Below are 115,343 nucleotides of genomic sequence, written 5' to 3' on the forward strand. Positions count from 1 at the left end.
TCATGGCGCTTGCGCTTCGCCTTGCCGAGCGCGGCCTGTACACCACGACGCCCAATCCGCGCGTCGGCTGTGTCATCGTCAACGCCGGACAGGTCGTCGGTGAAGGCTGGCATGTGCGTGCCGGGGCGGAGCATGCCGAAGTTCACGCCTTGCAGGCCGCTGGCGAGAAAGCGCGTGGGGCTACCGTGTATGTCACCCTCGAACCCTGCAGTCACCATGGCCGAACGCCTCCCTGCGCCGCAGCGCTGCTGGCCGCCGGGGTGACAAGGGTGGTCGCCGCGATGCAGGATCCCAATCCACTGGTCGCCGGGCAGGGGCTGGCCAGCCTGCGCGCGGCCGGACTGCTGGCCGAGTGTGGCTTGCTGGCTGCCGAGGCGCACGAAATCAATATCGGCTTCGTCGCACGCATGACTCGTTCCCGGCCATGGCTGCGGCTGAAGCTGGCGGCTAGCCTCGATGGCAAGACGGCGCTGCAGAATGGTGCCAGCCAGTGGCTGACCGGCCCGGCGGCACGGCAGGATGGCCATCGCTGGCGAGCGCGTGCCTGTGCGATCCTGACCGGCATCGGCACGGTTCGCCACGATAATCCGCAACTCAATGTGCGTGCTGTGGAAGACCTGTCCGGAGAATTGCGTCAGCCCTTGAAGGTGGTCGTAGACAGCCGCCTCGAACTGCCGCTCGACGCCAGAGTGCTCGACGATGGCACGGTGCTGGTCGCCGCCGCTGTCGATGCCCGCGCCAGGATCGCTGCTCTGCGGCAGCGCGGCGCCGAAGTCGTGCTTCTGCCCGGGCCCGCTGGACAGGTGGATCTGCCGGCCCTGCTCAACGAACTCGCCCGGCGTGGCATCAACGAAGTGCATGCCGAGGCCGGTTTCGGACTCAGTGGTTCGCTGCTGCGCGCAGCTCTGGTCGATGAACTGCTGCTCTATCTCGCTCCCTGTCTGATCGGTGATGCGGCGCGCGGCATGTTCGACCTGCCGGCGCTGGAATCGCTGGCTGCCCGGCACATGCTGGCGATTCGCGACGTCCGTTCGCTGGGTCCCGACCTGCGTCTGCTCGCCCGCTTCAGTTGAGCCCGGCGCATACCGGACACTCCGGGTCCCGTCCGAACTTGATGCTGCGCCATTCCATCGACAGCCCATCGAGTAACCAGAGACGGCCAAGCACCACCTCGCCGCATCCGGTGATCAGCTTGAGGGCTTCGGCTGCCTGCATCGTGCCGATGATGCCGGTGAGCGGTGCGAATACCCCCATCACCGCGCAGCGTTCCTCTTCGACCGCATCGGCTTCGGGAAACAGACAGTGGTAACAGGGAGTGTGATCGCGACTGCTATCGAATACCGCGAGCTGTCCGGCAAAGCGGATCGCTGCGCCGGAAACCAGTGCCGTACGGTGCCTGACGCAGGCCCGGTTAACCGCGTGTCGGGTGGCAAAGTTGTCGCAGCAATCGAGAACCACGTCCGCATCGGCGATCAAGGCCTGCAGTGCTGCGCCAGCCAGGCGGGTGGTGATCGCTTCGACCACCACCTCGGGATTGACTCCACGTAGTGCGGCCTGCCCGGACAGGGCTTTCGGCTGGCCGATGCGCTCCTGCGTGTGGAGAATCTGGCGCTGCAGGTTGGTGAGGTCCACCGTATCCCCGTCGGCGAGGGTGATTCGTCCAACGCCGGCAGCCGCGAGATAGAGTGCGGCCGGCGAGCCCAGGCCGCCGGCGCCGACGATCAGCACCTTCGCTTCGAGTATCCGTTGCTGCCCTTCGACACCGATTTCTTCCAGCAGGATGTGTCGGCTGTAGCGCAGCAACTGTCCGTCGTTCATCGGCCGGGCCTTACTTGTATTCGCGCCACTCCGGCGGGGTGTCGTCGTGGTCGCCGTGCAGATGGCGCTCCCAGGCGTGCGTGTAGGCTTCCGACTGCGAGCGTTTGAGCGGCCGTTCAGGGGCTTCGAGATTGTGCAGTTGCGTTTCCTCGACATAGTAGATCAGTGCCCGCATCATCTTGCTCATCAGCGTGTTGTCGAGGTGGTAGCCCTGGTCTTCGAGCGTGCCTTCGAGTTCCTGCAGGCAGTGGCGGCGGAGATCGTAGGCGACGCCGAGAGCACGCGGCTGCGCACGCCGTTCAAGTTGCAGATCCTCAAGCCTGCCGAGGAAATCGCAGGCTTCAGGTACCTGGCCCGGCGGGAACTTGGCAAACAGGATGTTCCTCTGTTTGCGGATCGGAACCGCCTTGTGCGCTGTCACCTCGGGTCGTTTCACTTTCTTCACTCCGCAAGACCAGTTTAGCGCTGGCTCTGCATGATCTGCATACCCTTCAGAAGATTCAGCGCCTGGTTCAACTGGTAATCCTTTTTCGAAGCGATTTCGCGGCTCGGGATCTCGGAGGTCTCTTCCGGCTCTTCCTTCGTCGCGCCGCTTTTCGGCTTGACCGGCGCAGCCTTGCTGGGCGGTTTGGCGGGAGCCTCCTTGACCGCAGGGGTGGGATCCTTGTTGTTGTCCAGGTGGTGATCAAGGTTGGCTTCGCGCAAACGCTCGGCCGAGCTGCCATTGGCATTCTCTTCGACGACGATGTCCGGCACGATGCCTTTGGCCTGGATCGAACGGCCCGACGGTGTGAAGTAGCGTGCGGTCGTCAGTTTGATTGCGGTGTTCCCGGGCAATGGCAGGACGGTTTGCACGGAGCCCTTGCCGAAGGTCGTGGTGCCGAGGATGATCGCACGTTTGTGGTCCTGCAGCGCACCGGCGACGATTTCGGACGCCGAAGCAGAGCCGCCATTGACCAGTACCACCATCGGCACCTTGCGTGCCTCGGGCGGCAGCGCCTTCATGTAATCATCACGACTGCCGCGCAGATAGTCTGCGGGCGATGCGGAAAAGCGGTGCTTGGCATCGGGGGTGCGTCCATCGGTCGAGGTAACCAGGATGTCCGACGGCAGGAAGGCCGCCGAGACGCCGACGGCGCTGTTGAGCAGACCCCCTGGATCGTTGCGCAGATCGAGTACCAGGCCCTTGAGCGGACCAGGCTTGAAGAGTTCGGTCAGATGCCTGACCACCGCAGCGCCGGTATTTTCCTGGAAAGAGGTGATGCGCAGATAAGCATAGCCGTCGTCGAGGAGTTTCGACTTGACACTTTGCACCTTGATCACTTCGCGCATCAGCGTGATGTCCAGCGGTTTGGCTTCGCCCTTGCGGATGATCGACAACCGGATCTGGGACTTCGGCTTGCCGCGCATGCGCTTGACTGCTTCGCTCAGGGTCAGTCCCTTGACCAGCGTGTCGTCGATCTTGAAAATCATGTCGCCGGGTTTCACTCCGGCACGGTAGGCAGGCGTGTCCTCGATCGGCGAAACCACCTTCACCAGTCCGTCTTCCATGCCGACTTCGATGCCGATGCCGCCGAACTCGCCTTGCGTGCCGACCTGCAGATCCTTGAAAGCATCGGCGTCGAGGTAACTCGAGTGCGGGTCGAGGTTGGAGAGCATGCCACTGATGGCATGTGTAATCAGCTTCTTGTCGTCGACCGGCTCGACGTAGCCGGTCTTGATGGCATTGAACACCTCGGCAAAGGTGCGCAGTTCCTCAACAGGCAGACTGGCGCGCGTTTCCTTGTCGGCGATCGCCGAAAACTGCAGGCTGATCAGAACGCCACCAACCACCCCGGCGCAAAGCAGTCCGGCCTGTTTCAACTTACCCATTTGTCTCACTCCTGTGTGCACCTCATTTCGGGCCAACCCAAGCCAGCGGATCGAGCGGTTTCCCTTGGTGACGAAGCTCAAAGTATAAACCGGATTCAGGATTCCCACCGCTGTTGCCCACCGTGGCGATTGCTTCGCCAGCATGCACCTCGTCGCCGACCTGTTTGCGCAGCGAATCGTTGTTGGCATAGATCGACAGGTAGCTGCCACCATGGTCAACGATCAGCAGATTGCCGAAGCCGCGCATCCATTCGGCAAAAACCACCCGACCGGCAGCGATGCTCCGTACCTCGCTGCCGGTACTGGCGAGGATGAACAGACCCTTCCAGGTGCTGCCTTCCTGGCGCGGGGCACCAAAGCGATTGCTGATCGAGCCGTGAGTCGGCAGGCGCAGTTGCCCTTTCATTCTGGCAAGCTTGCCAGCGACCGGCGGTGGATTCTCTGCACGTGCATCCGGCGCCGCTGCACTGCCTGCCGGATCTTCATCGGCGGGCGGCGCAATGACGCGCTCCGGCTTCTCCCGGTCGGCGGGCGGTGTTCGCAAGGGCTTCACCTGGGATGTTTCTGGCTGCGGCACCTCACGTCGATGCGCTTCCCGTGGCGCCGCCCGTTGCGCCTCCCGGCGACTCTCCCGCGCTTCGGTTGCTCTGGTGGCGATGATTTTCGATAGACGATCAACGAGTTCGGTCAGACGTTTTTCGTCGCGTTGCAGATTGCCGATCTCGCGCCGCTGCGCCATGATCTGATCCGATAGCCTGTCGAGCATCGCCTGGCGCTGCTGGCGCTGGGCAAGCAGCTTGGCATGCTCTTCCTTCTGCCGGGCCTCGCTGGCGGATAATAGTGCGGCCTGCTGGCGGGTGTCGGCGACGAGCGTCTGCTTGCGCTGCAGGGTGGCCTCGACTTCGCGCAGGATCTGTCCCCGCGCCCGGCCAATCGCCTCGAGATAGTGGAGATCGCGAGCCAGCTGATTGGGATCGTCTCCGTTGAGGAACAGTCGCAGCGGATCCGGGGTGCCGCGCAGGTACTGTCGGTAGAGCAGCTTTTCCAGTTGCGCCTGTTGTGCGTTCAGTTCCTGTTCGAGTTCGCGCGACTGGCTGCCGAGATCCTTGAGCTTTACCTTCAGCTTGTCGATCTGTGTCGTCAGCTCGTGCAGTCCACGCTGGGTGGACGAGATGGCACGCTCGGCATCCTGCAACTGATCCATGGCATCTCTGCGCGACCCTTCGGCGCTGGCGATTTCCTTGCGCAGCGTATCGATCTGGGAACGCAGAGATTTCAGGTCGTCCTGACGTTCGGCGACTTGGCCCGGCGAGGCCGCTGCCTTTTCCATGGCGTTCTGGCTTGCGCTGGCGGCGCTGCCGGCCGCCAGCAGTGCCGCCGCAAGCAGCAGCACGTCGATCAGCCATCGCCAGCTCTTCCGACCTACCTCTGCCGGCAGATCATCCGGATGCATCACGATCCGATCGACAAGGGCCGCCGCCGCGTCGGGGGCGCTGTCGAGCCGCTTTGCACTGGCCGGGCCATGGTCGACCTGGTTCCGCCGCGTCTGGCGGTACGGAAGGGAAAAGAGTCGTTTCTCGTTGATGAGTAACACACGCCTTGCTGAAACCTGGGTCGGCTTGCGAGAACCTGTCCAGGGGTGTGACTTTCGTCACGGTGCGGGAGCTTCTCCCACGGTCAGAGTATTGCTCTATAATCGGCGATTATAGGATAATCAGAGATTCGGTCATATCGTGCCTATCCGGACCAGTGTCATCGACAAGCAGGAACATATCGAGCAGGCGGCACGTGCGCTGAAATCGATATCGCATCCCTTGCGCCTCAAGATTCTGTGCGTGATTGGTGATCAGGATGCTTGTGTACAAGAGATTGTCGAGGCCGTAGGCACTTCGCAAAGCAATATTTCCCAGCACCTTGCAATCCTTCGCGAAAAGGGCGTTCTGCTCGCGCGCAAGGACGCCAATCGGGTCTACTATCGTGTTGGTGACGCCCGCACGCTGCAGTTGATTGGCATGATGCGCGAGGTTTTCTGCGGCGATTAGGGCACCTCCTGCGTCCGGCATACGCTTGTCTTGCCGGAGTCTTGAGGGTTGCCCGGGTTCGTAGCCGTGTCAGTTTCTGGAGCTTCAATTGGAATTCATACAACAGAACATTCTTCTGGTAGCCGTCGCCGTGGTGAGTGGCGCGATGCTGCTGGGGCTCTCGGTGCGTCGTCCGGGGGGGGGCAATTCGCTCACACCGACGCAGGCAACACTGCTGATCAACCGCGAGAATGCGCAGCTGATCGACATTCGCGAGCCCAATGAGTACGTTTCCGGGCACCTCTGCGATTCACGCAACATTCCTGCGGGATCGCTCGCGGAACGTGTTGGCGAGCTGGAGCAGTTCAAGGACACTCCGGTGATCCTGGTCTGCCAGTCGGGCGCACGTTCGTCCGCTGCCTGCTCGACACTGGCCAAGCTCGGTTTCTCCAAGGTGCACACGCTCGACGGTGGTACGGTAGCCTGGGTCGAAGCCGGTCTGCCGCTCAAGAAAGGCGCACGCAGATGACCGCCATGCCGCGTGTGCTGATGTACTCGACTGCTGTCTGTCCCTTCTGTGTTCGCGCCGAGCAACTGTTGCGCGCCCGTGGCGTCGTGGACATCGAGAAAGTGCGTATCGATCTGGATCCCGCGCGCCGTGCCGAGATGCTCGAAAGAACTGCCAGGCGCACCGTTCCTCAGATCTACATCGGCGAGACGCATGTCGGTGGTTCCGACGAGCTTCTTGCGCTCGATCGTGCGGGCAAACTGATGCCCTTGCTTGCGGGTGAAAGCGTTTGACACCCACTCTCACCCACTTCCCGAGCTTTACCCACCATTTCACAGCAAAGGTCAAAGAATTACCATGAGCGAACAAGAAATCCCCACGCAGGACAACCCCGTATTTGCGATCGAGAAACTCTACATCAAGGATTTGTCGGTTGAAGTACCCAATGCACCGCAGATTTTTCTCGAGCGAGAGGCTCCCAAGGTCAGCATTCAGTTGCAGACCAATGCCCAGGGTATCGGCGAGGGTGTCTTCGAAGTTACCTTGACGACCACCGTGACTTCCAAGATCGAAGAGAAAACAGTCTTTCTCGTCGAGGTCGGTCAGGCTGGCATCTTCCGTATCCAGAACGTTCCAAGCGAGAATATGGAGCCCTTGCTGTCGATTGCCTGTCCCAACATTCTTTTCCCCTACGCTCGCGAAGTCGTTTCCGATGCCGTGATCCGTGCCGGATTCCCGCCGGTTCTGTTGCAGCCGGTCAATTTCGAGGCCCTGTACATGTCTCGACTGCAGGAAGCGGCGAAGGATGCATCGGGCGCCGCGACGATCCAGTAAGGGCCTGTCGATGAAGCGGCTGTTGAGCCTGTTGCTGGCTGCAGGCCTGGCCGTGCCTGCGCTGGCGATCGAGTATCGCACCGTCAACGTGGCGACGGTGCTCTACGATGCGCCGTCGCAAAGAGGCAGCAAGCTGTTCGTCATCAAGCGGGGCACGCCGGTCGAGTTGGTGGTCAACCTCGAGGGATGGTCGAAGGTACGCGATGCCGATGGCGGCCTGGCGTGGATCGAGGCTGCGTCTCTCGTCAAGCGGCGTTCGGTGATCGTCACCGTTGCGCGCGCCCAGATCCGGCAAAGCGCCGACGAGGCCGCAGCGCTCGTCTTCGAAGCGGAAAAGAACGTTTCTCTGGAGTATCTCGAAACCTCACCCGGCGGCTGGGTCAAGGTGCGCCATCGCGACGGGCCGGCAGGCTTTGTGCGTGCCAACCAGATCTGGGGTTTCTGAAGCACCATCATTGTCGTAGATCTGGTGCCTGTGCCTTGCTCTCCGAGCATCGCCTTCCGTGTCCCGCCACAGTCACCAATCCGAAACCTCGGGGAGGCATGATTCCTGCGCAGTGCGTTATGGAATCTCCCGCGCTTTGCGCTGGGCGGATCTGCTGGCACGCAACTTGCTCTGTACCGTGCAGAGGCACCATTGGAGGTAAAAACCATGTCCAGGAAACTGTTCTCTCGCTATTCGCTCGGCGGCCTGGCGCTGCCGAACCGTGTCGTGATGGCGCCCATGAATCGCAACCGCGCCACCGACTCACAACTTGCAGCGTCCGCAATGACTGCCACGTACTACGCGCAGCGCGCTTCGGCTGGCCTGATCATTGCCGAAGGGACGCCGGTTTCGCCGCAGGCTCGCGGTTGCGCCCGCACACCGGGGATTTACAGCGCTGCCCAGATCGCCGGCTGGAGACAAGTCACCACGACAGTGCATCGCCAGGGCGGGCGTATCTACCTGCAGCTCTGGCATGTCGGACGCGTCGGTCACTGCAGTCTGCGCGCCGACGCTTCGCCACCCGTTGGCCCGAGCACGATCGGCCTGCAGAACGACCGGGTGCCGGTGCTCGTTGGCGGCAAGGATCCGGTGCTGCTGCCCTGCGATCCGCCGCGCGCGCTGCGCACCGAGGAAGTCAGGGAGATCGTCCTTGATTTCGCCGGCGCGGCGCGGAATGCCATGGCAGCGGGCTTCGACGGCGTCGAGATCCATGCCGCGAACGGCTATCTGTTCGATCAGTTTCGCTGCCCTTATCTGAACGATCGTGCTGACGCGTATGGCGGCGCAACCCACAAGCGTTGGCGCTTCCTCCTGGAAACCGCCGCCGCAGTCGCCGAAGCAGTCGGTAGCGAGCGCGTCGGGGTACGTATCTCGCCGCTGGGGACCGCGCATGAAATGCAACCGGATCCGGCGCCATTGTTCACCTATGGCTATCTGGCCTGTCAGCTGGACCAGTTGGGCATCAGCTACCTGCACGTCTATGATCAGTCGGGAAACTGGATGCACGATCCGCAAAGCGATCTTCTCCAGCATCTGCGCGCCTGCTATTCCGGCACCATGATTCTCTGCGGTGGCTTTGACCGCGCGCGCGCGCAAGCCGCGCTGCGCAACGACAACGGCGACCTGATCGCCTTCGGCAAGCACTTCATCGCCAATCCTGATCTGGTCGAGCGCTTGCGCGTCGGCGCACCGCTGGCACCCTGGAACTCGTCGACGATATACAAGGGCGGTGCGCGGGGCTACATCGACTACCCGACCCAGCAGGAGGAAGCAGCGCTCAGTGAGCGCTGAGTGGGCGACGGATTCTCAGAAACTCTCAGAAACCGTCGTCCGCCAGACAGCCATCAATCGCCAATCACCAGGACAGTATCGCCCTTGCGATTCGCGAACCGACTCAGCACCTGCTTGTGTTGCTGCGTCATCCAGATCTGCAGTGCGGCGTCGCCAGGCTTGGCGATGAGTACGAAATAGCGAAAATTCTGCGCCTGCTCGGCACTCATCGCCTGTTCGCGGTCGACCGGCATGTAGGGGTAACCCCTGCCAGCGTAATAGGCGAGCCGCGAGTCCTCATAAAATATTGCGTCTGCAGGACGAGTGTGTTGTGCCAACCAGGCGCCCGCTTCGAGGTAATGGGTTTTCTTCGGGCTGAACGAGACGACATTCTGCAACATCACCAACAGGGACAGGGTGACGAGGATTTTCGCAAGCCTTGGAAAGTCCCTGGCAAAAGAAACCACGAACAGGGTCAACAACGGGACTGCCAGCAAATTCAGGAAGCTGACGTAACGTGAGTTGATGAAACGCTCCTGCACGAAGAAAATCAGCAACAGGCAAAAATACACCAGCCAGGCCCAGGCCATCGGTCTGAACTTTCGCCAGTACTCAGCGACGCCACACCAGCCGGGACGATACAGCAGGGGCAGGGCGAAAGGCCCGCATAGCGCGACAAACTTGCTGATCAAGGTGCAGAACAAACCAAAGAAGACGATTCGTCGGGCATCATCCGCGGAGTACTTCGCCAACGCGACTTCGGCAAACTTGCTGGCCATCAGATTGAAGCGCGCCAGGAAATTCTGCGGATTCACCAGTGACAGGACGTAGTCGACGCGTTCCTGCGAGAGCGCATGCCCGGAAAGCAGCCAGACCACCGCGGCGGCGATTCCGGCCAGCGGCAGGAGATTGATCTGCAGCAGCCGCAGCCAGCCCTGGCGTGTCTTCAGATTGGCCAGCAGGCACAACGCCAGCACCGGAAACAGGAGAACCGCCTCGATGCGAAACAGCACCGCAGCGGCAATGGCCAGTTGCAGCAGTAGCGCGCGCAGCCAGCCGGCACGTTCCAGCCAGCGCAGCATCAGCCACAGCGCCAGGGTGCAGAAAAACCAGAAGCCGAACTCCCGGATGATGTCGTAGCGCAGGTGGTTGAAGGCGGGAATCGACAGCACCACCAGGCAAGCCCAATAACCGCTGTCGATCACGTAGCGTTGCGTGATCGCGACCAGCAGGGCGCAGGTTCCCGCCATCAGGAAAGCACACCACAGGTAGGCCGTAAGTTCCAGCGGAAGGCCGGAAAGCCGCTGTGTTGCCGCCAGCAACAGCGAAAACCAGGGCCAGCTGAACAGATCGAACGCCACTCGCGGGCCTTGCTCGACAATCTGCTGGCTGACGTACAGGTAACGTGCAGCGTCCTTGGCAAGGGTCAACGTGCCGGCGATGGCGATCAGCGAAAGCAGCAAGCTGCCGAGAAAGGCGATCTGTACCGGTGAAATCCGCCGTAGCGCGGCAAGCACATCAACCATCAAAAAACTCTCCCATCGGTCATGGCTATAGCAGGCCCCCACTCATGAAAGTCATGACCGTTTCCCTCTCCCCCGACCCCTCCCCCGCGAGGGGGAGGGGAGATTCCTGAGTCGCGTACGCGACTTCATTAACGCATCGATCCAATCCCTTACCAGCATGCCAGCAAGCGAATGGCCTTGCGCAAGTGGCGAGCGCGCAAGGCCTGCCAGGGGCTCAAGCGAAAGGCGCAACGATAAAAGTGCCTGGCCGTCGAGCATTCGCCAGCCAGCAGGGCGGTGCGGAACAAGGACAGATAGCGTTGCGCCTGGTAGCGTCGGCGCAGCGAATGACATTCCGGGGGCAAGCCGGCAAAGACTTCGCAGACCATCGCGAGCGCACGCGCTTCTTCATTGTCGCGGTTATGCCGCAAGCTGTCGGCATGTTTGTGGATGCGCGCCAGCGGCGCACGAGTGACGGCGACCGGGGCGCTGACCAACAGGTGCGCAAAAACCGCGACGTCTTCACCGCCGCGCAGATGCTCGGGATAGGGTCTTTGCAGGAGCAGATCACGGCGGAACAGCGAACAGCCATGCGAAATCGACACACGCTTTTCAAGCAGGTAGCGACTCGCCAGTTGCCGCGGCGAAGCGCCGGGCACCGGCGTCGGCAGGCGCAGGCGCTCGCGACCATCCGGGTAGACCGAAACCTGCGCTCCGAGAAGCATTCCCGCCTCCGGATGTTCTGTCAGCAGCGTGCGCAGATTCGCCAACGCACCCGGCAGCAACTCGTCGTCCGCGTCGAGGAGCAGTGCAAAACGCCCGCGTGCCTTGCGAATCCCGTGATTACGTGCCGCCGCTGCCCCCGCATTGGCCTGATCGAGCAGCCGCAACTGCGGATGGCGAGCGGCGTAAACCGCCAGAACTTCGGCGGTCGCGTCGGTCGATCCATCATCGACGACGATCAGTTCGACGTCGGCGGCCATCTGCGAGAGCACCGAAGCGAGCGCGCGCGGTAGCAGGTGCGCATAGTTGTAGGTCGGAATGATGACGCTGATCAGCGTTTCAGCGGCCTGGGTCAGGATGCCGGAAGCCTGTTCAGGCAGCGGCAGCGGTTGTTCCTGGACACTGCCGGATGGATTTGTTGCAGGCAAGATCTGCCACCTCACTGCTGGGAAGCCTGCCGAACTTTGCCGGTGGCGACTCCGCAATTTTCCGCGATCTGCATCGAGATGCAAGCTTTCGCGTACTCACCCATCGAGTTTGACGAGGAGGGCAGGCGGCAGGTCTGCCCTCTGCTCGACTGGCTTCCTTCCTAGATGTTGGCCAGGCGCCACCAGGTGCTGTGTTCCTGGCGCATGACCTCGTGCGATGGCATCGCGTAATACGCAAAATCCGGGCCATTACCGACATAGAAACCATTCTTGACCATGCGGTACGGGAACTCCAGAGAGTGTACCCGATGCACCAGCTTGCTCTGCTTGGTTTGCGGATTCAGAACAATCAGCGCTTCACGCAGATGGTTGATGAACGAGTACGGCAGATCGTTCACGCTGCCGTTTTCAGGATCAGATGCCAACTGCCCCAGCGCGAGTTCGACAAAGCACAAGGCAGGAAAACGGATGAACTTGGCGGGCTTGGCGGTGACGCTGGCATAGTGGGCGGCAGGATCGAGTGTGCTGACGATCAGACTATTCACTGGCGCCAGATCCTGATACAAGTGCAAGCCTGCCCGGTCGACAGGAATCGCTTCCTTGCGCGACAAACCCAGCGTCTGGCCGTAGGCAGTACTCAGATAGAGCTTGCCGATGGCACTCACCGGGATGTGCTCGAGAACCCGGTAGGAAGACACGTAGACCGAGTTCTTGGGCTTGCCGTCGGGGGACGGAACGCAACGAGCGATGGCGCCGTCAATGTCGAAAAACTCATGCCGAAAGCTAGGGTCGACCTCAAAGAACATTGCCTGGCCCTTGGACTTGTATTGGTGCCCGGTGGCGTAATACTGGCCAAATTCTTCCGGGGGAAGCATCGAGGCAATCAGGGCCTCGGGGATCAGCGACAGGTAAAGATGAACGGACATGGGGGAAAACTCCTTCTCTCAGGGTTGGACATGCTTGTTTGCAGATCGAGTCAACGAGGGGAAAGATAAGTTAAAAATCAAACGAAACCGCCCCGATGATGCGAATGTATCGCGTTTCTGGCAAGTGGTCAAATATTGGAATTCTCACGCGGTCGATGGCACGCGACGCTTCCTAAGGGTTTATCCTATACTGCCTGCGGCAAGTCCTTGTGGCCGGCTGCCAGCGTCGCCGATTCTTGCCGGCGCGCTGACGAAAGCCAGAATTCGCCGCTTGCCGGATCGGCATCTGATAACCGAATGCACAAATCCCCTGTCCTCGCCGCTTTGCTGCTCGCTCTGCCTGCCGCCGCTGCGGTGCCACAGTTGCAGGCGCCCGAAGAAGTGCGCGAAATGTTGAGCCGCTACCTGGAATTCGGCGAGGTTGCCGACGCCCCGGCTCAGGCGGCGTTCGAGCGCCGGATGCAGCGCGAGGTCGCAAAGCTGCTGGCGACCGAAGGCTATTTTTCACCGCACGTCGTGCTGCGCCAGCACGGCGACGAACTGCTGCTGGCGGTGCTTCCCGGCCCGCGCTCGCGGATCGGCAGCGTACACATCGAAATCGTCGGCGATCTCGACCCCGAGCGACGGGAGTCGCTGTTGCGTGCCTGGAAACTGCCCGCCGGCCAGCCCTTCCGGCAAGCCGACTGGGACGAGGCCAAGCAAGCTTTGCTGGCCGAGCTGCTGGCAGTTGATTACGCAGCTGCGCGCCTGCAGGAGAGCCGCGCCGAAGTCGATCCCGAAGCGCGCCGGGTCGACCTGACGGTCGTGGCCACAAGCGGTCCGCGCTACCGCTTCGGCGAGCTGCAGATCAGCGGCCTCAAGCGCTATTCTGAAGATCTGGTCGGACGTTTCAATCGCAGCGTCAAGCCCGGCGAACCCTACCGCGAGGAAAAGCTGCTGGCCTTGCAGGTGGCCTTGCAGGGCACCGCCTACTTTTCGTCGGTCAGCGTCATGCTCGAACATGACGACAACAGCACGGCAGCGTCCGCGGATGGCTGGGTAAGCGCACCAGTGCGTGTGCAACTGCGCGAGCGCTCCCCGTACCAACTCAGCTTTGGTGCTGGTTACAGCACCAACACCGGCGCCCGTGTCGAAGCCGCTTACCGGAGCAGCGATCTTTTCGGCCGCGCCTGGGAGTTGCACACCGGTGTCCGTTTCGAACAATTGCGTCAGACGGCCTACGCCGACGTTTTCTTTCCGCCGGATGACGAACAGCGTCGCGACGGTGTCGGCACGGCAGTCGAGCACTCCGACATCGAGAACCTGGGCATCCGCCGTTTCGCCATCGGGGCGACGCGCCTGCAACAGTTCGGCAGCATCGAGCAGCGTCTGGGAATCAACTGGCAGGAGGAACAACAGTCGCCACAGGGTTCGCCGTCCACTACCGCGCGTGCCCTGACCGCACAGCTCGGCTGGATCTGGCGGCATGCCAGGGATCCGCTCGATCCCGCCGAGGGCATCTCCCTGCAGTTGCAGTTGGGAGGAGGGAGCAAGGCACTACTTTCCGATCAGGACTTTTTCCGGACCTATCTGCGCTACAGCCAGGGGATTCCGCTTGGCGCCAGCGACGCACTGCTCTTTCGCGGTGAGCTGGGGGTCACTTTCGCCCCGTCCGCACAGGGCATCCCGCAGGATTTCCTGTTTCGTGCCGGTGGCAGCAACTCGGTACGTGGCTACGCCTATCAGAGCCTTGGCGTCAAACAGGGCGAAGCGACCGTCGGCGGACGTTACCTGGCGACGATCAGTGGCGAATACACGCACTGGATCAACCCGACCTGGGGCGCGGCGGTCTTTGTCGATGCCGGCAACGCAGTCGACGATCGCCAGGCCATCGACCTCGCGGTCGGTTACGGCGTCGGTGCGCGCTGGCGAAGTCCGGCCGGACCGCTCGGCATAGACCTCGCCTATGGCCAGCGCGAGGGCAAGCTGCGGCTGGATTTCTCGCTGGCAATTCCTTTTTGAACAGATGTCCCAGGAAACGACTGCCCCACCGCCCGCTTCGCCGCCGGCTTTGCCGCCGCAACAGCCGACGCCGAAGTCACGCCGCTCCTGGCGCTGGCTGGCCGCCCTGTCGGCCTGGCTGGCGCTGCTGGCCGGTGCCGCCTGGCTGCTCGGCAGCGAGAGTGGCTTGCGCATCTTCTGCCGGCTGATCGAAACGCTTGCCGCTGACCAGCTCACTCTGGCCGAACCGGCAGGCACGCTGCGTGGGACGCTTTCCCTGCAGTCGCTGCGCTGGCGGGATGAGAAGCTGGATATCCAAGTGCAGGACCTGCAGGTCGATTGGCACCCGGCCGAGCTGTTGCGCGGCCGCCTGGCGGTGGGTCTTCTCCAGGTGACAAGCCTGCGGGTAGCCAATGTCAGCAGCAGCGAAGCCATGCGGCTGCCCGACAGGCTGACATTGCCGCTGGCGGTTGAAGTCGAGCAATTGAGCATCGGGCGTATCGAAGTCGGCGAGTATTCCCACCCGGACGGCAAGGCGGCGACGATTGCGGAAGCGGTTGAAGCGCAACTGTCGAGCGATGGCCTACTGCACCGCCTGCCCGACTTGCGGCTGCGTCTTGGCGGCCTGAAGGTCGTCGCCGAAGCCTCTCTGGCTGCCGAGAAACCGTTTGCACTGACCGCCAAAGCCGGCATCGAAGGCGATGCGGCCGGGCGAGCACTCGCTTTCGATCTGGCTGCCGAGGGTCGGCTCGAGGACTTTGTCCTGCAAGGCAGCGCGCGAGCAATCGAGGCCAAAGCGGGAGATCACTTTGCCGGCGAAATCACCGCCCGGATCACCCCATTTTCGTCACAGCCCTTGCGTGATGCAGTGATCCAGCTTTCGGCCGTCGACCCGGCGGCCTGGAGCGACGGTGCTTTGCAGGCCGCGCTCGATCTGCGCGCCGACCTGCAGCCGCTGGGTGATGCCTTGGCCGGTCTGGGCGGGCGACTGACGGTGGTCAATCGACGTCCGGGACCCGTAGACCAGCAGCGCCTGCCGGTGGCCTCGCTGCAGACCGACCTCGCTCTCCAGAACGACGAGTTGCAGCTGGCGAATCTCGACGTCCGTTTGTCGGGTGGCGGGCGTCTGCAGGGCAGCGGCCGCCTGCGTGCTGCCGAACTCGCGCTGCGCCTGGCGGTAACTTCGCTGGACGCGAGTGCGCTGTACAGCAGCCTGCGCCGCACGCAGCTCGCCGGCCCGCTGCGCGCCACGCTGGCTTTGAACAGCCAGCGACTCGAAACCGAGCTGCAAGATGCGCATTTCTCGATCCACAGCAAACTGGCGATTCATCCCGACGAAATCACCGTAGAGACGCTACGACTGCTCGCTGGCGACGCCCGCCTGGACGCCAGCGGCAAGTTGGCGCTGCTGGGGAGCGGCAAGTTTGCCCTGCAGGGCGCGCTGCAGAATTTCGACCCCAGCCGTTTCGCCAGACTACCGGCGGCGCGCCTCAATGCCGAGCTCGCTGCGCAGGGCAGCAGCAGTCCGCAGCTTGCGCTGGCGCTGCGCTTTCAATTGAAGAACAGCCGTCTCGGCGGTGAAGTACTGGCCGGCAAGGGTGAAATCGATCTCGTCGGGCAACGCCTGCGCAAGGCCGATATCGAGCTGACCGCAGCCGGTAACCGACTGACGGCGAAAGGCGCTTTCGGCGCCGTCGGCGATCAGCTCAGCGTGCTGCTGGCTGCACCCCGGCTCGACCCGCTGGGCGTCGCTGGCGAGCTCAACGGCCGCTTCGTTCTGGGCGGCAACATCCAGGTACCGGTAGTGTCCGCCGATCTGCAATCGGCGCGTCTGCTGCTGCCGGGCTTCGGACAGCTACGCGGGCTGACGCTCGCAGCACGCCTCGGCGAAGGCAGTCAGGGCCAACTGTCGGGCACGCTGCGCCTGGCGGGACTGGACCTGCCGAACGGGGAAACCGCCTTGCGCGACGTGACGATCGACGCCGAGGGCGTGCGCAGCCAGCACCGCCTGCACGCACAGCTCAGCCTGCTGGCGCAAGGCCATCGACGCGAATTGCGCCTGTTGCTGGGCGGTGGTTTTGCCGCGCCGCCTGTCGGCATGACCTGGACTGGTACGCTCAACGAGTTGACGCTTTCTTCTCTGGTCGACAAGCAAAAGCCCTTCCTCCGTCTGGCTGCCGCGCTGCCGCTGCAGTTGGCCGGGGGCAGCTACCGTGCCGGCCCAGGCGAGTTCATCGGCGCAGGCTGGTCCTTGCAACTCGATCGCCTGCATTACCAGCAGCCGCACTGGCAGAGCGTCGGCAGGCTGCGCAACTTGCCGGTGGGCGCGGTGCTGGCCGAGTTCCCGGCATGGTCCGAGGCGCTGGCCGTGCAGGGCAACGGCGAGTCGCTGCGCCTCAACGGCGAATGGGAGATCGGTGTTGCCAATGTCGTCGGCAGCCCGCCACAGGCCTCACCAACGACCCTGCCGGCGACGCGCATCCGGCTATGGCGAGAGCGTGGCGATCTGACGATCGGCAACTTGCCGCTGGGTCTCGAAGAGGGCACGCTGAGCCTGCTGGCCAGTGGCGGTCGTATTGAAGGCAAGCTCAAGCTGCGCGGCAATCGGCTTGGCGAAATTGCCGGCGACTTCAGCGCCGCCAGTTCGCCCGATGCCTTGCTCAACCGGCAAGCGCCGTGGCGTGGGGAGTTGCGGCTGAATGCCCCGGATCTGACCTGGGCCGGCCCGCTGATTGGCGACGGCTGGCAACTCGGTGGTCGTCTGTCGGGCAGTCTGCTGCTCACCGGGAGTCCGGCGCAGCCGCACCTCAACGGCGAATGGCGCGGCGACGACCTGGCCGTGCGCGCACTCGACCAGGGGATGCGCCTGGAGCGCGGCAAGCTGCTGCTGCAATTGCGCAGTGAGGCCGCCACAGAGCTTCGCCTGCTGCTCAAGGAGCTATCCTTTGAGAGTGAGCTGCAACCGCTGCCGCGCACCTTGCTGCTCGATTCCCGGATCAATGCCGGCAGCCTGCGCGCCGGACCCGGTCGCATCGAGGCCAGCGGCGAGTTGCGTACCGGACGTTCGGATGGAGTGTTGCAGCTGCGCGCGGAACGTCTGGGTGTGCTGCAGCGCCCGGACCAGTGGGTGCTCGTCTCCGGAGAAGCGGAACTGAAGCTCGGCGAGCGGATGCTCGACGTACTCGGGCGCTTGCAGATCGACGCCGCTTACTGGGAGCAGGCCAGGAGCGGCACGCCGCAACTGTCGGATGATGTGCTGATCAAGCGTCCGGGTACCGGCCAGGCGAAGGCTTCGGTGCCGGCGCGGCTGTTGTCGCTGAACCTCGATGCCGACCTCGGCCGCCACTTTCACTTCCGTGGCGCCGGCGTTGAAAGCCGTCTGGTGGGCGCCCTGAAGGTCCGCTCCGAGGGCAGCGGATTGCCGCGCGCCACCGGTTCGATCCGTACCGAGGATGGCCGTTTCGATGCCTATGGCCAGAAGCTCGACATCGAGCGCGGCATTCTCAACTTCCAGGGCCTGATCGACAACCCCGGCCTCAACATCCGCGCCATGCGCAGCAACCTGCCGGTCGAGGCCGGCGTCGAGGTGACCGGAACGGCCAGGCGGCCAGTCGTGCGGCTGGTTTCCGACCCCGAGGTACCGGATGCCGAAAAACTTTCCTGGCTGGTCCTTGGGCATGCCCCCGATCAACAGCGCGGGCAGGACACGTCGGTGTTGCTGGCCGCCGCGCAAAGCATTCTCGGCGGTCAGGATGGCGGGCCGCTGAAGGCCGTGCAGCGGGGTCTGGGAATCGACGAGTTCGGCATCAGCAGCGGCAAGCTCGACGGATCGGGACAGCGGCAGACCAGTCGGATTGCCAGTACCACCGGCTTTGGCGCCAGCGATACCACCACCGGACAGATCGTCAGCGTCGGCAAGCGCTTGTCGTCGAACATGCTGATCAGCTACGAGCAATCGCTTGCCACGGCTGGCAGCATTGTCAAACTGACCGTCAACCTGAGCCGGAATTTTTCTTTCGTCGGCTACGCCGGTTCCACGACCGGACTGGATCTGCTCTGGAATTACCGGTTCGGGCGCTAGCGTACTTGCGTCTGGTGGTGTAGGTGGCAAGACCGCGCAGCGCTTCCGTTCAGCCGCTCTTCTCGAAGCACTCTCGTCTGGCGACCAGTCTGGAGTCCGTCTCCGTGGCTTCGACGACGACGTAGTTCAGCTCGTACGGGAAACGGGATTCGTCGCGCAGGTCGTCGAGCCTGAGCGGCGGATGTTTTTCGAGGTCGAGGTAGCGTGTCCAGCTACCGGGATTCAGGTAGCGTCCGTTGTCGAAAGGCTGGTCGTCCGGCAGATGGGTGTGGCCCATGACGACCACCTGCGCCGCGGGACAGGCGTCGAATCGGCGCTGCGCCAGATCGCGCAGCGCCTTCCTGCCGAAGTGGCGTGCCCCGACGATCGTGCCCAGCGTCTTCGAACCCGCCGCGCCGAGCACCGCCGCCGGCCGCAGCGCGAACAGCGCCTGCCAGTCGTCCGGGGGCACGACGGCGAACAGTTGGCGCATCAATTCGGCCAGGCTATCCTCGTCCGACACGTCGCGGCGCACGCTTTCCGGGCTTCGCTCTGCGCCCAGGAGCCGGCACGCCGCCGCCAGACGCTGCGCGAAATCGTCGTCCTCGCGCAGGCGCGCCAACAGCCGCCGGCCGACATCGGAAGCCTCTGACGCGCCTAGCGTCTTGGCATGGCGGGCGATGAACTTCAGCAGCATCCAGCCGGCGCTGGCGAAGCCGCCGGTATCCTCGCGCAGCAGCACCGTCGCCAGGTTCTGCACCGGGTGCAGGTTGTCGGCAAACGGGTAGCGCGCTTCCAGACCATTGACGAAGCGGACCATGAACAAGGTGCCGGGGCACATTTCGAGTCGCGCTCCGTCCGGCGCTTGCAGGATCGGTGCCGACCAGTGTTTGAAGCGGTTGGCCGGGTCCTCGAGGTGGCCGTGGCCGATGTGCAGCCGGCCGTCGTGGCGCTCGACCCAATCGACGCCGGTTTCGAAACGCAGGCCGGGGCCGATGCGCGCGCGCAGGCGCTTGCGCACAGCCGGCCAGCACAGGTCGACGTCGTGGTTGCCGGCCGCCAGGGTGACCCGGTTGCCAGCTTCCTGAAAGGCCTGCAGCGCCGCAAAGCTGTTGTCGTGCCCGGCGAGGATGGCCTCGAGCTTTTCCAGCGATTCCGGCTCCGAACACCAGTAGTCGGTCGACGGGCTGCGATAGGCCTCCTGCCTCACCTGCGCGAACTCCAGGAAATCGCCGTTGAAGAACAGTTCGATCTGCCCCTCCTGGCCGGCCGGCGAAGCCAGGCTCTGGCGGACGAAGCGTTCGAGCTGCCGGTTCTGATAGACGTGGTCGTCGCCCGGATCGGCCGCGCCGCCGCCCAGATGGAGGTCGCTGACGATCAGCGTTTGCCGTCTTTCCGACATCGCATGGCTCCCTTCCTACAGATCGAGCTGACACTGCACGGCATAGAGCAGCGGCAGCGGATTGCCGCGCCGCATGTGCTGCTGCCGGAACCCTTGCAGCAGAGCGGCGAGACTGCTGCCCGGGCTGTGGAAGCAGGCGTCGACGACATCGGCGCCGAAACGGGCCGCGAAACAGGTCGGCACCGGAAAACTCGGGGCAATCAGGCCGAGTGCCTTCTTCCGGCGGAAGGCGCGCAGGAAGCCGGTGAAGGACAAGGGCGAGAAGGCGCCGGCACTACAGGCATTGAGAAAAATCACCGGCGCATTCCGGTAGACGCGTTGCTCGTCGATCTGATCGACCGAGACCGAGCAGCCATGGTCGAGTTCGAGCGTTTCCGGCCGCGGCGCCGCGGGTGAGGACGGCGGGCTGCCGTGGCAGAAGAGATAGATCAGCGTCGCGTCGGTTCTTGCCCGGACAACGACATCGCGAATATTCCGGCAATCGGCGTTGACCTCGACTGTCGGGCCCTGCGCCCGCAACGCGGCGGCCAGGGCGTCGTGCACCTGGCGCGGCTGATCGGCGTCGACGGTGATCGTCGGGTTGAGGTTGAGGCTGGCTGTGGCCTTCGCCTGCCGCCGGGCCTTCAGCAGCGAAGCGTAGTCGCCTTCGCCGAGGAATTGCGTTTCGAGCGCGAAGCGCGTGCCCCAGAACAGCTCCGGCTGCAGTGGCCAGTCGTCGGGCGCGTCCGCGTCGAAGCGCTGCGGGTACAGCAATTCCCACGGCAGCGATACGTCGCGGGTGACGATGGTCAGCCGCGTTCCCGGTTCGGCCTGACGTTCGATGTAGTCGAGGACGCTGCGAAATGTCGCATCCTCGCGCAGGGCCCGATAGAGCACGCCACCGGCCTGTGCGAACTGCCTGGCGACGCTCGTCAGCGCGCGCCGGCAGCCTGGCGCCGTGGTGTCCGAGCCGTCGAAGGCGTACCACACGGAGGAAGTCTCGTAGAGATTGGCATCCAGGGTCGTCGCGAGTTGCGCGCGCAGCGCGTCCAGCCGGGCGCGGTCGATCGATGACGTGAAACCCCCGACCGAGTTGCTGAATTCTCCGTCGACGTAGTCCTCCAGGTCGAGGTACAGGAGGTTGTTTTCAAAGCAGGCTTTCAGCCGCAAGCGACGCAGCGGCGGCTTGCCGACCTCGGCGCAGTCCTGCACCGCCCGCAATCCGTCCAGGTCGATGATCGTCGGCGAAACCACCGCCGGCAAGGCCTTGCCGGGCGGCAGCACGATGATCGGCAGGCGGAACTCGTAGAGCCGCGCGCCGGCGTGGTGGAACTCGACATGCACGCCGTATTCGCCGGCCGAGCCGGCCAGCGCCCGCAGGGCAAAGGGCTGCGCCTGCCGCAGCTGGCCATCCTTGAACTGTGCCTGGCCTGCATGCGGGCCGTCGATCGCCAGCCCGTCTTCGGGCGTCACGCTGATCGCCAGCGTCTGTTCGCCGGCCAGCAGCGGCTTGAGTTTCTCGCCTTCGACGATCGCCCCGGCCACGTCGTCCGCCGCGAACTGCTTGAAGACCAGCAAGGCGATTCCTTCGGCGCGCAGCGTCAGGCCCCTGGCCGCCGGACCTTCTAGGACGAAACCCAGCTTGCCGGCCGCCGCGCTCGGCTGTGCCTTCTCCCGCGGCGCCTCGTCGGGCGACCCGTCGGCGATGCCTTTGCCGGCCCGCCCGGTCGCGCCGCGCAGTCGAAAGACATCGCGCCCGTCGCCATCGTCGAGAAAAGCGAAACCACGCTCGGCAAAGAGGGCGCGGAATCTCCTGGACGACGACTGCTCGCGCGCCGGGCCGGGGTCGTCCACCGTGGCCGGCGCCTGGTGCATCGTCTCCGTGTCGCCCCGGCGGCGCGGCTGGCCGCCGGTGAGGATGGCGCCCTTGCCGAGCGCGGTGGCTCCGTCGCCCTGGGCGATGGCGCCGCTGCCGCGCAGTTTGGCGCGATAGGAAACAGACCCGGAGGCCGGCAGCGCCAGCGGGTCGGGCGGCCGCTGTCCGGTGGCGAGTCCCTCTCCGCCGAGCAGCAGCGCCACCGGAAAATTGCCGCGCAACTCCGGCCACGGCGTTTGCTCGGCCCCATGGTCGGCGCGGGCGCTGGCCGGCACGCGGCGCTCGAGGTGACTGATCAGGTCGGAAACCAGCACCTCGGTTGCGCCGCCGGCCGGCCGCGCGTGCCCACTCAGCGCCTCGATCAGGTGATAGGTGAAGATGCTCATGCGGCCATCGGCGCGCAGATACGAGAGCTGCCCCGGCCGGCACGAACTGAGCACGGCGCGGCCCTCGCCCTGGGCGAGCGGCGTCGCGAGCGACTTCCCGGCGGGCGGGAAGAGCGTCGGCGGAATCGCCGCGCTGTGCAGTGCCGTGGCGGCCAGCGTGTCCTTGACCGCCATCCCGCCGGCGTGGCAACAATCGAGCAGCACCAGCAGGCGGCGCGGCGCCAGCTTGGCAATCCTGGTCGCGAAGGTGGTGGCCGCCACCGCGCTTTGGCCGACCTGTTTCAGGTCGAGATCGTAAGGAATCAGGAAATACTCGCCGTCCTGCTCGTGGCCGTGGCCGCTGAAATAGACGATCGCCGTCGCGTCGTCGTCGGCGGCCACGCACTCGGCAAGCCAGTCGAGCCCGTCGAACACCCCTTGCCGGCTGCTCTCGGCGCCGGTCAGCAGGCGGACCTTGTCGGGCCGGTAGGCGCAGCGCTGCGGGTGCACCAGCACGTCGTACAGCGCGCGCGCGTCGGCGGCGACGGCGGGCAGCGCCGCCGCGGCTTCCCGGTTCCGGTCGACGGCAATCAGCAGCGCGTAGGCATTTTTGAAACGACGGCTCATCTTTTTCCTCCCCGCATCCGGTCGTTCCCCGGCCTACGCTATTGACAGCCGCGCGCGCCGACAGGCATCCTCGTATCCTACTCCAACGATAATCCGGCGAGCACCACGGCGATGAACAGCGAACACCTTCCCCCAGCGAAAAAGCCGCGCCGTCGAGCGCAAGCCGCAGTCGACGGAGGCGGCGCCATCGCGCAAGGGAACGGAGCCACAGCTGTGGGCAAGGGTGGCCAACTCGTCCGAGGCGACATCCACAACAATTTCTACCAAGTAGCGCCGTCAGACGCCGCCGCCGCCGAACTGCGCCAGGCTTATCTGGGCTGGCTGGTCACGCAGGCCAACCGGCTGCCGCTCTTCGTCAGCGACGACAAGATGGTGCAACTGCCGGCGGTCTACACTGCGCTGCTCACCACGGCAAGCGACGACAGCCGCTTCCTGCCGGCCGCCGCGGGCGCGGCCCGCCAGCCCGGCGACGGCGAGCCGCGCCAGAGCGAACGCCTGTCGGCGCTCGAAGCGCTCGACCGCGAGCGTTCGCTGGTGCTGATGGGCGGACCGGGGAGCGGCAAGACGACCTTCCTCAACTTCGTCGCCTTGTGCCTGGCTGGCGAACTGCAGCATTCGGCCACCGCCAATCTGAAGCTTCTCCGCCAGCCGATTCCGCGTGAACCCGACTTCAAGCCGCAGCGGCAACGCTGGACGCACGGCGCCCTGTTGCCGGTGTGCGTCGTGCTGCGCGATTTCGCCGCCAGCCTGCCGGCCGACGCCGTGGTCGACGCCGGCACGCTGTGGCGCTTCATCGTCGGCCAGTGGCCCGAGCAACTGCGGCCCTACGACGACCCCCTGCATCGCGAACTGCTCGGCCGCGGCGGGCTGGTCCTGCTCGACGGACTCGACGAAGTTCCCGACGCCGAAAGCCGGCGCGCCCAGGTCAAGCAGGCCGTTCAGGCCTTCGCCGGGATGTACGGCAAGTGCCGCTTCCTCGTCACTAGCCGTACCTACGCCTACCAGCGCCAGGACTGGAAACTCGAAGGATTCGCTGCACGCGAACTGCTGCCCTTCACGCGCGGCCAGATCGAGCGCTTCATCGACTCCTGGTACGCGCACATGGCGAACGACCTGGCGCGCCTGAGCGCGTCGCAGGCGGCCGACGGCGCGGCGAGGCTCAAGCGCGCCACCATGGGCAAGCAATTGAGCGAACTCGCTGCCCGCCCGCTGCTGCTGACCCTGATGGCGCGGCTGCAGACGCGCGGCGGCGGCGCGCTGCCGGAAAGCCGCGAGAAGCTGTACGCCGAGTCGGTCGATATGCTGCTCGACGAGTGGGAACGTCACAAGCCGCGCTTCGACCGCCGCGGCCAGCGGGTGGACGAACCCTGCCTCGGCGAGTGGCTGGGCGCCAGCCGCGAGAGCATTCGGCGCGAAATCGACCGCCTGGCCTACGAGGTACACCTGGCGCAGCCCTCGCTGACCGGCACGGCCGACATCCACGCCGACGCGCTGACGGCGGCGCTGCGTGCCGCCTCGCGCGACCGGCCGGACGCCCGGCTCATGCGCCTCGAGGAGTACCTGCGCGACCGCGCCGGGCTGCTCAGTGCGCACGGTGAGGGCTGGTACCAGTTCCCGCACCGTTCCTTCCAGGAGTATCTGGCCGCCTGCCACCTGGCGCGCTTCAAGTTCCCCGACGAATTGAGCCGACTGGCGACAACCGACCCCGACCGCTGGCGCGAGGTTCTTCTGCTCGCCGCGGCGAGCGCCAGGAACACCCCGAGTGCCATCTGGGATTTGGTCGAGGCGCTGTGCGGCGAGGGGGTCGATTCGGACCCCGAAGCGCCCGAACCCGACAGCGAAACGCAGTGGGGCGCGCTTCTCGCCGGCCAGGCGCTGCACGAAACCGGCCTGTCGGCCGCCGACCCCGACCTGCAGCCGCGCCACGAAAGCAAGCGCCGGCGCGTGCGCGACTGGCAGCGCCGGCTGTTGCGCAGCCGCCGTCTGCCGGCGCGCGAACGCGCGCTGGCCGGCGACCTGCTCGCCGCACTCGGCGACCCGCGGCACGAACTGCTCGACGTCGACCACCTGCGCTTCGCCTTCGTGCCGCGCGGCGCTTTCTGGATGGGCGACGAAGGAGACAGCAAAGCGCCGCTGCACCGCAACGAAACGCTGGACTACGACTACTGGATCGCCGAATCGCCGGTCACGGTGGCGCAGTTCGCGCAGTTCGTCGCCAGCACCGGCGGCGAAGCGCCCGATCCACAGGCCTTGCGCGATCCGCCAAACCGGCCGGTGGCAACGGTGAGCTGGCACGACGCCCTGGCCTTCTGTGCCTGGCTAGGCGAGCGCTGGCGCGAGCGGCTGCCGGCCGGCTGGTCGGTCGCCCTGCCGTCGGAAGCCGAGTGGGAGAAAGCGGCGCGTGGCGGCGTCGAGCTTCCCGTCAGTGCGCAGTACACCACGGTTGGCCAGGGCCTTGCCCTTGCCGACCCGGCACGGCGGAAGAACCCGCAACCACAGCGCGCCTGGCCCTGGGGTGACGACTGGGAGCCCGAATGGGTGAATGCCGACATGAGCGTCGGTGCGACCAGCACGCCGGGCTGCTTCGAGGCCGGGCGCAGCCCTATCGGCTGCCTGGACATGGCGGGCAACGTCTGGGAGTGGACGCGCAGTCTGTGGGGCACCGATTGGCGGCAGCCCGCTTTCGTCTACCCCTACGATGCCAGGGATCTGAAACGTGAAGACCGTGATACCTCGGACGATGTCTTCCGGGTCGTGCGGGGCGGCTCGTGGAACCTTCCTCGAGACGGCGCCCGCTGCGCCTTCCGTCTCAGGCTTGTCCCGGGCACTCGGGATGCCGCGGGCGGTTTTCGGGTGGTGTTGCGTTCTCCCCCTGTTCCTTGACTCTGTCCTCTGCTCCCTCCGGCCTCTGTCACTCCGGGTACTCCGACTCTGGAGGGGGTGCGGGGGAAACTTCCCCCGCCGCGCCGGGCGGCTATTTGGCGCGGCGTCCCGGGATCGGATGCGCCGCGAAGAGATGCTTGCGCAAGCCCCAGGTGTCGGCGTAGCGGACGTGATTGATCCAGCCGCGCACGCTGGCGTCGAGTTCGGCGAAGGAGATCGACCCCGCGCGATATGCGTCGAGATTGCCGCTCAGCCGGCGCGTGAAGTTGACCGCGTTGCGCCGCTTGAGCAGACGATGCGTCGGGTACACGACGAAGCCGAGCCAGGGGATGCCGCAGCGCGTCGGCAGCACCTGCGCCTCGCTGGCGTGGATCGTCAGCCGCTCCTGTGCCAGGCGGGCGATCAGCGCCTCCTTCCATTGCCACAGCGTTTTCCGGTCGTCGCCGAACAGCGCGAAGTCGTCGACGTAGCGCAGGTAGGCGCCGCAGCCCAGTTGGCGCTGCACGAACCAGTCGAAGTCGTTGAGATAGACGTTCGACCAGAACTGCGAAGTCAGATTGCCGATCGGCAGGCCGCGTGGGCGGCAGGCGGCGAGCAGGTCGTCGCCGGGGAAGTACACCGGCCGGTACTCGTCCGTCAGCACGCCGGCGCCGCTGTCGAGGATGAGGCCGGCCAGCCACAGCAGATCCGAATCGTCGACCACGCGCGCCAGCTTGCCGCGCAGGAGATCGTGGTCGAGCGACGGGAAATGCTGCACGACATCGGCGCGCAGCACGTAGCGATAACGTCCCGCATGGTGCTGCAGCCGGTCCAGCGCCCGGTGCGTTCCCTTGCCGCGGCGATTGGCGTAGCTGTCGGCGATGAAGCTCGCCTCGAACAGCGGCTCGATCACTTGGCACAGGGCGTGATGGACGACGCGGTCGCGAAACGGCGCGGCACTGATCTTGCGGCGCTTCGGCTCGTGAATGAAGACAAGCTGCGACTGTACTTGCGGCTGGCCCGGCAATGGGATTGGCTGAGCAGCGGCCAATACGAGCACGTCAGCCGCCTCGTCGCCCAGGTCGGACGGCTGCTCGGCGGCTGGATTCGGCAAACGGCGTCCGGCAGGCCCGGTGTCTCGGGTCGCGAGGCCGAGGAGTTCTCCTGACCCGATGCCATCCCGGTGGCGGGAGCCGGGGCGGGAACGGCGGGCGCTTCGGCCTGGCCGTTCCCGTGCTTCGCTATGCGCCCGGCGCGGGCGATTGCCCCGCTGTCGCCCTGCCTTGCGGCCTGCGCGCGGACCAGACCGGTCTGGCGCTGTTCTTCTTCCTTCGCCTCGGCCGGCCAAGCCGCTCGCGCGAATCGACCGGCATTTCCGGAGCACGACCGGCACGGGGGTGCCGGCGCGCCGTCCCGCCCTGCGGCGGAACCAGAAGAAGGGGCGGACGAACGTGGGAAGAACGTAACACCACCCGAAAACCGCTATTGTCATTCCGATTGCCCGGGTGATTCCTGTTGCGGTAGGCGCAGCGGGCGTTGTCTCGATGATTGTTCCACGAGCCGCCCCGCACGACCTCTCCAGACTGCCTGACCGAGTGTCACCACCCGGCAGGCGAAGGATAGCAAAAAAATCGCGTGCCGCGCTGCGCGCGGCGGGGGAAGTTTCCCCCGCACCCCCTCCAGAGTCGGATATCCCGGAGTGACAGAGGCCAAAGGGAACGGAGGACGGAGTCAAGAAACAGGGGAGGAACGCAACACCACCCGAAAACCGAGATTGACAAATCGATCGCCAAGGCGAAGCCTGTGGCGAGAGGTGCAGCGGGCACCGGCTCGATGAAAGAACCACGCGCCGCCCCGCACGACCCGTTCGGCACCGTCGTCGGCGTTCAGGTTCTCACGCTTCGGGTCGGCAGGATCGTACGGATAGTCCAGGTAGAGGCTGCGGGTCCATTCCCGGACATTGCCGACCATGTCGAAGAGACCGAAAGCATTGCCCGTGAAGCAGCCGACGACTGAGCTATCGTGGATCTGAGAATCAGCGTAGTTCGCCAGATTCGGATCGACATCGTTTCCCCAGGGAAACACCGCTCCGCTCAAGTTGCCTCGCGCCGCCTTCTCCCACTCGAGTTCGCTTGGCAAGGCAACTTGCCAACCGTTCTCGCGCACCAGCTTGGCGATCGGACTACCTTCGACTTCCGGCATAGTCTCGAGCATCTCGTGGAGCCAGTCGCACCAGGCCAGCGCCTCGTGCCAACTCACCCGGCGCACCGGTCGGCTGTCCACATCGGCGAGGGCGTCACCATTGCCGATCGCCAATCCTGTGGCTTCGATGAAGGCCCGGAACTGCGCGACGGTGACCGGGTAACGCGCGATGTAGAACTCAGGGGTCGGTGTTGGCGTGTCGTTGATCTCGTCGTCGTCAACCTTCCTCCCGATGATCTTGGCTACGCGCGCCGCGTCCTGCCGCCGCGTGCCGATCATGAACGCTGGGTCGGCGGCAATGCGCACAAAACCCAGCATTTCGTCGGCCGGCAGATAGAAACGCTGCGGGTCGAAGCGCGAGTCGCCGATCTGCGCCAGCCGGTCGCCGGCACGCGCGCGCACCGTCGGTCGCGATGTCGCCAACGCGTCGGCGTCGCCCAACAGACCGACGATGCGGCCCGCGCACTCGGCGCGCAGCGGCTCGCCGCTCTCCCGCCACTCGATCGCCGCCGTGGCGGCCAGTTCGGCAGCCGAGAACTGCGCGTCGGCGACGCTGCCGCTTGCGGTCAGGGCGCGCAGGAACTCGCGCGCCGAGCGGGCGGCGTGCGTTGCCTGATAGCCGGCAAGCAGCAGGATCGGCTCGCGCCACCAGGGGTCCTCGAGTCGTTCGGCGAGGAAGGAGAGCATCGCTTCGCGGCTGTCGCGCCCGATGACCTCGCTCAGGTAGCGGGCGACGAGGAACTCCTGCAAGGCGAGATGCAGAAAGCGATAAGCGCCGTCGCGCTCTTCGAGCACGCTGCCGCGTTGCCGCGCATGGCGGACGAAATCGTCGAGGCGCGGCCGAAACTCGGCTTCGGCGCACAGGATGGCGCGCAGCTCCGGCTCCTCGATCTCGCGCCCCTGGTCGGCGCCCTGCTGGTGCATCCGGAAAGCGAGCTGCTGCGCCATGTCGCGGTACAGCGTCCAGTCGGCGGACAGTTCGCGTTTGTCGCTCTCGTCGTACCCGTAATCGACCTGCAGCAGCGCGTTGATCGCCTTGTCGAAGAGGTCGGCACGCTGCTCGGGCAGTGCGCGGTTGTTGAGGTGGACGATCAACAGCAGGCGCACCATCAGCGGGCTGTCGACCAGCGCGGCGGCGTTCTCGCCCAGGCGCCGGCGGCGATCCGCTTCGAGCCGCCGGATTCCGGTCAGCAGGTCGTCGGCGCGCTCGAGGCGGCGCACGGGGTCCTGCGGGTGGATGCAGGCGTAGGCCTGACGGACCATCGGCGCGATGTGCTGCGCGTGCTCGAGCGCCTGCACCCGGATCTCGCGAAAATCGGCCCCGAGTGCCGTGCTGCCACTGCGGTAGGCGATCGTGCGGCAGGTGACGACGACGCGCATCGCGTCGCGGCCGGCGACGAGATTCTCCACCGACTGGCGGACCTCGGCGCGCTCGCCCTCGTTCGCCACTTCGTCGAGTCCATCGAGCAGCAGCAGGACGTTTCGTCCTTCTTTGAGCAGGCGCACGAAGAAGTCGGCCGGCAGGTCGAAGGGGGCTTCCCTGCTGATCAGATGCCAGGAAATGAAATGCGCCAGGGTCTTCTCGCGCGCTTCCGCCGCCGCCGGCAAGTGACGACGGTAGCGCGCGAACGAGGCCAGCGGAACGAGGATCGGCAGCGGTAGTTCGTCGGCGGCCATCGTCAGGCCGAGGCGCGAGCGCGCCAGTTCGGGCTGCCCTTCGAGCAGCGCAGAGGCCAGCGCCCAGGCCATGTGCAGCAAGACCGTCGTCTTGCCGCAACCGGGTCCGCCGATGATGGCCAGACGATGGCCGAGGCCGAGGACCTCGTTCAGGGCGATGTCGGCTTCGCGGCCGGAAGGCTCGTCGGCAGCAGCGCCATCCTCGAGCTCGACCGTGCGCTGGCGTCCGGCCTTGCCCGGCTTGCCGATCCGCTGCGGTGCGTCGCCGAAACGCGGCAGCGAGCGGGCGCGCAGCGGCACGTAGGCGGTCTCGATCGGCAACACGACAACCGCCGCGCCGCCCGCTCGTTCGATGCCGCGCAGCTCGATGCTCTGCGTGCGCTCCTGCAGCCAGCGCAGGTAGCCGGCGACCTGCCGGGCGATGTCTTCCTTGCTCGGGGCGCTGCCGGCGGCGGCGCGGTAGTAGTTGTGGACGATCTGCGTGCCGCTGACGATGGTGCAGTCGCCGCCGACCTGGGTCGCACCTTCGCCGAGGGCGATGCCGCCGGCCTGAGCAATGGCGCCCGAACCGCTGACGCTGGCCCGCCAGGAAACCGCTGGCGGCAGGGGCGCCAGGGGATCGGGCGCCGCCTGCCCCTTGCCGAGCCCGTCGCCGCCGAGCACCAGCGCGACCGGGAAGTTGCCGGTCAACTGCGGGACGGGGTTCTGCTCGGCGCCGTGCTGCGCCCGCGCGCTTTGCCGGACCGAGCGCTGAAGGTAGCTCGCCAGGTCGGAAACCAGGACCTCGGGTGCCCCGCCGGACGGCTGCGCGTGTCCGGTCAGCGCTTCGATCAGGTGAAAGGTGAAAATGCTCATGCGGCCGTCGGCGCGCAGGTAGGAGCTTTCGCCGGGCTGGCACGAACTGAGCACGGCACGCCCGGCGCCACTGGCGAGGCGACCGGCAGCCAGCGATTTGGCTTCGGTCCGGAAGAGCGCCGGCGGAATCGCCGCGCTGGCGAATGGCGCCGGCGCCGCCTGCTTGACCGCCATGCCGGCCGCGTGACAGCAATCGAGAACGACGAGCAGGCGGCGCGGCGTCAGTTGCGCGACGGCGTCGGCAAAGTCGGTCGCGCGGATCGCGCTGCTGCGCATTCGGCGCAGGTTGAGGTCGTAGGGGATCAGATAGTGTTCGTCGCCCTCGACGTGGCCGTGGCCGCTGAAGTAGAGGATGGCCGTCGAGTCGCCGCCCGGAATCGCCGCCAGTTCGTCGGCCAGCCAGTCGAGCGCGTCGAACACCCCTTGCCGGCTGCTCTCGGCGCCGATCAGCAGGCGAAGCTTGTCCGGCGCGTAGCCGCAGCGCGCCGGATGCACCAGGACATCGCGCAGGGCGCGCGCGTCGGCGGCCACGGCCGGCAGGGCGGCGCTGGCTTCCCTGTTCTGGTCCACGGCGATCAGCAGCGCACAGGCGTTCTCGAAGCGGTGGCTCATGTCGTCTCCTGGGTTGGCAGCCGCGGGCAGGAAATTTGTCGAGATTGACGCCCCTTGATGAAGGCTCATATACTCTCGATGGTACCGCTGGATTTCCTATCCTCCTCGACTCGGTCGCCCAGCGCACGGCGGAGATCGGCCTGCGCAAGGCGCTCGGCCACGCCGGCGCGGCGAACTTTCGCCAGCTCTATCCGGCGTATCCGGCCTTCCCCCCGACTGGGCGGTGCTCGCCGGGCTGGGAACGGCGCTGCTGACCGGCAGCGTCTTCGGCGTCCTGCCGGCGCGCCTCGATCCCGTACAGTCGCTGGCCAAGCGCTAGGGCCGGCTCCACCAGATGAAAATGCAACCATGAAGCACGCCCCGGACCTCGAAGAAGATGGACGTTCGCGACTCGCCGCCGCACCTGGCGGCCGGGCCGGACGCCGCGTCTGACCAATCACGATGGAACTCTCCCAGATCATCCAGGCCGTTCAGCAGGATGCCGTCACGGTCGTCTTCGTGAATGTCCTGCTGCAACAGTTGGGGTTGCCGGTCCCGGCCGTGCCGACCCTGCTGCTGGCCGGTAGCCTGGCGGCAACCCCGGGGCATCTGGGCCAGGTGCTGGCGGCCGCCATCGTCGCCTCGGTCATCGCCGACTGGCTCTGGTATCGGGCCGGCAGGGTCTTCGGCTATCGAGCGCTGGCCGGGCTGTGCAAGCTCTCGATCAACCCCGCTTCCTGCGTCAGCCAGACCGAGGCCCGCTTCATCCGCTGGGGGCTCTCATCGATCGTCGTCGCGAAGTTCGTTCCCGGCTTCTCGACGGTCGCGCCCCCCATCGCCGGCGCGCTGCGCATGCACCTGCCGGGCTTTCTCATGGCCGCCGGCGCGGGCGCCTGCCTGTGGGCAGGGCTGGCGCTCGGCGCCGGCTGGCTGCTCAAGGACGAGGTCCAGGCCGCCATCGGCGCGCTCGACCGGCATACCGGCACGGCGCTTGCCGTCGTGTTGCCACTCATTGGCGCCTGGCTGGGATGGAAACTGTGGCAGAAGTATCGCTTCAGACGATCCAGCACTGTCCCGCACATCACCCCCGACGAACTGATCGAGGCCTTGCGCTCGCAACAGCCGCCGCTGATCCTCGACCTGCGAGGGGCCACGATGATCGCCGAAACGGACGCTGTGCCTGGCGCCAAGGTGGCCGAGCACGACCGTCTTGACGACGCGGTGGGCGACTGGCCCAGGAGCCGGCCCATCGTCACCCTGTGCGCCTGTCCGGAAGACGCGGGAGCCATCGCCGCGGCACGCCATCTGCTCGACGACGGCTACCTCTCGGTAAGGGTGCTGCAGGGAGGCTACGACGCCTGGCTGGCAGCCACCCGCAACGACCCGCCGCGTCAGTAACCGGGCCAGGGCAGTGCCGGGGCGGCCAGGCGCCTTCCCGCATGGCCCGCGACGCGGCCGAAGCGCGGGCCATCGGCCTCCCAGTCGCGCTGCGCGCTGGCGATGTCCTCCTTGCTGAAGCCGACGAAGTTCCACCACACCAGGATTTGCTCGCCGAAGGGCGCACCGCCGAGCAGAAGGATGCGGCTGCCTGCCGTCAGTTCCAGCCTGACAGTGCCCGCGCCGTCGCCCAGATACGCGAACTCGTCGCTTGCGAAGCGCTCGGCGCCGATCCGTATCGCGCCTTCGAGAGGCAGGATGCCGTACTCGAATCCCGGATTCAGCGACAAGTCGACCGCGCCCCCCAGCGCACTGCACACGTCCATTCCGACCAGACGCGAGTGGAGTCGCGCAGGGGCCACATGTATGCCATAGGCGCCCGCCAGCAGCGTAAAGGCGCAGCCGCCCGCGTTCCAGCGTGGCAGGTCCGGATAGTGGTCGAACGCAGGATCGCAGTCGCTGACCCCGGAGGGCAAGGCGATCCAGAGTTGCGCGGCATGCAGTCGCCGCTCGTCGGGCAGCGACTCCTCGCTATGGCTGATGCCCCGCCCGGCCGTCATCAGGTTGACCTGACCGGGACGGATGACCTGCTCGTTGCCCAGACTGTCGCGGTGCAGAACCTCGCCCTCGATCATCCACGTGAAGGTCTGCAAGCCGGTGTGCGGGTGGGCGCCGACGTGCATCCCCTGCCCAGGGGCAAAGCCGAGCGGGCCGGCATGGTCGAGAAAGCACCAGGCGCCGACCATGCGGCGCTGCCGAGTCGGCAAGGCGCGACGGACGACCATGCCGCCACCCAGGTCGGCGACGCGCGCCTCGATACGTTCGATCGACGGGCTGGACGGGAGGGAGTGCGGAACGTGCGAGGGTGCCGGGAGTGAATCGCGATCGCTTGGGCTCATGGGACTTCCCCCAAAATGGCATACAGGTGCACAGGCGAGCAGACATGCACGGCTCACCCCTCAGTAAAGTAGGTCGGCTGCAGGAAAAGGATTGGCTGATGCAGTGGTGTGCCCCGAAGATGCCCTTCTGGTGAACGATGAGCACGTCAATCCAGACGTGGCAGCGCGCCAGGAAGTTCCCGAAAGAACGGCCCGCCTTTCCCTCCACGACGGCATCTGGGTTGGTGCTAGCTGCCGCACCCGGCTAGAGATTGGCCGAACGCCACCAGTTGCTGTAATCCCTCCGCAAGACGGCTTGCGAGAGCATCGGGTAATAAACGAGTTCGCTGCCGATTCCCAGGTAGAAGCCGTTCTTGACCATTCGATACGGGAATTCGAGCGAGTGCACGCGGTGCACGAGCTTGTTCTGCTTCGACACGGGCCGTAGTTCCAGCAAGGCCTCGCGCAGGTGTTGCAGGAAGGAGTACGGCAGGTCACCCTCCTGGCCGTTCGCCGGATCGCGCGCCAGGGGGCCGAGTCCGAGTTCGACAAAGCACATCCCGGGGAAGCGGAAGAACTTCGATGGCTTGGTGGTCACGTCGGCGTAGTAGGTTGCCGGGTCAAGGATGCTGACCACCAGGCTGTTGATGGGGGCCAGATCCTGGTACATGTGCAGTTCGGGTTCGGGCTTCGGCAGCGTGTCGCCGCGGCTCAAACCCAGCGTCGCGCCCATCGCGGTGGTCAGGTAAAGCTGGCCGATGGCATTCATCGTCAGGTGCTCCATCACCCGATACATCGAGATGTAAACGGAGTTCTTGGGCGTGCCATCGGCCTTCGCCGCACAACGCGCAAAAGCCCCGTCGATGTCGAAGTACTCGTGGCGGAAGGACGGGTCGATCTCGAAAAACAGGGCCTGACCTTTCGACTTGAACTTGTGGCCCGTCGCGTAGTATTGCCCGAACCGCTCCGGCGGCAACATGGAGGCGATCAGTGCTTCGGGAATCAGCGAGAAGTAAAGATGCATGGACATGGTTGAATCTCCCTAGAAATAGTCGACTTGGTTCGACATTTGTCATGTTCGCCGCGGCTGCGGCCGCGCGTGCCCAGGGCGTTGTAACGCCCTGGGCGCCGTCGGCGCGCGGATGCGGCGGCCTGCCTGACGCTATCCATTCTCCTTCTTGGCGACGATTCGCATCCCGTAAAAGCTGCGGAACACGAAGACCAGGTTCACGGCCAGGAACAGCGCCGCCAGGGCATAGACGATTACCTGCTGGCCCTGCGCCTGCAGTCCGACCGCCATCTCGACCGCCAGCAAGCCGAACAGCGTCGTGAACTTGATGATCGGGTTCATGGCGACCGAGGCGGTGTCCTTGAACGGGTCACCGACGGTATCGCCAACCACCGAGGCATTGTGCAGATCCGTTCCCTTGGCGTGCATTTCCGTTTCCACGATCTTCTTCGCATTGTCCCATGCGCCACCGGCGTTGGCCATGAAAACGGCCTGGTAAAGACCGATGATCGCTAGCGAAATCAGGTAGCCGATGAAGAAGAAGGGTTCGATGAAGGCGCAGGCCAGGGTGCCGAAGAACACCGCCATGAAGATGTTGAACATGCCTTTCTGCGCGTAGATGGTGCAGATCTCGACGACCTTCTTGCTGTCTTTCTGCGACGCCTTGACCACCTCATCGAGGCGGATGTGTGTGCTGATGAACTCGACCGCACGGTAGGCGCCCGTCGAAACGGCCTGCGTGCTGGCGCCCGAGAACCAGAAGATGGTTGCCCCGCCGGCGATCAGTCCGAGCAGGAAGGGCGGGTGCAGCAGCGACAGCTTGTCCAGGTTCTCGGTCAGGCCGGCGGTGAGCAGCATGACGATGGAAAAAACCATGGTCGTCGCGCCGACCACCGCGGTGCCGATCAGCACCGGCTTGGCGGTTGCCTTGAAGGTATTGCCGGCGCCGTCGTTCTCTTCGAGCAGGAACTTCGCGGAACGAAAGTCGAGATCGAAACCGAAGTCCCTCTTGACTTCCGTCTGGATGCCGGGCATCTGTTCGATCATCGACAGTTCGTATACCGACTGCGCGTTGTCGGTGACCGGCCCGTAGCTGTCTACCGCGATCGTTACCGGACCCATCCCCAGGAAGCCGAAGGCGACCAGACCGAACGAGAAGACCGCGGCCATCATTGCTGCCTTGGCGTCGTCCGGATTGATCACCGCCGTCAGGTCGAACTGCGACACGACATACGCGCCGGACATCAGCCCGACGATGATGACGCCGATCCAGAACGCGGAGAAGTAGCCGGCGACGATACCGGATAGGATGTTGAGGCTGGCGCCGCCTGCCTCCGACGCCGTGACCACTTCGCGTACGTGCCGCGAGTTGGTCGACGTGAACACTTTGACGATCTCGGGAATGATCGCGCCGGCGAGCGTGCCGAGGGTGATGATCAGCGAAAGTTGCCACCAGAGGTTGGCGTATGCCTTCCCGTCGAGGGCAAAGTTCCCCATCAGCAGATACGAGACGATGAAGGTGATGACCAGGGAAACGACCGACGTGATCCACACCAGCGAGGTCAGCGGCGCTTCGAAATTGAAGCGCTGCTTGTCGCCGTAGCGGCGCCGCGCGACCATCTGATTGCCGAGATACGAGATGCCCGAGGCGACGATCATCATCACCCGCATGACAAACAGCCAGACCAGTAACTGCACCTGGACGGCGGCTTCGGGTACCGCCAGCATGATGAAGCTGATCAGCGCCACGCCGGTGACACCGTAGGTCTCGAAGCCGTCAGCCGTCGGGCCCACCGAGTCGCCGGCGTTGTCGCCGGCACAGTCGGCGATCACCCCAGGGTTGCGCGCATCGTCCTCCTGGATGCCGAATTCGATCTTCATCAGATCGGAACCGATGTCGGCGATCTTCGTGAAGATGCCACCGGCGATGCGCAGTGCCGCGGCGCCCAGCGATTCGCCGATGGCAAAGCCGATGAAGCACTTGCCGGCCAGCGCCGCCGGCACGAACAGCATGATGCAGAGCATGATCAGCAGTTCGGTCGAGATCAACAGCATGCCGATCGAGATTCCCGACTTGATCGGTATGGCGTAGACCGGATAAGGCTTGGCGGCCAGCGAGGCGAAGGCCGTGCGGCTGTTGGCCAGGGTATTGATGCGGATGCCGAACCAGGCCACCCCGAACGAGCCGGCGATGCCGACCAGGGAGAAGGCCAGGATCATCGCCACGTCGGGGACGGGAAGCTCCTGGACGAAGTAGAAGTAGCCGATCATGATCACCGCGGTGAACGCTTCCAGGATCAGCAGGAACTTGCCCTGCGTGAGCATGTAGGTCTTGCAGGTTTCGTAGATCAGTTCACTGACTTCGGCCATCGAACGATGTACCGGCAGGCGCTGAATCTGCAGGTAGATGACGGCGCCGAAGACAAGGCCGCCGAGGGAAACCAGCAGTCCCCAGGAGAGCAGGGTCCATCCGGAGATCCCACCGAGGAAAGTCACCAGAGAGACATCGCCAAGGTCGGGTAGAACGAGATTGGCCTCGGAGACGTGCTCCGTGGCCGCGAGGACTGGCAAGGCAGCGACGCCGATGGCAATAATGAACGCCAGCAGCAGGCGACGGGCCAGAGAGCGCCAGGGCGGCGCCAACGCAGAGTAACTGAAGGTCATTGGTTTTCTCCTTGAAAAATGTCGAAATCGTTTCGGTGGCTGCCGCCGACGTCCAGGCACGGCAGACAGAAGCACTGGAAATCCACTGGCTCCTTGGCCAGTGTCTCCGGCCACCATTTGAGTGTCAACGGTCCTCGGTAGCAATTCTCGTGCCGGGGGGCTCGAGCGGATGGCCGCCGCATCGGCGAGCCGGGCCACCACCTCCTCGCCGGCTCCGGGGCCACCGCATGTGGCTCAGGCGCCAGCCGTCGTTGCCCTCTGACCGGCCTCCGGTGGTATGTCGAGCCGCTGCCGCGACCTGCCACCAAGCCCCGCCGTTGCTGGCGCCGAGCCCATGACCAAGCTCCTTCACGGTGCATGGGGGGTATCGAAGTGGTGCGGTCCGAGGAGCCGTTGCGATGCCCGGGCCTCACCTGATCACACCTTGCGTAACGAAAACGATGGAATCCAGGCCGCAACTCAGAAATGCCGCATTGCTCCACCGGAACCCTCTGCATTTTGTAGCGAGGGTACGTTTTCCGACAATCTCTTATTGGACAATGAGCCAGGCATGACCCGACTGAGAAGCGACAACCCGGAAACCTTGCGCCGAAAGGAAGTCGAGCGCCAGCGCTCCCGCCTCGAAGCCCTTGGCCAGCCGCGCCTGCAAATGATGCTGATCGTTCACTGGCCTGGGCGGCTTCCCCAAACCATCGACACGCGTCGACCGAGGGTGGGGCAAGCAGCGGTGGGAATTGACCAGAGTGTCTCCAGCACGCCAACTTGCGACACGCGGGAGGGCCAGGGAGAGTGGCAAACGGCTTTGCTCGGCAAGTTGAAATTGGTGTGCCTGCCGTCGGGAGGACGACCACCGCCCGGCGGCCGTCCTTCTTCTTGCGGCAGGTCGATCAGACACACTTGCGGCGTCGTGCCGTGGCACCCAGCAGGCCCAGCCCCGCCAGCACCATGCTGTAAGTCTCCGGCTCCGGAACGGCAGTGATCTGGACCAGCACGTCGTTGCCACTGCTGGGGTGCTGGACGTTCACGTACGCCACGTTGGCGTTGAAGGGGTCGAAGTACAGCCCGGTCGGCTCGGCGCCGGAGGTGCTCAGCGAGGCCCACTTGCCGACCGACTCCGCGACGCCATCCCTGTCGACGTCCTGCAGGAACCAGATGTCAGCTCTGCCTCCGTCCTGGTCCTCGATGCCGTAGATGTTGCCGTTGGCATCGATGGCGAGATTGTCCGGATTGCTCCAGGTGGCGCCGACCGCGAGGCCGGTGGCCATGTCGCGACTACTGCTATCGGCGGCCAGCCTGACTTCGTTCGAGGCCAGATCGAGCGAATAGATGCGACCGCGCCCATTGGCGCTGTTGCCGTCGTTGTCGGAGTCGGTGGTGGTGAAGTAGAGGATCTGCTTGCCGCTGGACACCGTCTGAATCTCCAGGTCCTCTGGTCGGTTGTAGCCGGTGCCCAAGACATCGGCATGATCGGCAGTCGCGCGACCGTCAATGGTACCGTCGGCAAGCACCGTGGAGATGCCGGCTAGCGCCGCACCGTTCGCGTCGGTGATCGCCACCCAGCGTGAACTGCCAGTAATGGCAGGGCCGTTGTTGCCCTCGGATTGGCCACCCGCGCCGACTTTCAGCACGAAGGTCTGGCCTTTGGCGAAGAAGTCGTCACCACTGGTGGCACCGGGCCTGGCGGAAACGTACTTGTACAGGGAGCCCCCGTTCAACTCGTCGATGAAGTACAGGTTGTTGTTCTTGTCGAAAGCCAGGCCTTCATGCGAGACGCGTGGAATGATGCGGCGCTGGACGAGATTGCCGCCATTGACCCCAGCGGTGGTCGGGTTGGTCACTTCGAACAGACGGCCCTTGGTGCTGCCGGAGCCCCAGGATTCCTCAGCCGTCAGATAGCTGCCCCAGGGGGTCCACCGGGAAGCATCGCCAGAGGCAAAGCCCTGCGTCCCGGGAGCGACGATGGTCACCGTGCGGGTGTCGTAATTGCTGTCCCGCAGGTCGACCCGCTGTACACCGGCGGACCCGGTCTCGAAGGGCATGAACAGATAGCGGCCGGCGTTGGCGCCGGTCTCGTTGGCCGTAATCATGTCCCAGCTACCGGAGTTCGAACCCGGCAGCAAGCGGTTCTGGTTGGTGCGGTTGGCCAGGACGACCTGGCTGAAGTCTGGCGATGACAGCCTGAACGGCGCGGTTTCCGGCAGGCTGCCGGCGGCCGGGTTGCCGGTCAAGGGCGTAAAGTTGTCGAACAGGGTGAGGTCGGCAGCGTGGACCTGGCCGACCATCACCAGGGCGATGGCGAGAGAGCGCTTTCTGATCATCATATCAACTATCCTCCTGGGTCTTGGGGACGCACGCTGGCGTACTCCCCTGGCTTGGCGTAAGAGCAACGGGCGAGGTCGGCTTGCAGCCGACGGCTGTGATCATCCCGTGTGTGGATGACGGCATTGTGACCATGGCAAAGAGTCCTCATCGAGAAAGAGTCCAGCCGGCCGCTCACGAAACCTGCGCAAGCATGACCTTCTGCAAATGAACGGTCAGACCGCAGGGCTGTACCGACGGCGGCGGCTGGTCAGCCGAGCGTATCGGCAGCCGTGCTCAGGCCGGCACCGGCTGCCGCGCGCTGCAGCCGGTCGGCGACCGCCGCCCAGGCCGGCGTTTCCGGAATCTCCTCGACGATGATCAGCTCGGCGTCGGCCTGATCCAGTTCACGCAAGGCGGCGTAGAGCGCACTGGCGTAAGCGCGGGGGTTGGCCGGCAAGCAGCGCCAGGCGTGTGCTGCCGGCGTGGCGGGCAACCGACTGTGACAGAGTACGGCGCAGCGCCGACCCGTGCTCTGCAGACGGTCGATGACCTCAACAAGGCGCGCGGATGGCAGCAGGCGCAGCGGTGTCGTCGGCGCGTAGTGTGCGGCCAGCGAACCGGGAACCCGCGGCATAGCGGCGTCCGGCGGACGAGTGACGATCTGCGGCATGATGCCGATTTCATGGGTTCCTGGGACCCAATCCGAGATTCACGCCCTTTGATGAAGGCTCATATACTGTCGATGGTGCCGTTGGATTTCCTATCCTCTCCACACCTGCCGTAGGACGATTCATGGCGACGATAGAGCGACGCACCAAAATGATGAACCGATCCATGTCGGCGTTTAGTCCGTTCATTGCCGACATGGATCGTTGGCAGCGCCGCACGGAAATTTCGATCGGAAATGTAGATCGTCTCGTGGCGATCAGTGAATACTGCATGCAGGGCAGGCTGCTGTGTTCATCACGCCATGCCGCGCTACGCGACACTCTTGAAATCCTCGATGTACCCGCGTATCTCGGCGGGGATGGTGCCCCTTTGGTACATTTGACGGGCAAGCCCTGCGCGCCGCTCATCGAACCTGATTCCGGTCTTGTGGCTGATGTACTTGAGTGCAGCCTTGCCGTCCAGCATTCGCACCAGATGCTCCCAGCGCTTCCGGGGAGGAGCCTCTGGTGAGTCGAACTCGTCGATCTTCTGGCGTGCCGTGCTCATAGCCCTGGCAGCATTGGGATGTCCTTTTTTGCTTAAAGTGTCTTGCAAAGCAGTCGTTAGATCGGAACCATGTCGCACTGGATTGCATCCGAAGCCTGGTTCAGGTGATGGGAGATTAGCTTCCTTCGCTGCGATGGTTGCTGAAGTCCGATCCTTCAACTCATTGACGCACTCAAAACAGGAGGTCAATACGGATTCGGCGGTGTGACTCGATGTCAACGCCGAATCGTTCGCCTCGATCCTCATAGCGTCCGGATCGAGCAGGTAATTCTCCAATTCCCAGCGCAGAAAAACGCGAATGTGGGTACCATATGGGCGCTCGGACAGGAAAAGGTCGTCCTGCTCCTGCCACCATAGGGGCCAATTCTGATCGCTGAGAAGCACATCCCGATCAACCAGGCCGAATGCCTTGATCCCGTCGGCCCTGGCCTCGGCCACCAAGCCAATGACGGCCTTGCAACCGCCCCCGCCAGTTCCCGGTTCATAACCATCGGCCGGTTGGAACCAGATATCTTGCCCTTCATCGAAGAACCAGCGCTTATGCACGATCTCGAAGTCTTCTCCCGACTCCAGGAAGACAACAACCCCGCCACGCTGCTTGAGACGGAGTTTATCGGTCTGCTTCAGCTTCTTGAATCCGCTCATGTTCCTCCTTTAACTGCCTAGCGTAGGTCCTGCTCGATGATCCAGCCGCCCTTGACCAGGCCTTCCTCGCAAATGTCGATGGGGAATGCCTCGAGAATCTCGATCGAATGCGTTGTGGCGATGACCGTGGTACCCGGCTGCTCGCGCACCTGGATCTTCATCAGATTCAGCACCTTGTGTTGCCAGCGAACATGCAGGTGGACATCCAGTTCGTCCACCAATACCCAGGTGTTACGGGTACTGGTGGCACCAATGCGGAGAAAGAGCTGCGTGAGGTTTTTTTCTCCACTCGATAGTCGATCCAGGCGGTGGGTTTGTCCGCCGCTATGGACGACCGCCTCGGGCGGAACGCGGCGAATCTCGGCCGCCAGGAACTTGTCCGAGGGCTTTCCGAACACCGTGTTGTTCACCGTCTTCACCGCACTCTCGTAGCTGCCATTGTTCAACCACATCAGCCAGACGAGAAGGTTGTCCAGTGACGCCGTCCAGTGGGTTCCGTGAGAAGCAAACTCGTGCGCCGTGCGGTAAGCCCAATGTTCGGGCTGGATGATCGGACGCTCGCCAAGATCAAGGACAGGAGGGATGTCCCGGTAGGCCGGAAAGAGCAATGCCGTGGGCAGGCTTAGGGTGGAGTTGGCGAAGCTCTCGGGACCCATTCGGCTTGAGTCGATCAACGTGTGGCGAAGATCCTGAACGAACTCGTTGTAGCGGTCGATCTCAACCAAGCGTCCGCGCGCCTGCTGGCGGAATCCGGTCCGGTGCCACTCTTCTGCCCCATAACGCCTGAGATTCGAGTCGTCCCAGACTTTGAGGAAGGTCTTATCGCCGATGGCACCCGCCAATAGGGACAACACGATACGGTGATCACGCCCCTGCCAGAAAATTCGGGTCAGCACATCAAGCTGGACCCTGCCCCGACCATGATCCAGATCCTCCTGTCCGAAGCGCTGCGGCTCCTCCTCTCCGAGTTGACGCATCAGCAGAGCCATGCACTCCAGCACTGTGGTCTTGCCACGCCCATTTTCCGACATCAGGAGGAAAATATTGCAGGGTTTGTCCTGCTCGTCGGTGAAGTCGATCTCGTAGGGCGTGCTCTGGAAGGGACCGACCTGGTCCAGCGTCAACCAGAGTGGTTGGAACTCATACACGGTCATGTCACTCATTGGATTCTCCCGCGGACGTTTTGCAGACATAGCCGGATATCATCGCTGCTAACCCTCACCCCATGGGCGCGGCGAGTCGCGACTCCGGCCTGGGGTCGCAGCAGCATGTCGCCTGCACCGAGCAGCTTCTCGGCGCCGGTCTCGTCGAGAATGATCTTGGATTCCGCCCCGGTGCGGACTGACAATGCGATGCGTCCTGGCACGTTGCTGCGCAGCAGGCCGCTGAAGGTGTCGGAGTCCGGTCGCTGGGTAGCGAGCACCAGATGGATTCCCACGGCCCGCGCCTTCTGCGTCAGGCGCACCAGAGGTGCCTCTGCCTCACGGGACTGGAAGAGCAGATCCGCCAGTTCTTCTACGACCACCACTACGTAGGGCAGGTCGATCCGACCCTGCTCACGCCCTTCTGCCAGGTTCGCTACCCCGTGCTGCCGTAACAACAGGGTGCGGCATTCCATCTCATCGACCAGTCCGTCCAGTGTCTCCAGTGCGTCGCCAATGTCCTCAATAATCTGTCCGTTAGTCACTTGGGGGAAGGCACCGTAGTGGGCGAGCTCCACGCGCTTAGGATCGATCAGAGTGAGTTGAAGGTCTTTCGGCTCCAGCCGCCAGAGGAGGGACAAGAGCAGAGCGTGCAGACACACGCTTTTGCCACTGCCGGTAGTCCCGCCAACCAGAAGATGGGGCGAGGCTGCCAAGTCGAAATATACAGGTTCCCCCAGCACGTCCACCCCGGGCCAGACCGTAAGTATTGGGACGTCCTTCGCCTGTGTCGCCCAATCCCGGAGACGCGCACCGGGTACCGTGTGCCAAGTTTCCCGCGGGCGAGGAACGTCAAGGGCCAGCACCCGAGCTTCCCGCTCACGGTCTTCGTCTTCTTGAAGCAGTATTCCCTGGCGGGTCGACAGACCCAGGTGCAGACCGAGCTTGTCGAGGCCGCGTTTGACCTTGTCGTAATGATTCACGTCGTCCAGGAAAATCCGGTAGCGGCTAATGCGCGGCCCGTCCTCCACGCTGCGAATCTGGGCCGAAACGCCAATCTCGCGCAGTCCCGCAAGAATCTCCTGGCCCAACTCCGCTCGCGCCGGGCGAGGTGCTTGGCCGACAAATAGCTCGTGGTAGAGAAAACCGTGAAAATCGTGACCGGGGCGCCAGGTGGTGCGTATTTCCTGAAGGCCGCGGCGGACGTGGCGTTGCAGGTAGCGGCGATAGCGTCGCTCCGACTCTTCGCCCTGGAACATATCCTCCCCGTGGTAGACGCTGAGCATCGCGCGTACCGCCAAGTCATAGTCCTGGCGACCTTCATCATCGGCTGGGAGCCCTGCGCCAGTAACTCGGGTCAAGGCATACTCGCTCCCGCCCATGCTGCCACCATCGAGTTCTTCCGCTGGTGGCGTAGGTATCTGCAACGATCTAGCAAGGGCGATGCGCAGGACGCGCAGCTTTGGGGCGCGCTGCGTACTGAGTCCATGTAGCAGGACATCTTCAATGGTCTGCTCATCCCGAGCGTCGGTGTACAGATCAGCCATGGTTCAGCCCTCCCTGATCAGGTCCGACACTTCCACCGGCGCAGGGATCGTATGCTCGCCGTCCGGATTGGTCAGGCGATAGGCACGATAGACGTGCGGGGCGATGAGTCGAAGCTTGCGCGCGTCCAACTCAGCATCCGTGGGAAGCACAATGACCTGAGCTGCGGCATTGGGGTAGTAGTAGCGCAGAATGGCCTCCTGATGAGCCAGGTCGATGCGAGCCAGGGGAGTGTCGACAACCAAAGGAAACTGCTTCCCGGACACCTCGCTCAAGGCCCATAGCAGAGCCGTGGCCATGAGTTGTTTCATGCCGGCGGACAAGGTGCCCATGCCGACATGATCGCCTTCAGCGTCCAGGTAATGCAATCCGAAGTCCTCGTTCACCTCCACCCGATCGATCAGGTGGTGGGATGTCATCAGTATCCGAAAGTGCTGGTTGATGGCCGCCTCCAACTGCTTCCGCTGCGCCTGCTTCCGGCTGCTTTTGAGGTCGGCAAAGAGGTTACCGAGACGACGGGCGATAGCAATTTTTTCCTCTATGACCCGGTTGTTACCGAGCTTGGTCCTGGTCTGCTCTATGCGTTTACGGGCCTCGTCGAGCTTTCCTTTTAGCCCGGCCGACTGGCTCGCAAGATCCCTGTCCTGCGCCTTTTTCCTGTCCAGGTTCCGTTGAAGTTCGTCGCGCTCCGCGACGAAACGTTCATAGCGTGTTCTCTCCTCGTCTGATAGCGACCCCACGTTGAGCAGGTCTGCCTCCAGTTGGCGTAACTCGGAGGCGAACCCTTGCAGGCGCCGCAGTTCCTCGGCACGGACCGAGCGTAGCGCGTTCGCTTCGGTGTATGGAGCGAGTTGTTCGCGAGCAGCACTGGCTGCCTGGGGATCCGGACCGAAGGCTGGGTCCATGGTTTCGCCGGCTGCGTCCGCCTCCTGCTCCAGGACGCTCACCAGCTTATAGCGATAATATGCCCGCTGACTGTCGCGAATATCCGGAGTAGGGAAGTCGGGCTGGTCGAACAGGCGTGCAGGCAAAATGTCCAGCAGCGACTCCAGAACCCGGGCGCGGGCATTGGCATCGCTGCCGAGCACCTTGTTCAGCCGTTCCATGGCTCGCGTTACCAGTGATGGATTGACCAACAGAACGATATCCCGCGGAAGCCGGGTCGACAGAAGGTCCATTGCCTCAGCCCGCTGCGCTTGAATTCGTGCGCGAGTCTCGCGGAGTTGGACCTCATCGTGGCGATGAACGAAGGCACTCAGCCCCTCGATACGACGAACGATGCGGCGCAGCGCGTCCGTGTCGTTCTCGATTTCGTGCCCCAGATTCGCACGACTGACGTCCAACGCTGTGCGGTCGGCTTCAAGGCCCCGAGCCTCGCCCTCCATACGCTCAAGGTCCGCGCGTGCCTGGGGTTCAAGGTCGTTGTGCTGCCAGCGCCCGATGGCGTTATTCAGGGCGGCCCGAAGGGCATCGATCGCGCCAATCCCGAGAAGCCGTTCCATCTGTCGCTGCTGAACGTCGCGGTTGGCCTCCGCCAATTCCTGAATCTGCTCACCGTCGAAAAGAAAAAAATACAGATAGTCTCGTGGTAGGCGACGATCGAGGAACTCCTGCGCCTCTTCGTCCTTGAACGTTTCGGCGCTGGTCGCGACGATCAGGGACTCCTCGCCGTTCCAGGCCCCGTTCTCGATGCGCCAGGCCCTTTCCGCGGTGACCCGGCCGCCGTCCTCACTCCAGACCAGTCGAACGGCACAGCGCGCTTGGCCGTCTCTGCGCGCTCGCCGGTTCATGATGCCCCACCAGTCGTCTCCTGCACCGAGCACGTATTGGTTGACCGTGGGCATTCGGGCACGCTGGACTGCACGGCGCAACGGTTCGTAATTCTACATTAACAGATTCTAATGGCATTTTTGGGTGCTGGCGGCTGCCTTCGGTAGGCGCTGTCGCGGGCGCTTTGTCGCCGTGCATGACGCTCGGCGATGATTCGCACGAGGTCTTCGCGACCGTGAATCTTCACCGGGAGCTGCGCCACGAGCATGTCGACGACATCGGCACAGGACAGTAACTCGGCGTAGGGTGAGTGTTGCCGCCGCTCCTTGACGAGAAAGAGTAGTGCAACGCAGACGAGCGCCATGTGGTTGTACCAAGCCCGCCACTTGCGTACCTGGTAGTCGGCCATCCCACAGCAACCTTTCGCATTCTCGAAGGCGCGCTCGATGAAGTGGCGCTGTGCCTGCATGCGTGCCAGCTCGCGAAGTGGCGTGTCGGGCGCCGCGTTGGAGAGCATGAACTTCACCTCCTTGCCATCGCGGCGTGCCAGGAGATGCCATTGGCGGGCCTGTGCGCTGTTCGGATGACTGATCCACACGCGGGTATGGGCAAACATCGCGCGCACTTCACCCTTCTCCCCGTCGCGCAGGATCACCGGGTGCCACTCCTTTCGTTTCAGGCGCGCGGCCCATTCGCGGGCTTCCCAGGCCGGTACCCACGCCTTTCCCGGATCGGTAAAGTAAAACTGCTGGTCGCTGTGCACCTCGGTGGCGAATACCTCACCTGCATCGTCCCAATCAAACAGCAGCCAAGTCGCGTGGCCATAGAGGCCGTCGGCACCGATGAAGCCAAAGCGCACCCCGGCGGCTCGTGCCCGCTTGACCATCTCGGCAGCCATCTGCGGCTTAGTCCGAAAGACCCGTGCCGATTCCGGAATCCCCGCTTCCTGGCAACGCTTGGCGTCTTCAACCCAACGCTCTGGAAGGAACAATTCGAAGTCGATGATCGCCGCCTGCGACCCTCGTGCCAAGGCGGCATACACTCCAACCTGCGAGTTCTCGACCTTACCCAGGCGACCGTTGTACTGCCTGGCCACGCCCGCTGAATGGTCGCCCTTCTTTTGGACCCCAGACTCATCGAGCAACAGTCCCGTCTCTGGCCCACCGATCCACTCGTCCGCTTGTCGCGCCGTCTCCCGACGCACATTCTCAAAGTCCCATGCAGCATCGCTCAACATGTGGTGGAGGCTGTAATACTCGGTCTCCGCCACCGTCTCGCTCATCTGTTCCAGGTTCGCACGAGGGCTTTGAAAAAGGCCCCGCAAGTACTGTTCAGCTTGCTCGGCCGTGCTTCGCGTTTTACTGCGGAAACACTCCCGGAACGACTGAAAATGGCTGGTCAGATTCTCGCAGCAGCTGGCCACCGCACGCCCGATCCCAAATAAATAAATTTGGCGATTTCATCGTCATACTCCTTATGTGGTAGAGCATTAGATATGTAGCTCAATAGCCTGTATTTCAACCATTTTAGAAATGTGGCAAAGTAGAAGTAATGAGCACCGGTAAAGAGCAGCTTGAGGCTGTTGAGGAGGCTCGTCTTGCCGAAGCCGTTGCGACCCATGATCAGGCAGACGTTGCGTCCTGGTACCGGGGTGCCGAGGTCGATCTCCTGCTCACCGTAATAGGAGAACAGGTTGGTAAGGCGGAGGCTCTCGAATATCATGCGGCCGGCTCGGTCCTGTCGGCCTGACGAACAGCGTTCTCAACTACCTTGATTACATCCTCCAGGAGTTGCTGACGACTGCTCAGGCTGTCGAGTGACGGGTAGCGCTCGGTAACCAGGCTATACAGGTCAGTGGCCCAGATGCTCTGCACCTCGAACCTTGGAGCCAACTCGTCGATCAGGGCGAGGTCCCTGGACAGGTCTTCTGGTGTGAGGGTCACAGTCCCAACCTCCCTTTTGAACTCTCTGGCAATGGCCAGAGCGCTGTCGGTGACATCGAACTTGTCTGTCCACTGCTGCTGAATGTAAGCAATCTCCGCATCCTCGATCAGCCGACGTCCGACGGTCTTCTCGAGAGCCAGGAGTCGGCGCAGAATGAGCTTGCGAGTCTCTGAACTGAAGGGGCCGGGTCCGATGGAGTCATTACGGCGAATGCCGTCGCGCTTGCTCGTGTCTTCGCGAATTTCCTTGAGCCAGTTGCGGAATTCATTGAGGGGCTCCATCCAGGTTGCGCCGGAGTCGATGAATCCGCGCATGGATTTATCTTCCTTGACGACGGTGCAGGTCCAGCAACCGAAACGGCTTCCCCCACACGAAGGCGTATTGAGGTCCAGAACCACCGGGCATTCGCCGCCGCTCGCCTGCCGATACAGGTCGAGCATGAAGTCGTGAGTGCCACCCCAAGGCGGCGGATTGTGCGTGAAGAGGTACTCCCATACTTGATCGGTCGCCCACTCGGCGATGGGTGTCATTACCAAGGCATCCGGAATCTCATTGTGGGGATTCAGGCCACGGCTGTTGGTGGCGCGAGCCTCCATCCGTTGCGCGCGACTAGCACTCTCGTCCAGTCGCGTCCCCAAGAGCAGAACAACGCCGCCGTAATCTCGCACGATGCCATCGATCACCGCACGCGAAGGCTTGATCTTCATCTTGGTCGTACACCAACGGAACCAGCGGGTTGGAGAAGGGTATCCCTTGCCGATCAAGTTGCCCCAGAAACTCTGTTCGGGCGTGGGCTGCACTCGATGTACATGGAGCAGCAGGCCGTTGGCACGGGCGTGGCTGGCTAACCGCGACAGACGGTCCGCCAGATACTCCTCTACATTTGGCGCCTCAACGCGCGTGTCGGAGGCCACGACAAAGATCGGCTTGCGTGCTGTTGGCCCGAGTTCCACGAGCAACTCGTAAACCAACTGCAGGACCAGGGTCGAGTCCTTGCCGCCGGAATACGCAACCACCCACGGACGCTGATCGGCGAAGTAGTGGGCTCGCAAAGACTCTTGGGTTTCAACGACGTGTTCTTGGTCTGGAGGGAGGACCGACACTTGGATGTCCTGGAGTTTCATCGGAAAATGTGGGCCACTTCAAAGTATGTCCCAAGATTTTACGCGCGAACTTCGTGCTGCGGCCAAAACACATCAAATGCAATGGCATTACCGATGAGTGGATGTGACCATCGCCAACCGTTGAGTCGGCTCACTTCGAACAATCTGCTTGCAGCGGATGGAATGTCCATCTTTGCACAGAGGGTAAGTTCCTTGCACATGTATGCGCCCTACTGACAGTATGATGCACAAGACTAACCCATGGGTGCGAGGCGATGCGCTTGATTCCAACCAAGGTCGTTGGCAGACGGACCTACCTGCACACCGACTCTCTGTCCTACCTTGCCGCAAACACCGCGGCGCGTGTGGTAGAGGCCGAGCGCCTAGCTGGTTTCAACCGGCACGTGTATTTTAACCTGGTGCGTATAGATGATTCGGGGCCGTGCATCTCGCTGTTGCATTACCCCGACTTCGCTGACGACCCCTTTCCCTCGCTACGTGAAAGTTGGCTAGTGGATCTCGATCGCTCGACCGTGAGCTATCGCTCGTATGCTGAGTCACTCAATCCGCCGATACTGCATCGTAAGGAACTTCTGGTGCCGCCGGACGACTCACGGCGCGAGGCCTACGCAGCCTTGACCGCTACGGCCGAGTCGATTGGGCTTTTCGATGAACCGAAGCGCATCGGCTACCGCCGCCAGTGGCTGGCTCTCGTAAGGGAAAAGGGTTATCGCATCGAAGGTCACGCCCTAGTGCCGCTGGGCAATGATGAGTCAGACTCTGGCGCTGCCGACGAGGCAGCGCCGCGCCATACCGCTTGGCAGGCGTCGCGACACCTGACCGCGCTAGTGCGCTACGGCTTCTCGGCGCCGGTGCAGTCTCTGGCCCGCCATGGATTTCTCGATGGCAGTTATCGGTTATTTGACTACGGCTGTGGTCGCGGCGACGATGTGCGCGGCTTGCTGGAGAACGGCCTGACCGCCGCCGGTTGGGATCCGTACCATGCCGCGGACAACCCAATTCACGCGGCGGACATAGTCAATCTCGGCTTCGTCATAAACGTCATCGAAGACTTCGACGAGCGCTTGGATGCCTTGACCCGTGCTTGGTCCCTGGCCGAGCGCTTGCTCGTGGTATCGGTGATGCTGGTTAACCAGAATGATCCGCGGGGTGAACGCTTTCGCGACGGCGTGATGACGCAACGCGGGACCTTCCAGAAATACTTCAGCCAGTCGGAAATCAGGGGGTTTCTGGAACAAGTCCTTGACGAGGAGGCCATCCCGGTGGCGCCTGGGGTCCTCTACGTTTTTCGTGACAAGGATGCTGAGCAACGCTTCCTGGTTGACCGCTACCGCAGCAAGGTAAACCGGCTGCGTGAGCCATCGCCGCGCTTGTGCGAACGGGAGCAGAGAATACGGCTGGATCGGGTGGCGGAGCGCTACGACGCCTATCGGGAGCCGCTGGATCACTTATGGGATTTGTGGCTTACGCTCGGGCGCAAGCCGGACAAGTCGGAGGTGGACGACCTGGTCGTGCTCACTGAGGGTTTTGGTTCCTTGTCCAAGGCGCTGCGCTTCCTGGAAGAACGCGGTGATCAGGCAGAGATCGAGCGCGCTTCTGCCTCACGCGTCGCCGATCTGGAGGTCTACTTCGCCCTGAACCAGTTCGAGCAGCGGAAACCTTACGGCCACCTCGAGCGCGCGTTGCAACAGGACGTCAAGCATTTCTTCGGTGATTATGCCGCTGCGAAGGCCAGCGCAATGGCACTGCTGTTCCAGATCGCAGACCTGGAAGCCATCGACCAGGCCTGCCGCAAGGCAGCGGAGCATGGCTTGGGCTGGCTTGAGACGGGTCAGTCTCTACAATTGCATGTCAGTCTCGTCGAGCGGCTTCCAGCCCTGCTGCGGGTCTATGTCGGATGTGCCGCGGTGCTCTATGGCGACTACCGCAACGCGGACCTGGTGAAAATCCATACCCGCTCCGGAAAAGTCAGCCTGATGCGCTTTGACGACTTTGAAGGTCAAGCCCTGCCGCGCATGGTCGAGAGGGCCAAGATCAAGCTCCGGGAGCAGGACGTTGATTACTTCGCGTATGGTGAACAATACGAGCCACCCTACCTATACCATAAGTCGCGCTATATCAACGAAGAGTTTCCCAACTACCCCGAACAGATGGTCTTTGATCAGGCACTCGATGAGTTGGGTCTCTTTGATTGGTCAGGTTACGGTCCGTCGCCCGGGGCCTTTCTTGCCAAGCTGTCCCGGCATCGCTGGAGTATCGAGGGATTCTCTCTTGTGCGTTCACAGACGACCCCGGACCTCGACGATTCCTGCGGCCGGTATCTGACCTTTCGCCAACTAATCGAGTGCGGCGAAACGCAGGCACGAACGGGGCTTGACAACGTACCGATGCAGCCCGAAAGCTACAACGCTCTCGTGGAGTTGGCAGAGCACGTCCTGGACCCGGTTATCGACTATTTCGGCATGATCCGGCTAACTTATGGTTTCTGCTCCCCGGAACTTGCCAAGCAGATTCCCTGTCGCATCGAGCCAAAGCTCGACCAGCATGCCGCCCATGAAAAAAACCGCGTAGGAAAGGCGATCTGTGGTCGCTTTGGCTCTGCCGTCGATTTCATCGTGGACGACGAGAACATGCTCAACGTGGCGCAATGGGTCGTCACCCATACACCTTTCGACCGTTTGTATTTCTACGGCGAGGATAAGCCGATCCACGTCAGCTTTGGGCCAAATCAGGATCGCCAAGTTGTTCGGATGATCGCCGGCAAAGGCGGACGTTTAGTGCCGCGGGTTGTGACGGCCCTTGCGTAGATCGACGGGAGGTAGTGTGAAGATTGATGCACAAATACGCATCGCCGGAATGGAGGCGTTGATCAATGCCCTGAGGCTGGTTGAAGCCGAATCCTTCATGATTTCGGCATCTCGCGATCGACTCAACCACGCCGCTTGGCGACGTTACGGATTGCCGGGAGTGTCGCTCAGTGTGCTGGTACAGTCAGCGAATCGGCATGCAGAGCAGCAATTCTCATTATGACCGAAGCAATGGGACGAGCTGGTCGGAAAGTGCCTTTCTGCCGTCCATGAGAGGGGTTTGGCCCCTAAATTTTGCCGATTTCCATGCGCTCGGTGGGGAAGCAGAAGGCCTCGTTGGCCAAAATGAGAATTGCTGCATGCAGAGGGAGCGGCGATCAAGGTAGCACGATAATTCTAGCGCCTTGTATGGGAAAATCGCGATGACAGTCTGGTCCCGGATTTTTTTGGGCCAGTCCAGTTTTACCTTCAATTTGTCGATCCCGCTGTATAACTGATCAGACTCCTGATGCACCGGCACCGGCTGCCGCGCGCTGCAGCCGGTCGGCGACCGCCGCCCAGGCCGGCGTTGCCGGAATCTCCTCGACGATGATCAGCTCGGCGTCGGCCTGATCCAGTTCACGCAGGGCGGCGTAGAGCGCACTGGCGTAAGCGCGGGGGTTGGCCGGCAAGCAGCGCCAGGCGTGTGCTGCCGGCGTGGCGGGCAACCGACTGTGACAGAGTACGGCACAGCGCCGACCCGTGCTCTGCAGAAGGTCGATGACCTCAACAATGCGCGCGGATGGCAGCAGGTGCAGCGGCGTCGTCGGCGCGTAGTGTGCGGCCAGCGAACCGGGAACCCGCGGCATAGCGGCGTCCGGCGGACGAGTGACGATCTGCGGCATGATGCCGATGACCGTCGCGATCTGTTCGGGAGTGACCCGCCCCAGGCGCAGCAGACGCGGCGGCAGCGACTCGGCGGGTGTCAGATCGAGAATCGTCGACTCGATGCCGACCGGGCAGCGGCCGCCGTCGAGGATCAGGGGTACGGCATTGCCGAGTTCCGCGCGCACATGTGCGGCTGCGGTCGGGCTGATGCGACCGAAGCGGTTGGCCGACGGCGCGGCGATGCCGCACATGCCGGCCAGCCCGCCGCCGGCACGCGATAAGCACGCAGCAGGTTCAGTGCCAGGGGGTGCGCTGGTACGCGCAGGCCGACGCTGTCCTGACCGCCGGTAACGACTATCGGCACTGCCGCCGCACGCTTGAGGATCAGGGTCAGCGGGCCGGGCCAGAAGGCTTCGGCGAGTTCCCAGGCGAGCCACGATTTTCTCATTGCCTGGTCATGCAAAGGTCGTGGTGTCTGTCCCGCTGGCAACCCCCGGCGAATGGTCGAAACCGCTGCCCATCTGGCCGACCCCGTTTTTCCGCGGTTGCCGGTCCGCCAGTGGGTGCTGTCGGTTCCCAAGCGGCTGCGTGATCCCCTCGAACATGATCCGGCGATCGAGACGCTGGCGTTGCGCATTTCTCGCGATTGGAGGCTGGCGTCGACGCCAAAATCCGGCGCGGCCGGCTGCTGCGGGAGATCCTCAAGCAGGGGGAACGCCTCGCACCCCTGTCGCCGGAACAGCAGCTGGCCTGGCTGGTCGCCTACCACGAGAGAGTATTCGACGCCCTGGCGGGTGCAGCGGTCCAGGAGCGGCTGGCGAGACTGCTGCACTAGGCGGCGGCTGGGGCGCCCGGGCTGGCTGCGGGCTGGCTGCGGGCCGGGATGCGTGGCGGGAGGCCGTCGCCGGCTGGTTGCGGGAGGCGGGCGATGAGCCGCCGGCGTGAGATTGCCAGACGACTGGAGGCGCTGTCCGATACACTAATAGCCTCAACGTGCTGAACCGGGAGAGTAAGGAGTGGCATCAGCCGAGCGCAGCGAAGCTTCAACCCGCACTGAACTGATCGACGCCCAGCTGGCGCGCGCCGGTTGGTCGAAGAGCCGACGAACACTCGTTGAAGAAATGATCCTGCATGTCGAGCAACCCGATAGCGCGTATCGCCATGGGCAGTTTGCCGATTACGTTCTGCTGGGTTCCGATGGTCAGCCTCTGGCCGTTGTCGAGGCCAAGCGAACGTCTCGCGATGAACTCGTGGGCAAACGCCAGGCGGCCGATTACGCGTCTGCGATCAAGACCCGGTTCGGAATCAATCCGTTCGTTTTTCTTACCAATGGCAAGGAAATCCAGTTCTGGGATCTTGACCGCTACCCGCCGAGAAAGATCGGCGGCTTTTATACGCGCGACGACCTGGAGAGGCTTAGGCACCAGCAGCGGCACGCACAGCCGCTCCAGGACGTCGCGATCAACCCCAGCATCGCCGGTCGGGACTACCAGAACGAGGCGATCCGCCGCGTCACCGAAGGCATCGATGCCGCCAAACGCAGATTCCTGCTGGTCATGGCCACTGGCACCGGCAAGACCCGCACAACCATAGCCCTGGTCGATACCTTGCTGCGTGCCAGACGAGCGCAGCGTGTGCTGTTCCTCGCCGACCGGCGCGAACTCGTTCGCCAGGCCATGTCGGAGTTCAAGTCGTATCTTCCGAACGAGAGTCTCGCGCGCATCGAGAACGGCGAAACCTCTGGAGCACGCATCCAGTTTTCGACCTACCCCAGCATGATGCGGGTGTACGATCGCCTGTCAGTCGGGTATTACGATCTGCTCATCGCTGACGAGAGCCATCGCTCGATCTACCAGCGCTACAAGGCCATCTTCGATCACTTTGACGCCATCCAGCTGGGCCTCACCGCGACGCCGACCGACTACATCGACCACAACACTTTCGAACTGTTCGATTGTGGCGACGGCGCACCGAGCTACTACTACAGCTACGAGCAGGCCATCGAGGACGGAAACCTCGTCAACTACCGGGTTCTGGACGCCCAAACCAACTTCCAGCTCAAGGGCATTCAGGGCGATGCACTGCCCGAACCCTTGCAGCAGATGGCTCGCGACCAGGGTGTGGAACTCGACGAACTCAACTTCGAAGGCAGCGATATCGAGAAAGGCGTCGTCAACCAGGGCACCAATGATGCCATGGTGCGCGAATTCATGGGCAAGAGCCGCAAGGATATTCGTGGCCTGCCGCACAAGGCAATCATCTTCGCCGTCAGCCACGCACACGCCAAGCGCTTTTACGAAAGCTTCAACCGGCTTTACCCCGAGCTGCAGCGCCAGGGCATGGCCGAGATTATCGACAGCCATATGGAACGTGCCGATGCCACGCTTGACGACTTCAAGTACAGAAGCATGCCGCGGGTCGCGATCTCGGTCGACATGCTCGATACGGGCATTGACGTGCCGCCCATTCGCAACCTCGTCTTTGCCAAACCGATTTTCAGCAAGGTCAAGTTCTGGCAAATGATCGGACGCGGCACCCGCCCGTACACCGACAGGACCACTGGCGAGGTCAAGCAGGACTTTCTGATCATCGACCACTGGAAGAACTTTGCCTGGTTCAAGCTCAAGCCCGATGGCGAAGTGGATCACCCTTCCGAGCCGCTACCGGTCAGGCTTTTCCGCTTGCGACTCGAAAAATGGCACTTGCTGCATGCCCAGCGGGAAAACACACAGCCTGTCGTCGATGAACTGCAGACGATGTTGGCCGCGCTGCCACGGCAGAGTATCGACGTGCGCCCCCACTGGGACGAACTCGACGCGCTGCTGCAGCAGTGGCCAGCCCCCAGCCAGGCGGTGCAGGAGCACCTCGGCAAGACCATCGCACCGCTCCTGCGCCTCGCCCCGCTGGCCACGCTGCAAGGCACCTTTGCACCCTTGATGCGCTACCGAATTGCGCTGCCCAGCACGACGGTCGAAATCGACCTGCCCGACACCATCACCCAGCGCTGCTGGATCATCTACGGTCCCACCGGTGAGGGTGCCTTTGCCGCAAGCTATCGGGAGCAGGTCGAAGCGCTGGTCCGTCGTCTGGCAGACCAGTTGTCGGAACTGGCCAGGCTCAAGAAAGGCGAAATCCTTTCGGAGGGCGAACTCGAGCGCGTCAGCCAGACGCTCAACCAGGCCGATCTGTTTGTCACCGAAGACACCTTGCGCAAGGCCTTTGAGGCGCCGGCCGCATCACTCGCCGATTTCTTGCGCCACATCCTCTGCCAGGACGCGCACTTGCCGAATCGCGAGGAGCGCGTCAATGCCGCGTTCGATGCCTTCATTGCCCAACACGGCTACCTGCGCGCCAATCAACTCAATTTCCTGCGTGCGGTGAAAGCCGCGGTGATGCGGCATGGCCGCATCACCCGCGCCGCGCTCAGCGAACCGCCGCTGTCGCGCATCGGACGCGTCGAGGCGATCTTTCCCGCGCAGGATATTGAAGAACTCGTCGACTTCGCCAACCGGTTGGACGCGGAAGCGGCCTGAACCAAACAGGAAAACCTTAGATGCTAGCTCCACAAATCAAGAAAAAAGTCGATGAACTCTGGAACCGGTTCTGGTCCGCCGGCCTCACCAACCCTCTGGTGGCGGTCGAACAGATCACCTATCTGCTGTTTCTCAAACGACTGGAAGACATCGACCTCAAGCGCCAACAGCGGGGATTCCCGTCGATCTACGCCGGCAAGGAGAACTGCAAGTGGAGCTACATTCGCCAGGAGAAGACCAATCCCTCGCACCTGATCGAAGTGGTATTCCCCTGGTTGCGCGAACTGGACAAATACTTCTCCAGAGCCAGCGCCGAAGGCACCGAGCTGGCGAGCCTCAACAACCGCATGGCCGATGCCTACTTCCAGCTCGATCCGAACAAGGGCAAGGTCCTGTCCGATGCCATTGATACCATCGACCAGCTCTTCGCCCGTGACGGTGGTAGTTCCGCTGCCCAGGACATCATGGGCGACACCTTCGAGTACCTGCTCAGTGAAATGGCTACGGCGGGCAAGAACGGCCAGTTCCGCACCCCGCGCCATTTGATCCGCTTCATGGTCGAATTGCTCGACCCCGAGCCCGGTCAGCGCATCATCGACCCGGCCGCCGGCACCGGCGGCTTCCTGTTCAGCGCCCAGCAATACCTGATGCGCAAGTATTCGGCACCCGACAACCTGGTGCTGGAATGGGATGGGGCGCCGCATCGCACCGACGCCGCGGGTGCCAGCAAAGCCCAGTACAAAGCCATACACCATGGCGGCAACTTCGTCGGTCTCGACAACGACCGGACGATGGCGCGCATCGGCTGGATGAACCTGATCCTGCACGACCTGACCGATCCGCACCTGCTGCAAGGCGACTCCCTGAGCAAACGCGACGGCAAGCCAGAGTTGGCGGAACTGCTGACGTCCGAGTCCTACCATTTCGTGCTGGCCAATCCCCCGTTCACCGGGACCGTGGACAGCAATGACCTGGAGAAGGACAGCAAGCTTTTCCCCCGTGCCGCCGACAAGGGAAAGAAGAAGGACGACGCCCTCACCAACAAGAGCGAGTTGCTGTTTCTGTGGCTGATGCTCGACCTGCTGCAAATCGGCGGGCGCTGCGCGGTCATCATTCCCGAGGGTGTGCTGTTCGGCAACACCGACGCGCATGTGCGGCTGCGGCGTGAACTGCTCTCCGAACACGTCGTCGAAGGCGTCATCTCGCTGCCCGGTGGCGTGTTTCAACCCTACACCGGCGTCAAGACCTCAATCCTGCTTTTCAGGAAGGAGACGCGCCGCGACGAGAAGCAAAGCTTCACCGGCCAGAACCCGAGAACCGAGTACGTGTGGTTCTATGAAGTCGAGGAGGACGGTTTCTCGCGCGATGCCAAGCGCAATCCCCGTCCAGGCCAGCGCAACGACCTCTGGGATGCGCTCGTCAAGTTCAAGGTCTGGCTGGCCGAAGGCCGCAGCGGTACCGAACTTCTTTCGAAGACCTTGTTGCAGCCGAGCTTTCGCGCGGAGCGCTGGCGGCAAGCGTTGCTGCGCGATACCGGCGACAAGCTCACGCCGGCAGGTCAGGCGTTTTCGTCGTTGGCCGACACCAGCATGTGGGACGGCCAGGTGTGGAACCTGCACGAGCTGTTTCCCGAGTTGCCCGCCGATCCCAGGGCAGCCGAAACGCAGGTGCGCGAGGCCGCCAGCAAGGCGCTCGAAGACCTGGTGATTCGGTACTTCGCCGCGCCCACCAGGCCGGTATGGCAGAAGTGGAGCAGCACAGGCACCGCCATGGATGTAGAGATGTCCCGGTCCGAGTGGCAAAAGGCCATCAAGGTCCCGCAACAGGATTTCAACCGCGTGGCGCGCGAGGTCGAGCGTTATTTCGAGGCCGAAGATGGTCCCGCGCTACCGATGTGGAAAGAACTGGTCAGGGAAGCCCGCAACGCCGGCTTGTCCTGGCACGAACGAGCCATCACCGAAGCGCCCAAGGTGCAGTTTGGTGAACATGAGCCGGTAGCTGACTTGGCTGCTGCATTGGAGACGATCGCTCGCGAAGTCGCCAAGCTGGACGGCTTTGACGTGACCTTGCGCAGCCTGGCGATTGACCAGGTGACGCCGCTTACCGAGGCTAAGCATTGGGTCGTTCCCGTGCGTAAATGGACGCGCAGTGAGGAATGGCAGTCGGACGACGGCACGCTTAAAGGGTCACACGATGCCGACAACGGCCAGGTACGTTCGCAATACGTCGAAGCCATGCTGGCCGCAAAGCTGTACGACGAAAATCGTGATGGTCGAGAAAACGCCGGACGGATCAAGCGTACGTTCGGTGGACCAACAGACCTTCGCCACCGACCCGAGCGCCTTGATGATGACCGTCTTCGAGGCCGACGACAGCATCGGCAAGCGGGCGCAAGAGTTCATCGAAGGCAAGCTGCGGCAGGCGACGGGGACGCCTGCCGACATTCAACAACTGGAACAGCTGATCGCACGAATGGGCTCGGGTTTCTACCGCAGCGAGTTGCGCACCCTGCTGAATACCTGGCGCGGCGACGGCAATGCTTAGGCCAATCGTGCAGCCCTTTTGCGGCGCTGCGCTGCATGCCTGTCGCCGTCTGCAAGAGCAGTTGCTGGCTTGGTTATGCGATCCGGCAGTCAGCGCCGGCGAGATTACGCAGGCCAACCTGCAGCCCACACGCGTGCCGACGCAGATTGAAGCGGATTGGCTGTGGCACTTCTTGCAGAAGGCCGATGGCGGTCGAGCACTCCTGGACAGGGCACTGGTGATTGCGGGGATGTCCCTCGCCGAGAAGGCCGCCTTGCGCACCTGGGGACAGGCAGTCGCGGCGCTTGCTTTCCAGTTCCAGCCGAACCCGCCGGCCTGGCCACGGAGCAAGCCGAAAATCCCGGACGCCGCCTGGCAGGCCTTCAGGGAACTGATGGAAGCCTTCTACCGGAAAGGCCTGCGCAGCGGCTTGCCCTACGCGGCAAACGGTACGCCGGTGAGCAGCGGCGGAATGACCTATGCAGGGTTTCTACGGGCGTTTCGAGCTGCACACCAACTGAACCCTGTCGCCCACGCCAGAGAAGTGTGTGTTCTATGCGGCGGGCCTCTCGGTCAGACGCCTGAAGTGGACCACTGGATCGCCGTGAGTGCCTTTCCGCTGTTGAGCGTGTGCGCAGACAACCTCCTGCCAATTTGCGGCGAGTGCAATTCAACGTCAAACGAAGGTGATCAACCGGTGCACACGCAAGGGGTTTTTGATGACTGGTTCCACCCGTACCTGCGTCCGGGACACGGCGCCTTGCATCTCGACTATGTGCTGCAAACGCAGTCGATCACCTGCGCGGCTACCGATGCCGCGGACACGGCAAGGGTGACCAACCTTGACAAGCTGCTGAACCTGGCAAGCCGGTGGACCCGCGAGTTCAAGGCCGAGTACGCGAAGCAGCAGAGCGTGCTGATTGGCCGCGAGAGGCGTCGGATAGCTCGTGGTCAGGCAGAACACACGCAGGCGGAAATCCGGGCACATCTGCTGACTGTGCAGGACGAGCTTGTAGCCACGGAGCCGTTCCACGAAGTGCATCGAGTTTTGTGCGCAGCCATGCTCGAACAGTCCAGAGTGGCAGCTTGGCAAACCGAGTTGGGCTTGGTCACATGAACCAAGAAGGAGCAGGAATGATTGATCCGGTTTTTCTCACGCGTGTGGTCCTGCGCAACTACAAGAGCATTGGCTACTGCGACGTCCGCCTCAACCCGCTCACCTATCTGGTGGGGGCCAATGGATCGGGCAAAAGCAATTTCCTGGACGCCCTGCACCTCGTACGGGACGCTCTGGCCGGTTCTCTCGACAATGCCCTGAACGAACGTGGCGGATTGAACGAGGTACGGCGGCGCTCCAGTGGTCACCCGACGAACTTCGGCATCCGGCTGGAGTTCGCGTTGAGCAACGGGCAAGCCGGCCACTACGCTTTCAATATCGGCGCGCTGGCGGGCCGCGGCTACGAGGTACAAAGCGAGGAGTGCGTACTGGGCAGTGTCGGCAAGGGTCCGTTTTTCCGTATCGAACGCGGCAACCTCAAGGCGAGCAGCGAGACGACCTTTCCAGCGGTAACCGCCGATCGTCTGGCGCTGGTGGCCGCGTCGGGCATGGCGGTCTTTCGCCCGGTGTTCGATGCCCTGACGGCGATGGGTTTCTACAACCTGAATCCGAAGTTGATGCGCGAGCTGCAGAAGCCGCAGGAGGGGCGCTTGCTCAAGCCCGTGGGGGAAAACATCGCGAGCGTGATCGGACATCTGGAACGGGTCGCTGCTGACAGGTTGGAGATCATCCAGGAATATCTTCAGACGGTCGCGCCGATGGTTCACGGCGTCGAGCGCAAGCCGATCGGGCCGATGGAAACCCTGGAGTTCCGCCAGGACATGGCTGGGGCAAAGCATCCGTGGCGATTTCCAGCGCAGAACATGTCCGACGGTACGCTGCGAGCGCTCGGTGTGTTGACGGCGCTGTTCCAGGGAAACCGCGATTACGCCCCATCGCTGGTGGGTATCGAGGAACCCGAAACGGCACTCCACCCGGCCGCCAGCGCGGCCTTGCGCGAGGCGCTGGCGCGCGCCTCGCAAGACACCCAGGTCATCGTCACGAGTCACAGCCCGGACCTGCTCGATGATCTGTCCTTGAGTGCCGACGCCTTGCTGGCAGTGGTTTCCGAGGGCGGCGAGACGCGGATTGCACCGTTGGACGAAGCCGCGCGCATGGCCATGCGCGACCAGCTTTTTTCGGCCGGAGAACTCCTGCGCCTGAATCAACTGGCGCCTGATCGGGCGGTGCTTGCGGCCCAGGCACAGGAACAGGCCGATCTGTTTGGCGAGGTCGAGCCGTGATTGCAGTCGCCGCGATCGTCGAGGGCGCCGGCGAGGTGGTCGCACTGCCAATTCTGCTGCGACGGATCAACGCCTGGCGCACTCCGGATGTCCATTTGCAGGCGCTACCGCCGATTCGCGTTCATCGGGATCGATTCCTGAATCGGCAAGATGAGTTCCGCCGGCACTTGCTGCTGGCAGCCGCCAAGTGTGGCGAACAAGGCTGGATTCTCGTGCTGCTCGACGCCGATGATGACTGTCCGGCTGAGTTGGGGAAACAGATTCTCGAGCGAGCAACTGCATACGTTCCGCACCGCCGGGTGTCGGTCGTGCTCGCCAACAGGGAATACGAGGCCTGGTTCATCGCCGCGGCTGAATCGCTCGATGGCCAACGCGGTTTCGCATTCAAGCCTGCTGAAGCGATTGATGCTGAAGGTCCGCGCAACGCCAAGGGGTGGATCACGGCGCACATGTGCGGCGGCAGTTACGGGGAAACGACCGACCAGCCGGCTTTTTCGGCGCGCATGGACCTGCAGCAGGCGTTCGCCCGCAGCCGATCTTTTCGCAAGCTTTGCAGCGAGTGGACAAGGCAGATGGCCTTTGCATGAGCAGGGTTGCGGGAGGCGGGCGATGAGCCGCCGGCGTGAGATCGCCAGGCGGCTGGACGCCCTGTCCGATATCGGCGGCATCCTGTCGGCGATGAAAGGCCTGGCGCTGATGGAGACCCGCATCCTGAGCGGCTCGCTTGAAGCAACCCGGACCACGGTAGTTTGGAACTGCGGAACATCCAGGACAGCGCGCCAGGCAACCAGTTCTGCAGGAATTCCATGGCCAGACTCAGCAGGCTGCCGAGCAGTAGCGCGACGAGGGTTGCGGTCCAGCGCCCGCCGGGCAGTCGGCGTAGCGCCAGCGCCACCAGAAGAAAGCCCAGCGGCACGTAGGCAAGAACGTTGACCATCAGGTCGAAAACTGTCCAGTAACGCGGCCAGGCTGCGTCAATGAACTCCAGTGGCGAGACGCCGAGATCGCGCCAGTTGGCGAATGGATACAGGCTCGCGTAGATGATCAACACGAGGTAAGCCAGCGCCAGATACCTCGACAGCCTCAACAAACGTGCGGGTGGCGGCGCAGGGAATTCGTCGGCCCTGGCAGGAGCTGAGGGTGACAGTCTGGTCCGGGTGTGATCGAAAGTGACGGTTGCAAAGACCTCAAGCAGCCAAGGCGTCCCAATACCGATCCCAGCTGCCGTTTGCACGGGTGACGCGGAGGTTCAGCATGGCTTGGGCGTTTTCTGGTTTCCACCAGGCGCCTGGTAGTTTGAGGCGTTTCTGAATCACATAGCGATGTGCGCTCTCGACCTCGCCCGAGCCGATAGGCAAGCCGGCTTGAATGGCGGCCTGATAGTCGAATTGCCCTGGGCGGTTGATCAGATCACGGTAAGAAGTCGACGAGGTACTTGCATCGCGCACCGAACTGACGCTCCATCTGATCTTCAATCCAAACTGCGCCGTCACCCAATCCATGGATAGGGCTGCGCTCGTTGAAGCCGGCAGCTATCGCCAGCCGCAGGATGTCGGCTCCTGCGGCTGCGGCATCGCCCAAGGTGACCGCGAAGGTGGGCGCTACTTCGCCAGCACGTCGGATCATCGACCGCTTTCCTTCTTTCCAGAATCGTTGCCGCCGCTCCATTCGCAATGTCGATCCCGTCATGCTCGCGAATCTTCTCCCGAACCTGGGCAAATGGAACGTCAGCACCCAAATCGGTGATGGCCCTCTGCAGCCGTGTGGAGTATCCCCGGCAAGAAATGCCCGCCTGGCTCTGAAAGGGCCGGCACAATTTGCCGCCTTCCTTTGTCCGGTAGGTCTGCTCTTCCACCGTCACGTCTCCGAACGTGCAAGTCCAGTGCAGTTTTTTTACCTCGCGAACAACCCCACCCTTTGCTTCCAGCCCGACTGCAGCCTCATTTGCAGTCTTCCGGCCCCAGTCCTGCATGACCTCAAGCCCCATTTGGCGGAGTTCTTCAATCGCTCGGCGCTCTGCTTCGTCTGCTCGTCGCCCGTCCCCTGAGGCGTTTTCGACAACATCCAGCATCCTTTCCATCCGAGCTTTTAAGGCCGGATGACGTTCCAACCGCTCCGCAACGGTTTCTCGCTTGCCCACCGCAATCTTCCTCTCCAGATCCATGGCATCTCTCCGATAAGGTCACCCTATCCGACTATACACGTTTCGTGCCTGCCGCCTCATCCCACTGCCTCCTTCGAGTCACAACGCTCCCGTGACTTTCGATTGCACCCGTCTGGTCCCGGATTTTGCTGGGCCAGTCCAGTTCTACCTTCAATTTGCCGATCCCGGCTGTATAACGGATCAGGCGCCTGATGCGCCGCCACCGGCTGCCGCGCGCTGCAGACGGTCGGCGACCGCCGCCCAGGCCGGCGTTGCCGGAATCTCCTCGACGATGATCAGCTCGGCGTCGGCCTGATCCAGTTCACGCAGGGCGGCGTAGAGCGCACTGGCGTAAGCGCGGGGGTTGGCCGGCAAGCAGCGCCAGGCGTGTGCTGCCGGCGTGGCGGGCAACCGACTGTGACAGAGTACGGCACAGCGCCGACCCGTGCTCTGCAGAAGGTCGATGACCTCAACAATGCGCGCGGATGGCAGCAGGTGCAGCGGCGTCGTCGGCGCGTAGTGTGCGGCCAGCGAACCGGGAACCCGCGGCATAGCGGCGTCCGGCGGACGAGTGACGATCTGCGGCATGACGCCGATGACCGTCGCGATCTGTTCGGGAGTGACCCGCCCCAGGCGCAGCAGACGCGGCGGCAGCGACTCGGCGGGTGTCAGATCGAGAATCGTCGACTCGATGCCGACCGGGCAGCGGCCGCCGTCGAGGATCAGGGGTACGGCATTGCCGAGTTCCGCGCGCACATGTGCGGCTGCGGTCGGGCTGATGCGACCGAAGCGGTTGGCCGACGGCGCGGCGATGCCGCACATGCCGGCCAGCCCGCCGCCGGCACGCGCATAAGCACGCAGCAGGTTCAGTGCCAGGGGGTGCGCTGGTACGCGCAGGCCGACGCTGTCCTGACCGCCGGTAACGACTTTCGGCACTGCCGCCGCGCGCTTGAGGATCAGGGTCAGCGGGCCGGGCCAGAAGGCTTCGGCGAGTTCCCAGGCAACGGCGGGAATGTCCCGCGCCCAGCGGTCGAGATAGCCGTCGGCCGGCAGATGTACGATCAGCGGGTGGTCGGCCGGCCGCTGCTTGGCCACGAAGATCCGGGCGACGGCGGCCGGATTGGCGGCGTCGGCACCGAGGCCATAGACCGTCTCGGTCGGAAAGGCGACCAGCTCGCCGGCTTGCAGCAGCGCTACGGCATGATCGATGTCGTTATTTTCAGGGCGCATCGACGATCCCGATCGCGGCGCGCGCGGCCATCGCGACTTGCCGGGCACGTTCCGGGTCACCATCGAGAACGGTGAAGTGTCCCATCTTGCGACCGGGACGGGCGTGATGCTTGCCATAGAGATGCAGCTTGAGGGCAGGAAAAGCGTGCAGCTTCGACCAGTCGGGTTCGCGGTAGTGATGGCCGGCCGGTGTCGTTTCATACCAGAGATCACCGAGCAGATTGACCATCGCCGCTGCCGAGTGCGCCCGCGCTTCGCCGAGCGGCAGGCCGCACAGGGCACGCACTTGCTGCTCGTACTGGCTGGTGATGCAGGCGTCGATGGTGTAATGGCCACTGTTGTGCGGGCGCGGCGCCATTTCGTTGATCAATAGTTCGCCGCGAACGACAAAGAACTCGACGGCCAGGGTGCCAATATAGCGTAAGCCCTCGGCAATCCTGGCAGCAAGTGCAGCGGCCGCGGCGCGCAGTTCGGTCGATGCACGCGCCGGTACCAGTGAGACATCGAGGATACCCTTGCGGTGACTGTTCTCGGCGACCGGAAAGCTCGTCACGATGCCGCTTTCGTCGCGCGCCAGCACCACCGAAACCTCGTAGTCGAGCGCAAGCTTCTGCTCCAGCACGCAGGTTTCGCCCTTGAACTGCTGGAAAGCGGCAATCGCCTGCTCAGCATTGGCCACCACGGCTTGTCCCTTGCCGTCGTAGCCGAAGCGGGCGACTTTCAGGATTCCGGGAAAAAGACCGGTAGCGGCCTCGCGCAGATCCTGTTCACTGTGCACCGCGGCGAAGGCGGCGTGTGGCAGGCCCTGGTCGCGCAGGAAGGTCTTTTCAGCGATGCGGTTCTGGCAGACGCTGACCGCCGCCGCCGCTGGGCGCACGACCACGAATTTGTCGAGATAGTCGAGGGTTCCTGCCGGGACGTTTTCGAACTCGGTGCTGATGGCCGCGCAGCCCTGCGCCAGCTCGTCCAGTGCTGCAAAATCCTCGTACGCCGCCAGCAGATGACGGTCGGCGATCAGCGCCGCAGGGCTGTGCGGGTCGGGATCGAGGACCCAGACGGGGTAGCCCATCTCGTGCGCTGCAGCAACGAAGAAGCGGCCGAGCTGACCGCCGCCAAGCATGCCGAGAATTGCCGGGGGAAGAATCATCGTGCCGTACCGGGAAAGCCTTACTATGAAAGTCGCGAGCGACTCACGAATCTCCCCTCCCCCCTCGCGGGGAAGGGGTGGGGGAGAGGGAAACGGTCATCACTTTCATCATCGGGAGTGTCTTGCAAAGTCATGACCGTTTGGGGCGACTGGTCAGGAATGCCGCTCACACCTCCGGCAGCTTCATGGCCATCACCTTCTCGGCCTGTGCGCGACGGAAGTCGCCGAGGCGCCGAGCGATCGCCGGATCGCCGGTGGCCAGCATGGCGACGGCGAACAAGGCGGCATTGGCAGCGCCGGCTTCGCCAATGGCGAAAGTGGCCACCGGAATTCCTTTTGGCATCTGCACGATCGAGAGCAGCGAATCCTGACCGGACAGCGCTTTCGATTGCACCGGCACGCCGAGTACCGGCACGGTGGTCTTGGCCGCCAGCATTCCCGGCAGGTGGGCGGCGCCGCCGGCACCGGCGATGATTGCTTTCAGTCCGCGCTGGCCGGCCGCGGCCGCGTATTCGAACAGCAAATCCGGGGTGCGATGCGCCGAAACGACGCGCGCCTCGAAGGGCACGCCAAACTCCTTGAGGATCACCGCAGCCGCCTGCATCGTCGGCCAGTCGGAATCGGAGCCCATGACCACGCCGACCAGCGGTTCGCGTTGCGACATCAGTGGGCCTCTCTTTCAGCGGCTTCGAGGGTGTTGGCGAGCAGCATGGTAATGGTCATCGGACCGACGCCGCCGGGCACCGGTGTGATCGCCGAGGCGACTTCGCTGACCGCCGCAAAATCGACGTCACCGCAGAGTTTGCCGTCGGGCAGGCGGTTGATCCCGACATCGATGACCACGGCACCCGGTTTGACCATCTCGGCGGTGACGAAGCGCGCTTTGCCGAGCGCGGCAACGAGGATGTCGGCACGGCGCGTGTGGAAGGCCAGGTCGCGGGTCTGCGAATGACAGATGGTGACCGTTGCGCTGGCCTGCATCAGCAACATCGCCATCGGTTTGCCGACGATGTTCGAGCGCCCGAGGATCACCGCTTCCTTGCCTTTGAGATCGATGCCTGCATCGGCAAGGAACTTCATCACGCCATAGGGCGTACAGGGAATGAAACGCGGATGGCCCTGCATCAGCGCGCCGACATTTTCGGCGTGAAAACCATCGACATCCTTCTCGGGAGTGATCGCCTTGAGCACGGCGTCGCTGTCGAAGTGCTTCGGCAAGGGTAACTGCACCAGGATGCCGTGTATCTTCGGGTCGGCATTGAGTTCGGCGATCTTGTCGAAAACCCGTTGCGGCTCGATGTCAGGCGCATACAGGATCTTCTCCGAGTGGAAACCGGCCGCTGCACAGGCGTTCACCTTGTTGCGCACATAGACCTGCGAAGCAGCGTCTTCGCCGACCAGAATCACCGCCAGGCCAGGGCGGGTGCCGCGACTGGCCAGCAGTGCTTCGGCACGTGTCTTGAAATCGGCGCGCAGTTTTTTCGCCAGCGCGTTGCCGTCGAGGATTGTTGCCGTCATCGTGGATTTTCCTGGGGTGTTATTCTTGAGTGCACGGAAGGAATAAGCAATCTGCCGATCGATCCGTCAGATGCCAGGGTAAAAACTGCGCATCGGTCGACCGGTCGACAATAAGGGCGCGATTCTAGCGCAAATCAGGCAGTGCGCCCTCGGCTTTCGTCGCCAGTTTCGGCTGCCGCCCGACTCATCCGCGATCATGCAAATAGCCCTGGACGCCCTGTCATCGGCTTCCTGCCGGATGTTTCAGCACTTCTCGATGGATACCATCGACGAACTTTCGCAGGCTGGGTGAATGCGGTTCCGTGAGATTCAGGTATGGTGAGATGCGCTCGGCCCAAGCGTACTTGTCCGCGCCAGTCACCTCGGAATCCTTGATATCCAGGGCGACTGCCAGCTCCTCCCAGGCGCCGACAATCTCGTCTGCCACAATACGGCGCAACTTCTGTAATTTCTGTGCTCGCACCTTTGGGTAGGCTGCGGCAACGGCATCTACGTCGGCGATAAACCAGCTCTCGGTTTCCTCGATCGCCAACCGAAACAGAACACGGGGCGGTCGCTTGGGCAGCCGTGCCAGCATCGAGTTCAATTGCCCCAGCAACTCGCGACACGGGTCACGGTCCACATCAATCAGGACCACCACGCATGCCTGATCACCAAGATGCGAAAAGCCCTTCAGCTTCGCCGGGAGTTGATGCAACAAGGTCTGCTGCTTCGGATCAGGTTGGCCGAGCAGATCGTCAGGCAAGATACCGCGCCCTTTGTGTCGGTGGATACGGAAGTGTAGGTTCTCCAGCAGACCGAAATGCCGCGTCAGAACTTCCCTGACTGCCGGCACGTCGGAAGCTCCTTCGACCAGCACCTCGAACCAGATCATGGGTTACCGATGCCGAAATGGTTGCTGTACCAGAGGCTCCCCATCGGGATGCCTTCAGCGAACATTTCGCGCACCCCCGGCACATCGGACGCACGAGTCAGATGGCTGAAGCCATCAGCCCCCTTGTCAAGAATCCAGACCTCATCCGGAGTCAGCGCGTCGACAAAATTGGGCGCATGGGTGGTGATCAGGATTTGCGGGCCGCGCGCTTTCGACGCATATTCCTTGAATTCCTGAGCAAGTGTTGCCAGCAATTGATGATGCAAGCCGTTCTCGGGTTCTTCGATACCAATCAACGGTGCCGGGCTGGGATCTTCCATCAGTAATAGATAGGCAAGCATCTTTAACGTACCATCGGACATGTCCTGCTGATAGAAAGGCTCAGGAAACCCCTGGGCAGAAAATTCGAGCACCAGGCGGCGGTCCCTCTCGGTCTTCGCCTTGATGTCAATTATTCCGGGAACCTTCTTCGCAATTCGTTCGAGCATCTGGCGAAATCCTCCGGGGTTCGCACGTTCTACATATTGGAGATAGCGTGAAAGGTTTTCGCCTCGGCGATCAAGATGTGGATCGGCACCGGCTTGACTCGGGTTGCGTGCCAATTCCGGAACAAAGTACGAGAGATACCAACCCGACAGGAAATCTCGAAAAGCAACAACCCGGTCATGATTGGCGAGCGTTCCCAGAGTGGCTATGCCAAGTACCTGCCGGTCCTTCATCTTGACTGGTACTCGCTCGCTCCCTTCCCTTGCGGTGGGTGCGCCGGTTCCGGTTCCGGTTCCCTCCTCAAACCCCTCCGTACCGGACCAGGCATAGCCCTGCCCGTTGGTCAGTTCCAGAAACGAATACGGTTGGCCGTACTTTTGTCCCTTTCGACGCTGACGGAGTCGTTCATAGACTACTTGGGCGCGACCCTGGGCATCGCAGGCGATATGCAGCGAATAACTAATCGGCCTCGCATTGGTGGGCGTCTCCTTGTAGCGAACTTCAAACTTGATTGGCTCAACAGAACCTTGTGTTCGCATACGTTCAAAACCACCCCGATGCGGCTTGTCACACGCCGCTTCTACTCCCTCTGCGAGGCAATCACCGAGAAACCCCAAGGCGTCGAGCAAACTCGACTTGCCGGACCCATTCGCACCAATGACTGTAACCAGTCTCGGAAGAGCGTCCTGCTCGCGCTCGTAGAGCGTCTTGCCCAGCGTCACATCCTGCAAGGCCCGGTAGTTCTGAATTTGTATGCCTTCGAGAATTGCCATTCACTTCATCTCCAGCGCACGCGTCAACTCGGTCGTGCATCGCATTGATCGCCGATAAGAGCGTGAGTCTATCGCAAATCAGGCAACGCCCGCCTCGGCTTTCGCCGCCGCTTCGGCGGCGGCACGGCCGGCGGCGAAGGCGTGTCGGTTGAGTTCGACGAGTTCGGCTTTCTTGCGTGCGAAACGCTTGAGGATGCAGTGTTCGAGGACTTCGGCCGGAAAGGGCAGGTGGTCCGAGATGGCGCCGAGCATGACCGTATTGCCGAGCCGGATATCGCCGAGTTCCTGAGCAATCTGTGAGGCGTCGAAGGAGAAGACCTGCGTGCCGGCGGCGCGCATCGAGGCCACCGGGTCATCCGGATAGTCGTAGAGACCAAGCTCGACGATCGGTGGCACCAGACGGCCGGTGTTCATCAGTACCAGACCTTTGGGACGCAGCATGTGCCGCCAGCGCATCGCTTCGGCGGCCTCGAAACCCAGCAGCACGTCGGCGGTGCCGGGCGTGATCTGCGGCGACAGCACCTTCGCACCAAAACGCAGGTGCGACGAGACCACGCCGCCACGCTGTGCCATGCCGGCCACTTCAGTTTTCTTGACATCATGGCCGAGAGCGATCGCCGCCTCGGCGAGGATCTCGGTGGCGGTCATCACGCCCTGGCCGCCGGTGCCGACAACGAGAATGTTGGTGGTGTCGAATCGGCCTGTTTCAGACATCTTGCGTGTTCCTCGCAAGCTCGGCGCTCTTCCTGATCACCTTGATCGGCATCGCCAGCGTATCGACATGCACGATCGCGTCAGGTGCACAGGGCTTGAGGCACAGGCCGCAGCCGGTACAGGCGGCACTCTCGATGCGCACGAAAGCGAGATCGACTTCGCGTCCGCTGGCTTTCCGGACCCGCTCGCGACGCGTGACATGGATCGCCGGGCAACCGACATCGACACAGTTGCCGCAACCGGTGCACCGCTCATCAAGCACCCGGTACGGCTTGAGTGCGTGGTAGTCCTTGATCAGCACACAGGGCTGGTTGGTGATGATCACCGACGGCTCGGGGATTTTCGTCTCTTCACGCAGGGTGCGCAGCAGCACCGGCAGTTCGTAGGCGTCCAGCACATGCACCCGTTCCGGACGCACCCCGAGTGCCCTGACCAGATTGGCGAAATCGACGCGTGGCGCTTCCTTGCCGTGAATGTCGCGGCCGCTGCCGGGATTGTCCTGACCGCCAGTCATGCCGACGGCGCGGTTGTCGAGCAACAGGACGGTGACGTTGCCGCGGTTGTAGACGATGTCCAGCAGCCCCTGCATGCCCATGTGCAGGAAGGTCGAATCGCCGATCACGGCAACGATTTTCTTGTCCTTCTCGGCGTCACTGCGCCCCTTGTCGAGGCCCAGCGCCATGCCCATCGAAGCGCCCATCGAGATACAGGCGTCGAGTGCATTCCACGGCTGTCCGAAGCCGAGTGTGTAGCAGCCGATGTCGCCCGAGATGGTGACATTGCGCAACTGCGAGAGCGTGTAGTAGACGCCCAGATGCGGACAGGCGACGCACATGGTCGGCGGACGCGGAAAAACCGCCATCGGCGCGGTTCGAGCGAGTTCGGGCAAGGCTTCGCCGAGCAGGCCGGCGATTGCCGGCTTGAGCACCTGCGGCGACAGTTCGCCGGACAACGGCAGCAGGTCCTTGCCCGTGACGGTGAAGCCCTGCGCCTTGAGTTCGGTCTCGATCAAGGGCTCGACCTCTTCGACAACCACCAGCAACTCGCACTGTTCGGCAAACTTGCGCAGGCGATCGAAGGGCAGCGGGAAAGAGAAACCGAGCTTGCAGACCGGTGCATCAGGGAAGCTCTCGCGCACATGCATGTAGGCCGGGCCGGAGGTGATAAAACCGACGCGGCGATCAGGGCCCGATTCGACGACGTTGAGTTCGGAAATCTCGGCGGCGGCACGCAGCCGGCGTTCGCGCTCGAACATCAGCGGCAGACGCCGCCCGGCAGCGCTCGGCACCATCACCCAGCGGCTGACGTCCTTGGTGAACCCGGCGACCGCACGTTCGCTGCGCGCACCGATGCGAACCAGTCCCTTGACGTGACAGATACGGGTCGTCAGACGCAGGATCACTGGCACCTCGAAGCGCTCCGAGAGTTCGAAGGCAGCCAGCGTGAAGTCATGCGCTTCCTGCGAATCCGCCGGTTCGAGCAGGGGCAGATGTGCAAAACGGCCCCAGTAGCGCGAATCCTGCTCGTTCTGCGACGACGAAAGGCCGACGTCGTCGGCGATCGCGATCACCAGTCCACCGGCGACGCCGGTCAGGGTCATCGTCATCAGCGCGTCGGAAGCGACGTTCATGCCCACATGCTTCATCGCACAGAAGCCGCGCGAACCGGCCATGGTGGCGCCGAAAGCCACTTCGAGAGAAACCTTCTCGTTGACCGACCATTCGGTGTAGATGTCCGGATAGGTCGCCACACATTCGAGCATTTCGGTCGCGGGCGTTCCCGGATAGGCCGCTGCCACCCGTACCCCGGCCTCCCACACGGCCCGTGCCACCGCCTCGTTGCCTGACATCAGAAGCCGGCTGGCTGCTGCCACGGGCGGGGTTGACATCACACCTGCGGTCATTGCTTCTCCTTGCACGGAAAAAAGTCCCGAGAAAAACCTGGACCTTAGCGGCTCAAGGGTTCGGGCGAGTTGACGCAGGTCAACTTCATGATCAGGATTGACAGCAGCTGCCCAAGCTGGGCATACTCGGGCGAGATCCAGCGGATACCCGATTCCCAGGTTTACCCAAGCGATCGACAGGGCCGCTGGGATCCTGCTTGATTAACCCGGCACTCGGATGTGCCAATCAAACGGAAGTGAATTTCGCATGCGATTTTTCAGTTCTATCGTCATGCTTCTTCTGAGTCTCATGTCTGCGAGCACCCGCGCCAACATTTATGGCTACATTGACGAGCAAGGAGCGGCGCATTTTGCCACCGAAAAAATAGACTCGCGCTATCAGCTATTCCTGCGCGGCAAGCACTTCGATGCGTCGGAATCCCCGCCGATCGGCCCGGCAAAACCCGAACTATTGCGCTATCTGTCGCAACATCCCAACCTGAAGAAGTTTGAGCCCTTGCTGAAAGTGGCGAGCAATGAATTTGCTGTCGAAGCTGCCCTGCTCAAGGCAGTCATGGCGGCAGAATCGGGTTTCAATCCTGGCGCGATTTCCCCTAAAGGCGCCATTGGTTTGATGCAGGTCATGCCGGCAACAGCCGAACGCTACGGTTTGCAGGGCGACAAGAATAAAACCATTGAACAGAAACTGAGCGACCCGGAAACCAATATCCGCCTGGGCGCACGCTATCTGCGCGACCTCCACCGAATGTTCCCCAATCAGCAGGACCTGGTGCTCGCTTCCTACAATGCCGGCGAAGGTGCGGTGCAACAATACAAGAACCAGGTTCCACCATATCCTGAAACGCGCAATTACGTGCAACTGGTCACGCAAATCTACCAGTTGTATCAACCCAAGGCAGCAACCAAAAAACCGGAAGCCGGCGTATTTTCTGGCTTCGGGCACAACGCCAGGCGCCTGTACCTGACGATTCCGGGGCGCCGCAACATGCCATCACCGGCAGTCACAAGTATCGAGTAGTTGCGGATTTCTGAGCAGGAAGTTTTGGCTCCAGTTCGCATCAGGACAGCAGGCTGCAGGCTGCAGCCACACCGGCCAGGTAAGTCGAATCCTGCTGCAGACCAGCCCAGCCGACAGCGGGGTTGGTCGGCAAAAGACGCCCGACACGCTGAGCCCGCAGCGGATCGCTTGGTGGCTGCCAGCTCGCCAGAAGTTCGCCGACCGCATCCGGCGAATTGCACACCAGCAGCAGGTCGCAGCCGGCATCCCAGGCCGCCATACAGCGCTCGATGATGCCGCCGGCGACACTGGCGCCGGCCATCGACAGATCGTCACTGAAAATGACGCCGTCGAAGCCGAGATCATTGCGCAGCAGGCCTGTCCAGAAATGCGAGAAACCCGCCGGCCGTGGGTCCAGCCAGCGATAGATGACGTGCGCCGGCATCACCGCGTCGAGTTCGAGCCGGCGATAGGGTTCGAGGTCAGGCGCCAGTTCTTCGAACCGGCGCTCGTCGATCGGCAGATCAACGTGCGAATCGGCCTCGACCCAGCCATGACCCGGAAAGTGCTTGCCGCAGGCGGCCATGCCGGCGCGGTGCAGGCCTTCGATCAGCGCGCCGGCCAGTGGCACCACTGCGGCCGGGTCGGCGTGCAGCGAACGGTCGCCGATGACGCTGCTGCGTCCCCAGTCGAGATCGAGTACCGGCGTGAATGACAGGTCGACACCGCGCGCGCGCAGTTCGGCGGCGAGGACATAGCCGACGCCGCGTGCCGCGTGCAGCGCCGCCTGCGGGTCGCGGTCCCACAGCTCGCCGAGACGACGCATCGCCGGCAGGCGCGTGAAACCGTCACGGCAGCGTTGCACCCGGCCCCCTTCATGGTCGATGGCAATCGGCAGGGGCGGCGAGCGCAAGGCATGCACGGCGGCCGTGAGTTGCTCGAGCTGCTGCGGCGACGCGTAGTTGCGCGCGAACAGAATCAGGCCACCGACCAACGGGTGGCACAGACGCTCGCGTTCGAGAGCGGACAAGTGCAGCCCGGCAATGTCGATCATCAGCGGGCCGAGCGGGAGAGTTCTGCTGGTATTCATTGCTGTTCCATGATCACGAAAGCGACGGCGAAGTCATGCTCGTCACTGATCGTGAGGTGCGCGACGAGTCGGCGCTGTGCAAGGTGGGCGGCGAGCGGCGCCGCGTACTCGAACAGCGGCCGGCCCAGCGAATCGTGGACGACGCCGATACTCGGCAAGCTGGCGGGTGCAACCAGTCCGATGCCCAGCGCTTTGCCAAATGCCTCCTTGGCCGCAAAGCGCTTGGCAAGGAACCGGGCCGGATCGCGGACGCCGGCAAACTCGGCACGTTCCCTTGGCGAAAGCAGTTTCGCCAGTGCGCGCTGACCGTGCTGCTCGTACAGCCTGCCGAGGCGGGCAACGGCAACAATGTCGGTGCCGATTCCGGCAATCATGGCCGGGAGGGCCGGGCCAGCGACCGGGCCTGTGCCTCGCGCAGCAGGCGTTTCATTTCACCCACTGCTTCGCGCAGGCCGACGAAGATGGCGCGGCTGATGATCGCGTGCCCGATATGCAGTTCGCGGATGCCTGCGAGTTGCGCGACCGGTTGCACGTTGAAGTAGTTGAGTGCATGGCCGGCGTTGAAACGCATGCCGAGTTGACGCGCAGCTTCTCCGGCAAAGCGAATTTTTTCGAGTTCGGCAAGCACGGCGAGGCTTTCGGCGTCGCGCCCTTGCGTATAAAAGGCGTGCGCATAAGGACCGGTGTGTATTTCGCAGACGCGCGCGCCGATGCGTGCAGCGGCTTGTACCTGTGTCGGATCGGCATCGATGAACACACTGCTGACGATGCCGGCATCGCTGAGGCGGGCCACCGACTCGGCAAGCCTGGCTTCCTGAGCAACGATGTCGAGCCCGCCTTCGGTGGTTACTTCATGGCGACCCTCGGGTACCAGCATCGCCATTTGCGGCTTGATTCGGCAGGCAATCGCGACCATCTCGTCGGTCGCTGCCATTTCGAGGTTGAGCTTGATCTGCGCCAGGTCGCGCAGTTTCTCGACATCGGCATCCTGGATGTGTCGCCGGTCCTCGCGCAGGTGGATGGTGATGCCATCAGCACCGCCGAGGTGCGCTTCGACAGCCGCCCACACCGGATCGGGCTCGTAGGTGCAGCGTGCCTGCCGAATCGTCGCCACATGGTCAATATTTACGCCAAGTTCGATCATAGTTCGTGTAGCTCCCTGAAAATTCTGCGACTGGCGAGACTCTTGCCATCGGTGTAATGATTGATCAGTGTGCGCATCAGTTGTTTGGCTTCGGCCAGCGAGCGCGGATCGGAGAAATCCTCGTGCGCCAGATCGAGCAGCGTCCTGCCGCTGACTGCCCGCAGCGAACTGCCGGATCCCGGTAGTCGCACCGGACCACGCTCGATCTCGTAGACATAATGCGCATCGACGTCGACCGCGATGCCGGTCGCATCGGTTTCAAGGGTCAGGCCATAACCGAGTTCCTGCAGCAGCGCCCGCTCAAAGCAGCGCAGGTCGGACTCCTGTGTGCCGTTGGCAAAGCGCTGCAGGGTCTCGGCATAGACCAGGAAAAGTCGGGCATGCGCATCCTCGCGCGGTAACAGGTGCATCAACAGCTCGTTCAGGTAATAGCCGCAGAACAGCGACTTGCCTGCCAGCAACGGCTGCCCGCCCTGCCACTCGGCCTTGATCAGCGTTTGCACCTCGCCACGACCTGCCCAACCGAGTTCGAGCGGCTGAAATGCCTGCAGGACGCCGCGCAGGGCCGAGCGTGGCCGGCGCGCGCCGCGTGCCAGGAGAGCGACACGACCATGGTCGCGCGAAAAGACATCGACGATCAAGCTGGTCTCGCTGTACGGATAGGCGTGCAGTACGAAAGCCGGCTGGGCATCGACCTTGTGCCGCTGCGTCACTTCTCTACTCGTTCGTCGGCACGCGTGCGCGCGCTAGTCGTAGCCAAGCGTCTTGAGCATTCGCTCATCGTCGGCCCAACCTGACTTGACCTTGACAAAGACTTCGAGAAACACCTGACCATCGAACATCCGCTGCATGTCCTGGCGCGCCTCGGAGGCAATGCGTTTGATGATTTCGCCACCACTACCGATGATGATCGACTTGTGCCCCTCGCGCTCGACCAGGATGGCGGCGCTGATGCGCCGCAAGGCGCCATCGACGACGAACTTTTCGATCTCGACGGCGGCGGCATAGGGCAATTCGTCGCCGATCAGGCGAAAGAGCTTTTCGCGGATGTACTCGGCAGCCAGGAATCTTTCGCTGCGATCGGTGATTTCATCCTCGCCGTACAGCAAGTCGGTATTCGGCAAATGCTTGCGCGTCTCACCGAGCAGGACTTCCATCTGCGAGCCGCGCATCGCGCTGACCGGAACGATCGCCGTGAACTCGCCTTCGCCGGCGAGACGAGCAAGGTACGGAAGGAGTTGCATCTTGTCCGGCAACTGATCGATCTTGTTCACCACGATGATCACCGGGCACTCATTCGGTATGAGCTGGCGTACCACCCGGTCGCGATCGTCATAGCGCCCGGCCTCGACAACGAACAGGACGACGTCGACCTCGGCCAGCGCCTGTCGAACGCCACGATTCATCGCCCGATTCAGTGCATTGCCATAACGGGTCTGGAAACCCGGTGTATCGATAAAAACGTACTGCGCATCCGACCTGGTGAGGATGCCCAGGATGCGGTGGCGAGTGGTCTGCGCCCGTCGCGAGACAATGCTGAGCTTCTCGCCAATCAGCTGGTTGAGCAAGGTCGACTTGCCGACGTTGGGGCGGCCGACAATGGCAATCTGTCCGCTGCGAATTTCGCTCATGCCGGTCATGATCGCGGCTGCCGAGAAAAGTCATGAGCGCTTTCCAGGCTTTCCAGCGCACGTTCAGCGGCCATTTGTTCGGCTGCCCGGCGACTGCCGCCGCGGCCCTCGGTGCGAAGGTGCAGGGATTCGATCACACAGGCCACCCGGAACTGCTGTGCATGCGCCTCGCCTTCGGTGCCGGCCAGCGAGTACTGTGGCAAGGCCAGCCGGGCGCCCTGGAGATATTCCTGCAAGCGCGTTTTGGCATCCTTGATTCCCTGTCCGGAAGTCAGTCGATCCAGCACGCCGGCATAAACACGGACGATCACCCGGCCAGCGACGTCGAAACCGGCATCCAGCCACAGCGCGCCAAACAGCGCTTCGAGGGCATCGGCCAGAATGGATGGCCTTTGCTGTCCGCCGCTCTTCTGCTCCCCCTCGCCAAGACGCAGAAAGTCCCCCAGCGAGAGCGCCAAAGCAAGCTGGTGCAGGCTGTCCTGGCGCACCAGATTGGCTCGCAGTCGCGAGAGATCGCCTTCGGGAAGCCGCGGAAAGCGCTCGAACAGGCAGTGCGCAATGACGGCATTGAGAATCGCATCGCCAAGGAACTCGAGTCGCTCATTGTGCGGTGAAGTGAAACTGCGATGTGTCAGCGCCAGTTGCAGCAGATCTCGATCCCGGAAAGTATGGCCGAGCGCCTGTTCGAGACGGAAAGCGGTCATTGCGAAGAGCCGCGCCCCGACGAGGAACCGCGAAAATCGATCAGCAGACTGACATTGCCAGCCAGCGGAATCCGCTTCTCGTAGGCAAAGGCAATGACCACCTGGTTGTCTTCCTTGAATATGTCGAGATCCGCCGGGGTGAGGGTCTTGATATGCTCGATTTCTGCATACTTGCCGAAAGCCTGCCGCAGTTCGGGCACCGTCTTGCCATTGGAACCTGCAGCCACCGCCTTGACCGCCTGCCGGATCTTGTAATAATCCATGAATTCCGGAAGCACCCGGATCGCGAGAATCGCCACCAAAGCAATCAACACGCCCCAGCCCACCAGACTCGAAAGGGCCACACCACGCTGACGATTCATAGCCACAACTCCTTACCTGAACGATCCGATCCTTTTGAGATCACTGAAATTCAACCAGATGAAAAAAGCCTTCCCGACGATGTTCTGGTCCGGAACGAAACCCCAATAACGGCTATCACGGCTGTTGTCGCGATTGTCGCCCATCACGAAATACTGACCCGGCGGTACCTTGCAGATTACTCCCTGCGCGTTGTAGGAACAATCCTGACGATTGGCAAACTGTGCCGGACCCTGAACATAGGGCGGGGCATCCTCATCGTTGAGCGTTCGATGCTCCGTGCTGTCCAGCTTCTCGATGAATTGCCGCGAATAGTACAGGCGCTCTGCGTGCAGATAATCGTCGGTGCGCGTGCTTGGCACCGGTTGTCCGTTGATCGTCAGCTTCTTGTTCTGGTAAGCGATGCTGTCACCGGGAACGCCGACCACCCGCTTGATGTAGTCGAGCGACGGATCCTCGGGATAGCGAAAGACCATCACGTCACCACGTTGCGGGTTGTTGATGTCGATGATCTTGCGGTTGAGCACCGGCAGGCGAATGCCATAGGTGAACTTGTTGACAAGAATGAAATCGCCAACCTGCAGGGTCGGAATCATCGATCCCGAGGGTATCTTGAACGGTTCGACGAGAAACGAACGCAGCACGAAAACCACCAGGATCACCGGGAAGAAACTAGCCCCGTACTCGACCCACCACGGATCCTTGGCGTTGGCCGGGCGGCGCTTGCGCAGGACAAAAGCATCGGCCGCCCAGATCGCGCCGCTGACCAGCAACAGGACAAACAGGATCAGCGCAAAATTCACTCCATCACTCCTTTACCTGGCTTTACTTGCCAACACGCAACACAGCAAGGAAAGCCTCCTGTGGAATCTCGACCGACCCGACCTGTTTCATGCGTTTCTTGCCTGCCTTCTGCTTTTCGAGCAGCTTCTTCTTGCGCGAAATGTCGCCACCGTAACATTTGGCCAGCACATCCTTGCGCATTGCCTTGACATTCTCGCGGGCGATGATGTTGGCGCCGATGGCGGCCTGAATGGCGACGTCGTACATCTGACGCGGAATCAGTTCGCGCATCTTGGCCGCCAGTTCGCGACCGCGATAGACCGAGTTGGCGCGGTGCAGGATCACTGACAGGGCGTCGACACGCTCGCTATTGATCAGTACATCCAGCCTGACCACGTCGGCCGCACGATATTCCTTGAATTCGTAGTCCAGCGAAGCGTAGCCGCGCGAGACGGACTTCAGGCGGTCGAAGAAATCCATCACCACTTCGGCCATCGGCATTTCGTAGACCAGTTGCACCTGCCGGCCGTGATAGCTCATGTCGATCTGGTTGCCGCGCTTCTGATTGCACAGAGTAATGACATTGCCCAGATATTCCTGCGGAACGAATAGCGTGGTGGTGATGATCGGTTCGCGGATCTCCTCGATCTTCGACAGTTCGGGCAGCTTGGCCGGGTTTTCGACATTGACCAGGTTGCCATCACGCAGCAGGACTTCATAGACGACGGTCGGTGCGGTGGTGATCAGGTCCTGATCGAACTCGCGTTCGAGACGCTCCTGGACGATCTCCATGTGCAACAGCCCGAGGAAACCGCAGCGAAAACCGAAACCGAGGGCTTGCGAGACCTCGGGTTCGTAGCGCAGCGACGCGTCGTTGAGCTTCAGCTTCTCCAGCGATTCGCGCAGCGACTCATACTGGTTCGATTCCACCGGATACAGCCCGGCGAATACCTGCGACTTGATTTCCTTGAAGCCCGGCAAGGCCTGGCTCGCCGGTCGTTCGAGCAGCGTCACCGTATCGCCGACCTTGGTGGCCTGCAGTTCCTTGATCCCCGAGATGACGTACCCGACTTCGCCAGCGCGCAGGGCGTCGCGGGATACCGCCTTGGGAGTAAACACTCCGACCTGTTCGCAGAGGTGCGTTGAGCCGGCAGCCATCAGACGAATCCTGTCCTTGGGTCGTAGCGTGCCATCAAAGACCCGTACCAGCATCACCACACCCACATAATTGTCGAACCAGGCATCCACCAGCAAGGCCTTGAGTGGTGCATCGGGATCGCCTTGGGGCGCGGGAATGCGTTCGATGATCGCTTCCAGGATGTCCTCGACGCCGAAGCCGGTCTTGGCCGAGGCCAGCACGGCTTCGGAAGCGTCGAGGCCGATCACGTCCTCGATCTCCTGGCGCGCCTGGTCAGGCATCGCCGACGGCAGATCGACCTTGTTCAGTACAGGCACGACATCGACGCCGAGTTCGATGGCCGTATAGCAGTTGGCGACAGTCTGCGCCTCGACTCCCTGTGACGCATCGACCACCAGCAAAGCTCCCTCGCAGGCGGACAGCGAACGCGACACCTCATAGGAAAAGTCAACATGTCCAGGCGTATCGATCAGGTTCAGGTTGTAGACTTCGCCGCTGCGCGCCCGGTATTGCAGGGCAGCGGTCTGCGCCTTGATGGTGATGCCGCGTTCGCGCTCGATGTCCATCGAGTCGAGCACCTGCGCTTCCATCTCGCGATCGGAAAGACCGCCGCAAAGATGAATGATGCGGTCGGCGAGCGTCGATTTCCCGTGATCGATATGCGCGATGATGGAAAAATTGCGGATGTGTTGCATGTGCATTAGACTTGTATCAAGCGAACCAAAATGGTATCATTAATCATCATAACCGCCTGATTAACAAGCAATTTTTGTAGCAATTCGTGTCAGCTTGCATCGCTGTAGCTCAACATTATGCGGGTAGGACTGCGGGTATGTTGGCAGGTGCTGTAAAAATCTACCCGCTTTTTCTTCTCAAGCCTTGAATTCGTTGGTGTTTCAGCGATCCTTTGCCTACCCACACCCTCTCCGGAGTCCCTATGCTGACCGATACCCAGATAAGGAACATCAAGCCAGAAGCAAGACCCGTCAAACTGACAGACGGGGGCGGATTATACCTTGAAGTGACCCCATCAGGCGGCAAGCATTGGCGCTACCGCTTCCGACTCGGCGGCAAGGAAAGCCTGTTCGTCATCGGCGAGTACCCGCAAGTCAAGGCTGCCGACGCCCGGCGACGCAGAGACGATGCCCGTCAGTTGGTCAAGCAGGGCATAAACCCCACCCACCAGCGCAAGCTCGAAGAAACCACCCGAAAGTATGAGCGGGCGACGACGTTTGAGGCCGTAGCCGCCGAATGGTATGGAGCGAAATCGGGCGCATGGTCCGTGGGCTACGCGGGGCATGTCGATACCATCCTGAAAAAGGACATCAATCCCCGCATCGGTGCTCTCCCGATCAAGGACATCAAGACGCCGATCATTCACGAGGTGCTGCGCAAAATCGAAGCACGCCAGGCCCCAACACGTGCCATTCTCGCCCGTCAGATCATCGGCAGCGTGTTCAAGCTCGCCATCATCACGCATCGCGCCGAGTACAACGTGGTTGACCCGCTCAAGGGAGAAATTGCACGCCGTGTCGTTGAACACCGCAAGCACTTGAGGGATGACGACCTGCCCGACTTCCTGCGCAAGCTGGAGGACTACTCAGGGCACCAGACCACGGCCATTGCCCTCAAGCTGCTGATGCTGACCGCCGTGCGGCCAGGCGAGTTGTGCGGCGCCCCCTGGAGAGAATTCAATATCGACAGGGCAGAGTGGCGCATTCCTGCGGCGCGCATGAAGATGAACGAAGAGCATGTCGTGCCGCTTTCCCGGCAGGCGCTGGAGCTTCTCAAACAACTGCGCGACCTCACCGGCCATGCAGAGTACCTTTTCCCGACGCAGGGCACCAAGTCGCAAACCATGCCGACCGCCACACTGCGCAACGCGGTTACGAAGCTCGGTTATTCTGATCGGTTCAGCCCCCACGGTGCGCGGGGCACTTTTTCCACCATGTGCAACGAGGCTGGGTTCAGGCCGGACGTGATAGAACGGCAACTCGCCCACGCGGAAAGAAACTCGGTTCGGGCAAGCTACAACCAGGCGGAGTACATGCCCGAACGCCGGCAGATGATGCAGCAGTGGGCGGACAAGCTCGATTCGCTCAAAGTAGGAGCACAGGTTATTCCGTTCGGGAAGGTGGCCTGATGGTTCTGTATCGTAGAAAACTACCAAAGCCCTTGGCAGTAGACACGCCACAGATACGGGCCGCGATCAATCTTGTCCACGCTGTTGAGAGCGGACAGAACCCGGACGGCGAGACGCTGCAAGTTCTCCACGACGCTTTCCGGGAAATCTTCGGTGGCAAGCATCCGACCGAGATATTCGGACAACCGCTGGGTCTAGTCTCACCTAAAGGCCGACCGAAGGGTTACGGCTTCACTCCCGCTGACATCGTGAGCGCATATATCGAGCTACGCCGGAGGCAACTTGAACCGACCCACCCAACAAACGCACTTGAAACTGCCAAACTTGACGCTGCCAGTGCCTTTGTTGAGTTTGGCGGTGCAGTCGATGCGGCGAGGGCTATTGATCGGGACTGGGCTGCTGGGCGAGGGCTTGTAGCTGCACTAAGCGACGGCGACTTACACAAAATAATTGCGCCGTACAAGTGCGATGCGGCGGGACAAATAATACGCAAATAGCGTCACCTGACTACGCTTGACCAACAAGGCATCATCCAACCATACCGAATCAACGGTGCTCAGGTCGGAGAAGACGATGCCAAGTAACACCACCCCCGAAACCAGGAAAGCCGCCAAGGCAGCCAAACTGGCCGAACAGCTTAAGCTGTTTGAATCCCTTCCCCCATATGCCCTAGTCGCTCTCCCAGTCGTGTGCGCCATCACTGGGCGCTCTCCTGCTTCTGTCTGGCGAGACGTAAAGGCCGGCCGTTGTCCTGCTCCTGTAAAGGCGGGGCCGCGCTCTACGAGGTGGCGTGTCGGCGACCTTCGCGCAGCCTGACCATCCGGGCTAGCCAAACGTGCTTACACGTAAACACCATATCGAATAACCAAAGAGCACGGCGTACGGGCAAAAGAAAGCCCGGACAGAAGCCGGGCCGGAAAGCATTTCAATGAACGAACATGTTAACACAATTGCTGGGCCGCCAGAGCGCGGCACCGGGGCGCTTCCCCGAAAAATCCTCGTCAGCAAAGGGCGCGACACCGAAGGATTTCTACGCAAAATCCTCCCCTCTCAGGGGATAGTCGTCATCGCAGAACCCGTTCGTAGGGCTGGCAGTACGCAGACCTACTGGAAGCACTACAAGTACAAAACTGTGGAGGAAGCGGCAGCCGCCATTGAAGCCTTCGACAGTGCGGGCAGGACGGTGTACCACGCCTGCAGCACGTTCAAGGAAGACCTCCCCAAGAAGCTCAGGACGCAGGACAACGCCGGGTGGGTAAAGGCGTTCTGGGTCGACGCCGACGTAGATGCGAACAACCCAGCCAAGTACGCCAGCAAGAAGGAAGCGCTGCTGGACATTGGGCGAGTTTGGAAGAAACTGGGACTTCCACTGCCACTGATTGTTGACTCCGGCGGCGGCCTGCATGGCTACGTAACCCTGACCGAAGACGTTACCACCGCCATCTGGACGCCCTTGGCGCGGCAGTTCAAGGACCGCCTCACCGCCCTGGGATTCAAACAGGACCCCTCCCGTACCGCCGACTCCGCCAGCGTGCTGCGCCCAGTAGGCACCCACAACCGCAAGAAGTGCCCGGCCCGCCCGGTGCGCCTGATCAACGAGGGGCAAGACATCACGCTGGAGCTGTTCGCCGCGGCACTGGGCACCAGCGTCCCTGCACCTATCACGGCCATGCCCGAGGAAGACGACGACCTGGGAGGCGGCATCGAGTACCCCCCATCATCGGCGAATCGCATCGTTCAGTTCTGCCCCACCGTGGCGTACGTGGCGGACATGCTGGGAAACGTCCCGGAGCCTCTGTGGCACAAGATGATTGGCGTCGTGAAACACACCACAGAGGGCGTGCTGCGCTGCCACGAGTGGAGCGTCGGGCACCCGGAGTACAGCGAGTACGAAACCCAGCAGAAGATCGACAACTGGGCCACCGGCCCCGCCACCTGCGCCAGCTTCCGGCAAGCCGCAGAGAACAAGTGCGAGGGCTGCACCCAGACTTGCAAGAGCCCAGTGCAGCTTGGATATACCGACGAAGCCCCTGCTGTAGTTACTGGAATGGCTGCCCCGTGGCTGGACAGAATGAACGAGGAGTACGCATGGATCGAACAGGACGCCGCAATCTATCGCCGCAAACACCGAGATTTCATCAGGGTCGATAGCTTCCACATGGCCCACGCAAACGACTTCGTTGCCGTGGCTACCCCGACTGGGACAAAGCAGGTACCGGCCTCCCGGCAATGGCTAAGCGACAAGCGGCGGAGCCAGTTTCGCGCCATCGTCACAAGGCCCGGAGAACCCATAGTTACCGCTGACGGGTGCCTGAACATCTGGGCAGGGTTCGCTGTGGAGCCTGTGCCAGGCGATGTTGCTCCATTTTTAGGCGCGTACGCGCACTTGTTTGAGGCTGCTCGGTATCCCCTTCAATGGCTGGCCCATCTGATCCAGTTCCCCGGCGTCAAGATGTTCGTCAGCCTTGTCGTTTGGTCGCAGAAAGAAGGTGTTGGCAAAAACCTGCTCTTTGAAACCATCGGGGCGTTGTTCAACCCCCACCACTATGCGCTGATTGGACAATCTGAGGTCGACGACGACTTCTGCGGCTGGATTGCCGGCACTGTGTTCGTCCTTGCTGATGAGATACGCGCATCCAAGAGCGACAAATCAAGAGATAGGCTGAAACTATGGGGCACTGCAACAACCTTGCGCACCCACGACAAGGGGCAGCCGAAGCGAGTTGTGGAAAACCTGATGAATGCTGTGTACCTGTCGAACCACGCTGACGGGATGTTCCTCAGCGATAACGACCGGCGCTTCTATATTCACGACGTGCAGGCAGGCGCGCTCCCGGAGCCACTCAAGCAAACATTCCTGCACTGGCGGCGTAACGGCGGGCTGGCGCACCTGCTGCACCACCTGCAAAACCTCGACCTGACCGGCTTCGATCCCAAGGGCCACGCTCCGGCGACAAAATCCAAGGCCGCGATGGTCGATGCTGGGCGCTCCGACTTGGATCGCTACGCGCATGACACTGTGACCGGCGCGCTGCCACTCAGGCGCCAGGTGGCGACCGCGGAAGACCTGACACAGAAATTCATGGTCGAGTACCACCACCTTCGCACTCCACCTTCGGTCAGCACTGTGGGCAAGGTGTTCGTCCGCATGGGTGCGTATCGCCGTGATACCCAAGTCCGGCTTTCCAACGGGAAAAAAGTTCGCGCCCTGGCACTCGTCAACACGCAATACTGGAAGGCCCAGCCAGAAGCAGCCTGGCGTGCGGAACTGGAGAAAACCGAGACTTCCGTGCCTCACGTGCAGCACCACGCCTCACCAGTGCCTCGGGACGTGCCTCGGCTGGAACCCGCATGAATACTGGATGCCTCGCGTGCCTCGGGGGAATTGGCTTTCTCCCCGTCTTTCACTGTACACACTCCCGCCGTGCATGCTCTACACCCTCTCTCCCCTATATTTTTTACTTACCTATAAGAACAAGAGAGGCAGGAGAGGCAGAACATGGAGAACCGCATGGATACTGGGCTTGTGGCTGCCTCACCATGCATATGTCATGCATAGGCACTGCTGAGGCACCCGAGGCAGCCGCAAAACACCCCTGGCGCACAGATCACAACTCCATCACAGCAAGGACCGATCACAATGACCCAAAACCACCTGAGCGATTTTATCGCCGGCCTCGTCGCCGACTCGTCCGCAGCCATCCAAGCCGCTGAGCAGGCACGCCGCGCTGAGCAGGACAAACAGCACGCCACCTGGAAAGAGCGCTTGACCCCACTGGATCAGCGGCTGGCCAAGCTCCTGGCGGTGATCCCCGAGAGCATCAAGGCCGAGGGCCTCAGTATCGACGTGTTGCGGGTGCAACTCGCCGGCCGCTTCGCGCAGACCAGTCGTGCATGCGATGTCGCCGCAGCGCTACGAAAACTTGGATGGACGCGCAAGCGCTGCTGGCGGGGCGATGAGAGCCCCCAAGGATTCCGCGCCACCTGGCACCCTCCCTGCAAGTAACCACTCTTTTTTCAACCACAAAGGAACGCCCATGACCAAAACACCCACTACTATCGACCAGCGCCGCCTGGAGTCCGCGATTCATGAATCCGCCCATTTCGTTGCCAGCGTATTGCACGGCGCATACATTAGAGACGTTCGCATCCTGCCCGTATCAGGCAGAGCAATCGGCACTCCATACCGCCCTGGGCTAAGATGCCTCGGCTATGTTGTTTCTTACTTGGGCGTAGCTGAAAGCTATAACGATGGGTTCATCGACCTGTGCGGCTGCGTCATTGCCGAACTGCGAGGCGACTGTTGGCAACAGTGGGACTACAACAACGCAAAGGATGCGTTGTGCGCTGAGCAGTTCAGGCAGTGCCAAGAGGATGCATGCATGTTCGTGTATACCAACCGTGATTTGATAGAACAAGTTGGGCGTGAACTGCTCGCCATCGCCAAGCCAGATGGAAAGTTCACGAGAAAAAGCCTGAAGCAGTTGGAGAGCTATACCAAGGGCCTGCTGAACCGGCACTATGCAGCCTCAAAGGTTCGGGCCGCTGCGATTTTGGCAGCGAAGAAGCCGCAACTGGATGAGCTACGGCGCAGGTATGCAGAAGCCGAGTAGTGCCTTGGTAACCAAAACAGACACCATCGGGGCCGGGGGAACCGGCTGAGCAGCTTTCAGAAGGAACGATTGCGCAGGTAGTTGACGATTACCTCCAGCAGTTTGGCCATAACCCCCGCGTCCTTATCCGCAACAGCGAACCGCACATTGTCGGGTACTCTCCCGCAGATAATGGGGTGACCTCCGGTATGGTCCTCGGCGGGAAAATCCACCTTTTCCGGGGCGGGCGGGCTAACACTACTGAGGTGGTGCGAACGCGCTCTGGCACGAGATGCTGAAATCTTCTTGCGCGCCCTGCTTGCCACACAAAGCGCACTTGCAAGCCAGAGCATAGGGGTGCTTGGCTCTGGTACAGTTGAAGGGGCAGAATACAAATCGAGGACCAAGTTATCAAATTGCCCCATCCCTGCAGCATAGGTGCTCATAAATACAGCTTCGAGATTTAGTTTGTCCAGTACAAACGTTTGGAGCACGGGATCAGGCCCAGAAAGCACTTTAAGCACAGTAATATCGTCAGGACTATAAAAAGCACCCGATTACCCACAACTCACTTGACATAGGAGCGCGCGGCGTGGCTTGACTCCAACGCGATAGCAAACGCTGTTGCATTTCCGCTTACCCACCCCATATATGCAAACGGCAACAGTTTTCAAGCTGTTGTTAAAACGTATATTTCGTAATCTTGCGGAGGTATGGCATGGGTTGGGCAGCGGAGGAGTTCAAGGATCTGGATTTGGGGGATGCGCGGCGGACGCGGCGCTTGATCAAGCTGGTGGATGATCTGTCGGCACAACCGACCGGAAGCATCCCGGTGGCTTGCGGGGGTTGGGCGGAAACCAAAGCGGCCTACCGGCTGCTGGACAATCCCGCGACGGACTGGCGTGAAATCCTGGAGGTTCATACCCAGCAAACGATAAAGCGGATGCAGGGCCAGCCGGTTGTCTTGTGTGTTCAGGATACCACCGAAGCGGATTTTACCTCGCAGCCGGGGATTGCCGGGCTGGGACGGTTGAGCTACGACGCCCAGCATGGGATGTTTGCGCATCCGACCCTGGCGATGACGCCGAGCGGGTTGGTGTTGGGCGCGACCGACTGCTGGATGTGGGCGCGAAAGCCAAAAGGTCAGCCCGACATCAAGGAAAGTATCCGCTGGGTGGAAGGCTATACCATCGTGGCCGATCTGGCCGAGACCGTGCCTGGTAGCCGGCTGGTATACATAACGGATAGGGAAGGCGACATTCGAGCGGTGATGAACACGGCCGCCGAGCGGGACTATCCGGCGGACTACCTGATCCGGTCCAAGCATAACCGCAAGACGAGCATGGGCGACAAGCTGTGGGACCGTGTGGGCGGTGGCGAAGCGGAAGGAGAACTGGAATTCACCATGCCCGCAGCGCCAGACCGCCCGGCCCGACTGGTGCGGCAAACGCTTTACCGGGAGCGGGTCACCTTGCCCGTACGCAAGGGTGCGCCGGTCGTGACCGTGACCGCGATCCTGGCGCGAGAAGAAAACCCGCCGGTTGGGGAGGAGCCCATTGAATGGAAATTGCTGACCAATCGGACGGCGGAAACGCTCGAAGACATCGTACAACTCATTGATTGGTATCGCCGCCGCTGGCTGATAGAAATTCTTTTCCGCATTTGGAAATCAGGCTGCAAGATAGAATCCCTGCAGTTGGGCAGCATGGAGCGACTGGAACGCGCCTTGGTCATTTACCTGATTATCGCCTGGCGCATCCTGTCCTTGGTTACCTGGGGCCGGGACTGCCCCGATTTGCCCTGTGACGTGGTGTTTGATATCAAGCCGCCTGGATCGTCGCCCATCGCTCACCACCGCCGGATGCTCCCCCGCCCCTGGGTCAGATGGTGCGGCTGATTGCCGGCTTTGGCGGCTTTCTCGGGCGAAAACACGACGGGCATCCCGGCCCCAAGGCGATCTGGGAAGGGATGCAGAAGGTCAGGGCATTTGCCATTGCCCTGGAGGCTGGCCGTGCCGCCTATTTCAATGACGGATGAGTTGTGGGTAATCGGGTGCTATAAAAAGTGAACGCAACTGCCCCTCCGTCGCCGTTAAACCCCGCAATATCTATCGAGTAAAAATTAAACGGCTTCGTGTCGGTTCGGCTGAGTTTTAATACAATATCAGTGTACTGAGCAGGGATGAGCGTAGCGCCTCCAACATCGGCTTGGTATATGTTATTTTTTCCGGCCACCATAAGGTTGCCACTGCCACAACGGCCACTATATCCACAGGTTTCAATTAAGAACCCACCACCTAAATTGAGGCTCGGGCCTATAGGATAAATGTCTTGCCATATAAACCCATTAGAGTCTCTGGCCATATTGTTGAAGTCCACCACAATTAAGGCTTTGGCAACGAGGGGATGGCAGAACCAAAGGGCAAAAACCAATACGAAACGCACGAAGTTCATAGGTTGATCCTTGGCAGGTCGCAATACATAACACATACCTCCTTGGTAGCAACGCCGCTCACCGGAGGCAAACCGTCCGGCCAGTGACCCATAACCGCGCTACTGATTCTTCCAGCACAGCGCTTCGGCTGCCGCCATCAGCGGTCGGTCTTGCGCCTGAAGATGTATCTGCAGAGGTCGAGAAGTACACCCAGAAAAGTGGTCGGCGGCCGGTAGTACGCATCCTTGGACAGACGGCCGAGTTCCCGTACGCGGAGAAGATCCCCCCCAGCACCATGGGTGCGGTCAAGGACAACACTATCTGGCTCTTTACTGCCAACCTCAAAACGCGTGTGATTACTCACGAGAATGCCAGTATTGAAGTTATCCTCACGCTCCACCGAACCGCTGTGACTCCTGAACTGTTTTCAATGGGGGAAAATTCGCAGGTTTGTTTTTCCTCTAAGCCCTTTCTACAACCTCGACTGGCCACCCGTGATAGGAATAAAGAAATTCCCCTCCACCTAGCTTGTCAGTCAGCTTCACCTTCATGCGGAATTTTGTACCAACGGGAAAATCGGTAACTAGGCGACGAGAGCACTCGACAAACAAGTGCTGCGGATAGAACTGCCCCTCGGCAGGCCGAATATGGACTTCGCCATGTCTGCCAGCGGTAGAGTGCGGACTGAAACTCTCAACAATGATGGTATGGTATGCAAACTTCTTGTCCATAGCCCTTCCCCCTCGGTCCAAAGAAAGACGCCAACAGCATAGAAACCCCTTCCCGCGAGAAGATGGTCAGCTACCACTTTTCCTCAGCCCCGGTGAACCAGCTTGAACGAAGCGTACATACTGGCTATTAGGCGCGTGACCCACAGTGGAGCTTGAAAAGGCTTCCCCATGCACGTCATGCTTGTGCACAAGCATCTGCCCCGGTTTGATGATCTGACCGCACAAAATGCACCAAGCCGGCTTGTGTCGCTGCAAACAGCGGTTCCTAGATGCAGTGCTAGCAATCACCTTCCGACTTTTCTTCGCCACCGGCTGTATCTGCTTCATGTCAGCCCTCGCTTTCGGTACTGAAGCCTTCCAGGGTCTAGGGATTTGACCTCGCCTTGGCGCTGGATGAGGCGGGGTGTCGTTGCCAGAATGACCGCATCATCTACAAGGATATGTAACGATCTTAACATATAGGGCCAAAAATTGGGGGCGCTCTGAACGACCTACTTATATGCCCCACCACCCTGCCACCCCCCTTGGGTCCGATATACCCCCCGTACCACCGTACCCCCGTACCACCGTACCCCTATGGCATTTATTCTGTGTCGTCGATAGCCGTACATCATGCATGCACTGGCGCACTATTTCCACGCAATGCCTTGTTTTTGTTGTGCATTAGCGTACCATGTGGTATCATAGCGTTGTGCTAGACGCACAAACGCCAAGGTTCGAGGTTAGCGCCTCTCGCCTTGGCTAACCACAACTTACTGACTTGGAGTAGATCATGGCTAATGCACATTTTACCCTCATGAGCGACGCGCAGTTTGACATTTTCTGGAAAGCACTATCCTCGGTAACCTATGCCCAATTGCAAGCTTCGTTGGCGCGTAGGGCGCGCCACCTTACCGATACTGAACTGCTCTACATCAGAACGGCGCACAAAGCCATACATGCAGACAGCATCGAAGAGAAAGAAGACTTAGCAGAGGCGTGGCTGGAAAGTGAGGCGATACATTCAACCCCCCACCTTACAGCACGTAGCTACGCGCTTTATCAGTTCGCCGATGTTGTTGTAGAGTCGATGGTATACACTGGCGTGTAGTCGCTAGCAGCGCAGCACGCGAAGCCGGGGAAACCCCCGGCTTTTTCTTTTTGGGGTAGCAGAATTGCGACTGGCCGGGGAAACCCGGCTTTGTCTTTTGGTGCTCGCAACTATCATACAGACCGCGGACTTTTTCACCGCGGTGCGCTTACCTTGCGGGGGCGTGCCTGCCCCAGGGGCTAGGGCGTGTTCTTTGGCACAGGGGTAATCAAGGGTATCGGCGCACAGCAGAACGAGGCGTACAGGGCCAGCGTGCAGGCTTGCCAGGGGCATTGCCTCTGCGTCGCCAATGGGGCGCCCCTCAACTATCATACGGACCGCGGACTTTTTCACTTGCTGCGCCGCGTGCCACCTTGCCCCCCTGCTTGATCGCACCGCGCCATGCTAATGGCAAGTTCAAGCGAGAATCGAGCCAAGCCATGCACAGCCTGAACTTATAGGGTGCTGTCAGATGACTGGCACACCACTTGCTAGCGGTGCACTGCGCAATGATGGCGTCAAGGCTTGCAGGAGATGGCCCAGGGGGCGCTCAGGCTTGCGGGGGGGTACGAAGGTGTCGACTGACTGTAGATCGCGCCTTGTGGAGGCACAGTGACGAACTGAGGGGCGCAGTTGCTGAATGAGTCGCCGGCAAGCAGCCTATCGTCAGCCAGGGAGCTAGCCAGACCGTAGCCCCAACCATCGGACAAGGGCAGCGCTACAAAAAGCGGGTAGGAATGCGGGTAGGATCAGGAACGCAATCACCCGGAACCCTCTGAAACCCGCTTGAATGCTGGGGATGAAGAAAGCACTTGCGAATGTGTTGCACGCGACCGAGCCGCCCCTGAAAAGAAAGGGTGCCGGCGGCGGGCACCCTGGGTCGAACTGCCTGAAGGCGCGGATTCTAGCGGATTTCGCTCAAATAATCACGGACTTTGCTGGCATCGAGAAAGTAATGGCAAAGCTCGTGACCATCATGCAGGAGGACCGGGACGAGTTCGTCGTAGAGTGCTTCGAGCGCCGCGTCGGCGTCGACGTCGACTACCTCGATAGCCACGCCGAAGTCGGCCGCCAATGTTTCGAGTGCTGCTGCCATTTCCGTACAGAGATGACAGTAGCGACGCGAGACCAGCGTCAGCTTCGTCACCGGCCTCATTCGGTGCGGCGTTCGGGCAGACCCTTGATGGTGACGAAGGTCTGCAACTCGCCGCGGCGGACCAGCAAGGTCACGTTGGCCGACTTGTCGAACTGCGCGAGCAAACGGTTGAACTGTTCGCCGCTCTTGATTTCGACATTCTCGCCACGCGTGATCAGCGCCAGGATGACGTCACCCGGCCGCAGATCGACGCGCGCCGCATTGTTGCGGACATCCTCGATCAGTAATCCGCCATTGACCTTGAGTTCGCGCTTCTGCTCCGCAGTCAACTCGGACACCACCAAGCCGAGGCGATTGGCCGTTCGCTCGGCTGGCTTCGCTCCTCTGCTGCTGCGGGAAGCGACTTTCTCTTCAGCGATTTCCCCGATCACTACCGGAATATCCCGTGTAGTTCCCTTGCGCCACACCTGAATCGTCACTTTGCTTCCCGGCTTGGTACTGCCGACGATGCGTGGCAAATCGCTGGAACTGCCGATCGTCCTGCCGTCGAATCTGAGGATGACATCACCCGGTTCGATGCCCGCTTTCTCTGCCGGCCCACCCTTTTCGACGGCATTGACCGCTGCACCCTGGGCTTTGCTCAAACCGAAGGATTCGGCCAATTCCTTGGTCACCTCCTGGATGACAACACCGATTCGACCGCGGCTGACCTTGCCGGTGGCGCGCAGTTGCGCCTGCACTTCCATCGCCACATCGATCGGGATGGCAAAGGAGATCCCCATGAAACCGCCCGACCGGCTGTATATCTGCGAGTTGATTCCGACCACTTCGCCCTTCATGTTGAACAAGGGTCCGCCTGAATTGCCCGGATTGACCGCCGTATCGGTCTGGATGAAGGGGACGTAGTTCTCCTGCGGAAGAGAGCGTCCCTTGGCACTGACGATGCCGGCCGTCACGCTGTTCTCGAAACCGAACGGTGAGCCAATCGCGATCACCCATTCGCCGACCTTGAGGACACCCGGATCCCCCAGACGAACGGTCGGCAAACCGGTCGCTTCGATCTTGATCAGCGCTACGTCGGTGCGCTTGTCCGTGCCAATGACCCGCGCCTTGAACTCACGCTTGTCGGTCAGCCGAACGAGAATTTCGTCTGCTGCGTCCACGACGTGTGCATTGGTCAGCAGATAACCGTCGGAACTGATGACGAACCCGGAACCAAGAGATCGGCTTTCATAGTCGCGCGGGACGCCGGGAATTCCCGGCATTCCCGGCTGGCGGGGAATGAAGCGCCGAAAGAACTCGAACATCGGATCATTTTCATCGAAGGGGAACGGCTGTGCATTCCGCCCATTGCTGCGCAGCGACTGGGTGGTACTGATATTGACGACTGCCGGCCCCTGCTTCTCCACGAGTTCGGTGAAGTCAGGCAGTCCTCGGCTGTCGGCTTGCGCCAATACCGAGAAGACCGTAAAAAAGAAAGCCACAAGCAATTGTTTCATGGCAGCAAAAGCCTCCTGAACGTCATTGAATGGCAAGAAATATGCGGGCATCCTGGGCAAAATCAAGGCCGGATCGAAGGCTGCCAACGGGGATCACGCAGGATCTGCCGCTGCGCTCGCCGCAAGCCCAGCCAGCCGACCAGCAGACCGACGACGGCACCGCCGATTGCCGCCAGTTCGCCGCCGCAGGCCGACCCCGACAGCGCCCCGGCAAACAGCGCCAGCAGAGGAAGAGCATAGGCATACAGCGCACTGCGACCAAGCGAACCCTCGGCCACCGCCACCCGCACGCGCGCACCGACTCCACAATGATCAGGATTCCGTACCCGGACGGTGCGCGGCGTGCCGCACAACAGCTTGCCAAGATGCTTGCCCCCGCACCCTCCCGGCTCCCCGCAGCGACCACAACCAATTTCGTCCATGTGGATGCTTGCATGCTGATCATCCACGGCAGTCACCGTTCCCCAGGCATCCGTCATCATCAGTCCTCTCTCTCGCCGATATACCCTTGAATCCTTGATCGAGTTACCACCGCTGATCCGGCGAGGTGTCGAGAAGCGGTCGCAACTTTTCGGCTACCGCCTCACGGGCGCGGAAGATCCGCGAACGCACCGTGCCAATCGGACAACTCATGGCCTCGGCAATTTCCTCATAACTCAAGCCCTCGATCTCGCGCAGGAGGATCGCACTACGTAATTCCTCCGGCAGGGCGGCCATCGCCGCGTTGATCGTAGCACCAGTCTGTTTGGATTGCAGCAGACTCTCCGGCGTGTTGATGTCGCGCAACTGCGTGGCATCCTCGAAACCCTCGGCTTCTTCCGCGTCAAATTCGGTCGAAGTCGGGGCGCGGCGTCCCTGCGCAACGAGATAGTTCTTGGCCGTATTGATGGCAATCCGGTACAACCAGGTGTAGAACGCACTGTCACCGCGAAACAAGGGCAGCGCCCGATAGGCCTTGATGAATGCCTCCTGGGCAACATCCTCGATCTCGGCCTGATCGCGAATGAAGCGCGACAACAGGCGCGCCATCTTGCGCTGGTATTTCGCAACCAGTACCTCGAACGCGTGTTTGTCACCGCCCTGGGCGCGCTCGACCAGTTGCTGGTCAATTTCGCGTTCGCTCATGCTCTGTGCTTTTCCTTTGACATACGAATATCCGCGCGCAAGTATAGCGCAAGCATCGCAACGCCATCGTAACAGTGCATGACCGGCAATCATCAGCAAACGGGCCCGTGCATGCACCAGAAAAGCCGGAATGCGCTAGCCCATTCCGGCTTCGTCAGCCGCTGGCCGGAGGGTTTTCCGTCCTTGCCGCCAGATCCCAGATCCTATGCAGCATCGGCAAGCCAGGCATCGCGCGGCAGGTCGGGCACGCCGGGGGTGATCACAAAGCGAGTCATGGCCTGCGGATTCATCAGGCCGATGCCACCTTGCGCCAGGCGATAGGTGATTATCGGACGCGCAAAGAGACTGGTCAGGTTCATCAAGCGCTCGGCAAGCGCTGGCTTGCGAACGCCTTCGGCGAGGGTAAACAAGACATGACCGCCAGTAAAGAAAAACTCGATCCGCCGCGTGAAATGCTCTCCTTCGAGATAGCCTGCGAACGGTTCGGCACGCTGTTCGGGCGTCAGTGCCGTCAGCGTCAGGTTGCCGGGGCTGGGCAGGTAGCCGCTGAGGTCGCGAGCCGTTTCGATCTCCAGGCAAGCGATCGCCGCTGCGGCAAACACTTCGGTCCGACCCGCAGAGCCAATGATCAGCGGAGTGCCGGAGAAGAGCTGAGCGCTGCGTTGGAGGCTCGATAAAATCTGCTCGAGACTAGCCGCGTCGGTCTGGAAAAAGCGCCGCGCGCGGTTGGCCGTGGTGATGACCGTAATGCCGATCGCCATGCTGAGATACTCCATGAAAGATGTATTGCCTCCGATGACGAGCTAACGCCAGCGCAGGCGCGCCCTCAGTCGCTGTCGCGATTCCTCGCCTGCACCCACAACACGTCTGCCCGCCCGCCGGCCTTGTTGAGAGAGCGGCCCAGAACAAACATCAGGTCCGAGAGGCGATTGAGATACTTGCGAGCAAAATCGGAAACCGTTTCGGCATCTGCCAGGCGCACGATGCAACGCTCGGCGCGGCGGCAGACGGTACGTGCAAGATGCGCGACGGCAGCGGCGCGGGTACCACCGGGCAGGATGAATTCCTTGAGCGGCGAAAGATCGGCGTTGAACTGCTCGACCAGGTCTTCGAGTCGATCGATATGTGCCTCGCCGATGACGTTCATTCCCGGCATGCACAATTCCCCTCCGAGATCAAAGAGGTCATGCTGGACGCGAAGCATGGCCTGCCGGATGTCGTCCGGCATTTCTTCGGTCAGTAACAGGCCGATCATCGAGTTGAGTTCATCCACCTGCCCCATCGTCTCGATGCGCAGGCTGTCCTTGCCAATCCGGGTGCCGTCACCGAGGCCGGTGGTACCCGCATCGCCGGTGCGAGTCACGATTTTGGAGAGACGATTGCCCATGCCGGTTTTCCTGATCAAATAAAGATGATTATAGCGGAAGGCGTATGCGTGCCTCAGCCCGCAGCAAAAGCCTTGCAGAAACGCAGATCTTCGGGATAGGGGAAGAAATCCTCGAGATGACCGGCGCGAATCTTGTCTTGCGCGCTCTTCCAGAACTTCACGTTCAGCAAAGCGCGATGGTATTTGAGGAAAGCCGAACGCACCTTCGGCGAACCGAGCAGGAAGCTGGCAAATTCCTCGGGAAAGACATCATTTCGGCCAACCGAATACCAGGGTTCACCGGACATCTCCATTTCCGGGTACGGTGCTTCCGGAATGACCCGGAAGTTGATATCGGTCATGTATTCGATCTCGTCGTAGTCGTAGAAAACGACGCGGTTGTAGCGGGTCACGCCAAAATTCTTCCAGAGCATGTCGCCCGGGAAGATGTTGGCGATGGCCAGTTCCTTGATGGCGTTACCGTATTCGAGCACGGCGTGGTCGATCTGCGCCGGCGTCGCCGAGTCCAGATAGATGTTGAGTGGAGTCAGGCGGCGTTCGATGTAGAGGTGCTTGATCACCAGGTCTTCGCCCTCTTCCTCGAGCAGGGACGGCGCCAGGGTATGCAGCGCTTCGAGCAGTTCCGTCGAGAAACGTTTCTTTGGCAGCGCCACATGCGAAAACTCCAGCGTGTCCGACATGCGACCGACCCGGTCCACCTGCTTGACCAACAGATATTTCCGCTTGACGGTTGCCCGGTCCATTTCCTTCGAAGCCCCGAAGACGTCCTTGATCATCTTGAACACATAGGGATACGACGGCAAGGTGAACACCAGCATGACCAGGCCGGCAATCCCCGGTGCAATGATGAACTGATCTTCGGAATGACGAAGGTGCTGCTTCAGGTCGCGGAAGAAAAGCGTCTTGCCTTGTTTGCCCAGGCCCAGCATGGTGTAAATCTCCGACGGCGGCTTGTTCGGCATGATGCTGCGCAGGAAGGCCACGTAGCCCGAAGGAACTTCCATATCCACCATGAAATAGGCGCGCGACAGGGAGAACAGGACGCTGATCAGCCAGCCGTCGAGGAGGATCGTGTCCACCACCAGTTGGCCTTCCGGCGAGTGCACGACCGCGATGGCAAAGGGAAAATCGTCATGGCCGTTGATCGCCTTGCCGAAGAGATAGGCCGCCTTGTTGCGGTAGAAAGCCGAGTGCAGAACCTGGATCTGCGCGTTGGCCTCGGCGTTTGGCCAGTCGCCGAGACGCTTCCGAGCGGTGCGCAGGATGTAATCGACGTCCCGGTCGAGATTCTCGAAGGGCCTTTGCCAGTCGAAGTCGACGATGATCTGTCTGACCGTGTTGCGCAGGCCGGACTGCGTCGGGTAGTAGCTCCGGTAGGTCGGCGGGTAGGACTGGATATACTCCGTCGAAACTGCCGGCCGGGCAAAGATGTAGTCGTTGTTGAAATACGTGCGGTGCAGGATCTTCGAGCACACCGAGTTGAAGAAGGTCTCCGCGAGTTCGGGCTGCTTGTGGTTGATCAGTTGTCCGATGTAGAGCAGTTTGAGCTGCTGCCAGGTGGCATCGTCGAGCGAAGCGGCACCAAAGTTGGCACACAGCAGCTCGGCGGTCTCGCTGACACGGTCGTCGTAGGAACGAATCCGTTCGCGAACGGCGTCATGAACGCCCTTCCAGTCGGCACTTTCGAACAGCAGCTTGGCTTGCTGACCGTAGAGACGGATCAGTCGATAGTGCCGGTTGAAGCCATCGATCATCGCCTCGGCGATGCGTTGGGCAAGCACGTTTGCAACAGTCGATATGTCCATGAATTGAGCTCGATGGTCTGATGTGGAACGATTGTAGCATCCGCTGTGCTGCGCCGCACCAAGCCGCGGACGATGGCGGCAGGCGGGCAGTTCGGGCGCTCTCCTGGTCCGGAATATGCTGGCAGATCGTCTGCATTTGCGACATAATTGCGAGTGGTGCCGCCGGCGAATTTGCTTCAGACAGATCCAGCGTGCCCACGTACGCAGCATCGTCCGATCTGCGGGTTCCGAGTCACCGCGGGGAGCTGCACGGCGCCGCTGTCGGCACCCGCATCGGCCACAAGCAAACCACACTATATGGAGTTGGCATGAGTGCAAGTCTGATCACAATCCCGCAGGGCGGCCAGAAAATCATTCCGGGGGAAGCCATTCCCGACAACCCGATCATCCCCTTCATCGAAGGCGACGGCATTGGCATCGACATTACACCGGTGATGATCAAGGTCGTCGATGCGGCGGTTGCTAAGGCCTACGGCGGCGTCAAGAAGATCCACTGGATGGAAGTGTACGCTGGCGAAAAATCGACCCAGATGTACGGTTCCGATGTCTGGTTGTCGACCGAGACCCTCGACACGCTCAAGGAATACTCGGTTTCAATCAAGGGGCCGATGACTACCCCGGTCGGTGGCGGCATCCGTTCGCTGAATGTGGCACTGCGCCAGGAACTCGACCTCTACCAGTGCGTCCGTCCGATCCAGTACTTCCGCGGCGTCCCCTCGCCACTCAAGGATCCCTCGAAGACCAATATGGTGATCTTCCGCGAAAACACCGAGGACATCTACGCCGGCATCGAATGGGAAGCTGGTTCGGATGGCTGCAGCAAGGTCATCAAGTTCCTGCAGGAAGAGATGGGGGTCAAGAAGATCCGCTTCCCGGCAACTTCCGGCATCGGCATCAAGCCGATTTCGAAGGACGGTACCGAGCGCCTGGTGCGCGCTGCGATCAAGTACGCGATTGCCAACAAGCGCCGCTCGGTGACCATTGTGCACAAGGGCAACATCATGAAGTTCACCGAAGGTGCCTTCCGTGACTGGTCCTACGCGCTGGCCAAGAACGAGTTCGGCGGTGTCGAGATCGACGGTGGACCCTGGCTCAAGCTCCCGAACGGCATCATCATCAAGGACTCGATCGCCGATGCCTTCCTGCAGCAAATCCTGCTGCGCCCGGCGGAATACGACGTGATCTGTACCACCAACCTGAACGGTGATTACATTTCCGACGCACTGGCAGCACAGGTCGGCGGTATCGGCATCGCTCCGGGCGCCAACATCTCCGACCAGTACGCCTGCTTTGAAGCCACGCACGGCACGGCACCGAAATACGCCGGCCTCGACAAGGTGAACCCGGGTTCGCTGATCCTCTCTGCCGAAATGATGCTGCGTCATCTCGGCTGGACCGAAGCTGCCGACCTGATCATCACGGCGATGGAAGCGGCGATTGGCGACAAGGTCGTGACCTACGACTTCGCACGTCTGATGGAAGGTGCCACCGAGGTGTCCTGCTCCGAATTCGGCGACGCGATGATTGCCCGCATGTAGGCCAGTACTATTACTGCCATACTGACAAGGCCCCCGCAAGGGGGCTTTGTTCTTCCAGGACTGATCCCTCATGAATCCATCGAACAAACCACTCGCCGGTCTGACGGTCATCGAACTCGGCAGCCTGATTGCCGGCCCTTTCGCCGCGCGTATCCTCGCCGAATTCGGCGCCGCAGTGATCAAGATCGAATCGCCCGATGGCGGTGACCCCCTGCGCATGTGGCGCAAACTCTACGAAGGCACATCCCTGTGGTGGTATGTGCAATCGCGCAACAAGAAATCGCTGACGGTGAATCTCAAGCATGCGGCGGGGCGCGAGATTGTCCATAAGCTCGTCGCCGAGGCCGACATCGTCGTCGAGAACTTCCGCCCCGGCGTGCTCGAAAAGCTCGGGCTCGGCTGGGATGCCCTGTCGGCAATCAACCCCGGCCTGGTGATGCTGCGTCTCTCGGGGTTCGGCCAGACTGGCCCGATGGCGCAGCAACCCGGTTTCGGAGCGATTGGCGAATCGATGGGCGGACTGCGTTACGTGACCGGTTTTCCCGATCGGCCACCGGTCAAGACCGGAATCTCGATTGGCGATTCGATTGCCGCACTATGGGGAGTGATCGGCACCTTGATGGCCCTGCGCCACAAGGAGCGGGGCGACACCGATGGCAAAGGCGGGCGTGGGCAGGTGGTCGATGTCGCGCTGTACGAAGCGGTATTCGCGATGATGGAATCGCTGGTGCCCGAGTTCGACGTCTGCGGCTTCGTTCGCGAACGTACCGGCAACATCATGCCCGGCATCACCCCTTCGAACACGCACAGCACCCGCGACGGCAAGCATGTCACGATTGGTGCCAATGGCGACGCGATCTTCAAGCGCCTGATGGAGGCGATCGGTCGCGAAGATCTGGCCAAGGACCCGGAACTCACCGATAACGCCGGTCGTGATGCCCGCCGCAGCGAGCTCTACGCGGCCATCGACACCTGGACGACAGCGCACGACGAATCGGAAGTACTCGCCGTCCTCACCGCTGCCGAAGTCCCGGCCTCGCGCGTCTACTCGGTCGCCGACATCTTCGCCGACCCGCAGTATCTGGCCAGGCAGATGATCGAATCGGCCACCCTGCCCGATGGCAGGCCTTTCAAGATCCCGGGCATCGTACCCAAGCTGTCGGAGACGCCGGGCAGCACCGAATGGTTGGGACCGACGCTCGGCGAACATACCGACGAAACGCTCCTGCGACTCGGCTACTCAACCGCCGAAATCAGCGCCTTGCGCGACGCCGGCAGCATATGAATCACCAGAACAGGAGACCCGCATGAACCGGCGATTTGCCACAGCCGAACCATCGCGTTCGCAGATCGATTCGCTGCCAGGCCCGACGCTCATCGAATTCGGAGCCCCGTGGTGTGGTTACTGTCTCGCAGCGCAGCCCCTGCTTGAAACCGCATTGGCGGCCTACCCGAAGCTGCAGCATGTCAAGATCGAGGATGGTCCGGGACGCCGTCTTGGCCGTTCCTTTCGGGTCAAGCTGTGGCCGACGCTGATTTTCATGGCACAGGGACAGGAAGTGGCACGCTTGGTCAGACCGACGACTGCCGACGAAATCGTCCAGGCGCTGCGCCACTTTCCCAGTCAGTTTTGAAGAGGAGTGGCATCATGCACACCCGATTGCGTGTAGCCTGTTCAACGCTGCCATGAATGACGATCCGATCCGCAGTCCGCAAAGCGGTCGCCGGAAGATGCTGGCAAGCCTCTGTGTCGTCGGTGCGAGCGTCGGTGTCGCCCGTTATCTCGGGGAAAGACCACAGCCTCCGAGCGGCAGCCCGGTTGCTGCAGACTTTTCGGACCTGCCGCCAGGAAAGCTGCGCGTCCTCGATTGGCAGGGTCGCACGCTCTGGATTCTGCGGCGAACGGCCGAAGAGGTGTCAGCGCTGGCCGATCAAGAAAATGAACTCATCGACCCGCATGGCGAGCATTCGCTGCAACCCGAAAACTGCCGCAACCGCCATCGCTCGCTGCACCCCGACGTCTTCGTCGCCATCGGGCAATGCACCCATCAGGGCTGCACGCCGCAATTGCGCCGCGGGTCGGGCGTCCGCGGCCAGTTCCTGTGCCCCTGCCATGCTTCGAAGTTTGATCTGGCCGGACGCGTCTTCCGCAGCGGACCGGCGCCAGCCAACCTGGTCATTCCGGTGTATCGGCTCGACGGCGATCACCGCGTCGTGGTCGGAGAGGCGTAAGCCGCGCTGGCACTGGGACGGCATGCTATGCTGCCGGTCGGTATTTTCAGCGCAACTTTTGAGGAATAGCTCATGTCGCAGGTCGATGATGGACACCTCCCGGGCTTGAACCCGATCATGGACGGCGAGCACCGCGTCCAGCTTGGCCTGATCGATGCCTTGTGCGCTGCCGTCGAGGCACGTGCCGGCAGCGAGGAAATCGGCCAGATCCTGGAAACCCTGCTGGAGTACAGCAAAACACATTTCCTGTCGGAAGAACTGCTGATGCGGCTCGACAGTTATGAGGGCTTCGACGAGCATGTCGAAGACCACGCAGAAATGCTGGACACGCTGGCGGCCATGGTCGACACCTACCGGATAGGCGAAAAGGAACTGATCCCCGGACAGACGCGCAAACTGTTGGCTTTTCTGATCCACCACATCGAAACTCGCGATGCACGCTACGTGAGTGCCCCGCGCATTTGAATCAACGAAAAAACAAGCAAACGAAACAAGGAACCATGCATGCAAGCCGACCGTACTGCCGAACTGACAACCCGCCTCGAACAGCACATCCTGATTCTCGACGGCGCGATGGGAACGATGATTCAGCGCCAGGGTCTGCAGGAGGCGGATTATCGTGGCAGTCGCTTCGCGACGCATGCGCATGATCTCAAGGGCAATAACGACCTGTTACTGCTGACTCGACCAGAGGTCATCCGCGCGATCCATGCCGAGTATCTGGCTGCCGGCGCGGACATCATCGAAACCAACACCTTCAATTCGACCCGCGTCTCGCAGGCCGATTACCATCTCGAAGCCATCGTATATGAGCTGAACGTGGCCGGCGCGCAACTGGCACGGGCGGTGTGCGACGAATTCACCGCCAGGGATCCGGCCAGGCCCCGCTTTGTCGCCGGCGTCATCGGGCCGACCTCGCGCACCGCTTCGATCTCGCCGGACGTCAATGACCCCGGCTACCGCAATACCAGCTTCGACGAACTGGTCGGCACCTACGCCGAAGCCATCCGCGGACTCTGCGATGGCGGTGCCGACCTCCTGCTGGTCGAGACCGTTTTCGACACGCTGAACGCCAAGGCGGCGTTGTTTGCCATCGAACGACACTTCGATGAGACCGGTCGCCGCTGGCCGGTGATGATTTCCGGAACGATCACCGACGCCTCGGGACGGACCCTCTCGGGGCAGACCGCCGAAGCATTCTGGAACTCGCTGAAGCATGTCCGCCCGCTGAGCTTCGGGCTCAACTGCGCCCTCGGTGCCGGCGAGTTGCGCCAGTACGTCGAGGAATTGTCACAGCTCTGCGACTGCTTCGTTTCGGCGCACCCGAACGCCGGCCTGCCGAATGCTTTCGGCGGCTACGACGAAACACCTGCACAACTGGCCGCCGAAATCGCCGACTGGGCAAGGAAAGGTTTCGTCAATATCGTCGGTGGCTGCTGCGGCACCACGCCCGAACATATCGCGGCGATCGCCAGCCGTGTTGCTGGTGTCAAGCCGCGCGCCATCCCGCAGATCGAAAGAAAACTGCGCCTGTCCGGTCTCGAGCCCTTCAACGTCGGCAAAGAGTCGCTGTTCGTCAATGTCGGCGAGCGGACCAACGTCACCGGCTCGCGTGCCTTCGCCCGCATGATTCTCGAAGGCCGCTTCGACGCTGCGCTGGCGGTTGCCCGCCAGCAGGTCGAAAACGGCGCGCAGGTGATCGACATCAACATGGACGAAGCGATGCTCGATTCGCAAGCGGCCATGGATCGCTTCCTCAAGCTGATCGCCAGCGAACCGGACATCGCACGCGTACCGATCATGATCGACTCGTCGAAATGGGAGGTCATCGAGGCGGGTCTCAAGTGCATTCAGGGCAAGGGCATCGTCAACTCGATCTCGATGAAGGAGGGCGAGGCCGAATTCCTGCGCCAGGCCAGGCTGGCGCGCCGTTACGGTGCGGCGGTGGTGGTCATGGCTTTCGATGAGAGCGGACAGGCCGACACCTACACGCGCAAGACCGAAATCTGCGCGCGCGCCTATCAGCTGCTCACCGAACAGGCGGCTTTCCCACCCGAGGACATCATCTTCGACCCGAACATCTTCGCCATCGCCACCGGCATCGAAGAGCACAACCACTACGCCGTCGACTTCATCGAGGCCTGTTCCTGGATTCGCGCGCACCTGCCGGGTGCGCAGATTTCCGGAGGGGTATCCAATGTCTCCTTCTCGTTTCGCGGCAACGATCCGGTCCGCGAAGCGATCCACACCGTCTTCCTCTACCACGCGATCCAGGCCGGACTGTCAATGGGCATCGTCAACGCCGGCATGCTCGGAGTCTATGACGAACTCGACCCGGTGCTGCGCGAGAAGGTCGAGGACGTGGTCCTGAACCGCCGCCCCGATGCCGGCGAGGCGCTGGTCGAATTTGCCCAGACGGTGCGCGAAGGCCAGGCCAGGGACAGCGGCCCCGACCTCGCCTGGCGCGAACTGCCGGTCGAAGAGCGTCTCTCGCATGCCCTGGTCAAGGGAATCACCGATTTCGTCGTCGCCGACACCGAGGAATGCCGCGCCGCGCTGGAAGCTGAAGGCAAGCCACCACTGTCGGTGATCGAAGGTCCATTGATGAATGGCATGAACGTCGTTGGCGACCTCTTTGGCGCCGGCAAGATGTTCCTGCCGCAGGTGGTCAAGTCGGCACGAGTGATGAAACAGGCGGTCGCGCACCTGATTCCCTTCATCGAGGCCGAAAAACTGCGCACCGGTGTCCGCAGCAAGGGCCGGATCGTGATGGCCACGGTCAAGGGCGACGTACACGACATCGGCAAGAACATCGTCGGCGTGGTGCTGAGCTGCAATGGCTACGAGGTCATCGACCTCGGCGTCATGGTCTCCTGCGACAAGATCCTGCACGCTGCCAGGGAGCATGCTGCACAGGCCGTCGGCCTGTCCGGCCTGATCACCCCGTCGCTCGAGGAAATGAGCCATGTCGCGGCCGAGATGGAGCGTCTCGGATTTGCCGCCGTGGTCGATGGTGGCTCGCCGGTACCGCTCCTGATCGGTGGAGCAACGACCAGCCGTGCGCACACGGCGATCAAGATCGCGCCGAACTATTCCGGACCGGTGGTCTATGTCCCCGATGCCTCACGCGCGGTCGGTGTTGTCACCCGCCTCCTTTCGATCGACCATGCTGCTGCTTTTCGGGACGAGATCGTTGCCGACTACGCCAAGGTGCGCGCACAGCACGCCAACAAGAAGGGCATCCCGCTGGTGACGCTGCAAACGGCACGCAGCAAGCGCTTCGTGTGGAACAACGATCCCAGCTATCGACCGGCGGTGCCGAAAAAGCCGGGGCTGCACGTGCTGCGCAATGTCGACCTCGCGATCCTCGCCGATTTCATCGACTGGGGACCTTTTTTTCAGACCTGGGATCTTGCCGGCAGCTACCCGAAGATCCTCGACGATGCCGTGGTCGGCCCGACCGCCCGCGCCGTTTTCAGTGACGCGCAGGCGATGCTGGAAAGAGTCGTCAGCGAGAAGTGGTTGAGTGCCAACGCCGTCTTTGGCCTCTTCCCGGCCAATGCCGTCGGTGACGACATCGAAATCTATGCCGACGAATCACGCAGCGAGAAATTGCTGAGCTGGCACAACCTGCGCCAGCAGCACGAGCGCCCGGCGGGCAAGCCGCACTACTGCCTGAGCGACTATGTGGCCGAGCGCGGCACGCCGGACTGGATCGGCGCCTTTGCCGTCGGCGCGGGTTTCGGCATCGAGGAAAAGCTCGCCGAATTCGCCGCCGCCCACGACGATTACCGTTCGATTCTGCTGAAGGCGATCGCCGACCGCTTGGCCGAAGCCTGTGCCGAATGGTTGCACGCAGAAGTACGGCGCGACTACTGGGGCTACGCCAGTGACGAAATTCTCGACTGCCAAGCGCTGATCCGTGAGGACTATCGCGGTATTCGGCCGGCGCCCGGCTATCCGGCCTGCCCCGATCATACCGCCAAGGGTCCGCTCTTCGAGCTGCTCGATGCACCGCGCAATGCCGGCATGGGTTTGACCGAATCCTTCGCCATGACGCCCGCGGCAGCAGTTTCCGGTTTCTATCTGGCGCACCCGCAGGCGCGTTATTTTGCGGTCAGCAAGATCGCCCATGACCAGCTCGAAGACTGGGCGCAGCGCGCCGGCTTCAGCGTCAGCGAAGCGCAACGCTGGCTGGCACCGCTGCTCTGAGCACAGGCGCCGCAGAACGTCATTCATGAGTGACCGACAACTGCCGGATTTCGTGAAGCGTGACGTCGATCTGGCAAAGCGGACGACGCTGGCCTTGCCCGGCCGGGCCGCGTTCTATGCCGAGATCACCGCTGCCGGTCAACTGGCACGACTCACCGGCAGCAGCGTGCCTCGCCGCTTCGTTCTCGGGGCGGGCAGCAACCTGGTGCTCTCCGGCGACTTTGACGGTCTGCTGCTGCACATGGCGATCGGTGGCCGACAACTGCTCGCCGAAGATGACGACGCCTGGTATGTGCGCGCCGGTGCCGGCGAGAACTGGCATCAACTGGTACGCTGGACCCTAGAGCAGGGCTGGCCGGGACTCGAAAATCTGGCATTGATCCCCGGCACGGTCGGCGCAGCACCGATCCAGAACATCGGTGCCTACGGGCTGGAAATCGCCGATCGCTTCCTGTCGCTCGAAGCCTGCGACATGCAAAGCGGCAAGACGCTGCACATCGATCGCGCAGCCTGTCGCTTTGCCTACCGCGACAGCGTCTTCAAACAACAGGGCTGGCACCTCGACGCTGGTCGGGTGGTCACGCACGTGACTCTCCGCCTGCCGAAAGCCTGGCAGCCACTGACCGGTTACGCCGACCTGGCTGCCGAGCTCGATCAACAACAGATCGCCAACCCGAATGCCCGGCAAATCGCTGCAGCAGTGACCCATGTCCGCCGCCGCAAACTTCCCGATCCGGCGGTTCTGCCCAACGCTGGCAGCTTCTTCCACAACCCACTGGTGGACGCGGCGGCCGGTGAGCGACTGGCCAACCGGTTTCCGGGTCTGCCACGTTACCCGCAGGTCGATGGCCGCGTCAAACTCGCCGCCGGCTGGTTGATCGAACAGAGCGGCTGGAAAGGCCGCAACCTCGGCCCGGTGGGGATGTACGAGAAGCAGGCGCTGGTGCTGGTCAATCGCGGCGGCGCTTCGGGAGCCGAGGTGATCGCTCTGGCGAAGGCCGTGCAGGCCGCTGTGCGCGAGCGTTTTGGCGTTGAACTGACGCCCGAGCCGGTCTTTCTCTGAACGATCGGCAGACCAGATGCGTTCCGTCAGAACCCATCAGAACCTTTCGTCGGGGCGCAGGAAGCGCCATTGACCGAGCGGCAGGTCGCCGAGTCTGACTGCCCCGACGCGCACGCGCTTGAGGCCGGTCACGTGCAGCCCGACCAGCTCGCACATCCGCCGGATCTGTCGTTTGCGCCCCTCATGGAGAACGAAGCGAAGCTGATCGTCGTTGAGCCATGCGACCTGGGCCGGCTTCAGCTTGCGGTCGTCGAGGCTGAGCCCGTGCTGCAGCAGGGCCAGGCCTCCGGCATCGAGATGGCCTTCGACGCGTACCAGATACTCCTTGTCGATCATCGAGTTTTCGCCAATCAACTGGCGTGCCACTCGCCCGTCCTGAGTCAGGATGAGCAGGCCGGTCGAATCAATGTCCAGCCTGCCTGCAGGTGCCAGTCCCTTCAGGCAGGCCGGATGGAAGGCCGGCGTGTCCGGCATGCGATACTGTGTTTCTGGTCGAATCAATGTCACCGCCGGCTTGCAGCCAGGTTCCGGCTGACCCGAGACATAACCTATCGGCTTGTTCAGCAGAATCGTCAGCCGGCTTTGCTGATTCGCCTGCGCTTGCCGGTTGAGGGTGATGACGGCACCTGGAGCCGCGCGCGTCCCGAGTTCGCTGACCTGCCGTCCATCCACGTAAACCCAGCCACGCGCAATGTATTCATCGGCATCGCGGCGCGAACACAGGCCTCGCTCGGCCATCAGCTTGGAGATGCGTACGCCGTCAGGCAGCACCCTACCCGCCGGAACCGGGGCAGCCGTGGAGCGCTTTGCGCCGGCGCTGACCTGGTGCTGCGCTTCGTTCCTGTCCGGCGCGCCGGCGGCAAGGGCTGCCGCCGGTTTTTGCCTGGTCGTGCCGCCGTGTGGCAAGGGGCGGCCGAAGGCTGCCGAAGCGCTTGTCCCTGGTAGCAGACTGGACGTCCTGCGTGGCCTGTCGGCCATCCTCAGGCGATGTCGAGCAGTTCGATCTCGAATACCAGCTTCGCGTTTGGCGGTATCAATTTTCCAGCGCCACGGGCACCGTAAGCGAGATCGGCGGGAATGGTAAGTTTACGGATGCCGCCGACGCTCATCCCCGGCACACCTTCTTCCCAGCCGGCAATGACGTGTTTCCCGTCGAGCGGAAAGCGGAAGGGTTCGTTGCGATCGACGCTCGAATCGAATTTCTTGCCATCGGCCAGCCAGCCCGTGTAATGCACGATGACGTGCTGACCGGCGCTGGCGGTGGGACCGCTGCCAACAATGATCTCTTCGATCTGTAAGCCACTGGGTGTGGTGACAATGGGCATGTAAACTCCTGATCAAAAAAACCGCAAGTTTAGCCCAGCATGGCCTCTTGCGGCGAGTTGAATTCGGACAATTACACCACGATCTGCATGCGCACAAACCGCTGCCGGAACGTGCCTGACTGCCTACCGCGAGGGTTGCCATATTGCCCTGGGCGGCATGCACTTGCACCCCGGCTTTCGGTTACACTCGGCAGTACCATTTGCCGGAAATACGCCCCATGCACAGCCAGACCAGTAACGCCGCTTGCCGACAGCAAGGTACGCGCGAATCGATCGAGCCATGCCAGTGGAGCATCCGGCGAACCCCGGAGACGCAATGAGCGAAACACCTGTCGATCGCTTGCGCCGCTTCGGCGGCATCGCCCGCCTCTATGGTGCGGATGCCTTGCAGCGTTTCGAGAAAGCGCATATCGCGGTCGTCGGCATCGGTGGCGTCGGTTCATGGGCGGCAGAGGGACTGGCGCGTTCGGCGGTCGGCAGGATCACACTGATCGATCTCGACATGATCGTCGAATCCAATGTCAACCGTCAGGTGCACGCACTCGACGGCGAATTCGGCAAGGCCAAGGTTAGTGCCATGGCGCAACGGATCCGAGCCATCAACCCGGACTGCGTGCTCAGAGAAATCGAGGATTTCGTGACGCCGGAGAATGTTGACGCACTGCTTGACGGAGACTTCGATTACCTCATCGATGCCATTGATCAAGTGCGCACCAAGGCAGCGATGATCGCCTGGGCAAAACGCAGTGGTGTGCCGCTGATCACCACCGGCGCTGCCGGCGGCCAGATCGATCCAACGCGCATCCAGATTGCCGATCTTGCGGTCACCATCCAGGATCCGCTGCTCTGCAAAGTACGTTCGCTCCTGCGGAAAGAGTATGGATTTACCCGCGAGGCGAAGAAGAAATTCGGGGTTCCGGCCATATTTTCCAGCGAACCATTATGCTACCCCGAGCGCAGCAACTCCTGCGAGCAGCCACAGACGCTGAGCGGCCTGAGTTGTGCCGGCTTTGGTTCATCGGTTTGCGTGACCGCTCCTTTCGGGCTGCTGGCCGCCGGAGAAGTACTCAAGTATCTGGCTGGCAGACCATCGCCGGTAGCCTGTGAACTAACCTGAGGAGCCTGTTCCACGGCTGAGCACGCTGCCGGCGCTTTCCCATCAGCCGATCATTACCCGGTTTTTTCCTGACTGTTTGGCCATATACATGGCTTCGTCTGCTCGCTTGGTGACCGAAACCTGGGTATCACCGGGCTGCAGGTCAGTCACCCCGGCACTGAAGGTGATCAGTCGGCGGTCGTTGTTATGCAGAAAAATGCGTCGGGTCAGTTCACGCTGCAGGCGGACAATGGCTGTCTGCGCATCCCCGACCGACGTATCCGGCAGTACGATGATGAACTCCTCGCCACCAAAGCGGGCGACCGTGTCCTGCGGACGCATCGTCTCCCGAATCACGGTGGCAAGGTGTATCAGGGCCGCGTCGCCGGCGTCGTGGCCGAGCGAATCGTTGAGTTTCTTGAAGTTGTCAATGTCGAGCAGGGCCACGCAGAGGGTCGACTGGCGACGCTGCGCACGCGCGACTTCCTTCTCGAATGCTTCCTCAAGACCGCGGCGGTTGAGTGCACCGGTCAGCTGGTCATGACGAACCAGTGTGCTGGCGCGGTCGAGCTCCACCTGCAGTTCGCCGATGCGCGCCTCGGCTTCGCTGACGCGCTGTTTCGCGGCGCGCAGCTCGTCACGCGAGCGCTGAGCGTTGAGCTGGATGATGCGCGTCTCACGAATCACTTCGGCGAGCACATCTTCGAGTTGCGTGATGTCCTCGGCCATGCTGATCCGGTGCGCACAATATTCGATCTTGTCGTGATAGTCAGAGGTCGAATCAGCAAATTCTGCCAGATGGTCGACAAACCCGGCCAGCATCTGCTTGAGGCTTTCCCTGGCTTCGTTGAGGCTGCGTTTGAGCTGGCTCTGCTTGTAGATGACCTCCTTGAGCCGGCCCTCGGCATCGCCAATGGAACGGATGTTCAAAGGGCTGGCAACGATGTCGCGGACGATGTCGATCTGCCCCGCCAGCCAGCGGTCTTCAGTGACCAGTTCGCCCACGTTTTCGATCAGCAATTGCAATAGATTGAGCAAGCCCGCACGCAGTTCGGCACGGTCTTCGGCCAGGATCTCCAGACGGAATGCAAAGCGCTTGATGCCAGCCAGCAAGCCTTGCTGCGCGGAAGGGGAAGTGGCGCAGCGAACTTTGTGCGCCAGCATGCGGGCATCGGCCGCCAGCTCCGGTTCATCCACGAGTTGTGTCGTGACCAGATCTTCGAAGGTATACGCGAAAAGATCGCGCAGATCGCTCGACAATTCGCTCGTACGCGTGGCACTGTCTGCGACGATGTCGCCGACGAGCGGCAAACTGGCCTCAGGCATCGCGATGGTTCCGGGATCCACCAGAGGGATGTCCCCGTCTGCCGGTGCACTGCCTGCCCACGACTTCACCAGACCCTGCAGGCGTCCGAACAGCAGCTCACTATTGCCTGCAGCGGCCACCAGCACTCGCTCGATCGCCTCCCGCTTGCGCGCCACGGTCAGTCCTGCTTGCTTGTTTTCCCACTGGCGCAGGAAGTCGCGGAACAAATCACTCCAGGGCAACTCGTGCTCATTGGCAAGTTGCTTGACCAACTCGGCAATACCGTCGCGAAGCTCATCCCAGTTCCTGCCCTTGAGTGCCTGTTCGAATCGCTTCACCAGCTTTTGCTGAACGGCGGTCTCTTTGGGTAGGGCGGTCTGTAGCGCCTGCAGCTCGCGTTTGGGGAAATTTTCTGCGAGATTGCCGGAGGTGCCCGCAATCTCGTTATAGATGTCCCGATAGTTCTCGGGAGAGGGAGAAATGCGCCTGGAAGCCAGCAGACGAAGGGTTTCGCGAGCAATTTCCGAGGGGTTCGAGGGGGATGGCATAGCATTCTACCGAATAATCAGTCAGGGCATTCTAACAGTGGATTGCGACGCAAAGAACAGCTGCTCGTGCCTGACCGAGAAGCTCAAAATGATCCAGCAAGCATCAAGGTCGGCTATAATTCGCACCAGTGACACTCTCTGTGCCCCCGTAGCATGAAGGTCGTGCAGTTGATTTGTAATCATCAGGTCGTGGTTCGATTCCGCGTGGGGGCACCAAAAAATCAAGTAATTAGTGAGTGTCAGCAAGAATGCCAGCGTAAATGCCGGCTTCGTGTAAGCGGTTAGCACCCCGTTGGTCACTTCAAACTCCCCCACTTATGGCCACCCAAACTCCCCCAGGCAGGACCGTAGAAATTGTAATGCAGTCGATGGCGGCGGGCCGGTTTTTTACCCGCCGTTGTTGGTGAATTAGGAGTCCGTTACTGCGTAACGGAAGCGGCGGTGAAGTACTGATCCCACTCGGGTGCATCGATATCGAGGGTGGCGATGATGCGATCATCCACGGCGATGACCAAGCGCTCGACGATCTCGCGTTTCGTTACGCAGTAACGGCGAGCCAATCGTTCGATGGCCAAATCGGTGTGCGTACTGACCCACAGATTGAGGCGGCGTTCGCCGTTGCCGTCCTCGCCGGCATGAGGGCGACGGGCGCGGTAGGCGGCTTGTCTTTGAGCGGCGGTCTTGGCCATATTTGTCTCCGGAGATTGCGTTACGCAGTAACGGGCTTGTGCGCTCGTTACTGCGTAACGCTGGGGTGAGTTCAAGGGGAACGAGTTTGCTGTGGCAGTGCTGATCCTGGCCGGAGGGAGCGAAGCGCTGTCAAGTGGACCGTGGAATAAATGGGCGGCGTTGTTTGCCGCCCGTTTATGCCGCGAAAGCCGCTTGACAGCGCGTAGCGACCCCACGCTCCTGGCGGCTGCCACGTGGCGAACGCGGGGTTTGGGGCCGCGCCCCAAAGCGTGGTGGATGAGCGCAAGAGGTCGCCAAAGCAAGCGCCGGCCGTGGGTTCGAAGCGGCGCATCAGCGATCTGAGGGCTGCTGTGCGAAGCGCGTCGCCGCCTCTTTAAGCCGATAGCTGTGGCCTTCAAACTCGAGCAGATGCGAGCGATGCATCAGCCGGTCGAGAATCGTGCTGGCCATCGTATTGTCGCCCAGGTATTTGCCCCAGTCCTGGACCACCCGGTTGGAGGTCACCACCAGGCTGCGGCGCGCCTTGTAACGCTGATGAACCAACGTTTGCAGCAACTCGCCCGCACTGTCGCTGATGCGCCGGGCCAGGAAGAGATCGTCCAGTACCAGCAGGTCGGCGTCGAGCCAGGGACGCAGTTGCCGCTGCTGATCGGCGCCACTGCACAGCGCGTAGCTGGCAAAGACACTGTCGGCCTCGAGCACCCGCACATCCAGGCCCTGCAGGGTCGCCTGGTAAGCCACCGCCTTGGCGATCCGGCTTTTGCCCGTGCCCGGCTTGCCGATGATCAGCGCGTTCTGGCCTTCGGCGACGAATTTCAGCGTATGCAGCTCGAAGCACGCCTGCCGCGGCAGCTTCGGATTGAAGCGCCAGTCGAAGTCCGTCAAGGTCGCGCGCTCGTCCAGACCCGACTGCTGGTAACGGCGATCCAGCAAACGCGAACGGCGCCGGTCCAGTTCATCCTGCAGAATCATCGAGAAGGTTTCCAGGAAAGGCGCCTGATTCGCTTGTGCTTGCAGCACGCGGGTTTCCAGGGTGGCGCGAATGCCGGACAGGCGAAGGTCGCGCAGCGCACGTTCGATCTCGTTCAGGGTCATGCTCATTTGGAATCCTCCAGGGGAAGTGACAAAGCGGCGCTCTTTTGAGCGCCAAGGGAGAACAGGTCGCCGTAGTCCTCGGCGGCGCGAATCAAACGGTCGTCCTGGGTCAACGCCAGCTCCCCCTGCACCGGGGTATCGATATCGGCCAGAGCTTCGTTGAGCAGGCGCTCGGTGAGCGCCTGGATCTGTGGATAGCTGCGCACGCCGTCGTGCAGGGCCATCGCGCAGGCACGGTCGATCAGCGTGCGGGGGTAACGCTTGGCCAGGCTGACGATGCCCCACAGGCGGCGCTGACCAACGCGCCCCTCTTGCTCAAAGAGGCACTGGCACAACTGCTCGGTGGCCGGGCCGATGGTCTTGGCCTGGGTCAAGATGCGACGCGTTTCCCGCGACGGATTGAAAGGGCGCTCCTCGTCGGGCAAGATCACGCTGCCCGGTTGCGTCGCCCGGGGGTGGGTACGCAGCAAGGCCTGTGACTGGAAATCGCGGATCTCGAGGTGCTGCTCGAACAGGCGGACCAGCACACGGCTGCCGATAGGCGCCGGACGGGCGGCATAGCTGCTGTGCTCGACGCGTACACAGCTGTCGTCGCAGACCGTGCGTAGCGACTCGGTGAAATACGCGAAGCCCTGCAAAGGCAAGGGCTTGAGCAGCGGACGTTCCTCCTGGAACATCGCCTCGACCTGGCGCTTGGCGCTGCCGTGAATGCGTTGCGCTGCCCAGCGCGTCTCCCACTGTTCGAGGAAGGCGTTCTGCTCCTCGATCGAGGCGAAGCGTCGGCCTTTGAGCGCCGTGTTCTGGGTATGCTGAATGGCGTTCTCGACGCTGCCTTTGCGATTCGGATCCCGGACCCGTGCGGGGTCGGCCACGACGCCGTAATGCGCGAGTACGGCCGCGTAGACCGGGTTGAGCTGCGGCTCGTACAAGTCGGGCTTGATGACCCCTTCCTTCAGGTTGTCGAGTACCACGTACTGGCTGCTGCCGCCGAAATACCGCCAGGCCTGCTCGTGCAGTCTGGCCCAGGCTTCCTGGCTGGACTTCCAGACCACCCGCCGAAAGCTACGCCGGGAATAGCGCAGGGTCATGACAAACAGACGCGGCCGGCGATAGCGCTCGGTACCGGGGTGAAGCGTCAGCGCCCCTTCGCCATAGTCGACCTGCGCCTCTTCGCCGGGGGCGAATTCCAGTCGGTCAAACTGGGCCGGCTCGCGTGCGATCAGCGTCCCGGCAAAGCGCTTGACGCTGTTATAGCTGGCGGCAAAGCCGAACTGATCGACCAGGTCCTGGTAGATCGCCGTGAAGTTGCGGCGAAGCGATAACTGCGCTTCGATGAAGGCGCGATGAGGCTCGCAGGCGGAAGTCGATGGCCGGCTCGGCGCCGGTGGTCGGGGTGGGGGAATTTGACCGAGAGGGCCGGTGGCCACCCCGGGGGAATTTGCCTCTTCGCTCGAAAAACGCCGCGCCAGGCAGCGGATCGTCTTGCGATCGATTTCGGTGATGCGGGCAATTTCGTGCTGGCTCTTCCCGGCGGCCAGCAGGGTGAAGACCGTGGTTTGCAGATGTGGCTTCAAGACGTTCACTCCAGACTCCCTTCAATAATCGAAGGGGGAAGATTACGTCCTGCCGGGCGGTACTCCGAAAGCGCCAAAAACGGGGCCTTATTGCTCCGTCACGCGACCTTCAGGGTGGGGGATTTTGAAGTGACCAAAGGTGGGGGAATTTGACCGGCCAACGGGGGTTAGCAAAAAGTCATCCGACAATCAGAGCCAAAGCCGTCCAGGATTTTACCGACATCTGCCTCAAGCATCTCGGCGGTCCGGTTTTTGAAGGTCATCCACTCATGCTTCATTTTGTGCCATAGCAACCGTCGTTCCAACGGGCGGCTCTTTTCCCGTGATGACGTTCCTCATCAGCCAGCCAGCTTTTGTCCTTCGTCCGAGGTGAGCTTCTGCCCAAGTTCTTTGCGCGGCTCCTCAGTCAGTTTCGTTACTTCATAGCTCTTGGGATCGGAACAACCAGAAAGGAGAACCGACGCCAGTAGCATGACCGAAGAAATAATCCTGACGGTACCGAAACCGAAACTTGTACTTCTCATTTGAGGCTTCTCATTGGTGGAAGAAAGGCCGAACGTTCGACGTAACCTGCCGGCGGAGGCCGAAGGCCGGAGTGAACCTGCAAGCGCAGCTTGCAGGCGGTCCGGTTGCCGGAGGGGTTGGGGGTCTGGGCGAAAACAGTCATGGGTTTTTCACTTCGTCTCGATCGGGAAGGCGTTGGACGAAGCCGCTGCGCGGAGGATCCGGTGGCGATGCGCTCGCATCAGAATATGACCTCACCCCTCGAACGAGGGACTCTCCCCTGACGAAACTGGAGGTCATGTTACGATGAGCACATCACCGGAAGCAACGTTTGATCGCAACTACGCACGGCATCTGCAACACCTGACCCTCAAGGGGCTGCAACCGAAGACCATCGAGGCGTACTCGCGCGCCATCCGGCGGATCGGCGAGCGGTTTGATCATCAGATTGACGCACTGTCCGAGCAGCAATTGCTGGACTACTTCACCGAACTGGTGGCGTCGCACTCGTGGAGTTCCGTCAAGCTCGATCTGTATGGCTTGAAGTTTTACTACGAGCACGTCTTGCGCCGGCCCTGGGCGATGCCCGGCCTGATCAAGTATGGGATGGATTGCCCAGGAACCTGGGAGATCCTGTGTATTCGACCAACTCAAGCAGCCCTGAGCACGGGGCTGGGCCAGGCCCTGGTGGGTGTCTTCACTGCCAAGGGAGCGAACGACGAAGACAAGAGTTGGAGCGGGGAAGCGAATCCATAAGTGACCCCGTATTCGGCACAGGAAGTCTTAGTGCCTTGATAGTACTGATGACGTCGGGGAACGCGGCTCGCGCGAACCCGACCGAGAAAAGCGGGGCACTGTCGTACAGAATCGCTTTTGAGAAGCATGGAGGGTGCTTTGAAACCTGACAACGTGTCAACGAAACAGGAGCGAATAGCCAGCTTGGCGAGAAGCACCCGCGAAATGGCATTGACTTCCTTAAACCATTACATTGACTACGAGTGGATGCACTATGCCTATGAATGCACGCGCAAAGA

95 protein-coding genes, 1 tRNA gene and 5 pseudogenes (2 of these 101 cut by a window edge) are annotated in these 115,343 nt (G+C 62.0%); 38 read left to right on the top strand and 63 right to left on the bottom strand.

The window, feature by feature from the left end; all coding sequences use genetic code 11:
- On the top strand, positions 1–1,073 hold the 3' portion of the coding sequence (gene ribD, locus V5B59_RS14065; protein WP_034909499.1) for a bifunctional diaminohydroxyphosphoribosylaminopyrimidine deaminase/5-amino-6-(5-phosphoribosylamino)uracil reductase RibD. It extends 34 nt beyond the left edge of the window; only the last 1,073 of its 1,107 coding nucleotides appear in the window; the start codon falls outside the window, past its left edge; it ends in the stop codon at positions 1,071–1,073.
- Here ribD and V5B59_RS14070 read toward each other — a convergent pair.
- From V5B59_RS14070 to V5B59_RS14085, 4 genes are read right to left on the bottom strand one after another with little or no spacing between them, the layout of a single operon-like run.
- Positions 1,066–1,818 carry a HesA/MoeB/ThiF family protein gene (locus V5B59_RS14070; RefSeq protein ID WP_034909497.1) on the bottom strand — a complete coding sequence of 251 codons (753 nt, stop codon included), beginning with the start codon at positions 1,816–1,818 and terminating at the stop codon, positions 1,066–1,068. The two genes, ribD and V5B59_RS14070, sit on opposite strands and share 8 nt — an antisense overlap.
- Before the next feature lie 10 nt (positions 1,819–1,828).
- The gene (locus V5B59_RS14075) at positions 1,829–2,254 is read right to left on the bottom strand and encodes a hypothetical protein (protein ID WP_169071005.1); all 426 of its coding nucleotides are present in this window, start codon (positions 2,252–2,254) and stop codon (positions 1,829–1,831) included.
- 23 nt (positions 2,255–2,277) lie between these two features.
- Positions 2,278–3,690 carry a S41 family peptidase gene (locus V5B59_RS14080; RefSeq protein WP_034913208.1) on the bottom strand — a complete coding sequence of 471 codons (1,413 nt, stop codon included), beginning with the start codon at positions 3,688–3,690 and terminating at the stop codon, positions 2,278–2,280.
- A 22-nt stretch (positions 3,691–3,712) separates the two neighbouring features.
- Positions 3,713–5,284 carry a murein hydrolase activator EnvC family protein gene (locus V5B59_RS14085; protein ID WP_288130999.1) on the bottom strand — a complete coding sequence of 524 codons (1,572 nt, stop codon included), beginning with the start codon at positions 5,282–5,284 and terminating at the stop codon, positions 3,713–3,715.
- 139 nt (positions 5,285–5,423) lie between these two features.
- Between V5B59_RS14085 and V5B59_RS14090 the strand changes: the two genes are divergently transcribed.
- From V5B59_RS14090 to V5B59_RS14115, 6 genes are all read left to right on the top strand, one after another.
- A complete protein-coding gene (locus V5B59_RS14090) occupies positions 5,424–5,732 on the top strand; it encodes an ArsR/SmtB family transcription factor (RefSeq protein ID WP_169071004.1) in 309 nt (102 codons plus the stop codon).
- Positions 5,733–5,820: 88 nt separating this feature from the next.
- Positions 5,821–6,240, top strand: coding sequence for a rhodanese-like domain-containing protein (locus V5B59_RS14095; protein ID WP_034911509.1), 420 nt, complete (start codon positions 5,821–5,823; stop codon positions 6,238–6,240).
- Positions 6,237–6,512 (top strand): glutaredoxin 3, encoded by a 276-nt coding sequence (gene grxC, locus V5B59_RS14100; protein ID WP_211203445.1) that lies wholly within the window; start codon positions 6,237–6,239, stop codon positions 6,510–6,512. Before V5B59_RS14095 ends, grxC begins: the two co-directional genes overlap by 4 nt.
- A gap of 64 nt (positions 6,513–6,576) precedes the next feature.
- A complete protein-coding gene (secB, locus tag V5B59_RS14105; protein WP_034911511.1) occupies positions 6,577–7,053 on the top strand; it encodes a protein-export chaperone SecB in 477 nt (158 codons plus the stop codon).
- A 10-nt stretch (positions 7,054–7,063) separates the two neighbouring features.
- Complete coding sequence (locus V5B59_RS14110; RefSeq protein ID WP_169071003.1) at positions 7,064–7,498, top strand: SH3 domain-containing protein; 435 nt, start codon at positions 7,064–7,066, stop codon at positions 7,496–7,498.
- 207 nt (positions 7,499–7,705) lie between these two features.
- Positions 7,706–8,830, top strand: coding sequence for an alkene reductase (locus V5B59_RS14115; RefSeq protein WP_169071002.1), 1,125 nt, complete (start codon positions 7,706–7,708; stop codon positions 8,828–8,830).
- 53 nt (positions 8,831–8,883) lie between these two features.
- Here V5B59_RS14115 and V5B59_RS14120 read toward each other — a convergent pair whose 3' ends face one another.
- The 3 genes from V5B59_RS14120 to V5B59_RS14130 form a co-directional block, all read right to left on the bottom strand.
- Positions 8,884–10,335, bottom strand: a complete 1,452-nt coding sequence (locus V5B59_RS14120; RefSeq protein WP_169071001.1) for a hypothetical protein — start codon at positions 10,333–10,335, stop codon at positions 8,884–8,886.
- A 149-nt stretch (positions 10,336–10,484) separates the two neighbouring features.
- Complete coding sequence (locus V5B59_RS14125) at positions 10,485–11,465, bottom strand: glycosyltransferase family 2 protein (protein ID WP_248594939.1); 981 nt, start codon at positions 11,463–11,465, stop codon at positions 10,485–10,487.
- A gap of 161 nt (positions 11,466–11,626) precedes the next feature.
- Entirely contained in the window at positions 11,627–12,391 is a 765-nt protein-coding gene (locus V5B59_RS14130; protein ID WP_034912704.1) for a hypothetical protein, read from the bottom strand.
- A 297-nt stretch (positions 12,392–12,688) separates the two neighbouring features.
- On the opposite strand from V5B59_RS14130, the gene V5B59_RS14135 reads away from it, so the two are divergent.
- Complete coding sequence (locus tag V5B59_RS14135; RefSeq protein ID WP_169071000.1) at positions 12,689–14,392, top strand: autotransporter assembly complex protein TamA; 1,704 nt, start codon at positions 12,689–12,691, stop codon at positions 14,390–14,392.
- Between the two features lie 4 nt (positions 14,393–14,396).
- A complete protein-coding gene (locus V5B59_RS14140) occupies positions 14,397–18,452 on the top strand; it encodes a translocation/assembly module TamB domain-containing protein (protein ID WP_169070999.1) in 4,056 nt (1,351 codons plus the stop codon).
- Between the two features lie 49 nt (positions 18,453–18,501).
- Here the strand turns inward: V5B59_RS14140 and V5B59_RS14145 are convergent, their stop codons facing one another.
- Together V5B59_RS14145 and V5B59_RS14150 are read right to left on the bottom strand one after the other, a co-directional pair.
- On the bottom strand, positions 18,502–19,833 hold the full coding sequence (locus V5B59_RS14145) for a metallophosphoesterase (RefSeq protein ID WP_169070998.1): 1,332 nt from the start codon (positions 19,831–19,833) through the stop codon (positions 18,502–18,504).
- 15 nt (positions 19,834–19,848) lie between these two features.
- Positions 19,849–22,680, bottom strand: coding sequence for a caspase family protein (locus V5B59_RS14150; protein ID WP_169070997.1), 2,832 nt, complete (start codon positions 22,678–22,680; stop codon positions 19,849–19,851).
- Between the two features lie 111 nt (positions 22,681–22,791).
- Here V5B59_RS14150 and V5B59_RS14155 point away from each other — a divergent pair, with 111 nt between their 5' ends.
- Positions 22,792–25,563 carry an SUMF1/EgtB/PvdO family nonheme iron enzyme gene (locus V5B59_RS14155; protein WP_169070996.1) on the top strand — a complete coding sequence of 924 codons (2,772 nt, stop codon included), beginning with the start codon at positions 22,792–22,794 and terminating at the stop codon, positions 25,561–25,563.
- 91 nt (positions 25,564–25,654) lie between these two features.
- Here V5B59_RS14155 and V5B59_RS14160 read toward each other — a convergent pair whose 3' ends face one another.
- The 3 genes and pseudogenes from V5B59_RS14160 to V5B59_RS14170 all read right to left on the bottom strand — a co-directional run bounded on the left by V5B59_RS14160 (position 25,655) and on the right by V5B59_RS14170 (position 30,888).
- Positions 25,655–26,656 (bottom strand): reverse transcriptase/maturase family protein, encoded by a 1,002-nt coding sequence (locus tag V5B59_RS14160; protein WP_169070984.1) that lies wholly within the window; start codon positions 26,654–26,656, stop codon positions 25,655–25,657.
- A gap of 127 nt (positions 26,657–26,783) precedes the next feature.
- Positions 26,784–27,116 (bottom strand): annotated as a pseudogene (locus tag V5B59_RS14165) (SUMF1/EgtB/PvdO family nonheme iron enzyme); the annotation flags it as partial.
- A gap of 157 nt (positions 27,117–27,273) precedes the next feature.
- Positions 27,274–30,888 (bottom strand): SUMF1/EgtB/PvdO family nonheme iron enzyme, encoded by a 3,615-nt coding sequence (locus V5B59_RS14170; RefSeq protein ID WP_169070994.1) that lies wholly within the window; start codon positions 30,886–30,888, stop codon positions 27,274–27,276.
- Positions 30,889–31,329: 441 nt separating this feature from the next.
- Here V5B59_RS14170 and V5B59_RS14180 point away from each other — a divergent pair, with 441 nt between their 5' ends.
- The gene (locus V5B59_RS14180) at positions 31,330–32,265 is read left to right on the top strand and encodes a VTT domain-containing protein (protein ID WP_034909163.1); all 936 of its coding nucleotides are present in this window, start codon (positions 31,330–31,332) and stop codon (positions 32,263–32,265) included.
- Here V5B59_RS14180 and V5B59_RS14185 read toward each other — a convergent pair.
- The 13 genes from V5B59_RS14185 to dndC form a co-directional block, all read right to left on the bottom strand.
- Positions 32,259–33,089, bottom strand: coding sequence for a pirin family protein (locus V5B59_RS14185; protein ID WP_248594940.1), 831 nt, complete (start codon positions 33,087–33,089; stop codon positions 32,259–32,261). The genes V5B59_RS14180 and V5B59_RS14185 overlap by 7 nt on opposite strands.
- A gap of 358 nt (positions 33,090–33,447) precedes the next feature.
- Complete coding sequence (locus tag V5B59_RS14190) at positions 33,448–34,212, bottom strand: hypothetical protein (protein WP_169070992.1); 765 nt, start codon at positions 34,210–34,212, stop codon at positions 33,448–33,450.
- Positions 34,213–34,344: 132 nt separating this feature from the next.
- A complete protein-coding gene (locus V5B59_RS14195) occupies positions 34,345–36,855 on the bottom strand; it encodes a sodium-translocating pyrophosphatase (protein WP_332351973.1) in 2,511 nt (836 codons plus the stop codon).
- 529 nt (positions 36,856–37,384) lie between these two features.
- On the bottom strand, positions 37,385–37,522 hold the full coding sequence (locus tag V5B59_RS14200) for a hypothetical protein (protein ID WP_169070991.1): 138 nt from the start codon (positions 37,520–37,522) through the stop codon (positions 37,385–37,387).
- Between the two features lie 220 nt (positions 37,523–37,742).
- Positions 37,743–39,176 carry an alkaline phosphatase PhoX gene (locus tag V5B59_RS14205; protein WP_169070990.1) on the bottom strand — a complete coding sequence of 478 codons (1,434 nt, stop codon included), beginning with the start codon at positions 39,174–39,176 and terminating at the stop codon, positions 37,743–37,745.
- A gap of 248 nt (positions 39,177–39,424) precedes the next feature.
- A complete protein-coding gene (locus V5B59_RS14210; RefSeq protein ID WP_169070989.1) occupies positions 39,425–39,826 on the bottom strand; it encodes a Sua5 family C-terminal domain-containing protein in 402 nt (133 codons plus the stop codon).
- A gap of 308 nt (positions 39,827–40,134) precedes the next feature.
- Positions 40,135–41,016, bottom strand: coding sequence for a hypothetical protein (locus tag V5B59_RS14215; protein WP_169070988.1), 882 nt, complete (start codon positions 41,014–41,016; stop codon positions 40,135–40,137).
- Positions 41,017–41,033: 17 nt separating this feature from the next.
- On the bottom strand, positions 41,034–42,179 hold the full coding sequence (locus V5B59_RS14220; protein WP_332351974.1) for an AAA family ATPase: 1,146 nt from the start codon (positions 42,177–42,179) through the stop codon (positions 41,034–41,036).
- On the bottom strand, positions 42,176–43,705 hold the full coding sequence (locus tag V5B59_RS14225; protein ID WP_169070986.1) for an FtsK/SpoIIIE domain-containing protein: 1,530 nt from the start codon (positions 43,703–43,705) through the stop codon (positions 42,176–42,178). The genes V5B59_RS14220 and V5B59_RS14225 overlap by 4 nt, the downstream gene beginning before the upstream one ends.
- Before the next feature lie 3 nt (positions 43,706–43,708).
- Positions 43,709–45,547 carry a hypothetical protein gene (locus V5B59_RS14230; protein WP_169070985.1) on the bottom strand — a complete coding sequence of 613 codons (1,839 nt, stop codon included), beginning with the start codon at positions 45,545–45,547 and terminating at the stop codon, positions 43,709–43,711.
- A 44-nt stretch (positions 45,548–45,591) separates the two neighbouring features.
- The gene (locus V5B59_RS14235; RefSeq protein WP_332351419.1) at positions 45,592–46,896 is read right to left on the bottom strand and encodes an IS701 family transposase; all 1,305 of its coding nucleotides are present in this window, start codon (positions 46,894–46,896) and stop codon (positions 45,592–45,594) included.
- A complete protein-coding gene (locus V5B59_RS14240) occupies positions 46,872–47,195 on the bottom strand; it encodes an AAA family ATPase (protein ID WP_169072126.1) in 324 nt (107 codons plus the stop codon). Before V5B59_RS14240 ends, V5B59_RS14235 begins: the two co-directional genes overlap by 25 nt.
- Positions 47,192–48,541: a DNA phosphorothioation system sulfurtransferase DndC gene (dndC, locus tag V5B59_RS14245; protein WP_169072125.1), complete on the bottom strand. Its 1,350-nt coding sequence runs from the start codon at positions 48,539–48,541 to the stop codon at positions 47,192–47,194. The genes V5B59_RS14240 and dndC overlap by 4 nt, the downstream gene beginning before the upstream one ends.
- A gap of 254 nt (positions 48,542–48,795) precedes the next feature.
- Here dndC and V5B59_RS14250 point away from each other — a divergent pair, with 254 nt between their 5' ends.
- Complete coding sequence (locus V5B59_RS14250; protein ID WP_332351975.1) at positions 48,796–51,348, top strand: DNA phosphorothioation-associated putative methyltransferase; 2,553 nt, start codon at positions 48,796–48,798, stop codon at positions 51,346–51,348.
- A 16-nt stretch (positions 51,349–51,364) separates the two neighbouring features.
- Positions 51,365–51,571 (top strand): hypothetical protein, encoded by a 207-nt coding sequence (locus V5B59_RS14255; RefSeq protein ID WP_169072124.1) that lies wholly within the window; start codon positions 51,365–51,367, stop codon positions 51,569–51,571.
- Between the two features lie 274 nt (positions 51,572–51,845).
- Here V5B59_RS14255 and V5B59_RS14260 read toward each other — a convergent pair whose 3' ends face one another.
- Together V5B59_RS14260 and V5B59_RS14265 are read right to left on the bottom strand one after the other, a co-directional pair.
- The gene (locus V5B59_RS14260; protein WP_332351976.1) at positions 51,846–52,466 is read right to left on the bottom strand and encodes an L-threonylcarbamoyladenylate synthase; all 621 of its coding nucleotides are present in this window, start codon (positions 52,464–52,466) and stop codon (positions 51,846–51,848) included.
- Positions 52,367–52,663 (bottom strand): L-threonylcarbamoyladenylate synthase, encoded by a 297-nt coding sequence (locus V5B59_RS14265; protein ID WP_252396613.1) that lies wholly within the window; start codon positions 52,661–52,663, stop codon positions 52,367–52,369. Before V5B59_RS14265 ends, V5B59_RS14260 begins: the two co-directional genes overlap by 100 nt.
- Positions 52,664–52,855: 192 nt before the next feature.
- Between V5B59_RS14265 and V5B59_RS14275 the strand changes: the two are divergent.
- From V5B59_RS14275 to V5B59_RS14300, 6 genes and pseudogenes are all read left to right on the top strand, one after another.
- A pseudogene (locus V5B59_RS14275) lies at positions 52,856–53,160 on the top strand (F0F1 ATP synthase subunit alpha); the annotation flags it as partial.
- A gap of 176 nt (positions 53,161–53,336) precedes the next feature.
- On the top strand, positions 53,337–55,748 hold the full coding sequence (locus V5B59_RS14280; RefSeq protein ID WP_372703637.1) for a DEAD/DEAH box helicase family protein: 2,412 nt from the start codon (positions 53,337–53,339) through the stop codon (positions 55,746–55,748).
- Positions 55,749–55,768: 20 nt separating this feature from the next.
- Positions 55,769–58,513 carry a type I restriction-modification system subunit M gene (locus tag V5B59_RS14285; RefSeq protein ID WP_332351977.1) on the top strand — a complete coding sequence of 915 codons (2,745 nt, stop codon included), beginning with the start codon at positions 55,769–55,771 and terminating at the stop codon, positions 58,511–58,513.
- Positions 58,426–59,388 carry a hypothetical protein gene (locus V5B59_RS14290; RefSeq protein ID WP_332351978.1) on the top strand — a complete coding sequence of 321 codons (963 nt, stop codon included), beginning with the start codon at positions 58,426–58,428 and terminating at the stop codon, positions 59,386–59,388. The genes V5B59_RS14285 and V5B59_RS14290 overlap by 88 nt, the downstream gene beginning before the upstream one ends.
- A 17-nt stretch (positions 59,389–59,405) precedes the next feature.
- Positions 59,406–60,611 (top strand): AAA family ATPase, encoded by a 1,206-nt coding sequence (locus V5B59_RS14295; protein WP_169070490.1) that lies wholly within the window; start codon positions 59,406–59,408, stop codon positions 60,609–60,611.
- Positions 60,608–61,198 (top strand): DUF4276 family protein, encoded by a 591-nt coding sequence (locus V5B59_RS14300; protein WP_034910870.1) that lies wholly within the window; start codon positions 60,608–60,610, stop codon positions 61,196–61,198. The genes V5B59_RS14295 and V5B59_RS14300 overlap by 4 nt, the downstream gene beginning before the upstream one ends.
- A 203-nt stretch (positions 61,199–61,401) precedes the next feature.
- On the opposite strand, the pseudogene V5B59_RS26255 reads toward V5B59_RS14300, so the two are convergent.
- From V5B59_RS26255 to V5B59_RS14350, 11 genes and pseudogenes are all read right to left on the bottom strand, one after another.
- Positions 61,402–61,845, bottom strand: a pseudogene (locus V5B59_RS26255) (hypothetical protein); the annotation flags it as partial.
- Positions 61,799–62,113, bottom strand: a complete 315-nt coding sequence (locus tag V5B59_RS14305) for a hypothetical protein (protein ID WP_169070491.1) — start codon at positions 62,111–62,113, stop codon at positions 61,799–61,801. The gene V5B59_RS14305 and the pseudogene V5B59_RS26255, both read right to left, overlap by 47 nt.
- Complete coding sequence (locus V5B59_RS14310; RefSeq protein WP_169070492.1) at positions 62,101–62,775, bottom strand: hypothetical protein; 675 nt, start codon at positions 62,773–62,775, stop codon at positions 62,101–62,103. Before V5B59_RS14310 ends, V5B59_RS14305 begins: the two co-directional genes overlap by 13 nt.
- Positions 62,776–62,955: 180 nt before the next feature.
- The gene (locus V5B59_RS14315) at positions 62,956–63,984 is read right to left on the bottom strand and encodes an L-threonylcarbamoyladenylate synthase (protein ID WP_332351979.1); all 1,029 of its coding nucleotides are present in this window, start codon (positions 63,982–63,984) and stop codon (positions 62,956–62,958) included.
- Positions 63,974–65,131 (bottom strand): 5-(carboxyamino)imidazole ribonucleotide synthase, encoded by a 1,158-nt coding sequence (locus V5B59_RS14320; RefSeq protein ID WP_169071819.1) that lies wholly within the window; start codon positions 65,129–65,131, stop codon positions 63,974–63,976. Before V5B59_RS14320 ends, V5B59_RS14315 begins: the two co-directional genes overlap by 11 nt.
- Positions 65,132–65,297: 166 nt before the next feature.
- Entirely contained in the window at positions 65,298–65,795 is a 498-nt protein-coding gene (gene purE / locus V5B59_RS14325; RefSeq protein WP_169071820.1) for a 5-(carboxyamino)imidazole ribonucleotide mutase, read from the bottom strand.
- Complete coding sequence (gene folD / locus V5B59_RS14330) at positions 65,795–66,649, bottom strand: bifunctional methylenetetrahydrofolate dehydrogenase/methenyltetrahydrofolate cyclohydrolase FolD (RefSeq protein ID WP_034910856.1); 855 nt, start codon at positions 66,647–66,649, stop codon at positions 65,795–65,797. Before folD ends, purE begins: the two co-directional genes overlap by 1 nt.
- A 220-nt stretch (positions 66,650–66,869) precedes the next feature.
- Positions 66,870–67,523 carry a DUF4276 family protein gene (locus V5B59_RS14335; RefSeq protein WP_169071821.1) on the bottom strand — a complete coding sequence of 218 codons (654 nt, stop codon included), beginning with the start codon at positions 67,521–67,523 and terminating at the stop codon, positions 66,870–66,872.
- A complete protein-coding gene (locus V5B59_RS14340; RefSeq protein ID WP_332351980.1) occupies positions 67,520–68,782 on the bottom strand; it encodes an AAA family ATPase in 1,263 nt (420 codons plus the stop codon). The genes V5B59_RS14335 and V5B59_RS14340 overlap by 4 nt, the downstream gene beginning before the upstream one ends.
- A 78-nt stretch (positions 68,783–68,860) precedes the next feature.
- On the bottom strand, positions 68,861–69,496 hold the full coding sequence (locus tag V5B59_RS14345; RefSeq protein ID WP_169071823.1) for an indolepyruvate oxidoreductase subunit beta: 636 nt from the start codon (positions 69,494–69,496) through the stop codon (positions 68,861–68,863).
- Entirely contained in the window at positions 69,489–71,399 is a 1,911-nt protein-coding gene (locus tag V5B59_RS14350; RefSeq protein ID WP_169071824.1) for a thiamine pyrophosphate-dependent enzyme, read from the bottom strand. The genes V5B59_RS14345 and V5B59_RS14350 overlap by 8 nt, the downstream gene beginning before the upstream one ends.
- A gap of 247 nt (positions 71,400–71,646) precedes the next feature.
- Here V5B59_RS14350 and V5B59_RS14355 point away from each other — a divergent pair, with 247 nt between their 5' ends.
- Entirely contained in the window at positions 71,647–72,417 is a 771-nt protein-coding gene (locus tag V5B59_RS14355) for a lytic transglycosylase domain-containing protein (protein ID WP_169071825.1), read from the top strand.
- Between the two features lie 40 nt (positions 72,418–72,457).
- Here V5B59_RS14355 and nagZ read toward each other — a convergent pair whose 3' ends face one another.
- Genes nagZ through lepA form a run of 9 tightly spaced genes read right to left on the bottom strand, consistent with a single transcriptional unit; the run spans position 72,458 to position 79,941 of the window.
- Positions 72,458–73,486 (bottom strand): beta-N-acetylhexosaminidase, encoded by a 1,029-nt coding sequence (gene nagZ / locus V5B59_RS14360; protein WP_211203518.1) that lies wholly within the window; start codon positions 73,484–73,486, stop codon positions 72,458–72,460.
- The gene (acpS, locus tag V5B59_RS14365; RefSeq protein ID WP_034910844.1) at positions 73,483–73,860 is read right to left on the bottom strand and encodes a holo-ACP synthase; all 378 of its coding nucleotides are present in this window, start codon (positions 73,858–73,860) and stop codon (positions 73,483–73,485) included. Before acpS ends, nagZ begins: the two co-directional genes overlap by 4 nt.
- The gene (locus V5B59_RS14370) at positions 73,857–74,630 is read right to left on the bottom strand and encodes a pyridoxine 5'-phosphate synthase (protein WP_034910841.1); all 774 of its coding nucleotides are present in this window, start codon (positions 74,628–74,630) and stop codon (positions 73,857–73,859) included. Before V5B59_RS14370 ends, acpS begins: the two co-directional genes overlap by 4 nt.
- Complete coding sequence (gene recO, locus V5B59_RS14375) at positions 74,627–75,343, bottom strand: DNA repair protein RecO (RefSeq protein WP_034910840.1); 717 nt, start codon at positions 75,341–75,343, stop codon at positions 74,627–74,629. Before recO ends, V5B59_RS14370 begins: the two co-directional genes overlap by 4 nt.
- A 33-nt stretch (positions 75,344–75,376) precedes the next feature.
- Positions 75,377–76,261: a GTPase Era gene (gene era, locus V5B59_RS14380; protein WP_169071826.1), complete on the bottom strand. Its 885-nt coding sequence runs from the start codon at positions 76,259–76,261 to the stop codon at positions 75,377–75,379.
- Between the two features lie 5 nt (positions 76,262–76,266).
- Positions 76,267–76,965, bottom strand: a complete 699-nt coding sequence (gene rnc / locus V5B59_RS14385) for a ribonuclease III (RefSeq protein ID WP_169071827.1) — start codon at positions 76,963–76,965, stop codon at positions 76,267–76,269.
- Entirely contained in the window at positions 76,962–77,327 is a 366-nt protein-coding gene (locus V5B59_RS14390) for a DUF4845 domain-containing protein (RefSeq protein ID WP_034910833.1), read from the bottom strand. Before V5B59_RS14390 ends, rnc begins: the two co-directional genes overlap by 4 nt.
- Positions 77,328–77,339: 12 nt before the next feature.
- Complete coding sequence (gene lepB, locus V5B59_RS14395; RefSeq protein WP_169071828.1) at positions 77,340–78,128, bottom strand: signal peptidase I; 789 nt, start codon at positions 78,126–78,128, stop codon at positions 77,340–77,342.
- A gap of 22 nt (positions 78,129–78,150) precedes the next feature.
- Positions 78,151–79,941: a translation elongation factor 4 gene (gene lepA / locus V5B59_RS14400; RefSeq protein ID WP_169071837.1), complete on the bottom strand. Its 1,791-nt coding sequence runs from the start codon at positions 79,939–79,941 to the stop codon at positions 78,151–78,153.
- A gap of 242 nt (positions 79,942–80,183) precedes the next feature.
- On the opposite strand from lepA, the gene V5B59_RS14405 reads away from it, so the two are divergent.
- From V5B59_RS14405 to V5B59_RS14425, 5 genes are all read left to right on the top strand, one after another.
- Positions 80,184–81,389, top strand: a complete 1,206-nt coding sequence (locus V5B59_RS14405; RefSeq protein WP_332351981.1) for a tyrosine-type recombinase/integrase — start codon at positions 80,184–80,186, stop codon at positions 81,387–81,389.
- A complete protein-coding gene (locus V5B59_RS14410) occupies positions 81,389–81,886 on the top strand; it encodes a hypothetical protein (protein ID WP_169071830.1) in 498 nt (165 codons plus the stop codon). The genes V5B59_RS14405 and V5B59_RS14410 overlap by 1 nt, the downstream gene beginning before the upstream one ends.
- A gap of 431 nt (positions 81,887–82,317) precedes the next feature.
- Positions 82,318–84,744, top strand: a complete 2,427-nt coding sequence (locus V5B59_RS14415; protein ID WP_169071831.1) for a primase-helicase family protein — start codon at positions 82,318–82,320, stop codon at positions 84,742–84,744.
- Positions 84,745–85,029: 285 nt separating this feature from the next.
- On the top strand, positions 85,030–85,395 hold the full coding sequence (locus tag V5B59_RS14420; protein ID WP_169071832.1) for a hypothetical protein: 366 nt from the start codon (positions 85,030–85,032) through the stop codon (positions 85,393–85,395).
- A 31-nt stretch (positions 85,396–85,426) separates the two neighbouring features.
- A complete protein-coding gene (locus V5B59_RS14425; protein WP_169071833.1) occupies positions 85,427–86,002 on the top strand; it encodes a hypothetical protein in 576 nt (191 codons plus the stop codon).
- 56 nt (positions 86,003–86,058) lie between these two features.
- On the opposite strand, the gene V5B59_RS14430 is transcribed toward V5B59_RS14425, so the two are convergent.
- Complete coding sequence (locus V5B59_RS14430; RefSeq protein ID WP_169071834.1) at positions 86,059–86,505, bottom strand: hypothetical protein; 447 nt, start codon at positions 86,503–86,505, stop codon at positions 86,059–86,061.
- A gap of 194 nt (positions 86,506–86,699) precedes the next feature.
- Here V5B59_RS14430 and V5B59_RS14435 point away from each other — a divergent pair.
- Positions 86,700–88,018: pseudogene (locus tag V5B59_RS14435) on the top strand (IS4 family transposase).
- Here the strand turns inward: V5B59_RS14435 and V5B59_RS14440 are convergent.
- Positions 88,000–88,434 carry a hypothetical protein gene (locus V5B59_RS14440; RefSeq protein ID WP_169071610.1) on the bottom strand — a complete coding sequence of 145 codons (435 nt, stop codon included), beginning with the start codon at positions 88,432–88,434 and terminating at the stop codon, positions 88,000–88,002. The pseudogene V5B59_RS14435 and the gene V5B59_RS14440 overlap by 19 nt on opposite strands.
- Before the next feature lie 1,483 nt (positions 88,435–89,917).
- On the opposite strand from V5B59_RS14440, the gene V5B59_RS14445 reads away from it, so the two are divergent.
- Positions 89,918–90,235 (top strand): hypothetical protein, encoded by a 318-nt coding sequence (locus V5B59_RS14445; protein WP_169071609.1) that lies wholly within the window; start codon positions 89,918–89,920, stop codon positions 90,233–90,235.
- Positions 90,236–91,118: 883 nt separating this feature from the next.
- Here V5B59_RS14445 and V5B59_RS14450 read toward each other — a convergent pair.
- The 7 genes from V5B59_RS14450 to aceK all read right to left on the bottom strand — a co-directional run bounded on the left by V5B59_RS14450 (position 91,119) and on the right by aceK (position 97,126).
- On the bottom strand, positions 91,119–91,370 hold the full coding sequence (locus V5B59_RS14450) for a glutaredoxin family protein (RefSeq protein WP_169071608.1): 252 nt from the start codon (positions 91,368–91,370) through the stop codon (positions 91,119–91,121).
- Positions 91,367–92,809 carry a DegQ family serine endoprotease gene (locus V5B59_RS14455; protein ID WP_169071607.1) on the bottom strand — a complete coding sequence of 481 codons (1,443 nt, stop codon included), beginning with the start codon at positions 92,807–92,809 and terminating at the stop codon, positions 91,367–91,369. Before V5B59_RS14455 ends, V5B59_RS14450 begins: the two co-directional genes overlap by 4 nt.
- A 62-nt stretch (positions 92,810–92,871) precedes the next feature.
- Positions 92,872–93,291: a SoxR reducing system RseC family protein gene (locus V5B59_RS14460; RefSeq protein ID WP_248595025.1), complete on the bottom strand. Its 420-nt coding sequence runs from the start codon at positions 93,289–93,291 to the stop codon at positions 92,872–92,874.
- A 43-nt stretch (positions 93,292–93,334) separates the two neighbouring features.
- On the bottom strand, positions 93,335–93,934 hold the full coding sequence (gene rpoE, locus V5B59_RS14465; RefSeq protein WP_034910596.1) for an RNA polymerase sigma factor RpoE: 600 nt from the start codon (positions 93,932–93,934) through the stop codon (positions 93,335–93,337).
- Positions 93,935–94,137: 203 nt separating this feature from the next.
- Positions 94,138–94,695 (bottom strand): hypothetical protein, encoded by a 558-nt coding sequence (locus V5B59_RS14470; protein ID WP_169071606.1) that lies wholly within the window; start codon positions 94,693–94,695, stop codon positions 94,138–94,140.
- Positions 94,696–94,760: 65 nt separating this feature from the next.
- Positions 94,761–95,321 (bottom strand): cob(I)yrinic acid a,c-diamide adenosyltransferase, encoded by a 561-nt coding sequence (locus tag V5B59_RS14475; protein ID WP_034910604.1) that lies wholly within the window; start codon positions 95,319–95,321, stop codon positions 94,761–94,763.
- Positions 95,322–95,374: 53 nt separating this feature from the next.
- A complete protein-coding gene (gene aceK, locus V5B59_RS14480) occupies positions 95,375–97,126 on the bottom strand; it encodes a bifunctional isocitrate dehydrogenase kinase/phosphatase (RefSeq protein ID WP_034910606.1) in 1,752 nt (583 codons plus the stop codon).
- 308 nt (positions 97,127–97,434) lie between these two features.
- On the opposite strand from aceK, the gene icd reads away from it, so the two are divergent.
- From icd to murB, 7 genes are all read left to right on the top strand, one after another.
- Positions 97,435–98,664 (top strand): NADP-dependent isocitrate dehydrogenase, encoded by a 1,230-nt coding sequence (gene icd / locus V5B59_RS14485; protein ID WP_034910609.1) that lies wholly within the window; start codon positions 97,435–97,437, stop codon positions 98,662–98,664.
- Between the two features lie 70 nt (positions 98,665–98,734).
- Entirely contained in the window at positions 98,735–99,949 is a 1,215-nt protein-coding gene (locus V5B59_RS14490; protein WP_169071605.1) for a CaiB/BaiF CoA transferase family protein, read from the top strand.
- Positions 99,950–99,971: 22 nt separating this feature from the next.
- The gene (locus V5B59_RS14495) at positions 99,972–100,298 is read left to right on the top strand and encodes a thioredoxin family protein (protein WP_034910615.1); all 327 of its coding nucleotides are present in this window, start codon (positions 99,972–99,974) and stop codon (positions 100,296–100,298) included.
- 52 nt (positions 100,299–100,350) lie between these two features.
- Positions 100,351–100,896, top strand: a complete 546-nt coding sequence (petA, locus tag V5B59_RS14500; protein WP_169071604.1) for a ubiquinol-cytochrome c reductase iron-sulfur subunit — start codon at positions 100,351–100,353, stop codon at positions 100,894–100,896.
- A gap of 72 nt (positions 100,897–100,968) precedes the next feature.
- A complete protein-coding gene (locus tag V5B59_RS14505; protein ID WP_169071603.1) occupies positions 100,969–101,361 on the top strand; it encodes a bacteriohemerythrin in 393 nt (130 codons plus the stop codon).
- 39 nt (positions 101,362–101,400) lie between these two features.
- Entirely contained in the window at positions 101,401–105,108 is a 3,708-nt protein-coding gene (gene metH / locus V5B59_RS14510) for a methionine synthase (protein WP_332351982.1), read from the top strand.
- Positions 105,109–105,133: 25 nt separating this feature from the next.
- Complete coding sequence (gene murB / locus V5B59_RS14515; protein ID WP_211203499.1) at positions 105,134–106,171, top strand: UDP-N-acetylmuramate dehydrogenase; 1,038 nt, start codon at positions 105,134–105,136, stop codon at positions 106,169–106,171.
- A gap of 36 nt (positions 106,172–106,207) precedes the next feature.
- On the opposite strand, the gene V5B59_RS14520 is transcribed toward murB, so the two are convergent.
- A complete protein-coding gene (locus V5B59_RS14520; RefSeq protein ID WP_332351983.1) occupies positions 106,208–107,077 on the bottom strand; it encodes a pseudouridine synthase in 870 nt (289 codons plus the stop codon).
- Positions 107,078–107,151: 74 nt separating this feature from the next.
- Positions 107,152–107,496: an FKBP-type peptidyl-prolyl cis-trans isomerase gene (locus tag V5B59_RS14525; RefSeq protein WP_034929377.1), complete on the bottom strand. Its 345-nt coding sequence runs from the start codon at positions 107,494–107,496 to the stop codon at positions 107,152–107,154.
- A gap of 316 nt (positions 107,497–107,812) precedes the next feature.
- Here V5B59_RS14525 and tcdA point away from each other — a divergent pair, with 316 nt between their 5' ends.
- A complete protein-coding gene (gene tcdA, locus V5B59_RS14530) occupies positions 107,813–108,613 on the top strand; it encodes a tRNA cyclic N6-threonylcarbamoyladenosine(37) synthase TcdA (RefSeq protein WP_169071602.1) in 801 nt (266 codons plus the stop codon).
- Between the two features lie 42 nt (positions 108,614–108,655).
- Here tcdA and V5B59_RS14535 read toward each other — a convergent pair whose 3' ends face one another.
- Complete coding sequence (locus tag V5B59_RS14535) at positions 108,656–110,446, bottom strand: GGDEF domain-containing protein (RefSeq protein WP_169071601.1); 1,791 nt, start codon at positions 110,444–110,446, stop codon at positions 108,656–108,658.
- A gap of 142 nt (positions 110,447–110,588) precedes the next feature.
- Between V5B59_RS14535 and V5B59_RS14540 the strand changes: the two genes are divergently transcribed.
- Positions 110,589–110,662 (top strand) — tRNA-Thr (locus V5B59_RS14540).
- A 203-nt stretch (positions 110,663–110,865) separates the two neighbouring features.
- On the opposite strand, the gene V5B59_RS14545 is transcribed toward V5B59_RS14540, so the two are convergent.
- The 4 genes from V5B59_RS14545 to V5B59_RS14560 all read right to left on the bottom strand — a co-directional run bounded on the left by V5B59_RS14545 (position 110,866) and on the right by V5B59_RS14560 (position 114,329).
- A complete protein-coding gene (locus V5B59_RS14545) occupies positions 110,866–111,135 on the bottom strand; it encodes a hypothetical protein (protein ID WP_169071600.1) in 270 nt (89 codons plus the stop codon).
- Between the two features lie 331 nt (positions 111,136–111,466).
- On the bottom strand, positions 111,467–112,237 hold the full coding sequence (istB, locus tag V5B59_RS14550) for an IS21-like element helper ATPase IstB (RefSeq protein ID WP_169071599.1): 771 nt from the start codon (positions 112,235–112,237) through the stop codon (positions 111,467–111,469).
- Positions 112,234–113,814, bottom strand: a complete 1,581-nt coding sequence (gene istA, locus V5B59_RS14555; RefSeq protein ID WP_169071598.1) for an IS21 family transposase — start codon at positions 113,812–113,814, stop codon at positions 112,234–112,236. The genes istB and istA overlap by 4 nt, the downstream gene beginning before the upstream one ends.
- 329 nt (positions 113,815–114,143) lie before the next feature.
- Positions 114,144–114,329 (bottom strand): hypothetical protein, encoded by a 186-nt coding sequence (locus V5B59_RS14560; protein ID WP_169071597.1) that lies wholly within the window; start codon positions 114,327–114,329, stop codon positions 114,144–114,146.
- Positions 114,330–114,615: 286 nt separating this feature from the next.
- Between V5B59_RS14560 and V5B59_RS14565 the strand changes: the two are divergent.
- Positions 114,616–114,909: pseudogene (locus tag V5B59_RS14565) on the top strand (site-specific integrase); the annotation flags it as partial.
- Between the two features lie 294 nt (positions 114,910–115,203).
- A protein-coding gene (locus tag V5B59_RS14570; RefSeq protein WP_211203498.1) for a hypothetical protein crosses the window boundary here: on the top strand, positions 115,204–115,343 show its 5' portion. The gene runs 241 nt beyond the window's last position; the window shows 140 of its 381 coding nt (coding positions 1–140); it begins with the start codon at positions 115,204–115,206; the stop codon falls past the right edge of the window.

Origin of the sequence: Candidatus Accumulibacter contiguus (genome assembly GCF_036625285.1) — a bacterium.
Classification (GTDB): domain Bacteria; phylum Pseudomonadota; class Gammaproteobacteria; order Burkholderiales; family Rhodocyclaceae; genus Accumulibacter; species Accumulibacter contiguus.

Coding starts and splice junctions, on each gene's coding strand:
- era (WP_169071826.1), bottom strand. CDS start 76,261: ATGAGCGAAATTCGCAGCGGACAGATTGCCATTGTCGGCCGCCCCAAC.
- lepA (WP_169071837.1), bottom strand. CDS start 79,941: ATGCAACACATCCGCAATTTTTCCATCATCGCGCATATCGATCACGGG.
- V5B59_RS14525 (WP_034929377.1), bottom strand. CDS start 107,496: ATGCCCATTGTCACCACACCCAGTGGCTTACAGATCGAAGAGATCATT.
- V5B59_RS14305 (WP_169070491.1), bottom strand. CDS start 62,113: ATGGATTGGGTGACGGCGCAGTTTGGATTGAAGATCAGATGGAGCGTC.
- V5B59_RS14410 (WP_169071830.1), top strand. CDS start 81,389: ATGGTTCTGTATCGTAGAAAACTACCAAAGCCCTTGGCAGTAGACACG.
- V5B59_RS14455 (WP_169071607.1), bottom strand. CDS start 92,809: ATGAAACAATTGCTTGTGGCTTTCTTTTTTACGGTCTTCTCGGTATTG.
- V5B59_RS14195 (WP_332351973.1), bottom strand. CDS start 36,855: ATGACCTTCAGTTACTCTGCGTTGGCGCCGCCCTGGCGCTCTCTGGCC.
- V5B59_RS14420 (WP_169071832.1), top strand. CDS start 85,030: ATGACCCAAAACCACCTGAGCGATTTTATCGCCGGCCTCGTCGCCGAC.
- V5B59_RS14340 (WP_332351980.1), bottom strand. CDS start 68,782: ATGGCAATTCTCGAAGGCATACAAATTCAGAACTACCGGGCCTTGCAG.
- V5B59_RS14320 (WP_169071819.1), bottom strand. CDS start 65,131: ATGATTCTTCCCCCGGCAATTCTCGGCATGCTTGGCGGCGGTCAGCTC.
- V5B59_RS14180 (WP_034909163.1), top strand. CDS start 31,330: ATGGAACTCTCCCAGATCATCCAGGCCGTTCAGCAGGATGCCGTCACG.
- V5B59_RS14110 (WP_169071003.1), top strand. CDS start 7,064: ATGAAGCGGCTGTTGAGCCTGTTGCTGGCTGCAGGCCTGGCCGTGCCT.
- V5B59_RS14345 (WP_169071823.1), bottom strand. CDS start 69,496: ATGTCTGAAACAGGCCGATTCGACACCACCAACATTCTCGTTGTCGGC.
- V5B59_RS14495 (WP_034910615.1), top strand. CDS start 99,972: ATGAACCGGCGATTTGCCACAGCCGAACCATCGCGTTCGCAGATCGAT.
- V5B59_RS14115 (WP_169071002.1), top strand. CDS start 7,706: ATGTCCAGGAAACTGTTCTCTCGCTATTCGCTCGGCGGCCTGGCGCTG.
- V5B59_RS14170 (WP_169070994.1), bottom strand. CDS start 30,888: ATGAGCCACCGCTTCGAGAACGCCTGTGCGCTGCTGATCGCCGTGGAC.
- nagZ (WP_211203518.1), bottom strand. CDS start 73,486: ATGAATACCAGCAGAACTCTCCCGCTCGGCCCGCTGATGATCGACATT.
- V5B59_RS14280 (WP_372703637.1), top strand. CDS start 53,337: ATGATCCTGCATGTCGAGCAACCCGATAGCGCGTATCGCCATGGGCAG.
- V5B59_RS14140 (WP_169070999.1), top strand. CDS start 14,397: ATGTCCCAGGAAACGACTGCCCCACCGCCCGCTTCGCCGCCGGCTTTG.
- V5B59_RS14545 (WP_169071600.1), bottom strand. CDS start 111,135: ATGGCCAAGACCGCCGCTCAAAGACAAGCCGCCTACCGCGCCCGTCGC.
- V5B59_RS14560 (WP_169071597.1), bottom strand. CDS start 114,329: ATGAGAAGTACAAGTTTCGGTTTCGGTACCGTCAGGATTATTTCTTCG.
- V5B59_RS14250 (WP_332351975.1), top strand. CDS start 48,796: ATGCGCTTGATTCCAACCAAGGTCGTTGGCAGACGGACCTACCTGCAC.
- V5B59_RS14335 (WP_169071821.1), bottom strand. CDS start 67,523: ATGATCTGGTTCGAGGTGCTGGTCGAAGGAGCTTCCGACGTGCCGGCA.
- V5B59_RS14240 (WP_169072126.1), bottom strand. CDS start 47,195: ATGATATTCGAGAGCCTCCGCCTTACCAACCTGTTCTCCTATTACGGT.
- V5B59_RS14225 (WP_169070986.1), bottom strand. CDS start 43,705: ATGGCTGATCTGTACACCGACGCTCGGGATGAGCAGACCATTGAAGAT.
- dndC (WP_169072125.1), bottom strand. CDS start 48,541: ATGAAACTCCAGGACATCCAAGTGTCGGTCCTCCCTCCAGACCAAGAA.
- V5B59_RS14505 (WP_169071603.1), top strand. CDS start 100,969: ATGTCGCAGGTCGATGATGGACACCTCCCGGGCTTGAACCCGATCATG.
- icd (WP_034910609.1), top strand. CDS start 97,435: ATGAGTGCAAGTCTGATCACAATCCCGCAGGGCGGCCAGAAAATCATT.
- V5B59_RS14135 (WP_169071000.1), top strand. CDS start 12,689: ATGCACAAATCCCCTGTCCTCGCCGCTTTGCTGCTCGCTCTGCCTGCC.
- V5B59_RS14405 (WP_332351981.1), top strand. CDS start 80,184: ATGCTGACCGATACCCAGATAAGGAACATCAAGCCAGAAGCAAGACCC.
- V5B59_RS14145 (WP_169070998.1), bottom strand. CDS start 19,833: ATGTCGGAAAGACGGCAAACGCTGATCGTCAGCGACCTCCATCTGGGC.
- V5B59_RS14205 (WP_169070990.1), bottom strand. CDS start 39,176: ATGATGATCAGAAAGCGCTCTCTCGCCATCGCCCTGGTGATGGTCGGC.
- murB (WP_211203499.1), top strand. CDS start 105,134: ATGAGTGACCGACAACTGCCGGATTTCGTGAAGCGTGACGTCGATCTG.
- acpS (WP_034910844.1), bottom strand. CDS start 73,860: ATGATTGCCGGAATCGGCACCGACATTGTTGCCGTTGCCCGCCTCGGC.
- V5B59_RS14390 (WP_034910833.1), bottom strand. CDS start 77,327: ATGAATCGTCAGCGTGGTGTGGCCCTTTCGAGTCTGGTGGGCTGGGGC.
- V5B59_RS14070 (WP_034909497.1), bottom strand. CDS start 1,818: ATGAACGACGGACAGTTGCTGCGCTACAGCCGACACATCCTGCTGGAA.
- grxC (WP_211203445.1), top strand. CDS start 6,237: ATGACCGCCATGCCGCGTGTGCTGATGTACTCGACTGCTGTCTGTCCC.
- V5B59_RS14260 (WP_332351976.1), bottom strand. CDS start 52,466: ATGTGCGGCATCGCCGCGCCGTCGGCCAACCGCTTCGGTCGCATCAGC.
- V5B59_RS14475 (WP_034910604.1), bottom strand. CDS start 95,321: ATGGGCAATCGTCTCTCCAAAATCGTGACTCGCACCGGCGATGCGGGT.
- V5B59_RS14220 (WP_332351974.1), bottom strand. CDS start 42,179: ATGAGTGACATGACCGTGTATGAGTTCCAACCACTCTGGTTGACGCTG.
- V5B59_RS14310 (WP_169070492.1), bottom strand. CDS start 62,775: ATGGATCTGGAGAGGAAGATTGCGGTGGGCAAGCGAGAAACCGTTGCG.
- V5B59_RS14130 (WP_034912704.1), bottom strand. CDS start 12,391: ATGTCCGTTCATCTTTACCTGTCGCTGATCCCCGAGGCCCTGATTGCC.
- V5B59_RS14425 (WP_169071833.1), top strand. CDS start 85,427: ATGACCAAAACACCCACTACTATCGACCAGCGCCGCCTGGAGTCCGCG.
- metH (WP_332351982.1), top strand. CDS start 101,401: ATGCAAGCCGACCGTACTGCCGAACTGACAACCCGCCTCGAACAGCAC.
- V5B59_RS14450 (WP_169071608.1), bottom strand. CDS start 91,370: ATGAGGCCGGTGACGAAGCTGACGCTGGTCTCGCGTCGCTACTGTCAT.
- V5B59_RS14535 (WP_169071601.1), bottom strand. CDS start 110,446: ATGCCATCCCCCTCGAACCCCTCGGAAATTGCTCGCGAAACCCTTCGT.
- rpoE (WP_034910596.1), bottom strand. CDS start 93,934: ATGAGCGAACGCGAAATTGACCAGCAACTGGTCGAGCGCGCCCAGGGC.
- V5B59_RS14370 (WP_034910841.1), bottom strand. CDS start 74,630: ATGATCGAACTTGGCGTAAATATTGACCATGTGGCGACGATTCGGCAG.
- tcdA (WP_169071602.1), top strand. CDS start 107,813: ATGAGCGAAACACCTGTCGATCGCTTGCGCCGCTTCGGCGGCATCGCC.
- V5B59_RS14155 (WP_169070996.1), top strand. CDS start 22,792: ATGAACAGCGAACACCTTCCCCCAGCGAAAAAGCCGCGCCGTCGAGCG.
- rnc (WP_169071827.1), bottom strand. CDS start 76,965: ATGACCGCTTTCCGTCTCGAACAGGCGCTCGGCCATACTTTCCGGGAT.
- V5B59_RS14295 (WP_169070490.1), top strand. CDS start 59,406: ATGATTGATCCGGTTTTTCTCACGCGTGTGGTCCTGCGCAACTACAAG.
- V5B59_RS14080 (WP_034913208.1), bottom strand. CDS start 3,690: ATGGGTAAGTTGAAACAGGCCGGACTGCTTTGCGCCGGGGTGGTTGGT.
- V5B59_RS14445 (WP_169071609.1), top strand. CDS start 89,918: ATGGCTAATGCACATTTTACCCTCATGAGCGACGCGCAGTTTGACATT.
- istB (WP_169071599.1), bottom strand. CDS start 112,237: ATGAGCATGACCCTGAACGAGATCGAACGTGCGCTGCGCGACCTTCGC.
- V5B59_RS14460 (WP_248595025.1), bottom strand. CDS start 93,291: ATGATGACGGATGCCTGGGGAACGGTGACTGCCGTGGATGATCAGCAT.
- V5B59_RS14265 (WP_252396613.1), bottom strand. CDS start 52,663: ATGAGAAAATCGTGGCTCGCCTGGGAACTCGCCGAAGCCTTCTGGCCC.
- V5B59_RS14215 (WP_169070988.1), bottom strand. CDS start 41,016: ATGAGCGGATTCAAGAAGCTGAAGCAGACCGATAAACTCCGTCTCAAG.
- V5B59_RS14440 (WP_169071610.1), bottom strand. CDS start 88,434: ATGAACTTCGTGCGTTTCGTATTGGTTTTTGCCCTTTGGTTCTGCCAT.
- V5B59_RS14230 (WP_169070985.1), bottom strand. CDS start 45,547: ATGCCCACGGTCAACCAATACGTGCTCGGTGCAGGAGACGACTGGTGG.
- V5B59_RS14120 (WP_169071001.1), bottom strand. CDS start 10,335: ATGGTTGATGTGCTTGCCGCGCTACGGCGGATTTCACCGGTACAGATC.
- V5B59_RS14190 (WP_169070992.1), bottom strand. CDS start 34,212: ATGTCCATGCATCTTTACTTCTCGCTGATTCCCGAAGCACTGATCGCC.
- V5B59_RS14315 (WP_332351979.1), bottom strand. CDS start 63,984: ATGCGCCCTGAAAATAACGACATCGATCATGCCGTAGCGCTGCTGCAA.
- V5B59_RS14350 (WP_169071824.1), bottom strand. CDS start 71,399: ATGACCGCAGGTGTGATGTCAACCCCGCCCGTGGCAGCAGCCAGCCGG.
- V5B59_RS14285 (WP_332351977.1), top strand. CDS start 55,769: ATGCTAGCTCCACAAATCAAGAAAAAAGTCGATGAACTCTGGAACCGG.
- folD (WP_034910856.1), bottom strand. CDS start 66,649: ATGACGGCAACAATCCTCGACGGCAACGCGCTGGCGAAAAAACTGCGC.
- V5B59_RS14415 (WP_169071831.1), top strand. CDS start 82,318: ATGAACGAACATGTTAACACAATTGCTGGGCCGCCAGAGCGCGGCACC.
- aceK (WP_034910606.1), bottom strand. CDS start 97,126: ATGGACATATCGACTGTTGCAAACGTGCTTGCCCAACGCATCGCCGAG.
- V5B59_RS14490 (WP_169071605.1), top strand. CDS start 98,735: ATGAATCCATCGAACAAACCACTCGCCGGTCTGACGGTCATCGAACTC.
- V5B59_RS14210 (WP_169070989.1), bottom strand. CDS start 39,826: ATGCCGCAGATCGTCACTCGTCCGCCGGACGCCGCTATGCCGCGGGTT.
- secB (WP_034911511.1), top strand. CDS start 6,577: ATGAGCGAACAAGAAATCCCCACGCAGGACAACCCCGTATTTGCGATC.
- purE (WP_169071820.1), bottom strand. CDS start 65,795: ATGTCGCAACGCGAACCGCTGGTCGGCGTGGTCATGGGCTCCGATTCC.
- petA (WP_169071604.1), top strand. CDS start 100,351: ATGAATGACGATCCGATCCGCAGTCCGCAAAGCGGTCGCCGGAAGATG.
- V5B59_RS14355 (WP_169071825.1), top strand. CDS start 71,647: ATGCGATTTTTCAGTTCTATCGTCATGCTTCTTCTGAGTCTCATGTCT.
- V5B59_RS14470 (WP_169071606.1), bottom strand. CDS start 94,695: ATGGCGATCGGCATTACGGTCATCACCACGGCCAACCGCGCGCGGCGC.
- V5B59_RS14185 (WP_248594940.1), bottom strand. CDS start 33,089: ATGGTCGTCCGTCGCGCCTTGCCGACTCGGCAGCGCCGCATGGTCGGC.
- V5B59_RS14150 (WP_169070997.1), bottom strand. CDS start 22,680: ATGAGCCGTCGTTTCAAAAATGCCTACGCGCTGCTGATTGCCGTCGAC.